Below are 115,343 nucleotides of genomic sequence, written 5' to 3'. Positions count from 1 at the left end.
CATTTTGCGCAGACGCATCTCAAGCCTGTCAAAACGTCCTTTAATATCACGAAACGCCTGACGTGGTGGCTCTCCGGCTTGCCACACTTTGGACTTAACCTCCACGTGAGAGTTATCCTCTTCACCAGCATGCCATCCCTTCCCTTGCGAGTTTATCGACACACCACCACTGGGCTTTTTATCCAGAATGAACCAGGCCGCAATATACGCCATGATAAAAAACGGGCCGGACAACAACACAGCGGATACTAAAATGATACGGATTAACCAGGCTTCCCATCCAAAGTAATCTGCTATTCCCGCACAAACACCGGCTACCTTGCCTTTTTGGGCATTACGATACAATTCACCTTTGGTTTTCATGCTCTGTTCCTCCACTGCGGAGCCTCGGCATCCAAAATAGCTTCCAATGTCTGAATGCGATCCGCCATTTTCTCTGCCTTATCGGCCAACTCAGTGAGCGCGGTAAACTCTTCCTTGGACAATCCCTGCGCCACTTGTTTCTTACTGCGGTAATGCAGAATTAACCAAATGGGCGCCACAAAAATCATGAATATGATGATGGGCGCCACCAAAATACCTATGACATCTTCCACAATATTCTCCTCAACCTGGGCTGCGTTACGGCTTAGTCTTTGCTAGCCGCTTTGGTGTTTTTCTTATTCATTTTTTTCTTCAGTTCAGCCAGTTCATCATCGATCTTGTCACCGGCTTCCAGGGCAGCAAATTCGTCTGCCAGGGTTTTCTGTCCCATGTCATACGCTTCGATCTGACTTTCCAAATCGTCAATCTTACGCTCGTAACGTTCAAAGCGTCCCATGGCATCATCAACTTTACTGCTATCCAGGGTGCGTTTTACTTCAAGCCTGGACTCGGCCGTCTTCTGACGCAGAATAATGGCTTTCTGCCTTGCTTTGGCATCAGCAAGCTTCTCCTGCAATTGCGCCGTTTCACTCTGAAGTTTAGCAATCTGATCTTCAACCAGTTGTAATTCTTTGCTCAACGCCTGCGCGTGCTCAGCCGCTTTCTTCTTTTCTACCAGAGCAGCTCTGGCTAAATCGTCACGCTCTTTACTCAGCGCCAGTTCGGCTTTGGCTTGCCAATCATTCGCCTGATGCTCCAGTTTGCTTATCTGAGAACTGATCTCTTTTTTGTTAGCAATAGTCTTAGCTGAGGTAGAACGCACTTCTACCAGCGTATCTTCCATTTCCTGGATAATCAGCCTAACCATTTTTTCCGGATCTTCGGCCTTATCCAACAACGCATTGATATTGGAGTTCACTATGTCGGTGAAACGAGAGAAAATACCCATGATGTTTACCTCTTTGTCATGATTTGAATGGAAATGAATCAACACCTCCAACCTGTATTGAGGTTATACAAATTACAGGCCAACCAAGCAAAGACGAGTAACATACTGATTTAAAATATAATATTTATTTTCTAGGCTTTTCCCGTTGGCTAGCATAATATTGATATCAACCACTAATTAGTCGATTACACCACTTTTTAAGGAACACAGTGAGCAGGTTTCGCCAACAAGACAATCTGTTGGGACAATCCAACAGCTTTTTGGAAGTTCTGGAGCAGATATCACAAATCGCCCCGCTTAATAAGCCCGTGCTGATTATCGGTGAGCGAGGAACGGGTAAAGAACTGGTTGCCGCACGTTTGCATTATCTGTCCGGCCGTTGGGACCAGGCTTATCTGAAACTCAATTGTGCCGCACTCAATGATAACCTGTTGGAAAGTGAACTATTCGGCTATGAGGCCGGCGCCTTTACCGGTGCCGCCAAACGACGCGAAGGACGCTTTGAAACGGCCAATAACGGCACCTTGTTTTTAGATGAGCTCGCCAACACCTCCGGACTTATTCAAGAGAAACTTCTGCGTGTTATCGAATACGGTGAATTTGAACGGGTTGGCGGTTCAAAGTCCGTCAAGGTAGATGTCAGACTGGTAGCAGCCACCAATGAAGATCTTCCCAGTCTCGCCGAGCAAGGCGAGTTTCGCGCGGATCTACTTGATAGATTAGCCTTTGACGTTATCACGCTACCGCCCTTAAGAGAGCGTCCGGAAGATATAATGATGCTGGCCGAGCATTTCGCTATTAATATGGCCAGAGAGCTAGAGATGGAACTGTTCAGCGGTTTTACCGAAAAAGCCAAGCGTACCCTGCTGAGCTATGAGTGGCCGGGTAATATCCGAGAGTTGAAGAATGTGGTTGAACGCGCTGTCTATCGCTGCAACAACCCACACTTGCCGGTTCACCATATTGTGCTGGATCCCTTCGAATCGCCATTCCGTCCTCAAGGCAGAATCAAAACCCAAGATAGAATACAGCCCTCTTCTCAGCCGAAAGAAGCGTCAACGCCTGAAGTGCTGTCGGTGGAGCCCGCCGCCTCTACGAACGGTATTGGCATGCAATTCAACTTTCCGGTAGATCTCAAAACTCTCACTCAAGACTTTGAAATTGACCTGCTCCGCCAAGCATTAGCCAGCAGCCAGTTTAATCAAAAGAAGACCGCTGATAAACTTGGTCTGACATACCACCAATTGCGTGGCTATCTTAAAAAATACAACCTGCTGGATGGCGCATCCAGAGAGCTGGATTGATGAAAAACAGAACCTGCCTGGGCCTCATGTTGTCTTGCATGGTGAGCGTAGGCTGCCAAGACCTAGATGACGCCGAAGTTAAACAAAAAGGACTGATCTATTGCTCTGAGGGCAGTCCGGTCACCTTCAACCCCCAACTTGATATCTCAGGCACGACAGCCGATGCGGCAGCTCATCAGTTGTATAACGGCTTACTCGACTTTGATCCTGAAACCAGCAAGGTAATACCGGCATTGGCAGACAGCTGGTTGGTCAGTGAAGATGGTTTAACTTACACATTTCAGCTACGAAAAGACGTGCAATTCCACCAAACCGGCTATTTCACGCCCAGCCGCGCATTTAACGCCGATGACGTGTTATTCAGCATCAATCGCTGGCGCCTTGCTTCCCATCCCTACCACAAGGTTTCCGGGGGCGTATACCCTTACTTTGAAAGCTTGGGATTGCAAGACATTGTCGCTGAAGTTAACCGACTTAACGGCTACCGGGTGGAAATCAAACTACATCGGCCAGACAGTTCATTCCTTGCTACATTGGCAACAGATTTTGCCGTGATGTTATCGGCTGAATATGCCGAACAGCTGATGTTAGCCGGCACACCTGAGCTGCTAGACAGTCAACCAATAGGCACCGGCCCCTTTAAATTTCAGCAATTCCGCAAGAACAACTACATTCGCTACCATCGTCATGCCGATTACTGGGAAGGCCAGGCGTATCAGGAGCAATTGATTTTTGATATCACCCCGACCAGTTCAATGCGACTGGCAAAACTTATCACCGGCGAGTGCGATGTTATTGCCTTTCCGGCTCAGACAGAGCTACGCATCGTCGACCAGCGTCAGGATTTGGTACTGGAGGAAAAACCCGGCCTGAATGTAGGCTTCTGGGCGTTTAATACCGCCCGTCCTCCGTTTGATGACCCCAAAGTAAGACGCGCTCTGGCCATGGCGGTAGATAGGCAAGCGCTACTTGACGCCGTGTATTCAGACAGTGCGGTCGCGTCAAAAGGATTGCTGCCCCCGACTTCCTGGGCTTACGACGAGAACCAGCGCGATGTTCACTATAACCCAGCGTTAGCCAGGCAGTTGCTGGATGAAGCCGGGGTGAAACGGGGCTTTAGAATGAATATCTGGGCCATGCCGGTGCAACGCGCTTACAACCCCAACGCCACAAAAATGGCTGAACTTATTCAAAGTTATCTGGATAAAGTAGACATCCGGGTCGACATTGTGAGCTACGAATGGGCCACCTTCAGGCGCCTGCTAAAGCAAGGCATGCACGATTCGGTTTTGATTGGCTGGTCTGCAGACAATGGGGATCCGGATAATTTTTATCGCCCGCTGTTAAGCTGTGCAGCCATCGCTTCAGGAACCAACAGGGCAAACTGGTGCCTGCCCAAATATGATGAGTTGATTAACGACGCTCTGCGCTACACCGATGAAGACAGCCGCATGCACTACTATCATCAAGTAAACGAACTTTTGGTAGAGCAAATGCCATTATTGCCCATCGCCCATGCCTACCGTTTCCAGGCGTACCGAGAAGGCATCACCGGTATGCAAATCAACCCCTTTGGCGGAATCCGTTTCGGCCAGGTTCGTAAGGAAGGACGTTGATATGCTGGTTTACTTAGGTCGACGACTGAATCTGCTGTTCTTTACCCTGCTGATACTCTGCATTGCGTCATATACCTTGGCCTTTTTGTTTCCCGGTGACCCGCTGACCAACCTGTCAGGCAATCCAATCTCCTCAGAGGATCAGGCTCAGCAACTGCGTATGATGTATGCGTTGGATGACGGCTATATTGCCGGGTTCTGGCAATATCTGAAGCTTACGCTGTCTGGTGAATGGGGCCTGAGTCTCACCTCACAAAACCCGATTTTTGCCGACATTTGCCAGTTTCTTCCCGCCAGCCTGGAACTTAGCCTGTATGCGATGGCGGTATCACTGTTAGTTGGGATTCCACTTGGCATTGCCGCCGGATTAAACCACCGCCGCTACACCGATATGAGCATTCTGTCGGTCAGTCTGGTGGGATTCTCGATGCCGGTATTCTGGCTGGCACTGCTATTAATACTAATATTCTCGTTGCAATGGGGCGGCTTGCCCATGTCTGGACGCGTGAGCCTGATTTACGAAATACCCCAGTACAGCGGATTTATGCTAGTCGATATTCTGCAAGCCGATATTGATAATAAGAAACAGGTATTAATGGACGCCTTACATCACCTGATTCTGCCAACTCTGTCTTTGTCTATAGTCACCTGCTCGCTAGTTGTCCGCCTTACCCGTCGCTCGGTGATCAATGTGATGGCCAGCGACTATATTAAGGCGGCTTACGCCAAAGGACTGAGTAGAACGCAGGTTTTCTGGCACCACGGTATGAAAAATGCGTTGTTGCCAATTATGCCGCAACTTGCCATGCAATTTACCGTCTTGTTAACCAACGCCATGATAGTCGAGGTGATCTTTTCTTGGCCGGGGATAGGAGAATGGATGATGCAGGCCATTTATCAACGAGACTTCCCGGCCATCCGCGGCGGTATGCTGGCAGTATCCGCCCTGGTTGTTATTGTGACCATTTGCGTAGACTTGCTGATTCGCACGATCTACCCCTTAAGTAAGAAGCAGCTTCATGCCCAAGTCTAGTTTCTACGACGAAGAATTTTATCCCTCACCGGTTCGCCAGACCTGGAATGAATTCCAGCGCAATCATATTGCGTTAGCTGGGCTGTGGTGTCTGGGCTTCTTTGTACTGCTGGTATTGCTAGGCCCTTGGTTTCTGCCCTTTGGCCCATTGGCTCAGAACACCGAGGCAATTCTGCTGCCTCCGGCTTGGGACGCCAACGGCGACGTCTCGCATCTATTTGGCACAGACGGCATAGGCAGAGACTTACTGGCCAGGGTGGTACATGGCTGCCAAATTACCTTTGGCGCAAGCTTTTTTCTGGTACTGCTGGCGATGTTAGTAGGCTGCAGTATCGGTGCTTACGCCGGTATGAGCCGAGGCCTCAGGGCGAGTATTATTAACCACCTGCTGGATGCCATCATGGCCATCCCGACCTTACTGCTAGCCATTATCATCGTCGCGATACTTGGCACCGGATTAATGAACAGTATGTGGGCCATCACCCTCGCGCTTATCCCGCAATTTATCCATCACACCCGAGATATGGTAGGGCGGGAATACCGCAAAGAATATGTCACCGCAGCACGCCTGGATGGTGCCAGCGACGCGCGCATTTTCTTTCATAGCATTCTACCCAATATGATTGAAATGCTGGTTGTACAAGCCACCATGGCGCTGTCAGTTGCCATTTTGGATATCTCTGCATTGGGCTTTCTCAACTTGGGCGCACAATCCCCTTCCCCTGAGCTGGGCGCCATGCTGTCTGATGCACTGGAAACCGCTTACGTGGCCCCCTGGAGTATTTCCTTGCCTGGTGCGGCGATTTTTTTAATGGTCTTGTCCATCAATCTGGTCGGAGATGGCCTGCGTACCGCGTTGAAAAACAGAGTGAATCAATAATGCCGTTACTGGACATCAAAAATCTGACTCTGGAAATAGATACCCCACTTGGCCTAGTGAAGGCCCTGGATAAAATTAATCTGAGTATTGATAGCCGGGAAGTCAGGGCCTTGGTTGGCGAGTCTGGTTCAGGAAAGAGCCTGGTCGTAAAATCTATCGTCGGGGCCCTGTCAGACCGATGGCAGGTCACCGCCGATCGCATGAACTGGAAAGGCCAGGATTTACTGTCCATGTCCGACAGCCAACGGCGTGCCATTACCCGCAGTGAAATTTCGGTTGTATTGCAAAACCCGGCGACCGCTCTCGACCCTTCTGCAACGCTACGCGAACAAATCGAAGAAAGTATTGCCGATTCGCAATTAGATAAGGGCTGGTTTTGGCAACGAAGGCAGCAAAGACGAGAAATGGCTGCCCAACAACTGCACAAAGTGGGTATTCGCGACCATGATCTCTGCTTAGCCAGCTATCCCCATCAAGTGGCCGAAGATATCGCACAAAAATTTGCGCTGGCCATGGCACTGGTATCCAACCCTAAACTCCTTATCGCCGATAACCCGACCATGGGCATGGAGCCCACTACCAAAGTACAGGTACTGCGGCTGCTGGCCAAGCTCAATAAAACCAGGGAGCTGAGTATTCTGTTTGTCAGCCACGATTTGTTGGCCATTTCCGCCATGGCAGATACCATGACAGTACTCTACTGCGGACAAACCGTAGAAAGCGGCAAAATGAGCCAGCTAAAACGACGTCCGCTGCACCCCTATACCAAAGCATTGCTGGATAGCGCCCCGAGTTTCAGGCGCGACCTGCCCCCCAAAGCGGCCTTATCCTGCCTGGATGGGACTATTCCTACCTTGCAACACTTACCTATAGGCTGCCGCCTGGGGCCTCGCTGTCCCAGGGCTCAGAAAGAATGTGTGAAAATGCCCGATGTACGACGTATCCACGATCATCACTATGCCTGCCATTTCCCGCTGCACAGGGATAAAACATGAACCCGTTACTGACTGTCTCCAACCTGAGTTATAGCAAGAAAGACAAATCCTGGTTTGGCAAACAAGAGCATTTTCGCCTCGCCCCGGTCAGCTTTGAACTAAAAGCAGGAGAAACCATGGCCATTATGGGTGAAAATGGCTCAGGCAAGTCCCTACTGGCGAAGCTGTTGGTCGGTGTAGCGCGCCCAAGTGCCGGTGAAATCTTGTTAAATGGCGAGTCCCTGCACGACAAACGCCAGCGCTTTCAGGCTATTCGGATGATTTTTCAGCATAGCAAGGAATCCCTGAATCCCGCCCTGACCCTCGGTAGTCTGCTGGAAGAGCCTTTGATCCTAAATACCGATTTAGATGCGCGGGAACGTAAACGCAAGATAGAAGAAACCCTGAAACTGGTGGGTATGCTACCGGAACACCAGTACTTTTATCGTCATATGTTGTCAGAAGGACAGCGACAACGCGTGGCCGTGGCCAGAGCCCTGATCTTAAATCCTCAGGTACTGGTAGCTGATGAGCCCTTTGCCGCCCTTGACCCTTCCGTACGCTCACAAACGGTTAATCTGTTGATGAAATTACAGCGTGATTTAGGGCTTGGCTTTATTTTTATCTCCCATAACCTGGGTATTGTCCGACATATTAGTGATCGCATTCTCGTATTGGAAGCTGGCCAATTAGTGGAGTCAGGAAAAACGGATGTGATTTTCAATTGGCCAAAGTCGGATTATACCCGTCGTCTTATTCACGCTTATCAAGCCCTGATCACCCGCGACGAATAGCTCCACCGCAAAGCGGAGACAAAAAGCAAACATAAAAAAACGCTGCCGAAGCAGCGTTTTTTCAATTTCAGCCGAACTTACTGAACGGCGTGGATTTCAATATCCGCTTTGGCTTTAAGGGCCTCGATAAAGTCCACATAAAGCTGCTGACTGCGTCCGGACGACAGGCGCTGCTCAAGACCGGCCAGCATGGCATCCTCGGCCTTCTCAGCCGCATGGATAGCATCCAGCCTAACCAAGGCAACATTACCATCAGCGGTATTAACAGCAGCCATATTGGCTTCGGTGCCAAGCTTAAACGCTTGCTCAACGACAGCTGGAGGTAGCAAAGATCCATAACGAACTTGACCGGCTTCGCTTGCCCATACCAGGCTTTTCTCATCTAACTTAGCTTGGATATCTTCTCCGCCAGCGGCTTGTGCAACCAACTCATCGGCCCATTGCTTGGCAGCATTCTGAGCTTTATCAGCTTTCAGTTGAGCCTCTATGTCGGCAGCAACTTCTTCCAGAGGACGAGTGCGCTGTGGTTGATGTTCGGCGACACGCATGACCAACAAATGCTCGGGTGTCACATCAATCACTTCGCTGTTTACCGCTTCTTCAATCAACTCATCGGAGAATGCTACATTCAGTACCTGATTGCCGGCAAACACGCCCTGGGCTTCTGCGCGGCTGAACATATCTGTGGTTTGAATTTCTTTATCCAGTAAGCCTGCCACATCTTCCAGATTGTCCGGCTGTTCAAATGCCAGCTCGGCTACTTGCTGATGTAACTGGTAAAATTCAGCCTGGGCCTTATCACGTTTCACTTGCGTAATAATGTCATCTTTCACCGCATCCAGAGGCTGAACCTCTTCGGCTTTAATGCCCGTCAGTTTGATGATGTGTAAACCAAATTCACTTTCTACTACTTCACTGACATCACCTTCTTTTGCCAGGGCAAAAGTGGCTTCTTCAAAAGCAGGATCCATCACATCACGACCGAACCAATCTAAATCACCACCATTTTCGGCACTAAAGGCATCAGCAGAAAACTCTTTGGCCAGGGCCGCGAAATCTTCGCCATTGTTAATTCGTGTAAGCAACTCCTCGGCCTGTGCTCGAACTTTCTGCTCATCATCACCCAGCTCAAGCAAGATGTGAGAAGCTCGACGCTCGGCAGCAGTACGGTATTGATCCATATTGGCCTGATAAGCTTCGTCGATTTCCTGTTCAGAAACCTCCACGCCTTCCATCAGGTCTTCAATTGTCAGCTCCAGATAACGCAGCGCAACGCGCTCTTCGGTATCAAAACTGCTGATGTTGCTTTGGTAATAGGTGCTGATATCGTCCTCAGATACCACCACGCTGTCCAAAAACTGCTCGGCGGCCACTTTGACATAGCTTATATCACGCTGTTGTTGTTGCAGTGCGTAAGCCTGTTCCACCTCGCCTGCCAGGCTAAATTCACTACCCAGCAGAGCCCGCACCAGTTGCTGGCGAGTCATATCTAAACGAATGCGCTCACGGAAATCCTGCGGCTGCATACCGGCCTGACGCAAAATGGCCTGATACCTGTCGTTATTGAAGGTACCGGCTATCTGGAACTCAGGCATGGCCAGTAAAGCTTCTTTCACCTGCGTATCGCTAACGCGCATGCCCAAATCGGCTGCGGTTTGTTCTACCAGTTTATCTGCGATAAGACGGTCTAACAGGCCACGCTTAAAGGTTTTCATATAATCGCTGTCAGCCATCAAATTGGCGAAAGCGTCACCGTATTGATTTTCCATTCTGGCCCTTTCGTTCTGATAGGCGTTTTCCAGACTGGACTGACTGATATCGTCACCATTAACCGTTGCAACAGGTACATCGGTTTTCGCATTCAAATAGCTTCCCACCCCGGCCAGGGCAAAGGTCAGTATTACCAAACCCAGTATGGCTTTAGCCCAAAATCCTTGGGACCCTTCTCTAATTCTCTCTAACATCTTGGTCTTTAAACTCCAATTTGCTCCAGCGCCGCTTTCGGCGTGGTCAGCACATAGTCAAACGGGTGGGATTATAACCCAGCATGGCAGGAAACAGAATGCCATTGACAGCGACAATACTCACCATCAGCAGGTCGCTTTAATTCACAATTAGTCTTTATTGAAGGAGCGTACAAATAAAAAAAGCGATGACAAATCATCGCTTTTTTAAACCGAGAAAATCGGCTTAGTTGCAAGCATCCTTTAAAGCTTTACCAGCTTTGAAAGAAGGCACTTTGGCAGCTGCGATTTGAATCGTCGCACCCGTCTGAGGGTTACGACCGCTACGAGCTGAACGCTCACGCACGGAGAAAGTACCAAAGCCAACCAGAGCAACTTGATCACCGCCTTTAAGCGCATCAGTTACTGCATCAGTCAGGGCGTCAAGAGCACGGCCCGCAGCAGCTTTGGAAATATCCGCGCCAGCAGCGATTTTATCGATTAGTTGAGACTTATTCACAATATCATCCCCTTCAATTGTTATTATATTGCTGATTCGCAAACAGTTGTTGCGAAATTGTTATAACAAGCTTGAATAGCAACTTCAAGCCAAGTTTTAGATAATTTTTTTATTTCTGAATCGCTGCGATCCCTTTATTGACAAGGCTTGAAGCGAATTCGAATTCAAGGCTACCACAACTTTTGTGGGAGGGAAGCCCTACAAACCAAAAAAAACGCAAAAAGCCACGTTTTAGCGCAACTTTTTGCGTTTATTGCCCCATTACGGGGCAGTTTTTAGCGTTTTTACACCCTGGCGACAGGTAATCAGGCGTGCGAAGCCTTAACGACTTCAAAACCCTCAGGATTATTTTCCAGTGCTAACACCAGCACTTCATCAATCCACTGTACCGGATGGATATCCAAATCTTGCTTCACGTTCTCTGGAATTTCCTTCAGATCACGTTCGTTCTCTTTGGGGATAACCACGGTTTTGATACCACCACGATGTGCCGCCAGCAGTTTCTCTTTCAACCCACCAATGGCCAGTACCTCACCACGCAAGGTTATCTCTCCGGTCATAGCAACATCACAGCGAACCGGATTACCGGTCAAGGTAGACACCAAGGCCGTGCACATAGCGATACCCGCGCTTGGACCGTCTTTCGGGGTCGCCCCTTCAGGCACATGCACATGGATATCACGTTTCTCATAAAAGTCTTCGTTAATACCCAACTTACTGGCGCGACTGCGTACCACTGTCATCGCGGTTTGAATAGACTCTTGCATCACATCACCCAGTGAACCGGTGAAGGTGGTTTTACCCTTACCGGCCACCGCAGCGGTTTCAATGGTGAGCAAATCCCCTCCAACCTGCGTCCAAGCCAGGCCAGTTACCTGTCCAATCTGGTTGTTCTTGTCAGCCTTGCCGTAGTCAAAACGCTGCACACCAAGATAATCAGCTAGGTTATCCTGAGTTACCACGACCTTCTTGATAGACTTGTCGAGCAAGATATTTTTCACGGCCTTACGGCAGATTTTGGAAATCTCCCGCTCCAGGCTACGCACGCCGGCTTCACGGGTGTAATAACGAATTACGCCCAGAATGGCTGACTCTTCGATGATAAGCTCACCTTTTTTCAGGCCATTACGGCTCATCTGCTTTTCAATCAAATGGCGGGTAGCAATATTTAGCTTTTCATCTTCGGTATAACCCGACAGACGAATCACCTCCATCCTGTCCAATAATGGTCCTGGGATGTTCATACTGTTGGAGGTTGCCACGAACATCACGTCAGACAGGTCGTAATCCACCTCTAAGTAGTGGTCACTAAAGCTGCTGTTTTGTTCAGGATCCAACACCTCCAGTAAAGCCGAAGCCGGGTCACCGCGCATATCGGATGACATTTTGTCGATCTCATCGAGCAAAAACAGGGGATTTTTTACGCCCACTTTGGCCATTTTTTGAATCAACTTACCTGGCAATGAACCAATATAAGTACGACGATGTCCGCGAATTTCTGCTTCATCACGCACCCCGCCTAATGCCATACGCACATATTCACGACCGGTGGCCTTGGCAATGGACTGACCAAGGGATGTTTTACCTACCCCTGGCGGACCAACCAAACACAGAATAGGCCCTTTGAGCTTACGCACCCGTTGCTGTACCGCCAGATATTCAAGAATGCGTTCCTTAACCCGCTCAAGCCCATAATGATCAGCATCCAGTACCTGTTCAGCAGCCCCCAGGTTTTTCTTCACCTTACTGCGTTTATACCAGGGCACAGATACCAACCAATCGATGTAGCTACGTACCACTGTTGCTTCCGCAGACATGGGCGACATCATTTTCAGTTTTTGCAGTTCAGCGCTGGCCTTTTGCTTGGCATCGGCCGACATTTTCGCCTCTTCAATCTTCTTGTTGAGGCTCTCAAATTCATCAGGGGCTTCATCCAGCTCGCCAAGCTCTTTCTGAATGGCTTTCATTTGCTCATTCAGATAATACTCTCGCTGGCTTTTCTCCATCTGCTTTTTGACTCTGGTGCGGATCTTTTTCTCCACCTGCAGCAGATCGATTTCCCCTTCCATTAGGGCCATCAAGTATTCTAAGCGCTCATTCACTTGCGCCATTTCGAGCACTTTTTGCTTTTCGGCTAATTTCAGCGGCATATGAGCCGCCATGGTATCAGCCAGGCGTGCTGCGTCATCGATACCACTTAGCGAGGTCAGAACCTCTGGTGGGATCTTCTTATTGAGCTTTACATAACCTTCAAATTGCGAAATGGCCGAACGCACTAACACTTCTTGTTCGGCATCGGCGATAGCATCGTCCTGCTTCTTGATAACTTCCGCCACAAAGAATTCTTCGGTCTGCAGGTAGGTCTGTATCTCGCCTCTCACATTGCCTTCAACCAACACCTTAACGGTACCATCAGGCAATTTAAGCAACTGCAAAATAGTGGCAATAGTGCCCACTTTATAAATATCGTCAGTCTGTGGCTCATCAATGCCAGCATCCTTCTGGGCGACCAGAAAGATCTGTTTGTCATTGTTCATGGCCGCTTCCAGGCACTGGATGGACTTTTCCCGACCCACAAACAACGGGATCACCATGTGCGGATACACCACCACGTCCCGCAAGGCCAGGACGGGCATTTCGACACGTTCAGGTCGCTCAGTCGTCATACTCAATCTCTTATCGTTCTATTCTAAACTGGAAGTTATATGGGGATGCTCAGGGGAAGTTCAACGACGTGCCCTGTCATTCTTTGTCATCCTAGCAATAAAAAAGGCCCCTGTGGGGCCTTTAATTATTCAGATGCTGCCTTTTTTTCTTTGGCTGTATCGTAAATCAGTATGGGCTTTGACTCGCCGCGTATAACAGACTCGTCAATCACCACCTTACTGACATTATTCATAGCTGGCAGTTCGTACATAGTTTCCAGCAATACGCCTTCCACAATAGACCGTAACCCCCGCGCTCCGGTTTTACGCTCCATGGCTTTGGTGGCTATGGCATGCAATGCGTCGTCGCGGAATTCCAGCTCGGTGTTTTCCATTGAGAACAAGGCGCCGTATTGCTTGGTCAGCGCGTTTTTGGGCTCACGCAAGATCTGAATCAGCGCTTCCTCGTTCAGCTCTTCTAGGGTCGCCACTACAGGTAAACGGCCAATGAATTCTGGAATCAGACCATATTTGATCAAATCTTCCGGTTCCACCTGCTGGAATAGTTTACCCAGACCGTCTTTGCGTTCTTTGCTACGCACCTGAGCAACGAAACCTATACTGGTCCCTGTTTGCATGCGTTGCTCGATAACTTTGTCCAATCCGGCAAAGGCACCGCCACAGATAAACAAGATCTTGGAGGTATCCACTTGCAGGAATTCCTGTTGTGGATGCTTGCGTCCCCCTTGCGGTGGAACAGACGCAATAGTGCCTTCAATCAGTTTGAGTAAGGCCTGTTGCACCCCTTCGCCCGACACATCTCGGGTAATGGATGGGTTGTCAGACTTACGCGAAATTTTGTCGATTTCGTCGATATAAACGATACCACGCTGGGCTTTTTCTACATCGTAATCACACTTCTGCAGTAACTTCTGAATGATGTTTTCCACATCTTCACCCACATAACCGGCTTCGGTCAGCGTAGTGGCATCCGCCATAGTGAAAGGGACATCCAGAAAACGCGCTAAGGTTTCTGCTAACAGCGTTTTACCACTGCCGGTGGGGCCAATAAGCAAAATATTGCTCTTACCCAGTTCCACACCTTCATGCACATCACCATTACGTAAACGCTTGTAATGGTTGTACACTGCTACTGCAAGAACCTTCTTAGCATGCTCCTGACCGATTACATAATCGTCCAGGTGCTTATGAATGTCCTGAGGCTTAGGCAGCGCTGCCTGCTTCTTCTTCGGGGCAATTTCTTTGATTTCTTCACGGATGATGTCGTTGCACAACTCAACACATTCATCACAGATAAAAACCGATGGCCCGGCTATTAGCTTACGCACTTCATGCTGGCTTTTGCCGCAAAAAGAACAATACAGCAGCTTATTATCGCCGTCCCCGCTGTGACTATTACTCATTTACTCGTTACCTCTGTCAGACCTGGGGCTACCTGTCTTACAAGTATTAACCCTTATTGACCAATTTCTCAATTTCTTGGCTGCAATTAGGTCAGCTGACTATTTTTCCTGATGGGCTTCTAGGCGGTTTGCCAATACCTGATCAACCAGGCCATATTCCATGGCTTCCTGAGCACTCATGAAATTATCACGGTCGGTGTCTCTGGCAACAATGTCGTAGTCCTGACCTGTATGCTCGGCCATTAAACGGTTCAGCTTCTCTTTGATAGACAGGATCTCGCGAGCATGTATTTCAAAATCAGAAGCTTGTCCCTGGAATCCGCCCAAAGGTTGGTGAATCATGACCCTGGAGTTGGGCAGGCAATAACGCTTACCTTTCGCTCCACCGGATAGCAAGAATGCGCCCATGCTGGCAGCCTGACCTACACACATGGTGCTAACGTCCGGCTTAATCAAGTTCATGGTGTCATAAATAGCCATGCCGGCCGTAACCGAACCGCCAGGGGAATTGATATATAGGAAAATGTCTTTGTCCGGATTTTCTGACTCCAGAAACAACATCTGCGCCACAATCAGGTTAGCCATGTGGTCCTCGACCTGGCCAACCATAAAAATAATCCGCTCTTTTAACAGTCTGGAATAGATATCGTAGGCCCGCTCCCCTTTGGAGGTTTGCTCAACCACCATGGGTACCAATGAATTCATGGGCTCTAAGGCGTTCTGCATCATATAGGCTTCTCGTCAATTACCAACTGGACGTTTCCTTGTCTCTCAGAATTTCGTCCGCTGAAAATAAAAATGCTCGGTAGGTACCGAGCATTTAAGCAGTTGCTGACTGGTTAAGTCAACGAACAACGAGCAAATTAGGCTTGCTTGTTCATGATTTCGTCAAAGGCTTTTTTCACTTCTTTGACTTTAGCGTCTGCTAGTACACTTTCTACCGCTTGGTCTTCCAGTGCAATATTCTGCATTTGCTGCATCAGTTCCTTGTTACCTTTGTAGTAGGTAACCACTTCAGTAGGATCTTCATAAGCAGAAGCAGTAGTTTCAATCAGCGCGTCAACTTTGGCTTGATCAACTTTCAGTTCTTTTTGCTTGATGACTTCACCCAACAACAAACCAATGCTTACGCGGCGGCGAGCATTCTCTTCAAACAGCTCATCAGGCAGTTGTGGCAGGTTGCCTTGCTGCTGATCACCAAAACGCTGCATCGCCTGCTGACGCAGTACGTTGATTTCCTGGCTAACCAGCGCTTTAGGCAGCTCTACTTCGTTGGTTTCCAGCAAACCTTTAATAACCTGCTCTTTCACCTGGTTTTTCAGCGTCTGTTCCAGTTCACGCAGCATGTTCTTACGAACTTCACCACGCAGAGCTTCAACACCACCGTCTTCTACACCGAACAGCTTAGCAAACTCGTCATTTACTTCTGGCAGATCCAGACCTTCCACTTTAGTTACCTTGATAGCAAACTGAGCAGCTTTGCCTTTCAGTTTTTCTGCATGGTAGTCTTCAGGGAAAGTCACCTCGGCAACCACTTCTTCACCGGCTTTCTTGCCTACGATAGGCTCTTCAAAACCAGGAATCATACGGCCTTTGCCCAGCTCCAACTGGAAACCTTCGGCTTTACCGCCTTCGAATTCTTCACCGTCGATAGTACCAACGAAGTCGATGGTTACGCGGTCATCTTTCTTGGCCTTACGCTTGCCTTCTTTCCAGTTAGCGTGTTGCTTGCGCAGCGTATCCATCATATTGTCCAGATCTTTATCGGAGATCTCAACAACCGGCTTCTCTACTTTGATCTTATTCAGATCTTTAATTTCTACTTCTGGGTAAACTTCAAAAGACGCCACGAATTCCAGATCTTCGCCTTGATTGTCTTTCTTAAGTTCAAACGCAGGCATACCAGCAGGATTCAGTTTCTCTTGAACCACAGCTTCGTAGAAGTTGCGCTGCATTACTTCTCCAGCGATTTCCTGGCGAACTGCCTGGCCAAAACGCTTTTGAATAACAGTGACAGGTACTTTGCCAGGACGGAAACCATTCACCCGTTGGGTTTTGGCCAGTTGCTGCAAACGGGATTTTACCGCAACATCGATCTTATCTGCCGGTACGGTAATAGTAAGACGGCGCTCTAAACCTTTTGTCGTCTCAACGGAAACTTGCATTCTTCTACCTCAACTTTGCGCACTTAGGCGGCTTTTCTGTATGCCCACCCATTTCCTTATAATCACGCCCAAAATTGTGTGGCGGGGATCAGGTTTGGTGAAGGGTGAACTTGGACCTGATAAAAAGACGCAGCATTATAGCGGCAGCCATAGGTCAATTCCAGTTGTAAAAATGAAAAAATTGCGTAAAAAAACGCACAGTGCAGATGAAATGGAATAATTTAAATTGAAACTAAGAAGGAGAGAAGAGTGGGGTGGACGATGGGACTTGAACCCACGACAACCGGAATCACAATCCGGGGCTCTACCGACTGAGCTACGCCCACCACTGATTCTCTTTTTGGCCGCGCCAGATTAGAATGGCGCGCCCGGCAGGATTCGAACCTGCGACCCACGGCTTAGAAGGCCGTTGCTCTATCCAGCTGAGCTACGGGCGCTCTTCGAACCTGAAGCAAGAGATGGTCGGTGAGACAGGATTTGAACCTGCGACCCCTTGTACCCAAAACAAGTGCGCTACCAAGCTGCGCTACTCACCGACTCTTGCTGTAGCAGAGGTAAACATTTACTGGCTGCTACGGGGCGCGAATATTACCCACATGACCTATGACCGTCAAACACTTTTTCAATAAAAAAAGTTCGTATGCGCACTTTTTCAGCATAGTGATGATATTTCGACTTAATCGCTGTTGTTTTAGCCAGATTCCTCATGTAATCCCACTTTTTCCTCTATTCCTTCTACGCATTCTCCTTTCTTACTATCGATAACGGATTGCAAAGCCCCCAGCCTGTATTTTTCGCTTTAGCTATATAGATAAGAAAAAACCAACTTTTTATACACCACTGCCAACTAGGCAATTTGTCTTCTATATAGCTAAGAAAAATCGACAACCACAACTTACCTGATCAAGTGCTTAATGGAATCACGATTCTGTGGGACAATACGTTAAGCTTTTTAGAGGACTGATTGCACATCTATGCCAGCACAACTCATTGACGGAAAACTTATTGCTAAACAACTTCGCCAGAACGTCGCCAGCCAGGTTGCCTCTATTCGGGCATCTGGAAAACGCGCACCGGGTTTGGCGGTTATTCTGGTCGGTAGCGATCCGGCCTCTCAGGTTTATGTAGGCAGCAAGCGCAATGCCTGTGAAGAAGTCGGCTTTACTTCCCGCTCTTATGATTTACCCGCATCCACAACACAACAACAACTGTTGGACCTGGTGGATGAGTTAAATAATGACGAGCAGGTAGATGGTATTTTGCTTCAACTGCCTTTACCGGCCGGTTTGAATGCGGAGCAAATTCTTGAGCGCATTCATCCACACAAAGACGTTGATGGATTTCATCCCTATAACTTGGGACGCTTGGCACAGCGTCTGCCGGCCCTGCGTCCTTGTACCCCTAAAGGTATCATGACGTTAATAGAGTCCACTAAACGTCCTATTAAAGGTTTAGATGCAGTCGTTGTCGGCGCGTCTAATATTGTCGGTCGCCCTATGTCACTGGAACTGCTGTTAGCAGGTTGCACCATCACCGTTTGCCACAAATTCACCAAAGAACTACGCGCCCACGTAGAGCGCGCTGATTTACTGGTGGTCGCGGTAGGCAAGCCTGAATTTATTCCTGGTGACTGGATAAAGCCGGGCGCTATCGTTATCGATGTGGGTATTAATCGTATTGATGACGGTAAACTGGTGGGCGATGTACAGTTTGCCGAAGCGGCTGAACGGGCAGGTTGGATCACGCCGGTTCCGGGTGGTGTTGGCCCAATGACAGTGGCCAGTTTGATCGAAAATACCCTGGAAGCCTACGTTAAATATCATAGCTGATGAATGAGCAGCTTATTATTCAGCAAACCCGCCACTGGGTAGAGACACTCGTGGTGGGGCTGAATTTTTGCCCATTTGCCAGAAAAGAGTTGGCCAATACCCGCTATCAAGTTTGTCATCAAACTGGCATGGTTCAGGCCATTGAACGACTGCTGGACGAATGTGATTATCTTGATGCGCATCCAGAGATTGTCACCAGCCTGCTAATATTCCCGCATTTTGAAGACTTTGAGCAGTATTTGCTGTTACTGGAGGAAGCGAACCTGAGTCTGGACAACAACGCACTCAGGGGCATCTATCAGCTTGCCAGCTTTCATCCTGATTACTATTTTGAAGGCGAGGCAAAGGACGCCGCAGCACATTTTACCAACCGCGCGCCCTACCCGGTTCTGCACTTATTGCGCGAATCCAGCATAGAACAAGCAGTATCCAAATACCGGGACCCCGAAAACATCCCGGCCAGGAATATCGCCACCGCTGAAAAACTTGGTCGCGATAAGCTGCAAAGTATGCTGGACGCCTGCAAACAGCAAGATTAACTGCTAGTAGCAGGCTCTGCGGCTTGTCTGAGCCGCTGAAACAGCCAGCCCAGCAACACCAAGCACAATCCCAAACCAATAAAGGACAAGGCACGAAACAATCCTTGAAGATTAGCCATATCCAGAATAAAGACTTTAAGGATCACCAATAACATCAGGCCGAATCCTACACTCTGCCAGACCGGACGTGACAGTCGGTAGGCAAAAGCAACCAACGTTGAGGCCAGAATCAGCCAGATAAGTGAATAGCTGTAGTGTTCGGCATCTGTGGTCATTTGCCAGATTTGAATATCACTACCCTGCCAGAACTGGCGAATCTGGCCATTAATAAACAGCATGGCCAGTAATCCGCTCCCCCACCCTGCCACTTCGGCGGCTTTGCCGCTCAAATGCTGACGGGACAAATACCAGACCAGCAGCGTCGGAATTCCCCATAAAGGGATTAGCCAGTTAAGTACCGGCCAGGAGCCCACGGCTTGCGGGTAGATAAAAGGGTTCTCGGCGAACAGCAACTGTAGTTGCAACAAGCCCCCACCCAGCCACAACAGTCCACCGGCAGTTTGATAAAGCCCAGCCAACGCGCCGGCAAAACGCACGCGATACAAGTACAGGCTGCCCAGCAGCCACCAGTTCATGGCCAGCAAAACCATCTCTTTAAAAACAAGCTGCCCCGGCCAGGGATAATGCCCTACCAGCCAATAGCTGGTTTCTGTAGTCACCAGCAACGCTACTAAGTGCAGGATGGCCCCTTGTAACCAGGCTTGTAGCGAAGATTCCCGCCATAACCGGGCAGTAGCGTAGAAGAGTCCGATTGCCAGAGGATAAATCACCAGCGACCAGTGCACACCAAGCAGCATCAGTCCTTCATAGTCTGGTGTCCAGGGCGCAAAGCTCAAACGCAACAGCACCAGACTAACCAGTACTTTAATGATCCAGTGAGGTAACGCCACTGCCCTTTGCTTGGCCAGATAGCTCACCGCCAGCACTTGTACCAGCAACGCCAGCGTCAGTGTACTGCCGTCCAGCAGCATGGTTAAACTCAGCGACAGCTTGGCATTGCTACCCGCCAGGTAACAAAAAGCTTGCCAGTTGTCTGTAAGGTGCTTTGCCTGTAGAGCCAATACCATGGCCATTAACAGCAAAACCGTTGCCCAAAGGGGATAGAGCAAGCCCGTATCGCCATAAGGGGCCAACGCATAGCCCACACCAATAAGGACAAAAGGCGCAAAGGCGGCAAGCAGATGAAAGACCAAACGTGCAGGCTGGCCACACCCAAACCAAAATCCATAAACAAACATTACCAGGCTGCTTGCCAGCACCAATAGGTAACCGTCTTGCAATAACTGGCTGATATCCGTCACTAAACCAGGAGGCGGCACAACCCAAATTCCCACCAACAGACAGAGCACGCTCAGCAATGCCGCATGGTCAAAACGACTGTTAAGCAGCGGTAGAATGATTAAGGTAACGGCTAGCGTCAGCACCAACATCAAAGTGCCAGGCTGATAGGCTGCACTTAAACAGTAGATTAAGGCGGGTATCAACAATGCAGCCAGTGCCAGGTTGACAAGGTTTGGTTGCCAAAGCCGTTTAAATGGCCTGGCGGTAAATTCTCGCTGACCTAGCAACCAGCCACAGACTGGCGCGATAACCAATACATATAATGTCAACAGGATGAAGCCGGCAAAGGTCAGGTTGTCGGTGGGTTGGCCAAGCCCAAGTGCGGCGAGGTACCAGCCAAAATGCCCAAGGTACAGGGCTTTCCACAACCAGGCTTGCTGCACCCTTTTGGCCAGCAGCAATACCGACAAACTGACGAAACTCACATAGCTGAGTAAAGCAAACAGATTACCACTATCACTACTTACCCATAGCGGCACTGTATACGCGCCGACAATACCAATGGCGGCCAGCAGCGGCCCAAACAGCAACGACAGGTAACTGGCCGCCAGAGCGATCAAAGCTAATAAAATAAACGCGGGTATTTGCCCCAGCATCGTATAGCCATGATACGCCAGCAGTACCATGGTAAAACAGGTAATAAAGCCGCCACTGGCCAAAGCCGCTGGCACATAGTTAGCCCAACCTTCAAAGGGTACCGAGCGATGATGCAACCACATAGACGCGGCAATCAGCGCCAGCCCAAATCCGGCCCCAAGAATGACCCTGGCCACAGGTGACAACAAGCCCATTTCGAGGCTGTACTTAGCCAGAAAAATGCCGCCCACGGCCAATGCCAGGGCACCAATCCATACCATGCCATTTTGTTCAAAACGCTTTTGCCAGCTTTTAAGGGTAGTGGCCAGACCGCCTTTATGATGCGTTGAGGTGGCGGCTTCGTTTGGCGGAAAGATAGACGCAGGCGGCATAGCAACACTGGGCTCGGGGGCTGTCTGTGGGACATCGGGCGGCATAGCTGGGAGCGGGATATCAGGTTTGGCCGCCGCGTGGGCAACAGGTGCCGGAGGCCGTGCAGGTAAAGGAACCGCGTTGCCCTGCTGCAGGCTGTGTACTTGCTTGCGCAACGCATCCAAATCCCGGCGTAAACCCAATACCTTAAAAAAGGCCACTACACCGGCCATCAGCCCTAAAATACAGATCAGGCCAATCAGTGCGTCCATGCTTACCTCCGGTCACAACAGCCAGTTTGAAAGCACAGACAATACGCAATTCCTAAAAAAAAACAAACCCGCCGTGAGCGGGTTTGTGATTTGTCGGTTCAAATTATCAGCTAGCGGTGTGGCGCTTCACCTTCTTCCACATGCCCGACGGGCAGTTTATTCTGTGGCAATGGGGGTTCTGCCAAAAAATCCTCTGTCTTCTTAGCCAACTGATTTGCCGAAAAGCCAGAGATAAGGTAAGTCGCCCCTTGCCAATATGCCTGACTCTGATTAGCCGTAAAGCGCAGATAATGTTTATCTTCCAGCTCAAGCAAACTTAACTGAATTTGTTCACCGTCGAAGGTGTTGATCTGCATACTGGCTTCTAATGGCTGTTGCCAGAATGCCTCATCCACCACCAATCGTTCCTCGAAGTTGATATTCAGTAAGTTACTTACCAAGGCATTTAGCACCGTCGCATACTTAAGCTCCCGGCCCTGAGGCTGGTTTGTCAGCACAAAATCCTGTTCAGCGGCGGCGCGGCTGATTTGCCAGCCATGACTATCAATACGTGCCACACTGGCAATCTGCTCATTCTGCAAGTCCAGAATGGGTTGACGCATCCAATCGCGGGCGGCCATGGGCAAACTGATGTCCTGATCGATAAGCCAACTTTGATTATCACTAGCAAAGCGCACATAGCGACCATGCCCGCTGGCTGGGGTATTGCCAATCAGCAACTGCCAACTGTGTGATGTACTCTGCAGAGTTAATTGACTGACCGTGCTCTCGGGAGCATCCAGCTCCTGCAATCCCAAGCGATGGAAGTGCGCTGGCTGTCGAGTCTTGGCTTGTAAACGCTTGGCATCCACCAGCGCCTGAACCAATTCGGCGAGCTTTTCTTCGTCAGCCGGATACCCACCCTCACTACTGATCAGCCACTTACCATCAACTTGCTCAGCCTGGACAGACAGCCCTTGTGCATCCAATAATTCAACACGCTGGATTTGACTTCCTTGCTCAGCCAGCTCAGGCAATAGCGGGCCTTGCTGCAGCACATCCTGACCGCCTTCCTGCTTTAGCAAAAACCAACCAACGCCGACCCCCACCAACAGTATCAAGAATAAACTGAGAAGATGCTTAGCCATGTTTTACCCCTCCGGCTTTTCTGCGCGTCAACCTGGCGAGCAAACCAAGTAAAATCACCAGCACAATAGGTGCAACGGCTATATTGATAAATTTCAGCCAGCTCCCCAAGCGTTCAATGTCTTTATCCAGCTGATGGCGCACTTCACGCAGCGCACGACGAATTTCAATTTTCTTCTGCATAAAATCATCCAGCGCTTGTTGCTGCTGCGCATCCAGAACCAGTGCCCCAGTCTCGCTGCGCTGTCCCTGTAATTGGGCTAATGCTTGTTCTGTTTCATCAAGTTCTTGCTGCAATAGCTGTTCCTGATCTCGAAATGCTTGCTCTGCTTTCACCGTCAGTGCCTGCACCACATCAAACGGACGTGAGAAGGTACCGCGGCTACGCACGCTAATAAGTGCATTGCTGCCCCCCAGATTTTCCACTGCATTGGTCAGAAAGTCGCCGTTATTGGCAAAGGGTGTAAAGATAGTCTGGCCAAAGAAATTGCTTTGACTGACCCAGAAACGATCGGTTAATACATCCGTGTCAGCGATAAGAATCGCATTAAGCTCACCGTCACTCAGTGATGTTAAGGCATCACTTCCTTCCGGTGGGGTCAGGAATGCAGAGCTTGCTTTACCTGAAAGCCTTGCCGCCAGCACATGCTGCTGATTGCGGCTGGCAAAGCCGCTGGCCAATTGTTTGGCGTCACGGGTCATCGCATAAGTCGTGCTATCCATGTGGCTGCTGGATGACGAAGAATGCAACAAGGGTTGCCAGTTTAATCCAGGCCCTTTGGGCGCAGTGAAATAGCCAAAAGAAGCGCCGTTAATTAACTCCAAACCTCGCGTGATCACATCCGAGTTATCGAGTTGTTCGATACCCAAACCTAAAAAGCCCATATGTCGGGTGACACCAGACTGGGTGCGAATATCCAACCCGGTCGCCGCATCCAACACCACCTGCCCGGCGTCAAACCCAACCCCCCAGGCAGAAAATAGCTTGTCCAAATTTGAACTGTTAGCGCCTCCCATGGCAGCCATAGGATCGGACTCATGATGCGGGTCAACAAAGACCATTAACTTACCGCCGCCTAACGCATATTGATCAACGCTAAACAGCAGTTCATCACTGAGGTTTTTAGGGTGAATTAACAACAGTACATCCGTGTCCACCGGCACCGCGCTAACATCTGACCCCAGCACCTGCACATCGTACAATTGTTGTAATTGGTTGATACTGGTCCAGGCCGGGTCAAAACGACCTGTCATGGGGTTTTGTCCGCCTTGCACCTGTAAATCAGTGATCAGAGTGACTTTGACGGGTTGGGGATCACTAAGTTGATAAATCAGCTTGCTGATCTCATACTCCAGAAAACTCTCTTGCTGAGGGTCAAAAAAGCCAATCACTTTTTCATCATCAAAGGCATTGCGGGCCGCCAATCCAAGATAGATGGCATCTCCCGCCGCCCCAATGCTGGCAGCGGTCAAACCAAAGCGATTAGCTTCATCTTCGGCCTCGGAGAAGGGCTCAGGATCCACCTTATGCAGGATAACTTTGCCCTTGGACGCCGAACGGTACTCCTCAAGCAGACTTTCAACCCGGTTGGCATAGTTACGCAGGCCTGTCATACCTTTAGAAGCCCGGTCTGAGAAAAAGAAATACAAATGTACAGGCTCATCAAGTTCATTGAGTACCTGCTTGCTGCCCTCAGACAAGGAATAAACCTGATTTTCAGTCAAATCCAGGCGCGCCGAACCCAGTAGTTGATTGTTCAGCATCACCAATACAAAAAATACCAGCAGTAAAAGAATGCCGGCGACGATGGTTGATAGTCGATTTAGCATACCTTACTCCGCTTTTTTCTGTTCAACGGCCAAAAAGCCGCCATATAACCAGATACCAATAGCAATGAGGAAATAGCCAACATCATTAACGGCAATAACCCCTTTAGCCATAGACTCAAAATGGGTGAGGAAGCTAAAAGACGCCAAGGTGTCCAGCAGCATCGGCGACAGCCAACCTTTAAACGCATCCAGCACAATACTGCTGCCGGAAAGTACAAACAGGAAGCACACCACTACGGCCAGGATAAAGGCCACCACCTGGCTTTTCGTCAGGGCTGACATACAAATACCAATAGCCAGGAACGCCCCTGCCATCAACCAGCTACCGAGATAGGCTGCCAGAATAATGCCGTTGTCCGGGTCACCAAGATAGTTAACGGTGACCCAGAGCGGAAAAGTTAATAGTAAGGCCAGTCCCAACACCGCCCAAGCGGCCAGGAATTTTCCTAACATGACCTGCCAGACGGTCACTGGCAGCGTCATCAATAATTCGATGCTGCCGCTTTTACGTTCTTCCGACCAACTGCGCATGGCCATGGCCGGGACCAAAAACAAATAAAGCCAGGGATGGAAATTAAAAAATGGCAGCAGATCCGCTTGGCCACGTTCATAGAAATTTCCGATATAAAAACTGAACACGCCACTGAGCATCAGAAAAATCAAAATAAACACGTAAGCCACCGGGGTGGCAAAATAACTGGCGAACTCGCGCCTAAACAGCGTACCGACCATTATTCACTTACCTCCGCGGTCATTTGTCTGAACACATCATCCAAGCGCCCTTGTTCTTCATACAGGCTATCTACCTGTAGTCCGCGATCTTTTATATAAGCGGAAACCACCGGCATAATATCCTGCTGATGCTCAGGAAAGAGCACCACCCTGCCGCTATGTTTCTCGATTTCCATGTCTTCCACGCCGGGCAACTCGGCCAGGCCGGAGATATCCGTCATCTGGGTAAAGTGCAGGCTAATGGCTTTGTAGTAACGAGAGCGGCGCTGCAAGTCATCCGGACTGGCGTCAAACAACATTTTGCCACCAGCGATAATCATCGCCCGGTTGCACACCGCTGTGACTTCTTCAAGGATATGGGTGGAGATGATCACTATCTTGTCCTTAGATAAATTTTGAATCAGCTCCCTGACCTGATGCTTTTGATTGGGATCCAAGCCATCGGTGGGCTCATCCAGAATTAACACTTGGGGATCATGCAAAATAGCCTGGGCCAGTCCCACACGGCGCTTAAAGCCTTTAGACAGATTGTCTATAGGACGGTTTAACACAGAATGCAGCTCAACCATGTCAATGACATCGGCCAACCTTTGTTTCTTTTGCTGCCCTTTCAGCCCCCGGATATCAGCAATAAAATTGAGAAACTGCAATGGCGTCATATCACCATAGGCAGGCGCCCCCTCGGGCAAATACCCCAGGCTTCGCTGGATCTGCTTGGCGGACTGCGCCATATCCAGATCGAAAATACGGATTTCGCCGCTGCTTGGGGCTAGAAACCCCGTCAGCATCTTCATGGTGGTGGATTTACCTGCACCATTAGGTCCGAGAAAACCGACGATATCACCCGGCCTGACCTCGAAGGAAAGGTTATCGACAGCGGTAAAGCGGCCGAACTGTTTGCAGAGGTTCTTTACTGAGATCATAAGATTCCTTAAATGATCAAAGAGTTAGAAAGATCTTTAGCCATATGGGCACGCTTGCCCTAATTTCAACCCTTGATAGACAGCATGCTGCGTTCAAAGGTTTCCATTGCTAGTCTCAGCATGCCTGAACGGCAAAAAAAAACCCACCTAAAAGGTGGGTAAAGATAGGATGCGCCAACCTGTTGAGGGCAAATTTCATTCAAATTCAACCTCTTCTGATTACTACACCCTAGTCGGGAATGAGCAAACAGGAGCAAGTCCAGTGCCTGACAACGACTCTAGCGCTAAAAGGTTTTGTAATTATTACCTTTAGCCTTGAAAATGTTGCAAATTATGACGTAAAAGCAGGCTATGCAACTTACACCCATAGGTATTATTCATACGCCATATAAAGAGAAGTTTGCCATCCCCCGCCAGCCGGGTTTGGTAAAACAGGCGCAAGGCGAGATTCATTTGTGTACCGCCTTTGCCGATGCCAATGCATTCAGAGGCATAGACGCATTTTCTCATTTATGGCTACTGTTCCAATTCCATCAAACGGCTCAACGTGGTTGGAGTCCGTTAGTACGTCCGCCGCGTTTAGGGGGCAATGCCAAACTCGGTGTGTTTGCCACCCGCAGCACACACAGACCTAACGCCATTGGCTTATCCGTGGTTGAAAACTTGGGTATTGAACAGCAAAAAGGGCAACTCCTGCTAAAAGTACGTGGCATGGATCTCATGGACGGCACCCCAATTCTGGACATTAAACCTTATTTGCCCTATGCCGATGCCATACCCGATGCGAGCGGAGGGTTTGCCAACACAGCCCCGGCTCCCGATATGCAAGTACACTATGCCGCTGAGGTCATTCCCAGTCTGCTGAAAGCCGAACGACAATCCCCCGGTATTACCGACCTCATAAAACAAGTACTGGCTCAGGATCCCAGACCGGCCTATAAGAAAAAACAGCATGAAACTCAAGAATTTGGCATGCATCTTGGCCGCTTTAATATACGTTGGCAGGTAAGACAGCAAGAAAGTCTGGTGATTGAAATCCAGACTGTTTAGTCCCTTGACGAGATATTCTCACAGACAATACAGTTTTGCCTTTAGCCCCTCACAAAGCACTGCTAGAATGGCGCCAATTTTCCCTGTCAGTACGCTGACAACCACCACAATTAGCTTAACGTTTGGCAGGCAATGAATCAGGGTCTGCCCTCGTAGCACTTTTAGATACCAGGTAAGTAGAACTATGCGAAGCAGTCAGTATTTATTAGCGACTCAAAAAGAAACGCCAGCCGATGCAGAAGTCATCAGCCATCAGTTAATGCTGCGCGCCGGCCTTATTCGTAAGCTGGCTTCGGGACTCTACACCTGGTTGCCGAGTGGTTTGCGCGTACTGAACAAAGTTGCCACTATCGTGCGCGAAGAAATGGACAAAGCCGGTGCCATTGAAGTGTTGATGCCCGTGGTGCAGCCTGCCGATTTGTGGCAAGAGTCCGGTCGCTGGGAAGAGTATGGTCCCGAGTTGCTGCGTGTTAAAGATCGCCACCAGCGTGATTTTGTCTTAGGGCCCACCCATGAAGAAGTCATTACTGACCTAGTCAAACGAGAAGTAAGCAGCTACAAACAGCTTCCTATCAATCTTTACCAGATTCAGACCAAATTCCGTGACGAAGTTCGCCCCCGTTTCGGTGTCATGCGTGGTCGAGAATTCACCATGAAAGATGCGTACTCGTTCCACCTGACTCAGGATTGTCTGGAAAAGACCTACCAGGATATGTACCAGGCCTACTGCAATATTTTTGAACGCATTGGCTTGGCATACCGTCCGGTGCTTGCCGACACCGGTTCAATCGGTGGCAGCATGTCGCATGAGTTCCATGTACTGGCCGACTCCGGTGAAGACGATATTGTCTTTAGTAATGCCTCTGAATTTGCCGCCAACGTCGAAATGGCCGAAGCACTGGCCCCTGCTGGTGAACGCGCCGCGCCTGGCGCGGATATGCAACTGGTGGATACACCCAATGCCAAGACCATCAATGAGCTGGTAGAACAGTTTTCGCTGCCCATTGAGAAAACCATCAAAACCCTGATAGTCAAAGGCAGTGAAGCTGCTGGCAGCGACTTAGTGGCGTTGCTGGTGCGTGGTGACCACGAACTTAACGAGATCAAAGCCGATAAGCTTGAAGAGGTTGCCTCCCCACTGACCTTTGCCAGTGAAGAAGAAATCAGAGCCGCCATTGGTGCAGGTCCAGGCTCCTTGGGACCGGTTAATCTAAATATGCCCATCATTGCCGATCGCGCTGTCAGCCTCTGTAGTGATTTTGGAGCCGGTGCAAACCAGGACGGCAAGCATTACTTCAACATCAACTGGGAACGTGACGTTGCCCTACCTACAGTAGCGGACATTCGCAACGTTCAGGCTGGCGATCCTTCACCTGATGGCCGGGGTACATTGGAGATTAAACGTGGCATCGAAGTGGGTCACATCTTCCAGTTGGGTGAGAAATACTCCCAGGCAATGAACTGCGGTGTTCTGACCGAATCCGGTAAACATCAGGTACTGACCATGGGTTGCTATGGTATCGGCGTATCCCGTATTGTGGCCGCCGCCATTGAACAGAATCATGATAAGTACGGCATCATCTGGCCTGACGCCATAGCGCCATTTAAGGTTGCCCTTATCCCTATGAACATGCATAAGTCGCATCGTATTCAGGAAGCTGCTGAGGCCCTATACAACGCCCTGCAACAAGCCGGGATCGAGGTAATGTTTGACGACCGTAAAGAGCGCCCCGGCGTTATGTTTGCGGATATGGAGCTGCTGGGTGTTCCACACCATATCGTTGTGGGTGAGCGTAATCTGGATGAAAACCAGGTGGAGTATAAGTGTCGCCGCAGCGGCGAAAAGCAGTTGCTGGATTTGGACAAGGTGCTGAGTTTTATCCAGGCGCTGTAGCGGCGTCAAAGCAGGTTATTCAACCGCTATTGATTGAAAATGGGGTGCCGATGCACCCCATTTTGTTTCTCGCGTTCCCCACCAGACCCATCCATGCTGAGCACAAGCGGCTGAACTAGCATCAAGCCAATACCTAAAAAGCTAACTCGCCGTAAATATACTTCCAGATAAATACAGATAACGGCCAGGACTTTAGCGAATTTTCGCTTGGTTTATACTCAACCTTTAATTAGAGTAAAGATCGGTCAAGGGATTTCCTTATAAATCAAGGGAGAGCAGTAAGTACCTTGGTGCTGATTGCTGAAAAAATGCAGCAGGTTGAGGCATGAAATTAACATTTTATGGTGTTAGGGGGTCAATCCCGACGCCGGGTGCAGCCTATATTCGCTACGGCGGCAATACAGCCTGTGTGCATATCGCTTTAAACGACGGCACAGATATTATTCTGGACGCAGGAACCGGTATCAAAGCCTTAGGCAATAAGCTGGTTACCCAACAGAATGATATTTACCTGCTGCTTAGCCATAATCACTGGGATCATATCCAGGGCTTTCCTTTTTTCTCACCTATCTACCAGGCGGGGCGTAGAATTCAGATTGTGCCAGGAAAAACCCAATTGGATGAGCAGGACGCTGTTCTCAAACAAATGAGTGGCAGCCTCTTCCCCGTGCATTATCAAGATCTCCCGGCCACGATTGAATTATGTCCGCTGCCTGAGCAGCAAAACAACTGGCAAATAGGCAGTGCCACTATAGCCAGGATGAGCATGAATCACCCGGGTAGCGGCAGCTCATACCTGATTGAAGCGGACGGGGTTAAAGTTGCCTATATCACCGACAATGAGCTCTACCCGCCCTATCAGCGCGCCACCAGCTTTTTAGACTGGGTGAGTTTTGCCAACGGCGCTGACTTATTAATTCATGACGCCCAGTATCAAAACCAGGATATGCCGAGAAAAGCCGGCTGGGGACACTCAGTAGCCGAAGAAGCGGTAAAATTGGCTATGGCTTGTCGGGCAAAGTCCCTGGCCTTGTATAGCCATGACGATACCCGCACCGATGATGAAATTGATCATATTCAGCAGCATTGCCGCGACATTATTGATATTGGACAGATGTCTATCCATGTCTTTGCCGCCGCTGAAGGCATGAGTATTGATTTTGACCAGCAATGAGTGACATTGATGTTGCAGCGCCATAGATTTGCCTTATTACTTACCGGTGGCGGCGCGCGCGCGGCCTATCAGATTGGTGTTCTCAAAGCCATTACCAGCCTGCTGCCGCGTAATCACAGCCTGCCCTTCCCCATAATCTGCGGCACCTCAGCCGGTGCCATTAATGCAACAGCATTAGCCTGTTTTGCGTCTTGCTATCACCTTGGGGTACGAAAGCTTGAATGGGTATGGAAAAACTTTCATCCTCAGCAGGTTTATCAAAGTGACATGCTGCCCCTATTTGGCTACCTGGCAGGCAACCAATTGCAGATGCTACGCACGGCAACCAATGGCAATCGCCCATCCAGTTTGCTGAACAACCAGCCGTTGAGGCAACTGCTCAAAAAGACCCTGGATTTTGAGCGTATCGACCGCAACTTGTTAACCGGCCATCTCAAGGCGATAAGCATCACTGCCTCAAGCTTTAGCAGCAATGATTCCATCAGTTTTTTTCAGGGGATTCCGGAATTATCCCCCTGGCAAAGATCCAAGCGACAAGGGGTCAAGACGCAGTTGAACGTGGAGCACCTGATGGCCTCCTCCGCCATCCCGTTAGTGTTTCCGCCGGTAAAAATTGAAGAGCAATATTTCGGTGACGGCTCCATTCACCAACTTTCGCCGTTAAGTTCTCCTATTCACCTGGGCGCAGAAAAAATCCTGATCATTGGGGTGGAGCAACCTAAACCCGATCGCCGTCATCAATTACAAGATTATCCCAGCAGCGCCATGATAGCGGGTCATCTGCTGGATACCATTTTTGCCGATACCCTGCACTCCGACCTGGAGCGCTTGTACCGAATTAATCACACCCTCTCGCTGTTAAATGATAAGCAGCGCAAAGCTACTCACCTTAAACCCGTTGAATGCCTGGTTATCAACCCAGGGGCAAACATTAATGAGCTGGCGTCCGAGCATTACCGTCGCCTGCCCTATGGCATCCGGACCCTGATGCGGATCATGGGCGCTAAGCCGGACTCCCAATCAAGCTTATTAAGCTACCTGATGTTTGAAGGCCATTTCTGCCAGGCCGTTATGGACCAAGGACTGAAAGATGGCCTGCAAAGACTGGATGAAATTCGCGCCTTTCTGGAAATCTGACCAGTCTTAGACTAAATCTGATTGAGGGGAAGGTCTCTAAAAGGGAGCTTTTTCCATTCTAGACCACCAGACTGATATCCAACCGGTTTTTGTGCAGCAAGGAAGAGTAATGGAAAAAAGCACATTGTTGATTGTCGAGGACGAACAACTAATCGCCTTGAACCTCTCTTTGGATTTGCAGGATTGTGGTTATCTTGTCTGCGGCATTGCCAGCTCGGAAAAAGAGGCCTTTGACATGGCCTCCGAGCATCAACCAGACCTCGTGATGATGGACATCAATCTGGGGGCGGGAGGCGACGGCATTAATGCGGCCCAACGCATAGGTTCGGAATTACATATCCCGGTGGTCTACCTAACCGCCTATACCAGTGATGATTTGATCCGGCGCACGGGGCTCACCGCCCCCTACGGTTATATTGTGAAGCCTTACAATGTCAGGGAATTAAAAGCCAGTATTGAGACCGCACTATCACGCCATAAATACGAGAAAATCACAGAGCGTTCAGAAAAGCGCCTCAAAGCCGCCGTGCATGCTGCCAAACTCGGCTTATGGGAATACAACGTACAACGCGGCACCATCTTGTTTGAGGGGCTTTTTGGCGATCAGGTCAATATCAGTGGCGACAGGGTTGAGGTCAAAGCCCATGACTTTTTTACCCGACTGGCACTGGAAAATGTTGATGAGTTAGCAAAGCTGGAAGAGCTGCTTAAAAGCGGCAAAAACGTAAGTCGGACCATCAAGCTGAAGAGCAAGGATTACGCCGAACAAGAAGAGCGCTGGATTGAGCTCTACCTGAGTGACATGACATTAGAAAATGGCTTAGTGCGCATCGGCGCGGTCAAAGATGTTTCCGAGCGGGAAAATTTCGTCAACGAACTGCGCACTGCCTATAACATCCTGGCCAATATTGATGAGTCCGTTATCGTTCTTTATTCAGATTTTAGTATCCGCTCGGTCAACAAGGCCTTTTACAAACACACCGACTTTTCCGCCAATGACGTGATTGGCGCCCCGGTATCCACTGTGCTGTCCGGGAATCGACGACATGATGAAATACTCTCGGAGGAGCATAAAAATGCCCGCCACGAAGTGGTGGTACACAGAAAGGACCATAGTCACTTTCACGCCCTGCAAACCGTTACCCGTATTCAGGCCAGCGAACATAATCCTGAGCTCTACATCATGATTCTGACCGATATCTCGTCGTTGAAAAAAGCCGAGCGGGAGCTTAACCGCATGGCTTATCGCGATAGCCTGACCGGCTTAGGCAACCGTAACCTGATGAATCAGGTGCTGGCAGACATGAAATGTGGCGAGGAAGAGCGAATTGGTTTGTTCTTCATCGACATCGATTCCTTCAAGTTAATTAACGACTCCATGGGACACGAGCCGGGCGATCAATTGTTGGTAGAGTTTTCCCAGCGTTTACAACACATCATGCGCGTAGAGGATATTCTTATCCGACTCGGCGGTGACGAGTTTGTGGTTATCGTAGAACAAATAGAGCGCCAGGAAGACTTCGAAAAGCTGGCCCAAAAAATCATTGCTATCTGCAACGAGCCATTCAATATCTGCGGACGGGAAATTATGGTGACCTGCAGTATAGGGGTGGCTATTGCCGATGAGACTGTCGACTGCGCGGCGTCACTGCTCAAACATGCTGATGCCGCTATGTATGAGTCAAAACGCAAAGGCAAGTATACCTACACCTTTTACTCTGATGATCTGGTCGATGTGGTGCGCTACAGACTGTTTATCGAACAGGGACTGCGTAAGGCACTAACCGAAGAGAGCATTACGGCATTCTGGCAACCTATAGTGGATGCACAAAGTGGCGATGTAGTAGCGGTAGAAGCCCTGTGTCGCTGGATAGACAAGGATGTGGGCATGGTATCCCCGGATGCCTTTATTCCTGTCGCCGAAGAAACCGGGCTTATCCAGAGCATTGGCCTGCATATGCTACGAGAAGCCTGCATGCTGATAAAGCTGCTGGAAGAACGGGGATTGGGTGGTATCCGGGTGGCGGTTAATGTTTCTGGAATCCAACTGAAAGACAGCGAAATTTTGGATGCACTCAACGAAATGCTTCAGGACTGCCAGGTCAATCCTGCAGATCTTGAATTGGAGGTGACAGAAAGCACACTGCAATCCGAAAACGCCGCCATGTTACTTTGGCAGATTAATAAACTGGGGATCAATATTGCCATTGATGACTTTGGTACAGGTTACTCATCCCTGTCTCGCTTAGCGGAGATGTCGGTTAACACACTAAAGATTGACCGCACCTTTGTGGATAACCTGAGCCAGGATGCCCGCCATCAAATTATCATTGAAGCCATTATCAACCTCGCTAGAAGTTTAGGCTTGGCGATTACCGCAGAAGGCATTGAAACCGCAGAGCAACTACAATACCTGCGGGAGAAGGGCGTAGACAGCCTGCAAGGCTATTACTTCGCCAGGCCCATGCCGCTGGCGGAGCTACTAAAATACCTGCCAGACAAACAACAGAGTAACAAGGGGCTCTTTTAAACCTGTTAGTTACCCTTCTTGAGTATATATTACCCGCTTCAAGCACTATTCAGCGGAAAGTTCAGACAACCGAACACAAGTTCCGGCGTGCCCATCTACCTGCAAACTGAAACCGGCTTGTTTGGCAAAGGTCTTCATTAAACTAAAGCCCAGCTGACTGGACAAGCTGGCGTTTTCAAACAAGGTCTGATCAAAGCCCGGCCCATCGTCACAGACTTCCAATTGCAGTAATCCGTCTTGGCGTGCCATCTTGACCGTCAGCGTCCCCTCTCTGTCCTTAAAGGCATACTTAAAGGCATTGGTCACAGCCTCACAGATTAACAACCCTAATGGCACCATCTGATTAATGTTGATATTTAACGGCTCCCCGCCGTCCGTCAGGTTTAGATTTAACTGCTCTCGGCTTAACGGGCTAAGTGTGTCACCAATGAGATTCACCAGCCGGTGTACGTAACTTTGCAGATTGATAGAGGCGACACTGTCATTCTGATATAGCAACTCATGGATCAAGGCCATTGCACGAATGCGGTTTTTCAGATCACTGAGCGCCGCTTGCTGTTCTTTCTTGACCTGACGGCTTTGTATATCCATCAGGCTACTGACAATCTGCAGGTTGTTTTTCACCCTGTGATGCACCTCGTTGAGCAATGACACCTTCTCCTTCAGGGTGCTCTCCAGCCGCTGCTCGGCATATTTCAGCTCCGTCACATCACTGCTGGATACAATGACCCTGAACCAGTCACCATGAACATCACAGATGGGATGTACATCAATCTGGAACCAACGCCCTTGCACAGCATGCACCAGCCCGGAAGAGCCGCTTGTGTTATCCTCGCGAGCATTGCCCTGTAAGAAGTCCTGCAAGCGTCCTATCACACCACTTTGGTCACGCCTGCTCAACATGGTTAGGGATTGCGGCTCAAGTTCTGAGTTTTCAAGACCCAACATGGCAGCAAAACGATGATTGATAGCCGATACCCATACTTCCTCATCATCTCGCCAGTCCACTACCAATAAACCACAGGATGCACCGGTAAATACCGACTCGAGAAATGCCGATTTGTGCATCAGTTCCGCTTCCAGTTCTTTTTCTTCCTGCACATCCGAGACCATACCGGACATCACCACCACATTACCTTGTTCATCACGTTGACTGTCACCTCTGGTATTAAACCAGTGATAACTGCCGTCCGCTGCCCGTCCCAGATAGTTGATATCGTACTTGGTGCCACGCTCCACGTGCTCTTTTAGGTGCTCCATGACTTTGTCCAGATAATCCGGATGAATATGCTCCTTCCAGGTATCAATATGCGGGGGAACGTTAGCAGGCCAGCCCAACAGAGCCAGAAAACGGGGCGAGAACCAGTTACTGTTACTTGTTGGATACCACTCCCACGGAGCATCACGTGAACCCGAGATGACCCTTTCAAAACGGTCATTGGCTTCCACCAGCTTAGCCTGATATGACAAGCGCTCGCTAATATCCACCACAGTGGCGAATACCCGAACTTCACCGTCCAGCTCACTGCGGTACAAAGTAACTTCGACCGGGATCTTAGTCCCTGTCTTACCCACCCCATATACCACTCGTGATGTCATCAAACCGGAGCTTCGGATCCCGACACTGATTTCTTCCACTAACTTTCGGTGATGGCCTCGTTGCTCTGCGGGTAACAGTGTGTTGACATGTTGGTCTAGTAATTCCTCCTCCTGATAGTCAAACATGCGGGTCAGGGCTGTATTGACCATACGGATATGCCCTTGCGCATCAGTTACCAGCATCCCAAAGGGGGAACCTTCCACGGCTAAGCGTACCGTGGCCAGTCTTTCCTGTTCACGTATCAGTTCCAGCCTGTCCAATTCGGCCTGATAGACCAACTCTTTATGTTTGGCATACTCCGTAACACTGGGAATCGCGACCATATCAGGCAGCTTCTTTATCAACACATATGCCGTTGTCATAGACACAACAGCCGTTATCAGCTTAGCGATGCCGTGATAGCCATAAGCCCCTTGCCAGACGGTATAAATACCGAACAGATGGGTGATTCCGCAACAGAGGATAAAGGCAGCGAATAAATACAACATCCAGCCAAAACGAATATCCTGGCGTTGCCGGACAAACAAATACAGAACCAATGGAATGGTAAAATATGCTGCGGCGATGGCCGCATCGGAAAAAACATTCAGCCACAAAATCTCAGGTTTCCACAGGTAGCAGTGGCCATGGGGCATATAATCGGTGCGAAAGACATCAGAGAAGTGCTGTTCCATCAGAGTTCCTTGTCCCGGCAGAAGGGATTATTCTTGTTCTATCAATATAGTAGCCTTTAGGTTTGGCGTCCCGATGACGGTAAAATATTACGGTCCTTCAAGCAGATAACGTTCGGCGCGCTCCACTCGTCTGGGTTTACCCGCAATCACCAAGATATCCTGCGCCGCAAACTGCCAACTTGCATCTGGGCTTGCCAACTCCCGCTCATTTCGCCTGACACCTTTTAGTGTTACCCGAACGGCATCCAATTCAAGCTGTCCCAGGGTTTTGCCAATGGCCCAGGCATCGGGCCCCAAAACCACGGCGTGCAGAAACTCCAATTTACTCTGCTTTTCATAAGTGACTTCGGTGGTCTCACCAGGAAAAAAGCCGTGCATCTGTCCATAGTGATTTTTCCGCTCAGCCCTTACCCGCTTAAGAATGCGGGACATGGGCACACCAGACAAATGCAGCACTTGTGACACCAACATCAGGCTGCCCTCTAGAATTTCAGGTACAACCTGTGAAGCGCCGGCCAGATAGAGTTCTTCCATACGGTAATCTTTGCGGGTTCTGACCACCACAGGTAAGTCGGGATGCAAGGCATTCACCGCACTTAATACACTGACGGCTTTACTATGTTCGTCAAAAGTGAGTATCGCCAGCTTAGCCCGCTCTATTCCAACGGCTCGCAAAATATCTTTGCTGGACACATCACCAAAGGTAACCGGCTCTCCTGCATGCCGGCTTTCCTGAACACGAATAGGATCGGCGTCGATGGCTACATAGGCAATGCCTTCAACTTTCAGCATGCGCGCCACAGACTGCCCTACCCGTCCAAAGCCAAAAATAAGCACATGCCCGGATTTGCCGGTTAGAGATACAGGAATATCCTCAGCCTCAACCGGTAAGGGTTGGGTCAGATTACTTGCCAGATGTTTGGCCTGACTGATCAAATAGGGTGTCAGTGCCATACTGATGATACCGGCAGACAACAATAACGACGCCATCTGAGCATCAAGGATTTGCTGGGATAGGGCCAAAGAAGCCAGCACAAAACTAAACTCCCCCATCTGACACAACTTGATTCCTGCCGCCCACGCATCGCTAGCTGGTGCTCTGAAAAACCAAGCCACGGCGCGTAAAATTAGAATCTTAGCCAACATCATCAGTAACACGCCGGCCAGCACCCAATGCCAGTAATCTAACAACGGGCCAAACTCAAGCTTCATTCCGATGGTGATAAAAAACAGCCCCATCAAGATGTCTCGAAAAGGCCGGATATCCGCTTCCAACTGATGCCGGTATTGGCTCTCGCTTAACATCATCCCGGCCAAAAACGCCCCTAACGCCATGGACAGCCCAAATACATAGGTAAGGCCGCCAGCCAGCAGCGTCACCAACACAGTAGTCAGCACAAAAAGTTCATCAGTGCGGGTTCGCGCCACTTCACTGAACACCCGCGGCAGTAACCATTTGCCCACCGACATCAGAATGCTGATGACCAGCCCGCCTTTGAGCACCGCAATCAAAATAGCCTGCGACAAATTCTGCTCGTTGTCATTGGCCAGCAAAGGAATGACAATAAGAAATGGCACAACGGCCAGATCTTGAAACAGCAATACACTCACCGCCATTTGAGCTCTGGAGGTATTCAACCGCCCCATCTCGGATAACTGCTTTATGACAATGGCGGTTGAGGACAAGGCACACATCGCCCCGATGACAAAGGCCCCTTTGCTGTCCAGTCCCAATAGCATACTCAGGCCCATAAACAGCAACAGTGTCAGTAACACCTGCCCGAAGCCCAAGCCAAACACCAGATGACGCATAGCCATCATCTTCGGCAATGAAAACTCCAACCCCAGGGTAAACAGCAGAAAAACTATGCCTAATTCGGCAACGAAATGAATGCTCTCCTCATGTGGAAACAAATTGAGTAGTTCAGGGCCGGCTACTATTCCACAGGCCAGATATGCCAGGATCGGCGGTAAATTGACGCGACGAAAGCTCCAAACCATCGTAATGGCCACGGCCATCAACACCAGTAAATGAAAAAAACTGTTTTCCATTCAATCTCCTGTGACGATGTCATAAAGCTTAATCTAGCTTTCGGCACGAACTTTGCTAAATGTTTATTAGATATCAATTTAGCACAGGTTGTCGGCAATTCGCTGACATGCGGGAGCGAATGTTGGAACAACTTACTCCAATTCAGAATAGCATGAGCTACGAGGGCTTTTTCCAATTCAGTCAGCAAGACAAGCTGATCTCTGATGCCGAACGTCTTTCGGTATTAGAGCAACTGATCGGCAGCTTAGATGCCCAGCTCTTTGGTCATACCTTTTTGATGCAGCTTGCCGCCAGAATTCCGGTTTGCGGCCTTACTATTCGCTGGCCACAAGGGGCATTGCAATGGGGGCGTGAAGCCACCTACAGCAAGCGTATGAGCGTGGGTGAACAAAGCGGTATCATGGTGAGCTATTGCTTCGCTAAAGTCCCCAGTGCAATGGAAAACCGGGTATTGGAAGAACTGCACGATATCGCAGTGCCATCACTGAAAAACGTCATCGAACACCACAACATCAAGTGCCTGGCCAGTAAGGATAGCCTAACCAGCCTTGGCAACCGCGCGGCGTTTAATGACGTGTTGTCCCGTCAATTCAGCCACAGTCGTCGTACAGGCACCACTTTTGGCCTGCTGATGATAGACATGGACAGATTTAAATCCGTCAATGATAAATTTGGCCATCAGGAAGGTGACAAAGTGCTGCAAGCCATGGCCACCGTTATCACGGCCAGTTTACGTGACACGGATTTTGCGTTTCGCTTTGGTGGCGATGAGTTTTGCTGCGTTATCCAGGACGCCGATAGCGTAGCGCTGCGACGCATCAGCCAACGGATCCGCCGTACCATGTTGGAACAGCCCATACTCGCGCGCCATCAGATGCGCTGTAGTATCGGGGCCAGCCTGTATCAAGACGGTGACGAGCCGGACGCTTTATTTGAACGAGCCGATGTACAGTTATATCAGGATAAACAGCGTAGTTACCCGCTCTGCCGTACCGCCTGATAGCGGCATGGTCTTGCCTCAACCGGCAAGTTCAAGCCGCCAGGCTGTCGTACCAGTTGATGGCTGACAAAAATCGCGATCAACCGTCCAGCCCACCACGGCGGCCAGTTTTCCGTCAATCAGCACTAACGGCATGGCTTGGCGCTGCCAGGGCGGAATATCGGCTTGTTTGAACCATTGTTTCAGCGGTTTATGATGTTTCTCCCCTGCCGGGCAAAACGGATGAGACAGTTCGTTAAAACAAATCTGTACCTGCTGCCCAGGTAGCAGGTAAAGCTTTGGCAAATCTTCGGCATCTGGGTCGCGAATGAAAAGTAGTTGCCGTCCATCCTCTAACAACAATGACGATTGTCCCAGCCAAACCTTAGGCGTGTTTTTCTCGCCAAGATTGCGTTTAAGCAAATACAGACGCTGGCGGAAACGACGAAACTGCCACTCCCCCCAACTCAGACAGGGTTGGCCATCTTCCCTTGCATCGAATAACTCGCGGTCTAAACGCTGCAAAAGTTGCTCTGGAGGCGCTTGAACCTGTGCCTCTTGCAACCACAGCCTCACTAATTGCTGCTGCCAGGCTTTGCTGAACTTTTGCAGCGCTTGTATATCCAAGTAATCTGCACCAACTTGCACAGTCTGCAAACGTTCTTTGCTCACCTCTTCTAACAACTGCTGTTGCTCGGCACATAACCTGGCACTGCGGGACACCGTCTGGGTAATAGCCGGCCACCGCTGTTTAAGTGAAGGGATCACAGCATGGCGTAAAAAATTCCGTTCAAAGCCCTGATCCAGATTTGACTCGTCTTCAATCCAGCGCAGTCCGTATAAGTTTGCGTAGGCTTCCAACTCCTCTCTGCGATGGGAAAGTAACGGGCGTAGATAAGTACGTCCCAAACGTTGTTGAACTTGTGCCATAGCGGCCAGCCCTTTGGGACCGGCGCCCCGTTTGAGCTGCAGCAAGACTGTTTCCAATTGGTCGTCCTGATGCTGACCAAGCAACACCACAGTATCTTCCTTCGTCAAGGCGGTTATCGCCTGATAGCGGGCATCGCGGGCCAGCGCTTCCAGACTTTGTCTTGAACCCGAGGCTAAATTGACACGCTGACTGACAAACGGCAGTGCCAAAGCCTGACACTGTGCCTGACAGTGTCTCAGCCAGTCATCGGCATTCGGACTTAATCCATGGTGGATATGCACAGCCCCGACATCGAGTTGTGGCAACTCGGCGCGAAGGCGGGCCGCAAGGTGGAGTAACACCGAGGAGTCCAGCCCACCGCTATACGCCACCACCACCTGCTGGTTGGTATGGAGGGATAAACTGGATTTAAAACAGCTATAAAGTTTGTCAGACATAAAAAAAGGCCGCTAATCAGCGGCCCATTTTAGGGGAATTGCTTAGCAATAGCCAAATGACATCAGGCGTTCATAACGCTCATTGAGCAAATCGCTCTTAGACAACGTCTGCAACTGTGACAACTGCTGTTTAAGGCAGGCTTTCAGATTAGCGGCCATACCATCATGATCGCGGTGGGCACCACCTAGCGGCTCATCAATGATGTTATTGATCAAACCAAGCTTCTTGATCTGCTGGGCGCTGACTCCCATGGCTTCAGCAGCCTGAGGGGCCTTCTCTGCGCTTTTCCACAAAATCGATGCACAGCCTTCCGGTGAAATTACTGAGTAGGTGCTGTATTGCAGCATATTCACTCGATCACCCACACCGATAGCCAAAGCACCGCCTGAACCACCTTCACCGATCACCGTGCAGATCACCGGTACTTTCAGGCCAGACATCACTTTCAGGTTACGGGCAATGGCTTCGCTTTGGCCACGCTCTTCGGCTCCCACACCAGGGTAGGCTCCCGGGGTATCGATAAAGGTAATAATTGGCAGGTTAAAACGCTCTGCCATTTCCATTAAACGTAGGGCCTTTCGATAACCTTCGGGTTTGGGCATGCCGAAATTACGCTTAATTTTCTCTGCCGTATCGCGCCCTTTCTGGTGGCCAATCACCATAACAGGTTGATCATCCAGCTTAGCTAAACCACCCACTATGGCTTTATCATCGGCAAAGGCACGATCACCGGCTAACTCGTCAAACTCAGTGAAGATGCGTGACATATAATCCAGGGTATATGGACGCAGAGGATGACGAGCCAACTGAGAAACCTGCCAGGCTCCTAAATCACTGAATATCTTGCGGGTTAAATCAGCACTCTTTTCCTTGAGCTTAGTGATTTCCTCTTCCAGACCCACATCAAACTCGCCACCTCGGTTGACCAGGCGCAGTTCTTCAATCTTAGCTTCCAGCTCTGCAATCGGTTGTTCAAAACTCAGATAGTTCAAACTCATCCCACTACCTTTTTGGTTATTTGGCTGCCGGCAATCCCGGACACCCCTAAATTCTATGGATGAAACCGGCCCTTGACCAGCTTCATGGGTATTTTTTGTCTGTTTTCAACTGCTATGTTTATCAGTGAAAGGCCAAACTCACCTGTTCTTCGCCCAGTACAATCTGCAACTCGTGCAATAATTCGTCCTGCGGCACCACATACCACTGCGCGCCCACCGTGAGCGTGGCACTGGCATGAGGATGGGTATAGCACAACTGGATCGGACAGGCGCCGCCCTGATATTGGCTAAGCAATGCTTTCAAGCGTCCTACATTGTCGGCTTGGCACCACTGCTGTTCCACCTGCAGGACGATAGCCCTGGCGTTCTTTTCTCTCGCCTGGACGATATCCAAAACATCGCGGGCAGTCATTGTATTGCCCCCGGAATATTCATCAAAGCTGACCTGTCCGCTGATAAGCAGGATACGGTCCTTCTCCAACACAGTTTCAAATTGTTCAAACATATCTGGGAAAAAACGCACATCCAATCTGGCACTCTTGTCATCCAAGGTAACAATAGCCCAACGACGCCCTTTTTTGTTCACCATGACCCGCATATCAATGACTAACCCCACTGCGGTCACGCTGCCATCACGAGGTGTCGGCTTCACATCCACTAAGCGGGTTTTCGTATAGTATTTGATTTCTTTTTGGTACTGGTTGATGGGGTGTCCCGTCAAATACAAACCCAGGGTTTCCCGCTCGCCTTCCAGCCAGACTTTCTCCGCCCATTTGGGCACATCAGCAAAGGCCTGTTTAACGGCTTCAGGCTCGGTGGTCAGCAGGCCAAACATATCACTTTGACCAAAAGACTCGGCCTTCGCGTGCTGGTCAGCCGCGGCAATCGCCTCCGCCAACGTGGCCATTAATGACGCACGATGGGGGCCCAGATTATCCATGGCACCAGACAAAACCAGTTTTTCCAGTACCCGTTTGTTCACCCGTTTCAAATCAACCCGGGCACAAAAATCAAACAGATCACTAAAAGGCCCCTTGGCTTCACGCGCTTCAATGATCGCCTCGATAGGACCTTCCCCTACCCCTTTGACCGCACCAATACCATACACAATCTGGTTTTCAGGGTTGACGGTGAACTTGTATCTGCCGGTATTCACATCGGGTGGTAACACCGTCAATTCCATACGCTGGCATTCATCCACCAGGGTCACAATCTTGTCAGTGTTGTCCATATCGGCAGACATCACTGCCGCCATAAACTCAGCCGGATGGTGGCGCTTCATCCACAGTGTTTGATAAGACACCAATGCATACGCGGCAGAGTGCGACTTATTGAAGCCATACCCGGCGAATTTCTCCACCAGGTCGAAAATCTTCATCGACAGCTCACCGTCGATGCCGTTATCTTTTGAGCCGTCTTCAAAGGTGGAGCGCTGCTTGGCCATCTCTTCGGGTTTCTTCTTACCCATAGCTCGGCGCAGTAAGTCCGCGCCACCCAGGCTGTACCCGGCCATCACCTGGGCAATCTGCATCACCTGTTCTTGGTACAGAATAATGCCGTAGGTTGGCTCTAAAATCTCCTGCAGGCATTCATGCTGATATTCAGCGTCCGGATAAGAAATCTCCTCTCGACCATGCTTACGGTCAATAAAGTTATCTACCATCCCGGACTGCAGAGGACCAGGCCGAAACAGAGCCACCAGAGCGATAATATCCTCGAAGGTATCGGGTCGAAGACGCTTAATCAGGTCCTTCATCCCACGGGATTCGAGCTGGAAAACCGCTGTGGTCTCAGCATTCTGCAACATTTTATAGCTAGCAGGGTCATCCAGCGGAATGGCGGTAATATCGATATCCAGGCCTTTGGTCTGCTTCACCATATCCAGTGCCCACTGGATAATGGTCAGGGTGCGCAGCCCAAGGAAGTCAAACTTGACCAGGCCCGCGGTCTCCACATCGTTTTTGTCAAACTGGGTAACCGGGTTTTTACCTTCATCGTCACAATAAAGGGCCGCAAAATCAGTAATCTTGGTGGGGGCAATAACCACTCCACCGGCGTGCTTACCGGCGTTACGTGTCACCCCTTCCAACGTGCGCGCCATATCAATGAGATCCCGTACTTCTTCGTCCTGGTCATACAACTCAGGTAAGCGCGGCTCCACTTCAAAGGCTTTAGCCAAGGTCATGCCCGGATCGGGCGGGATTAACTTTGACAACCTATCAACAAAGCCATAGGAATGTCCAAGCACCCGGCCCACATCCCTCACCACCGCTTTAGCGGCCATGGTACCGAAGGTAATGATCTGGGATACCGCATCGCGGCCGTACAATTCGGCCACGTGATCAATCACTTCGTCCCGCCTGTCCATACAGAAATCCACATCGAAGTCAGGCATCGACACCCGTTCCGGGTTGAGGAAACGTTCGAAAAGCAGGTCAAATTCGAGGGGATCCAAATCAGTAATCTTCAGCGCATAGGCCACCAGTGAACCGGCTCCAGAGCCTCGGCCAGGTCCAACGGGAATACCGTTGTCCTTACTCCACTGGATAAACTCCATAACGATCAGGAAGTAACCAGGAAATCCCATCTGGTTAATCACCTGTAGCTCGATAGCTAGACGCTCGTCATATTCGGGACGCTTCTCAGCCCTTAGCTGTGGATCGGGAAATAAAAACGCCAAGCGCTCTTCCAGACCTTCCTCGGACTTTTTCACCAAAAAGTTTTCGATACTTAACTCCCCGGTCGGGAAGTTAGGTAGGAAGTATTCACCTAAGCGCATGGTGACATTACAACGTTTGGCAATCTCTACGGTATTTTCCAGCGCTTCGGGAATATCGGCAAACAGCTCACACATTTCCTCGGCGCTACGTAAATACTGTTGCTCGCTATAACGTTTAGGGCGGCGCCTATCTTCCAAGGTGAATCCATCGTGGATACAGACCCTGACCTCGTGGGCTTCAAAAGCCTCTGGCTCTATAAAACACACTTCGTTGGTGGCCACAACCGGTAGACCATGTGCCTGGGCAATCTCTACGGCACGATGTAAATAATCTTCCTCACCGGCACGACCTGTGCGTATCAATTCCAGATAATAAGCATCGGCAAAATGTTGCTGATAAAACGCCAGCATGGTTTTGATCATTTCCTGATTGCCTTTGCCAAGCGCAATCCCCAGATCGCCTTCTCGGCCTCCGGAAAGAATCAACACCCCCTCGCGATGCTCAACCAGCCAGTCTTTATCAATAACAGGTCTGTCGGGATGAAACCCTCGTTGATAGGCACGAGATATCAACAAGGTGATATTTTTGTATCCCTCATTGTTGCTGGCCAGTAAGGTCAAACGGAACATCTGCTCTTCGAGCTCTTCGCTTTGCACCCAAACGTCAGCACCGATGATAGGTTTGATGCCCTGGGCGTGAGCATCACTGTAGAAACGCACCAGCCCGCAGAAGTTCATCTGGTCCGTGATGGCCACTGCCGGCATCTGCAGTGCCTTGACTTTAGCTAATATGGGCTTGACCTTGTTGAGGCCATCACGCATTGAAAAGTCACTATGTACCCGCAGATGAACAAATTGTGGCTCAGCCATTGAACACTCCTTGGTGGCTTTGAAGTGCGCGCTGGACCGGCTTAAAACTCATGCGGTGTTGTGGGGTTGGACCAAGTTCCGCCAACTTTTCCAAATGCGCAGCGGTTGGGTATCCCTTATGTTTGGCAAAGCCATAGGCCGGATAGGCTTGATCCAGCAGTTGCATTTCACCGTCGCGGGTGACTTTGGCTAAAATAGACGCTGCGGAGATAGCAGCAATCAAACCATCCCCCTTCACTACGGCTTCACTGGAATAGTGCCATTGGGGTGTACGGTTACCATCCACCATAACATGCTGAGGTTGGATAGTGAGTCCTTCTACCGCACGTGTCATGGCCAACATTGTGGCATGTAAGATATTTAATCTATCGATTTCTGCCGGACTGGCTCTGCCAATGCACCAGCAAAGCGCCTTTTCGCGAATCTCATCCACCAGCAGCAAACGCTTTTTCTCAGAAATGGCTTTGGAATCGGCAAGGCCTGCAATAGGTCTGGCAGGATCTAAGATGACGGCGGCGGTAACCACATCACCAACCAAAGGGCCCCGGCCGACTTCATCGACCCCGGCTACTAGTCTATTTTCCATTAGTTTCTATTAAACTCATGATGGCATCGGCAGCGCGCTCGTCGGCATTCAGCCTGAGCTGCTGGTGCAATGCCGAGAACCTAGCCTGCAAATCAGGTGCGCCCTGTTTCAGTAAAGGCAGCAGAATATCAGCCATCCTGTCGGGTTCAACCTCATCCTGCAACAATTCAGGTACTAAGGCTTCTCCAGCTAACAGGTTTGGCAACGAGAAAAAGCGCGCTTTGACCATGCGCTTGGCAATCTGATAAGTCAGCCAATTAAATCGGTACGCCACCAACATCGGCTTTTTGCATAGCATTGCTTCAAGGGTGGCCGTACCTGAAGCCAGTAAAATGGCATTAGCTGCGCTCATCACATCGCGGGACTGACCATCCACGATCTGAATATTAACCCGACTGTCAGTGCCAGCCAGATAAGTTTCAATTTGCTGACGTCGTCTGGCATTCGCGGCAGGCAATAACACTTTCAACTCGGGAAGCACTTGCTGCAACCTGGCCGCGGTATCCACAAAAGGTGCTAGCAATAGCTTTACCTCACCGCCCCGGCTGCCGGGTAACAACGCCAGTACCTTATCATCCGCTGCCAGTCCGAGACGTGCGCGTGCCCCCGCCGTATCGGGCTCCACAGGAATAGTATCGGCCAGTGTATGGCCAACAAAAGTGCATGGCACCTGATGCTTGTCATAGAAGGCCTTCTCAAAGGGCAACAGGCTAAGCACCATATTGGTCGCTTCCGCGACTTTAAACACCCGCTTTTCACGCCAGGCCCAGATAGTTGGGCTGACGTATTGCACGGTTTTAATACCGGCGGTTTTCAGGCGTTTCTCCAGACCAAGATTGAAGTCCGGCGCATCAATGCCGACAAATAAATCGGGCGGGTTAGCAATAAAGTGTTCAGCGACAGACTTGCGAATATGCAATAAACGGCGGATGCGGGATAACACCTCGACCAGGCCCATGACCGACAATTCTTCCATGTCGAACAGCGACTGACAGCCCTGCGCTTGCATGCGCGGACCGGCAATACCTTCAAACACTATATTCGGATAACGCGCTTTGAGCGCTTTGATAAGACCTGCACCAAGAATATCGCCGGAGGCTTCTCCGGCGACTATGCCCACACGCAATGGAGAGGATGACATAAACTACTGTCGAGAATTAACGGACAATACCTCTGGGTGAGTTAGCGACAAAATCTGCCAGCATCTGCACCTCAGGGGTTGTCTTTGCCATTTCATTTAGCTCAATGAGCGCCTGTTCGACCGTGTTGCCGTTGCGATACAACACCTTGTATGCACGACGTATTTGCAGGATAGCTTCTTTGGAGTAACCGCGGCGGCGTAACCCTTCCGAGTTAATACCATGAGGCGTGACATTAACGCCTCCCACCATGACATAAGGCGGGAGATCTTTAACCATAATGGAACCGGCCCCGACAAAACTGTGCGAACCTATATGGCAAAACTGATGCACACCGGACATACCGCCAAGAATGACCCAGTCTCCCACATGTACATGACCTGCTGTGCTGGCATTATTGGCAAAGATGTTGTTGTCACCAATCATGCAATCATGGGCCACATGTACGTAGTTCATAAACAGGTTATTCGAGCCAATACGCGTCAGCCCCTGATCTTGAATCGTGCCTCGGTGTACAGTAACACACTCACGAAAGACGTTGTTGTCACCAATTTCAAGACGGGTATTTTCACCAGCGTACTTTTTGTCCTGGCAATCTTCGCCAATGGAGCTGAACTGATAAAAATGGTTGCCTTTGCCAATCTTGGTCGGGCCTTTAATTAACACATGAGACTCAATGCGAGTATCGTCTCCGATCTCCACATCTGCATGGATTACGCTGTAAGGACCAATCTGGACGTTTTTGCCCAGTTTGGCACTTGGATGAACAATGGCTGTCTGGTGAATCACCGGTTACATCTTCCTCATTGCACACATGAACTCGGCACTACAGGCCTCCACACCATCCACACTGGCCACCCCGGCAAATTTCCAAATGCCGCGCTTTTCCTTAACTAGCTTCACGTCAAAATCCAGTCTGTCTCCTGGCACCACAGGGCGCTTGAAACGCGCATTATCAATACCAGCGTATAAATACAGCTCGTCTGAATTTCCTACCGTTTTAAAGCCCAAAACGCCAGCGGCCTGCGCCATGGCTTCCAGAATCAATACCCCTGGAAAAATCGGCTTACCGGGAAAATGGCCGGTGAAGCAAGGCTCGTTAAAGGTGATATTCTTATAAGCACGAATAGACTCACCCAAGGTATAGTCTGTCACCCGGTCAATCAGTAAAAACGGATAGCGGTGGGGCAACAGCTCCATAATTTCTTCGATATCAATCAAATTCAGTTCGTTAGCCAACTGTTTGTCTCCAATGTGCGGGTCAGTCCCGCTCAGAACACTTCTTTTCTAAAACTTTGACACGTTGACCAAGTTTGTCCAGGTTACGCACGTTTGCGACCGCCTTGCGCCATTCTTTGCTACCTTGCGACGGTAAACCGGATGAATACAATCCAGGCTCGGTAACACCTTTGGTAACCATGCTCATACCAGTAAAGTGCACATTGTCACCAATCTCCACATGTCCGGTAATCGCACTCAATCCACCAATAGTGCAATTGCGTCCGATGCGGGTGCTGCCGCCGATCACACTGCAGCCTGCCATCGCGGTATTCTCACCAATCACCACATTATGGGCTACCTGACATTGATTATCGATAATCACGCCATCATGCAGGATAGTGTCATCCAGTGCGCCCCGATCTACTGTCGTACTGGCACCAATTTCCACCCGGTTGCCAATAATGACCCGGCCCAGCTGAGGTATCTTAACCCAGCGCCCACGGTCATTGGCATAACCAAACCCATCTGCACCGATGACAGCACCGGACTGCAATAGACAATCTTCACCAATCTCAACATCATGATAAAGGGTGACATTCGCCCAGAGTTTGGTACGCGCTCCGATCCGGCTATTACGCCCAATCACACATCCCGCCCCAATCTGTACCTGGTCACCCAATATCACGCCGGCTTCAATTACCGCATTGGCTCCCACCACGACGCCTTCGCCAAGTACGACATCCTCAGCGATAACGGCCTTGGCTGAAATACTATCCGCCGCAGCTGGTGTGCTATCCATCAGTTGGGCTACCAAAGCAAAACCAACGTAAGGATTGTCCAACACCAGAGCAGCACAGGGACAATGGGGCAAATCGTCTTCAGTCAGAATAACGGCCGAAGCTGACGTGTCAGCAAGTTGGCTACGATACTTGCTGTTGGATAAAAAGGAAATCTGACCTTTGCCGGCCCGAGACAGGGTAGATACCGATTGAATCATCAGTTCCCCATCCCCGACCAGCTTGGCGCCTAAATGCTGCGCGAGCTCGCGCAAGCTGACTGGCTTCATGCAATGGCCCGTTACTTAATCTTGCTGACCTGATCGATAACCTGTTGAGACAGGTCGTTCTTATCATCTGCAGTATAGAGCACGGCTTCAGCATTAAGCACAAGATCGTACTTTTCTTTGGCTGCAATGCTGTCGATAGACTGCTTGATCAAACCCAGGATCTTATTGCGCTCTTCCATCTGGCGACGCTGCGCATTCTGCTGCAAGGGTTGCACTTTAGCCTGGTAGTCATCACGCAAGCTAATCAGCTTGGACTCCAGCTCTTTCTTTTCCTTATCACTCATGGTCGCAGCATCGCGTTGCTGCTTTTCCAGATAATATTTGATGTCTTTTTCCAGACGCGCCACTTCTTCGAACTGATCTTTAAATTCAGTACGAATAGATTCTTGGATTTGCGCAGCCTGAGGCAGAGACTGGAACACACCCTGAACATTGACAAACCCCACTTTCTGAGCCGCCATGGCAGCAGCACTCATCATGGAAGTTGCCAAAATTGCAGCAGTCAGTACGCTTTTGTTAAGGGTTTTCAAAATAAGTTCTCCTTTAAATCGTCATTTCTGCGTCCTTAGGACGCTGTTATTAGAATGTTTGGCCTATATTGAACGAGAAGAAGCGGCTTTCATCCCCATCTTCTTCCTTCAGGATCCGAGAGAAACTAAAGATCATCGGACCCATAGGCGACAACCACTGCACCGATACACCAGCAGAGGCCCTGAAGCGACCTGGATCTTCGAAATCTGAAATTTTGGCACGTTGACTATCACGCAAGCCATTATAATCAGACATTCTGAACTCAGTGTCCCACACATTACCGGCATCAACAAACAGGCTGGTACGTACCGAGTTGTTAAACTCTTCATCAACAAAAGGCGTGGGCACAATTAATTCTAGACCCGCCAGCGCCAAGGCATTACCGCCGATGGAACGCTCAGACACAACAATGCTATCCTGATCAGGCCCTAATGGAATCAGGGTGCCATCCGGTGCAGTGATGGTATTCGGCCGGCGGTAAATAGCGCGAGGACCGACGGTATTGCTCTCGAAACCGCGCAAGGAGTCACTACCACCAGCGCGGAAGTTATCCCAGAATGGCAGTATTTGATCGTTGCCATCTATATCGCCATAACCATTCCCATAGCCCAGTTCCAATCTTGCCAGCACTGACCAACGCTGATCGCGCGACAGCGGGAAATAGAAACGGGTATCAAAACTGAGCTTAAAGTAGTCCACATCAGAGAAAGGTGCGGTGACCTTAGCCGTTGCTCGCTGTGATGAACCTGCCGTAGGGAAAATACCCCGGTTTAGCGTAGTACGACTCCAGCCGGCGCTGAATTCATAGCTGTTAAACTCAATACCGGCATCCGGGTTATCGGGATCGGCGAACAGGTCGTAGAAATTACGAATCTGATCGTAAGTTTGTAGCTGAGAAATTTCGTTATACCGGTAAGTAAAACCGAAATTCAATCTATTGTATTCGTTAACCGGGTAACCAAAGTTAGCCCCCACACCCCAGGATTTATTCTTGTACTGCACTAGGTTGGCACTACCGGCATCAAAGTCCGAGTAAAAAATGGTGCCACCCAGACTGATACCATCAATAGTGAAATAGGGGTCAGTGTAGGAAATAGTGGCGCTACGCTGATAGGAAACCGTATTCAGATTAAGCGCCAGGCGTTTACCTGTACCCAGGAAGTTGTCCTGCTGAATACCGGCTTGCAGACTCAGCTTGGTGCGGTCACCGTAACCAATACCGGCATTAAATGAACCCGATGGCTGTTCTTTAACTTTAAAGTCAACATCCACTTTGTCTTCTTCGCCAGGCAACCTGACGGTGTCAAACTGCACATCTTCCACATAGGTCAGACGGGACATATGTCCTTTGGAGGCCTCCAGGGCCACATTAGACAACCAGGCCCCTTCCATTTGCCTAACTTCACGTCGCAGCACTTCATCGGACGTAACTTCGTTACCCGCGAAGTTGACACGGCGCACATAAATGCGCTTGCCCGGGTCAACCGACAAGGTCAGCTTAACGGTTTTATCTTCGTCGTTGATCTCTGGAATAGTGGTGACTGTTGGGAAGGCGTATCCAAAACGCCCCAGATACTTACTGATAAACTCTTCGGTATAAGTGACTTCGGCCAGGTTATACATTTCTCCGCTGCGTAGCGGCAGAATCTGTTTAACGAAATCTTCCTGGCCCAGCAAATCGCCCACCAGTTCAACGTCAGACACCTTGTACTGTTCACCTTCGGTGACGTTCAGGGTGATGTAAATACCCGATTTATCTGGCGTCATGGACACCTGGGTGGAGTCCAGGTTGTATCTTAAATAGCCCCTGTCCATGTAGTAACTACGCAGGGTTTCCATATCGCCGGTCAGTTTTTGCTTCTGATAGCGGGTCTCAGACAAAAAATCCCACCACGGCGTATCAAATTTCAGTTCAATCTGATCCATCAATTCGCCGTCAGAGAACTCTTCGTTACCCACTACGTTAATCTGACGAATTTTGGCCGCATCACCTTCTTCGAAGGTTAATTTTAAATCAACCCGGTTACGCGGCAGCGGCGTGATAATGGCATTTACCTCGGCATTGTACTTACCAATGCTGTAATAAAAGTCTTTCAGACCGTTTTCTATCGAGGTCAGCACCGTCTTATCTAACGGCTCTCCCACCCTGACCTTACTGTCATCCAAACTTTGCTGTAACTGTTCGTCCTTAATATCTTTGTTATCTTCAAAAGTGATATTACTGATGGTTGGACGCTCTTTCACCTGAACAACTAAGGTGCCACCATCTCTCAGGACTTTAATACTTTCAAAGTGCGTGGAGGAGTAAAGAGAACGGATCAGTTGAGAAACACGAAAGCTATTCAGGCGATCGCCCACTTTCACCGGCAAATAGGTCAGCGCAGCACCCAGCGCCACCCGCTGTAGTCCTTCAACCTTAATATCCTCAACGATAAACTCGCTGTCATTGTTAGCGGAAGCTTGTGATGCGGTGGCCAGCATTAAGGCTGCAATTAGAGGTTTTAACTTCATTTACTATTATTCTTCCAAACTTCTGGGTTTCGCTATACGCCTTCAGCCTACAAGCGAGCTATATCATTGACGATGGCTATCGTCATCAGCAGTAGCAACAATGCGCCACCGATGCGAAACCCTATTTCCTGAACCGATTCCGGTACCGGCCGACCCGTTAAAAGCTCAATAAAATAATAGAGTAGGTGTCCGCCATCAAGTACCGGTAACGGCAAAAGGTTAATGATTCCAAGATTCACGCTAATTAAGGCGAGAAAACTCAAAAAATACACCAGGCCATAACCTGCACTGGCTCCTGCCCCCTGGGCAATAGAAATCGGGCCACTGAGGTTTTTTACCGACACATCCCCACTGATCAACTTGCCGATCATTTCCACACTTAGCACCATCCAGCGCCATGTTTTATCCGCACCTTCCACCAGCGCACCAACAGGGCCGTACTGATGGGTAAAGCGATAAGACTCTGGCCACTCGTCCATGCTGGGAACCACACCGAGGTAGCCTTGCAGGCCATTTGGCCCTTCCCGCTGCCCCAGTTTGACATCAAGGCGCGTTAAATAACCATCACGCTCCAATGCAAAAGGCAAAACTTGATTGGGATGTGCACCAATCAAGTCCACTATTTGTTCCCAATTTTGCACGGGAGTTCCCTGTATCTGGACAATTTTGTCGCCGACCTTTAATCCCGCGGCCTTGGCCGGTGAGTCATCAGCCACTTGTGCAATTTCGGTGGTAATAGCCGGACGGTATGGTACCAGCCCCAGGCTGATAAGTGCAGAATCTTTGTCTGGGTCAAATTGCCACTGTCGAAGATCAAAGTGCACACTCACCTTTTGGCCGGAATCTGGCCAGATGGCATCGAGCGCCATTTCGTCTTTACCAATATGCGACACGAGTTCAAGATTAACTGCTTCCCAATCCAGGGTTTCTCGTCCACCTACATGGGTAATCTGCATACCAGGCTGCACGAAAGCGCGGGCAGCAATAGACTGCGCTGGCACGTCGCCCACCACAGGTTTAACGGTCTCCACCCCCAACATGTACATAAACATCAGGGCGATAATGGCAAACAAAAAGTTAGTTATCGGGCCGGCCGCAATGATGGCAATACGCTTATAAACAGATTGACGGTTAAAAGCACGGGGCAAATCTGCGTCTGATACAGGCTCTACCCGTTCATCCAGCATTTTTACATAGCCGCCCAGAGGAATACCGGCCAAGACAAACTCTGTACCATGACGGTCTATACGGCGCCACAACGGCTTGCCAAACCCAACCGAAAAGCGCTGAACTTTAACACCGCACCAACGGGCAACAATAAAATGCCCCCATTCATGCACGGCCACCAGCACCCCAAGGGCAATAACAAAAAACACCAGGTTATTGAGGAACGACAAAATCATCCCTGCCACCTAGCCACTAGCGAGGTGGCCAATTCACGGGCCCGGCGGTCTACGTTTAATACAGTGTCAATATTGTTCAATTCTAACGCGTCAATAGATTGCAATACGTGTTCGTTCACACCGGCGATTTGCGTAAAGCGAATCTTGCCCAGTAAAAACGCCTCGACGGCTATTTCATTGGCGGCATTCAGACTGGTAGTGGCATATTGCCCAGCCTGACAAGCGTCAATGGCCAACTTTAGGTTAGGATAACGCGTATAGTCGGGATACTGAAAGGAGAAATCCGCTAAGGCAGCAAAATCCAAGGGCGCCACCCCGGCCTCAATGCGCTTTGGATACGCCAAAGCATGGGCAATCGGGGTCCGCATATCCGGGTTGCCCATTTGCGCCAGTACCGACCCATCCTGATATTGCACCATAGAATGAATCACACTTTGCGGATGGATAACCACTTGAATTTGCTCTGTAGTTAAACCGAACAGCCAGCAGGCTTCGATAAACTCCAGCCCTTTATTCATCATAGTGGCAGAGTCGACGGAAATCTTACGTCCCATGCTCCAATTTGGATGCTTACAAGCCTGCTGCGGCGTCACACCGTCCAACTCATGCATTGCCTTGTGCAAAAACGGCCCACCCGATCCTGTCAGCAAAATCTTACTGATTCCAGATGTAGCCGGCGCACCGTAGCTGTAGTCATGGGGCAAGCATTGAAAAATAGCGTTATGCTCGCTATCGATGGGCAGTAAAGTTGCTTGATGCTCACGCACGGCCTGCATAAACAGTCGGCCAGACATCACTAATGCCTCTTTATTCGCCAGCAACACCCTTTTACCGGCCTTGACCGCGGCTAAGGTTGGCAACAGCCCTGCTGCACCGACAATGGCCGCCATCACCACATCAATCTCGGCATGGGCGCTGACATATTCCAGGGCTTCTTCACCGGCCAAAACTTCACAACTAACACCGGCATCAGCTACCAGCTGAGCCAGAACAGGGTAATCCTGCTTGTCAGCAGCAACCAGAAAGCGCGGGGTATGCAGCTTCGCCTGTTCAACCAACAAGGTTAAATTGCGATGGCCAGTTAACGCCACGACATCAAAGCGCTCAGGATGGCGTGCCACCACATCCAGGGTACTTTGCCCAATAGAACCGGTGGCGCCAAGAATACAAAGTCTCTGCATCAGGTCATCCACAGCACATAGCACAGTGCAAAGACAGGGAATGCAGCGGTCAGACTGTCAATTCGATCTAAAATACCACCATGCCCGGGCAACAAAGTACCGCTGTCCTTGCAGCCAACGCAGCGCTTGAACATGCTTTCATTTAAATCGCCCAGGGCAGAAACACCCACCGTCAGTCCACCAATCAGGATATGGGTCCAAATCATGCTGGCATTGACCTGATAATGCAGGGCGGCAAAACCAATAATCGCAGAGGACGCTGCAATACCACCCAGTAAGCCTTCGAGAGTTTTGCCGGGAGACACATTAGGACGCAGCTTGTGCCGTCCAAACTTAACACCGACAAAAAATGCACCGATGTCGGCCGCCCAGACAATGCCCAAAACATAGAAGATCAGGGAAGCGCCATAAAAGGGGTCGATATCATAAAGTTTGGTGCGTAGGGTAACGATGGCCACCCAGGTTGGAATCAAGGTTAGCAGGCCGAATAAGCCCCGGATAGGTACGCTGTTACGCCACATACTGGTGTAGCGCGGATACGCCAGAATCATCAGCAGCGCCACCGCCCACCACAGAGCAGCCACACTTAAGATGCCAAGATAAATCGGAGTTAACTGACCTTGAACCCAGATTTCCTCAGTAGGAATATACCAGGTTAGCGCTACACAAATTGCCATCACCAATAAGGTGTACAGGCCTTTGGCTTTGCGACTGGCAAGACTCATTAAATTGGCCCATTCCCAAGCCCCTAATCCAACAATTAAGCCAATACAAAGCTCAAAGCCGGTTAAGGGCAGGAACAGGATGGCGCCAAGCGCCAGGGGGGCCAACACCAAAGCGGTGATTATACGTTGTTTTAGCAAAGGGTTGATCCTCAGAACGTCATGCCTCTATCTGTTCACCGGTTTTACCGAAGCGCCGCTGGCGCGCGGAAAAATCGGCCACAGCCAGCTCGAATTCCTCTTCATTGAAATCCGGCCACAGGGCTGACGTAAAGTAGAGTTCAGCGTAAGCCAACTGCCAGAGCAGAAAATTACTCACCCTACTCTCGCCACCGGTTCGGATCAACAAATCCAAATCGGCAAAACCTGCCAGAGAGGTATGGGCATCGAAGCTGGCTTCGTCAATTTGGGCGCTGGTAAGTTCTCCAGCTTTGACTTTGTCTGCCAGTTGCCTGGCGGCCTGAACGATGTCCCAACGACCGCCGTAGTTAGCGGCGATGTTTAACACCAAAGAGCGATTTTCGGCGGTCAGGGCTTCGGCTTCGCGGATGCGCTCGACCAATTTAGCGTCAAAGCGGCTGAGGTCGCCAACGACCTTCAACCTGACATCATTTTTATGCAGGCGTTTGACTTCGCTCTTCAATACGAATTTGAATAGCTCCATCAATACGCCGACTTCGTCGGCTGGACGATTCCAGTTTTCACTGGAAAAAGCAAACAGGGTCAGTACTTCAATCCCTTTCTTACGCGAATAGGCCACTGCATTGCGCACCGATTCGACCCCGGCCTTATGGCCAAAGGTACGAATCTTGCCACGTTGCTTAGCCCAACGCCCGTTACCGTCCATAATAATGGCTACGTGCCTTGGAATGCTTTGTGAAGACATGTTGGAAATTGCTCCGATAGCGATCTGAAATCGATCAGATTTCCATCAGTTCTTTTTCTTTTTCCACCAGCAGTTGATCGATCTGCTTGATGAAATCGTCTGTCAGCTTCTGCACATCATCTTCCGCGCGACGGCCGTCATCCTCACTGATTTCTTTTTCTTTCACCAAGTCTTTGATACCAGCGTTAGCATCACGACGCACGTTACGAATACCCACACGGCCTTGTTCTGCTTCACCACGTACCACTTTGATCAGGTCCTTACGGCGCTCTTCGGTCAATGGCGGCAGAGGAATACGAATTACGGTACCTGTACTCATGGGGTTTAAGCCCAGATCAGATTGCATAATGGCTTTTTCGACGGCCTGGGTAGCGGCTTTATCAAACACAGTTAATGACAAAGTACGCGCGTCCTCGGCAACCACGTTGGCAATTTGGCGCAGCGGCGTATCGGAACCATAGTAAGACACCACAATGCTATCCAGCAGACTCGGATGCGCACGACCTGTGCGAATCTTGCTGAATTGGCTTTTTAATGCATTGATGGACTTGCTCATACGCTCTTTGGCGTCATTTTTAATTTCATTAATCATGCTTTCAATCCTGTCTGCAGTGCTTAGTTAATTTTATCCAAGTGGTCAATCAAGGTCCCTTCATCCTCACCCATTACCACGGCCTTAAGGCAACCTGCTTTGTTCATGTTGAATACACGAATCGGCAGATTATGATCGCGAGCCAGGGTAAAGGCGGCCAGATCCATCACCTTGAGTTCTTTCTCAAGCACTTCCTGATAACTTAGTTGCTCATACATAACGGCGTTGGGATTCTTTGCCGGATCCGAGTCATACACGCCATCCACTTTAGTGCCTTTAAGTACTGCATCAGCTTCGATTTCAATACCGCGTAAACAGGCTGCGGAGTCGGTTGTAAAGAAAGGATTGCCGGTACCGGCGGCAAAAATCACCACCCGACCAGATTTCAGCAGGCTGATGGCTTCCGCCCAATTGTAAGCGTCACACACGCCATTCAATGGAATGGCAGACATCAGTCGCGCGTTTACAAAGGCACGGTGCAAGGCATCACGCATCGCCAGACCGTTCATCACGGTTGCCAACATACCCATATGGTCTCCGACCACACGATTCATCCCGGCTTTGGCTAAGCCTTCACCGCGAAATAAGTTGCCGCCACCGATAACCAGCCCGACTTGAACACCTAGCTCCACCAGTTCCTTTATTTCTTGGGCCATACGATCCAATACCTTGGGATCGATACCAAAACCCTCTTCGCCCATCAGGGCTTCACCACTGAGTTTCAATAATATGCGTCGATAGGCGGATTTTGGATTGATGCTCATTGAAAAGATGCTTCCTGTATATTCTGGTTGACCTGCGCTTTACCCGAATGTGAACGGACATAGCAGTAAAGTCTTTGGGGTATATGGTAAATTTTCCTGGAAAATCCGCCACATAGTAAAAGGCACCCCAATTGAGGTGCCCGTAGTTTATATGACATTGCCTTAAGGCAAAAGTCACAGACTCTATTTATTTCTTGGCGGCTGCCATCTGAGCCTGTACTTCTGCGGCGAAGTCTTCGGTCTTCTTCTCGATACCTTCACCCACTTCGAAACGCACGAAGTTAACTGCATCGGCATTCGCCGCTTTCAGCAGCTGACCAACAGTTTGTGAAGGATCTTTAACGAAAGGCTGACCAGTCAGGCTGATTTCGCCAGTGAATTTGCTCATACGGCCGGCAACCATCTTCTCAGCGATGTCAGCAGGCTTACCGCTTTGCATAGCGATATCAATTTGAATCGCCTTTTCTTTCTCTACCACTTCGGCAGGTACTTGCTCAGGCTTAACAAATTGTGGGTTGCTGGCGGCAACGTGCATGGCAACGTCTTTAGCCAGGTCGCTCTCACCACCTTGCAGGATAGCCAGAACACCAATACGACCACCGTGTACGTAAGCACCCAGGTTGTCACCTTCAATGGTCACTACGCGACGAACAGCGATGTTTTCACCGATTTTAGCAACCAGGGTATCACGCACGTCAGAAACTTTAGCGCCGTCAATTTCTAAACCATTCAGCACTTCTACGTCGTTTACTTTATTGGCCAGAGCCAGAGCAACAACTTTAGCACCGAAAGCCAGGAAGCTTTCGTCACGGGCAACGAAGTCAGTTTCACAGTTCAGTTCAACCATTACTGCAACATTGCCTTCAACGGCAGTCAGGATCACACCTTCAGCGGCAATACGGCCAGCTTTCTTGGCGGCTTTAGCCTGACCAGATTTGCGCATATTCTCAATCGCCAGTTCGATATCACCAGCGGTTTCTTCCAGCGCTTTTTTACAATCCAGCATACCGGCACCGGTACGCTCACGAAGTTCTTTTACTAGGGCTGCAGTCACTGCCATTTTGTTTTCCTCAGTAGATTTGTTCGTATGGAACACAAGGGCTTAACGCCCTTGTGCTATGACATCCTCCAGACAGACCAGTTTTCCAGCCTGCCGTGACAAAGGGATGACGATTATTCAGCTTCTACGAAGTCGTCGCTTTCAGCCTGAGTTTCCAGGTTCTGTTCGCGACCCTGGTTAACAGCAGCAGCAGCAGCATTCAGGTACAACTGAACGGCACGGATAGCGTCGTCGTTACCTGGGATGATGTAGTCTACGCCGTCTGGATCAGAGTTGGTATCTACTACAGATACAACTGGGATACCCAGGTTTCTGGCTTCAGTGATGGCAATGTGCTCATGGTCGGCATCGACCACAAACAGAACATCAGGCAGACCGCCCATGTCCTTGATACCACCCAGGCTAGATTCCAGCTTGGCCATTTCGCGAGTCAGCATCAGCGCTTCTTTCTTGGTCAGCTTCTCGAACGTACCGTCCTGAGCTTGCTGTTCCAGATCTTTCAGACGCTTGATGGACTGACGAACGGTTTTCCAGTTGGTCAGCATACCGCCCAACCAGCGCTTGTTCACATAGAACTGGTCACAGCTCTGTGCTGCTTCTTTAACAGCTTCAGATGCCGCGCGCTTGGTACCAACAAACAAGATCTTACCTTTACGGGCAGAAACGCCAGACAGGAAGTTCAATGCGTTGTTGAACAAAGGAACGGTTTTTTCCAGGTTGATGATATGAACCTTGTTACGTGCACCGAAGATGAAAGGTTTCATTTTCGGGTTCCAGTAACGGGTCTGGTGACCGAAGTGCACGCCGGCTTGCAGCATGTCACGCATAGATACGTTTGCCATTAGATTTTTCCTCAAATGGGGTTAGGCCTCCATGCATCCCAGTCTTCGATCCTTAAGGGTAAACCCCGCCAGACACCCCGAAAACCGTGTCGATGCATGTGTGTTATTTAGTTTTACACCCGCCGCCTTTTAGTAAGGCGGACAAAATGCGCGCGCTTTATACCATAAAGCAGCTATAACTTACAACCACGGGTTATTTTATCCGCGCCAATCGCACCTATACAGTAAGGTGCCTAGCCGCTAGAATGCGGCCTGTTGTTTTATTACTGATATGACGTTGGAATCCTTTTGACAGCCATAATCAAAACCCCTGAAGAAATCGCCAAAATGAGAATCGCCGGCCAACTGGCTGCGGAAGTTCTGGAGATGATTGGCCCTTATGTAAAGAAGGGTGTTACCACAGATGAGCTCAATGCCATCTGCCACGACTATATTGTCAATCAGCAGCAGGCCGTCCCGGCCCCCTTGGACTACCATGGTTTTCCCAAGTCCATCTGTACCTCGGTGAACCATGTTATCTGTCATGGCATCCCATCCGATAAAGTGCTGAAAGACGGCGATATCATCAATATTGATGTGACCGTCATCAAAGATGGTTATCACGGTGATACATCCAAAATGTTTGTTGTGGGTCAACCGTCTATTTTGGCTGAGCGCTTAATTCGCGTGACACAAGAATGTATGTACCAAGGTATCGAGCTAGTACGCCCGGGAGTGCATTTAGGCGATATCGGCCATGTTATTCAGGTGCATGCCGAGCAACACGGTTACTCGGTGGTACGCGAATACTGCGGTCACGGCATCGGGGCTGACTTCCATGAAGAACCTCAGGTTCTGCATTATGGGCGCCCGGGTACGGGTGAAGTCCTGCAGGAAGGCATGTGTCTGACCATTGAACCTATGATCAATGCTGGTAAGCGTCAGTCTAAGCTGCTGAAAGATGGTTGGACAGTAGTGACCAAAGACCGCAGCCTGAGCGCCCAGTGGGAACATACGATTTTGGTGACAGCCAACGGCTGTGAAATTTTGACGCTGCGTAGCGACGATACCCTGGCTCGCATCATCAATCACTAAACAAGGGGCGAGTCTTGGCGCTGCAAAACCTGCTAGGTGATATTAAACAGCTGAACAACGTGGAAGACGTTGCGGCGTTTAAAGCCTGTGTTGAGGCAAGTTACCGCTGGCTACACAGCGAGTCCTCGCAGGTGGACGTTGATCACCTTGTTACAGGTCGAGCCGTGTTTGTTGATGCGTTGCTTCGCCAAGCCTGGCAACTGCTAGAACTGGATCAATACCAGGATGTGTCGCTGGTCGCCGTCGGCGGCTACGGTAGAGGTCAGTTACAGCCCTATTCAGATGTAGATCTACTGCTGCTCAGCGTCAAAGCGCCCAATGACCAGATAAAAGAAAAGCTGGGCAGTTTTATCACCCTGCTATGGGATATTGGCCTGGATGTAGGTCAGGCGGTACGCACCGTCAAAGAAACGATCAAGCTGGCAAACCAGGATATCACCATTGCCACCAACCTGATTGAAGCCAGGCTGTTATGCGGCAGCCTGAGCACCTTTGAACAGTTGCAGACCAAGGTTCAAAGCAGAGAATTTTGGAGCAGCCAGGATTTTTTCCTGGCTAAATATGAAGAACAGATTCAACGTCATGCCAAGTTTAATGGCACCTCCTACAACCTGGAACCCAATGTTAAGGAAAACCCAGGTTGCTTACGCGACATCCAAAGCATTGGCTGGGTTGCCAAGAAGCATTTCAAAGTGCTTAAAGGTCGCGAGTTAGTAGAACATGGCTATTTTACCGCCCGAGAATTCGAAGAGCTTATTGAGTGCCGAAACCACTTATGGCGTATCCGATTTAGTCTGCACCTCGTAGCCGGACGCAGTGAAAACCGGCTGCTGTTTGACTATCAACCGCAAGTGGCCAAACGCCTGGGTTATGGGGATGAAGGAAAAGCATCGGTCGAAACCATGATGAAGGCGTTCTTTCGCACGGTTCGACGTATTAGCGAACTGAACGAAATGCTGTTACAGCATTTTCGCCAAGACATACTGGCCCTCAAAGTTCGCGATTACCAGCTTATCAATCACGACTTTGCCCTCGCCGATGGACTGTTGCAAGCTCGTCATGAAAACGTATTTGATAGCCCCGAGAGACTGTTAAGTTTCTTACTTTTGGTGGCGGATACACCTCAGACCCAGGGACTGCACTCGGCCACACTGCGTTTGTTACGAAATGCCAGACGACGTTTTCGCGAACACTATTTTTGCGAGCATGAAGATTGCCGGCAGCGCTTCATGCAATTGCTTCGCCATCCCAACTTTTTTGGTTTGGCCTGGGATTTAGCCCATAAGCACGGCATCATGCAGGCTTACCTGCCTGAGTGGAATCAGATCGTGGGCATGATGCAATTTGATCTTTTCCACGCTTATACCGTGGATGAACACACACATAGGCTGATAAAGCACATATATAGCTACTCGCAACCCGAAGGCGCCAAGAGCTTCCCCCGTTGTCACCGTATAATGCAGAACCTGGATAAACCAGAGTTACTTTATATTGCCGCGCTTTTCCATGATATAGGTAAGGGCCGTGGAGGTGACCACTCCAAGCTGGGGGCAGCCGACTTACAGGCCTTTTGTCAGCAACATGAATTATCGGTGAAAGACACCGAACTGGCCGTTTGGTTAGTTGAACAACATCTATTGATGTCGGTTACCGCACAGCGCCGAGACATCTACGATCCAGAAGTGATCCGCGACTTTGCCGGAAAAGTTCGTAATAAGGCTTACCTAAATCACCTGTACGCGCTCACCCTGGCGGATATTCGCGCCACCAACGATAACCTTTGGAACGATTGGAAGTCAGCCTTATTACGTGAACTCTATCAGATGACCCGCAAAGCGCTGGAGAACGGTCTGGAGTGCCAAATTGACCTGCAGTCGTTGGTTAATGAACATAAGCAGGAAGCCCTCACCCTACTGCGAGAGCAAGGCCATGATCTTGAACAGGTCACCGGGCTATGGCACCGCCTGGACTGGGATTATTTTGTCCGCTTTAAGGCCAGCCAGTTAGTTTGGCACACCAGCGTGATCCTGGGCCATGAAGAGCTCGACGAGCAGCAGATCTTGGTGGAACTGTCAGATGATACCTCCAAAGCGGGAACCGAATTGATGCTGTACGGGCGCGATCGCGCCAGTTTATTTGCTCAGGTAGCCTCGGTATTGGATAGCCGCAATTGTTCCATTCATGATGCTCAGATAATGGGCACTCAGGATGGTTATGTACTGGATAGCTTTATAATTCTTGAACAGGACGGTGGCCGCATTGATTCCGCTTCCCGTCGCCAGAGTCTGAAAAACGCCATACTGACCCAACTGGCCAAGCCTGGTCATCAGCATATAAACAACCGCAAGATGCCAAGGCGTATGAAACAATTAAGCGTCCCCACAAAAATGCGCTTTTTTACCAACCAGGCCAATATGACACTGTTGGAACTGGAAGCCCTTGACGCGCCGGGGCTATTGGCTAAAGTCAGCCAGCAATTTGTCGCCTTTGGCCTGTCGTTACATATGGCTAAGATCACCACCATTGGTGAACGTGCCGAAGACCTTTTTATCCTGACTAACGCACAAGGATTGGCTCTCAGTCAGGAAGAACAGCTTTCTCTTAAAAAACAACTGATCGCAACATTAGATCAACAAAACCACGGTGAAACATGTCAGAACTGAAATCCATTATTGAACAAGCTTTTGAACAACGTAACGAATTGAATGCCGCCACCGCCGACGCGAGCATTCACGACGCGGTTGCGCAGGCCATGGCCCTGCTGAACAGCGGCAAAGCCAGAGTGGCAGAGAAAATTGCTGGCGAATGGGTGGTTCATCAGTGGTTGAAAAAAGCGGTGCTGCTGTATTTCCGCTTGCATGACAATCAGGTGATGGACGGCGCGGAAAGCCGCTTCTTCGACAAGGTTCCGCTTAAATATGCCGACTACAGCGCGGAGCAATTTGCTGCCGAAGGCGTTCGTGTCGTTCCCCCCGCCACTGTGCGTACCGGTAGCTACATAGGTAAAAACGTGGTCTTGATGCCCTCTTATGTCAACATCGGCGCTTATGTCGACGAAGGCACTATGGTAGATACCTGGGCAACCGTTGGCTCTTGCGCGCAAATTGGCAAAAATGTGCATCTGTCAGGTGGCGTTGGTATTGGTGGCGTACTGGAACCACTGCAAGCCAATCCAACTATCATCGAAGACAACTGCTTTATTGGTGCCCGCTCAGAGATCGTGGAAGGCGTAGTGGTTGAGGAAGGTGCGGTTATCTCTATGGGCGTATTTATCGGCCAGAGCACCCGTATATATGATCGTGAAACCGGTGAAGTTCACTATGGCCGCGTTCCAGCCGGCTCTGTGGTCGTGCCTGGCAACCTGCCTTCTGCTGATGGCAAATACAGCCTGTATGCCGCGATCATTGTTAAGAAAGTAGACGCTAAAACACGCGCCAAGGTAGGCATCAATGCATTGTTGCGCGGCGCTGAGTAATATCAGCCTCCGGTTCTAAGAAAGGCGGGGTATCCCGCCTTTTCTCTGATTGCGCACCATGGATTGTGACAGGCTAACATCCTACTTCCTATCAGCCAAAGACCTGCTTTAACCATGGCAGCACCTCTTCCTGCGGCTCCAAAGTCTCACAGGCATCCACTTTAAACAGCGGCGCAAGCGCCTCTCCTCGCAATTCTTCCATTAAGGAAAAAATTTTCCGACCCGCACCGCAGTAGGTGTCGCCATAGCTACTGTCACCCAGCCCCACCACAGCAAAACCTTTTCCATTCAGCAGCGGGAAACGGGACTCCAACTCTAAAATAAAACCTTCCAGATTTGGCGGAATATCCCCTTGCCCGGTTGTAGAGCTGATAAACAATAATTGCTCGGCTTGCTGAAAGTCCGCGATGCTGGGTTGCTCAAAGACCTCGGCTTTGTGCCCTGCTTCAACAAGCTGCTGTTTTGCATCGTCTGCCAATTGCTGGGCGTTACCGTACACACTGCCATAAAAAATACTGATATCTGCCATAATTCCTCTACTGCGCTTCTGCTTGATAGCTTTGCCACTGTGCTAATAGTGCATCGAAGCGGGGCTCGGTCTCAACCCCTATGCTAAGTGGTTTGCCTGTCACAGGATGAGTCAGGTTAATCTGGGTGGCACATAAACCCAAGCCTTTGAAGTTAAATTGATCCCGCATCAGGGCATTGTGTTTGCCATCACCGTGATTCACATCACCGATAATAGGATGGCGAATATGTGCCATATGGCGGCGAATCTGATGCTTGCGACCGGTCTTAGGATACAACTCAAGTATCGAATAGCGGGCGGTCTGATAGGGCCTGACCGGATAAGGCAACTCAAATTTAGCCAAGGTCTTGTAGGCAGTAATAGCGCTTTGTGCAGGCTTATCTGAGCGAGCTTTTTTATCGGCGATTTTATCCAGCTTTTCCTTTAGTGGGTAGTCAATCAGCCCCTCATCCGGGGTAAAGCCCCGTACTATGGCCCGATAAGTTTTCGTCACTTGCCCCAGGGTAAACTGCTCTGTCAGACTACGAGCCACATCCTGGCTAAGGGCAAACAACAATACCCCGGAAGTAGGTTTATCCAAGCGGTGAACCGTGAAAACCTGTTGTCCTAACTGATCGCGAACCGCTTGCATAGCAAAGCGAGTTTCATATTTATCGATAAGACTGCGATGCACCAGCAAGCCGGCAGGTTTATGCACCGCCACAAGGTGTTCATCCTGATAAAGCACAGGCAATACTGGCAAAGGGGCATACAGATCATCAAATGCCAGCAATACCTCAAACAGCGGGGTTAAGTCTGCCCGCATCGGCCAGCTCTGCTGCGCCATGGGCGTCAAACTCATGGTTTGTGGTAAAGGCGCTTCCTGCGCGATAAGCGTGGTCATCTTGGGTAAGAAAACAAACTGCAACCACTGTTCAAATGCCAGGGTATCCACACCAAATGGTGCCTGACTTGCCAGGGCTTGCGCAGAAGGAGGTTCGGCTTGCCACATATGGGTTTGTTGCAAGGCAGTAATGAGTTTGCCAAGCAATTTGTTGCTTAACTTGCGTTTTACAAAGTCTGACATGCTATTTCTATCGGGTTATACTTGCGGGCCATTTCCATTATTTCATTGTCAGGCCAACTGCATTGGGTACTGACAGCGTGACGTGCAAGAGTAACATGACCAGCATCAGCACACTTAGCGAATTCCTGCTGCAATCCGGTTGTCAGTACCGGGTTTATGATTTAGGCCGAGGCATCCGGAAACTCAGTACTCAACAGTTTCTCGATATCGAAAACAACAAACAGCCTCACCCCTACCCCCGTTTAGGCTTTGCCTGGGTGGCGGTACTGTTTTGGAATAAACAGCTGTCAGGTCAGCACTATATCTGGTTTTTAAAACTGCCTCTGGATGAGCAAGGTATGCTGGTTAGCGCCGCCCGCAACCACTTTTTGGGCATTGTGCTTGAAGCACTTGGACGGCAAATGGATAACAAATCACCAGATGAACTTCCCGAGCATCCCTATGGATTTGTACCTGGCGCACAGCAGATGGCTGATTTTAACAGTGCCGTCAGACACGCCCTTAAGCTGCCGGAAACTGACTACCAAAAAGCCGCATTGGCCTACCTACAAACCCCTGCGGCTTTTAATTGGCAGGACGTCCCCCTGCAAGGGTTGGCCGATATCGTCGCCAGGCTCAACGAGAATAGTATAAGAGCACTGTTTTTAAGCTGCTTTAATCAGTTGAACGAAGCCGTGCAGCTAAGCCTGCTGAACTCCCTTGAAAATCACAAGATTGATGTCAGTCTCAGTGAATTTGTGCTGCAGCAAATGGCCACCCATGAACAACAATCTGCCTGGCAAATTGCTTGTTTGCGCGCATTGAGCCAAAGCCAGGCGGACGGTTTGGTGACGGCTAAATTAACCGCCCTGCTAAACCAAACGACAGAAACAGACACTAATCTGATGATCACAATTTCCGGTCGCCACTGGTATAGGCTGACTCATGAGGGATTGTTAGATAGGTTTATGGATCGTTTGGCCACGCAGGCACCGTCACTGTTTGCTCCGGTTTTTGCCGATTTAGTCAGATTACCTGAACTCAGAGCAAACATGCTGAGTTTACTTCGCCGCCCGGATAAAAGTGATGCATTGACTCAGGCTATAGGGCGCTTGTTTAGTGAGACGCAAGCATGAGCCTCGGTGAGTTAACGCTGTTTCTGTTAATAGGCGCTTTGGGTTGGCAGTTTTGGCGTATCCGAGCAATGACGGAGCAAGCCTATCGCTACATGGACAATTACTGTAACAAGCAAGGATTACAACTGTTGTCATTGTCGAGGCACAAAACCCGTATTCGCGCCTACCGGGGTAAACTGGATTGGTATTGCGAATTCAATTTTGAATTTTCAGGCAACGGCGAAGACGCATATCAGGGAAGTTTGGTGATGCAAGGAATGCAAGTTACTCAAACCCACCTACCGCCATATCGGGTTTAGCTGGCAATAAAAAGAATAAAGGCGTGGTCACAAGACCACGCCCCTACCAATAACTAATTCCCTTTACGGCATACCTTTGCCACTGTCTTCCTTGTTCCAATTCCTTCTGGAATCCAATCCATATGCTCTTACTCTCCCTGAGTAAGACACTCATCCTGAGTGGATCCCGCTCCCTTCTCCTTTTTCAACGCCTCCCTATTTGGCGTGATTCTCCATCCTGGAGTTGTCCCTTTGCATCATCCTGATGCATTCCTGTGCTTTATCCTTAAAGCGTTTCCACTTTACCTTATCCTTAAGGCCAATCCGTTACCTTCATCCTGAAGGTTGTCCGTCTTTCTTCCCTGACCCATCGTGTTTCCTTGTGACAGGTATAAAGATATAGCAACGGCAAATATTTTCTATCTGCCTCCCAAAGGCTTACACTGGACCACTGCCCAAACTGCCATCAAGACAAAAAATATAATTCATATAAATCAATATGTTGAATAAATTCGTAGGACTTTAGATACGCGAATAAAAGCAGTTTCTCCTACAACATTGTGAGAAATGTCTTACAAACTGAATCGTCGTTGTCTTACAGAGATTTTGAATGGCTAACAAGTTACAGCGTAAAATCCGTTAAAAACTATCAAGCCTATGCTGATTTGGCGTGAAACATCAGGTGTCCGGACAGTCTGCCCACCTGAAGTTCTTCCACTAATTGATAGTCACCGTCTTCAAAGAAACCTAGGCATTTGGGTAAGGTGACAAACACCGCAACACCTTCGCTTTGTGCATTTTCTCGCATCAATGTATCTATTGCGCCCATTAAGACATGACCCAATCCTCGATGCTGGTGATCTGGATGCACGCCGATAAAAGACAACATATGGTAGTGCTTGGCGGGCACTCGTTCTTTTACCCTCTGCTCTTTATCCATCATTTGTTTGGTGCCAAGGAAGCCTGCAGTTAACAGCATCTTTAAGCGCCAATGCCAGAAACGATTAGGCCCAATACTGGCATCAGGCTGGATCAGGCAGGCAACAGCCAATAAACGCTCACCTTCAAACAAGCCGATCATAGGCTGTCTCGCCATCCAAAAGGAATTCAGCTCCTCCCGAATTGCCGCCCGCAACCTTTCTTCGTAGCCTTCTTTGTCTGACTGAAAGATACCCATAAACAAGGGATCATCATGATAGGCAAGATACAGAATAGACGCTGCGACCTTCAGATCTTCAGCGGCCAGATAAATGGCTTTAACACTGTCTCTGGTAAGTTGTGCCTGACTCATGTTGATTCCAACAAAGTTGTCTATAGTTGTAAACAATACCTCAGCACGAGGCTTTTGTTAACTTTTTGTTATCCATTTCATAACGGAGGATGTCATGACACTGATGCCAAGTATTCATGATCTGTTTGAGCAACTGGGACTGGAAAACACCGATAACGGCATTGACCGCTTTATTGAGCGTCATAAAGGGCTGGAAAATAGTGTGAAACTGGAACACGCGCCTTTTTGGAACCCATCACAAGCACAGTTTATCCAGCGCGCGCTGGCGGAAGACGCCGAATGGGCAGAAGTCATCGACCAACTAAACACCAGGCTACGCTGAATTACCTTATTAACCAGGCATTATCTTTGCTGGTAGGCTGTTTCTCCCCAGCCCACAAGCTGTGCCTGTTTGAACACAAGTGGCGTGCACTCATCCTTGCTGGTTGTGCCGTCACCATGATGACGGTGGGTACGGTAAAATAGCACCTGAATATCTTGTTGATCCTGTTTATAAAGTTCACTGAAATCCGGTACCCCCAAGCGGGCGGTAACCTCTTCCATCGACATGCCAGGCGCAAGACTCGCGATGGTTTTACGATTGTGCTCCTCTCTTTGCTGCCAGTCTGCCTGCCCGTGCTGATCGGGTTTCACTGAGATGATACAGCCGGACAATCCCATTAAGGATAAACTTAGGACAGCAATCGCAAAGGGTTTATTCATCTTGTTATCTCCAATGTTGAGTATGTCAGCGCTAAGCTAGCAAACACCAAGCCAACAAGATAACATATTGATTTATAGAGACTTATTATCTAACAATATGGCGGGACATCAATGTTAGAATGCACAATTCGCCAATAGATAGTTAGATTGACCACATTTATGAATAATGCAGACTATATTCTGTCCCTTTGCCAGGAGTTGGCCGCAGCAGGAAAAGCCCCCTCAGTAGCCTTAGTTAAGGCCAAAGCCCAAAAACCTTTGCCACTCGCAGACATTTTATCTGTACTGCAAAAATGGAAACAAGCCCCCGCCCAAATGGCGGCTCAGGTAAAGCCTAGCAAGGCCACGGAGGTGCTTATTCCCTCTTTGGAACAACGGGTAGATAAGTTGGAAAAACAATTAGCCGAACTGACCAACCTGGTTAAACAACTCCACCAGCACCTACAGAATCAGTGAGCTTGGTTTACCTTGGCGTCAGCTCATCAAGGAAGCTGGCCAGGTTTTCGGCCAGGACTTCTTTGGCAGGCAGCCCAACCCGTTCCAGCATCACCTGACCAGTCTGATTATCAAGACTTAAGATAAAATCATCATCGTCGGTTACCGCAAAAAACAACGTAATCGGCTGCTTCAAGCGCTTCTTCATCAGCACGTGGCCAATAAGATTTTGTTGTAAGCGGGCAAAGTCATCTGCATTCCATGGCATCAACAACTGCAACTCACCTCTCGGCGCGCTGGCAGCCAGATTCTCACTCCAGTAAGCACCAAAGAAAGCCTTGATGTCAGGATGAAAGTCGATTTCCAAGGCGCGTTCGGTATCCCTAAAGTCGCTGATATCGGTTCTAGCCACCGGCAGCCAGTGAATATGGCCGGTTTCATCCGGTTCACCTTGTTGACAAGGCGACAACCAATCAGCATCCCACTCTGTTGTCAGTGGTAACTGTGTATGTTGATGATGGTCCAGATATCGTTGGACAAAGGCCTGCAGACTAGTAATCACATCCATAACTATGGCTTCACCGCTAAAGAAGATAGAATGACGGCAGTTTAACCTGCTTAGAAAACCGATGACAGAGAATAAGCCGAGCAATCCCCTGGCACACTTAAGTCTGGGAAAAGCATCTGAATATATTGACCAGTACAGCCCCGAGCTTTTACAAGCCGTGCCACGCAGCCTTAATCGTGAAGAGCTGGGTATAGTCACACAGCAACCCTTTCACGGCGTAGATATTTGGAACGGCTATGAATTATCCTGGTTGAATGATAAAGGTAAGCCTTGCGTGGCACTGCTTCAGGTTATCATTCCTGCCGATAGCCCAAACTTAATCGAATCTAAGTCGTTTAAATTATACCTGAACAGTTTTAATCAATGGCGCCTTGCCAGTCCACAAGCGCTAACAGAAATATTGTCTAAGGACTTATCCGCCTGCGCGGGGGCAGACGTAGAAGTCAAGTTATTCGATTTGAATGCAGCACAAGATTTTGCCATTCATCACTATGATGCTGAGTCACTCGATGACTTGGATATCGAGGTTGATCACTACCAACCTGCACCTGACTTACTCATATGTACCAACAAGCAAGTGCAGCGAACTCACATTAGTCACTTGCTTAAATCCAACTGTTTGATTACCAGTCAGCCAGACTGGGCCAGCGTGGTCATTCGCTACGAAGGCAATGAAATCAGCCCGGAGAGTTTGTTGCGATACCTGATTTCCTTCAGGCAACACAACGAGTTTCACGAACAATGTGTTGAGCGAATCTTCTGTGACATTTTACAGCAATGCCAACCGAAGAAACTGACGGTCTACGCCAGATATACGCGCAGAGGTGGTTTGGACATCAATCCGTTCAGAAGTAATTTTGAGAGCAACTGGCCAAATCTTCGTTTGGTCAGACAATAAAACTGAAAGCCAACAAGTTTAATTACAAAAACACTTTCATTTTTGCTTTGGCTGGGTAAAATGTCCGCAGTTGTTGAATACAGGACTGGAACACACATGCCTCTTAATAATAATAACGACCGGTTACCCTACTATCTGGTCAAACGTCCATTGAACGACGACTGAAACAAAGGGATGGCACTGCCATCCCTTTGTTTTTCATCATTCAGCTCGTAAACACAGCAAGATATTCAATTTATTGTCAGCAAAAGCATCGCAACTCCCCGCCATTCTTGAAAAATTTGGTTATATCCAGGCAAATTCCCATTATACTGACAAGCAGAAGCGCTAAAACAAGCTGGCACCGAACCAGTTTCTTTGATCCTGAGCCGCGTTAAAGGACCCATTGGCATGGATAATGAGTCACAATCCAATACCCTGCGAGCAGATATGTCTCCCCATAATCAGCAAAAAATGCTGCGTAACTTAAAGCATCAAATTGACACTCTGTCGCAGTTTATTGTTCGTCTCAGCAAATTTTATGATGGCTTTAATCCGTTATTAGACAAAGAGCTGCATGCTCTGAGAAGCTATCTGCTAGGCAAAATGAACTTTGCCATGGCCGAAGTCAGCATCAGCAAACTCACCGGCTTACTGATCGAAAATGCCGATTACAGTAAACAGCAAAATGCCAAAATTCATGGTTTACTGGAAAGTGCCACCACCCAATTGCAACGTAATGCGGCACTGCCTAAAGCATTAAGAGACGAGACGCAGCAATTTCTGCAAACTTTACAGCAAAGTCATGCCTCGATTTATTCCAGTTTTCCTTATTTCGAACAGGCCCTGTCTTTGTACCAGCGGGCGTTACAAAACAGCAGTGCACCCGCTACCGAACCAACACTGAATGATGCAGAAGAAAACTTTCATCAACAATTGGTGTGGGAGCTGCGCGACCTAGTGATACAGCTGTCCAGCGCCAGCAAAGAAAAAGAACTGCAAGAGATTCGCCAACGGCTTGAACAAGGTCTGACTCACAACCAACTTCTTGAGTGTTGCTTGCTGCTGGTGCGGGCCTTGTCCAAAGAGGTATTAAAAGACCGCAAACAAGCAGAACGTTTTATTGCCAGTCTGCACAATACCTTGGGTAATGTCAGTCAGGCCGTTGGCCGTTCACTGAAAGACAGTCAGTCTGCTTATCAGTTGAAAGTACAGCATAACCAGCAACTCAGGCAGCAACTACAAGGCATTGAGCTGGCTGTTGATGACGCTCAGGATATCGCTTTGTTAAAGCAACAGGCCAGCGAATACCTAAGTAAGATGGCCTCGACCTTGGACAGCCGCGAACGGGCGGACAAGGACGAACAACTTGCGCTGATGAATTTGCTCAGAGAAATGAAAGATCAGTTGAGCGCACTGGAAAAAGAAGCATCTGAGTACAAGCAAAAGCTGTTACAACAAAAATATCACAGCCACCACGACCCGCTGACGCAGATACCCAATCGTTATGCCTATAATGACAGGGTCGAACTGGAATATCGTCGCTGGCGTCGATATGGCACAGATCTGAGCATGGCGCTGGTCGATGTGGATTATTTTAAGAGTATCAATGACAGGTACGGTCATGCCGGCGGTGACAAAACCCTTCAGGTTATCGCACAGAACATCAGTAAATGCCTGCGTACTACGGATTTTCTTGCTCGTTGGGGCGGTGAGGAGTTTGTTATTCTGTTCCCACAAACCGCCGTCAGCGAGCTGGATAACGTGCTTGAAAAAATCCGTTTGCAAATAGAAAAGATCCCTTTCAAGTTCAAAGAGCAAGCGGTCACCATCACGGTATCCATCGGCGCGGCGGGCTTTAATCGTGAAGACGATGTAGAAACTGTTTTTGAGCGAGCTGACCGCGCCTTATATGAAGCCAAGAATCAAGGTCGGAATCGCTACGTTATCAATAAAGGATCATAATGAAACGAACCGTACAGCTTAACCCCATAGGGGCAATGAGCCTGCTTTCTCAACTTGAAGTTGACCGTCTGAAACGCTCCACCTCCAGTGAACTCTATCAATTGTTTCGTAACTGTAGCCTGGCGGTTTTGAATAGCGGGGCTCACGAGGATAACTTCGAGAATATCTTCTCACCTTATGAAGACTTTGAGATCAATCTGCTTCGCCGCGAACGGGGGGTCAAAATTGAATTGGTTAATCCTCCTGCCTTGGCATTTGTGGATGATAAATTGATCAAAGGCGTACACGAGCACTTGTTTGCCGTACTGCGCGATTTGTTGCATATGGGCGCACGTTACGAATATAACCTTTGTGTGAATGCACCAGAGTCCGTGCATACCACGCATATGGTATTTGACATGTTGCGTAATGCTGAAGTTATCCGTCCCAGCGGCGAAGCCAATATGGTGGTGTGCTGGGGAGGCCACTCCATTAGTGAGCTTGAATATAAATACACCAAAGAAGTCGGCTATCAATTGGGCCTGAGAGACCTGAACATCTGTACAGGTTGTGGTCCCGGCGCCATGAAAGGACCAATGAAAGGCGCCACTATTGGCCATGCCAAACAGCGGGTCAGGCATGGGCGCTATCTGGGCATTACCGAGCCGAGCATTATTGCCGCAGAGCCGCCAAACCCTATTGTCAATGAACTGGTTATTATGCCGGACATTGAGAAACGCTTGGAGGCCTTTGTCCGCGTAGCCCATGCCATTGTGATCTTCCCTGGCGGCGTGGGAACCGCTGAAGAGTTGCTGTACTTGCTTGGCATTATGCTGCATGAACAGAATCGCGATCAGGTTGTACCTATCATTTTGACCGGTCCCAAGGAATGTGAAGATTACTTTGCCAGTATCGACCAGTTTGTAGGCGCCACCTTGGGTAAAGAAGCACAAAACCTTTACACCATCATCGTTGACGACCCGGCATTGGTGGCCAAAACCATCAAGCAAAGCCAGGCGGATATCACTGAATACCGCAAAATGCGTGGCGACGCCTACCAGTTCAACTGGTCGATGAAGATAGATCCTGAATTCCAGCAACCTTTTATGCCCACGCACAACAACATGAAGGCCTTGAATCTGCATTTTGATCAACCCAAGGCACAATTAGCTGCATCGTTACGCCGTGCATTTTCCGGTATCGTGGCCGGTAATGTAAAAGCGGAAGGGGTGAAACAGATTCGTGAGCAAGGGCCATTTGAAATAAACGGTGAGCAACGACTTATGAGTATGCTGGACGAATTGCTGGAATCCTTTGTCGTTCAACATCGTATGAAACTACCTGGCAGTAAGTATTTACCTTGCTATAAGGTGGCGAAATAAAGTTCAGTAGAACAATATCAGCGTCAGAGCCCCCTGTTCTGACGCGTGAATTTGTGTAGACTCTTGCTGTTGCCACTACAATAACTAATTTCTTGCACCTATGAACAAAACTGTCGCAAAACGAATTGGCCTGGGTCTGGTCATTTATCTGCTCTTTGCCGCCCTGGTCTTGCTGTTTTACCCGGATGATCCTAACTCCATGGATTGGCAGGATCGGGAACAGTACAATAAAGTCCAAGTGGGTAAACTGGAACTTGGTACCAGTCGTCAGGCCATTATTGAATTAATGGGGTCGCCAGACATCAGCGAAGCTAAACGCAATAATGATGAGAAGCTGCAAGTGATGTTTTACCGCACTCAGCATATGGAGTCTGACGGTATCACCACCATGAATGAATGCACCCCGTTGTTGTTTAAAAACGATCAGCTTATCGCCTGGGGAGAAGGGGCCTACCAACAGTATTTGGACTGGTAGTGAGCCTTGAGCTCACTGCACTGGCGAGCTTAATCCAGGCACTGCAGCATTCGCAGGCATCGGCAGGAGAGTCTCTGCCTGCGTTCTTGAAACAGTGCCAACGAATTGCCAGCCTTACCCATACCGCCAGCGAACAATCTGAGCGCTTTTATGCATTGCTGGTGTTATCGATCAGCGACCTCACCCCAGAACTCCAGACGGCAGTTCGTCAACTGGTGGCGACCCAATTGTTATGTCAGCGCATGGGCGTCAATGAGCATACCGCACATACGCTATTGTGCGCGGTAAGCAGTGCTGTACTCTGGCCCGCAGGTCAACACCGCGCCTTACTACATTGGCTAAAACAGCATAATCAATCGCTTTGGTATGCCTGTTTGCTGCCTTTGGTACGTTTGCTGCCTCATATAGACAAACCTCGTATCCAAGCGGCATTTAACCGTCTACACGCACCGCAGCGCTTAACGTTGCTGGCCGCCTTGCTAAGTGGTGAAAAACGTCGGGACAGAGGGTTTGCCGGTATCGTCAAATATTGGGCTCCTAAACTCCCCCCCAGCTTTTTGAGCTTGCTTGACAGCTTGTTCCCTTTTCCCGGCCTGTTACCGCCCGGTACCTCTGTTGAACTACAGAATCAACAACCCGTTCTGATCCTTTCCCAAACACCAACGGGCTACCTTGTCCAGCCATTGGTTGAAGGCGAACAATCACAGGTAATGGGAATTGAGCAGCGCACTAAATCAGATATTGTGCGTATCCTACCGCCTCTGACAGTGCAGAACCTGGAGGCTATCGGGCACTTTTGGAATCAAGAATGGGCCAAGTTACAGTCCCAGTCAGACAGTGTCCTGAAGGTAAATAAAAACACCTACCCCATTGCGCAGCCTCCCGCCAAACTTCTAGTTATCCAAGAGCTGCTGGGGCAATCAGAGCCGGATCTGGACAAACTTGCCCGGCATATAGCCGACGAAGGCTTTCTCGCCCGCCAGCTTAGTGAAGATGCTAGTCGCAGAGCCAGACTAAAATTGCAGTTTGTCGAAGTTAAGCATGCATTACTCTTTCAAGGCTTGGCCCGCACACGCCATCTGCTGATTCAGCAAGCGCTACTTAACCGGGTCAATCAACGTTACTTTCCATTACAGGAACCCCTGCTTCAGTTCACTCATTTGCTGGTCAACTGTATGGACATACTGGCCAGCCAACATGGCGTGAATGATCACGGCGAAGTCATGACCCTAGGCTATTTTGCCAGTGCGGGGTTGTTTACCAGCCCCTGGTTGAAAAAAAGAATAACACTGCCCCAAAGCGCCTCGCCACGCTATGCACTGAGTGGATTACTGGCATTTCCTCAGGCCGATGAACTGTTAAAACACGCTATCGCCCTGGCGCAGGGATGGAGACAAGAGCCTCTGCTCATCCAGGCTATTCGCCACCATGCCTCCCCCCTGTCTTTGATGCCACGCCCTGCACGCCGATTAAGCTGCTTATTGGGGCTGGGACTGATCATGGCGCGAGAGATTTGGTTTGCCGAAGGCGAAGCTGCAGAAAACGACTATTATCAACAGGCCATGGCGTATCTGCGACTGTCGCCTGCACGTTGGCAATACCTAAAATGGCAGATAGTGGAAACAACCCATTGCTATTGTCCGAGATAAGCGGGCTTTCATCGGTAGCGGCTGGAAAATCACCGGCTAAAGTGCTATAAAACGCGCCCAGAAATCTGGCGCTTTGTGCGACCAGAACTTATCGCCTGTGGCACCAATACAAACCATAGGTCGGCCTGACGACAGACATAGGAATTCTTCATGACTCAACAACGTATTACGGTTATTCGTGGTGACGGCATTGGTCCGGACATCGTTGACGCAGCTATTCAAATTCTGGATAAAGTCGGATGCGATTTTGCCTATGATTATGCCGATGCGGGCCTGGTTGCACTGGAGAACCACGGTGAATTGCTGCCGCAGGAAACCCTTGATCTTATCGCCAAGAATAAAGTCACCCTGAAAGGCCCATTGACTACACCAGTCGGCGAAGGCTTCACGTCTATCAACGTTAGCCTGCGCAAGCAGTTCCAGTTGTACGCTAACGTTCGCCCGGTACTGTCTTTCAAAGGAACCAAAGCCAGATACGAAGACATTGATATCATTACCGTCCGTGAAAATACCCAGGGTATGTACTCAGGTCTGGGTCAGGTAGTGTCCGCCGATGGCTCCGAAGCAGAAGCCATGAGTAAGATCACTCGCGAAGGCGCTGAGCGTATCGTGACCTTTGCTTACGAACTGGCGGTTCGCGAAGGCCGTAAAAAAGTCACCGCCGTGCACAAAGCCAACATCCTGAAGTCAACCAGCGGCTTGTTCCTGAAAGTAGCGCGTGAAGTTGCTCAGCGTTATCCGCAAATTGAGTCTACCGAGATGATCGTGGACAACTGTTGTATGCAGTTGGTTATGAACCCCCATCAGTTTGATGTGATCGTCACCACCAACCTGTTCGGTGATATTCTGTCAGACCTGTGTGCCGGCTTGGTCGGTGGATTGGGTATGGCTCCTGGTGCCAATATCGGTAAAGACTGTGCCATTTTCGAAGCAGTACACGGCTCAGCCCCTGATATCGCTGGTAAGAACCTGGCTAACCCTACTTCGGTTATCCTGGCTTCTATTCAGATGCTGGAATACCTGGGCATGGCGGACAAAGCCGAGAAGATTCGTGCCGCAGTGAAAGAGGTTATTGAGTCTGGTGACCGCACTACTCGTGACCTGGGTGGCTCTCACGGCACCACCGACTTTACACAGGCAGTACTTGAGCGCCTGTAAGGTCTAACTCCTATCAAACCAAAGCCGGTCTCTGACCGGCTTTTTTATGTCCAAGGATGGACGGTATGCCGCGATCGCATGGAAGCGATTGAGTGGCGATGTCCAAGGATGGACGGGCAGAAAATCTGCTCCTCGGCTCTGTCTCCTGATTCGCTCTACCTTCTCCATCCCTGGAGTCGTGCGTTTTCTGCACTTCCACCATCCATGGTGGGCGTATCGGGATGTTAAAATTTCCTTGCCCCAGTTCTACCACCTGGCGACTAACGGTCTACACTTCTAATCGACGCTCAGCGTCAGGACAAGGATGAATAAGGAAAAGGAAAATGAAAAAACTTTCAGTATTGTTAGCCGTGATGCTTGGGCTCAGTGCCCCTGTCCTGGCATCAGATAAGGACGTAAATAAGGAAAGAGGGCAACAGGCAGAGGCCGCTGTAGCCGGTATCAACATTAACACCGCATCGGCCAAGGAATTAATGAAACTGCCGGGAATAGGTAAAAGTAAAGCCGAAGCCATTGTGAAGTATCGTCAGGACAATGGTGATTTTCAATCCATAGAGGATCTCGCCAAGATCCAGGGTATTGGCAAGCAAACCGTCAAAGCCCTGGCAGGAAAAGCCAACGTGAGGTAACGGCCCTGTTGTCAGGCACAGGGACGTGCCGCGCACAACGTTGTATCACTCTGCTACCTATACCCCTTACCTCAAGCCGATGTTATGCTTATAAAAAAATCAATCTGGAAGATAATAAATGAAACCCATTGTGATGGCTGGTGGCACCGGCAGCCGGCTGTGGCCCAAATCCAGGGCAGCCTTTCCTAAGCAATTTTTAACTCTGACCTCAGAACACAGTATGTTGCAGGATACCCTCAGCCGCCTGACCGGAATTGAGCATGAAGCACCGGTGTTTGTCTGTAATGATGCACACCGCTTTATTGTGGCAGAGCAACTACTACAGGCAGGGATCCAACATGACGGTATCCTGCTTGAGCCCGTCGGCAGAAATACCGCCCCCGCTATTGCCCTGGCCGCACTGCATGCCACGCAAAATGGTGAAGATCCTGTTCTGCTGGTGTTGGCAGCTGATCACCTGATAGAAAACATCGCCGCCTTCCACGCCGCTATCCGGCATGCAGAATCACTGGCTAAGCAAGATAAGCTGGTAACCTTTGGCATAGTGCCAACCTGCGCCCATACCGGCTACGGCTATATTCGCCAGGGCAACGCCATTGAAAATAGTCAGGGCTACAGTGTGGCGGAATTTGTCGAAAAACCCGATCTTGCCACAGCGGAGCAATATCTGGCTTCAGGTGCTTATCTGTGGAACAGCGGAATGTTTATGTTTAAAGCCAGCCGCTATTTGCAAGAGCTTGAAAAACACGCCCCAGACATTCTGACTATTTGCCGCCAGGCCATCGCCAGCGAAAGCCAGGATCTCGATTTTGTGCGGGTAGATAGTGACATTTTTGCGGGTTGTCCATCTGATTCCATTGACTACGCCGTTATGGAAAAAACCCAGGACGCGGCCGTTATTCCCCTCGATGCCGGCTGGAGTGACGTAGGAAGTTGGTCTTCACTATGGGAAGTGCAGAAAAAAGATGCCAACGGTAACGTTGTGCGCGGTGATGCCATACTGGAAAACGTTCACAATAGTTACATTAACGCAGAGCAGCGCCTGATTGCGTTAGTGGGCATAGATGATGTGGTGGTAGTCGAAACCAAAGATGCCATTCTGGTTGCTCACAAGGATAAGGTCCAAGACATCAAAAAAGTGGTAGATACCCTGAAAGCCCAACAACGGCCAGAATTTGAATTTCATCGAGAGGTATTCCGCCCCTGGGGCAGCTACGACTCCCTGGATCAGGGCAGCCGCTTCCAAGTAAAACGTATTTGCGTCAAGCCGGGCGAGAAACTCTCGGTGCAAATGCATCACCACAGAGCAGAGCATTGGATTGTGGTGGCTGGCACCGCGCAGGTAACCTGTGACGATGAAACCTTCCTGCTTACCGAAAATGAATCTACCTATATTCCCATCGGGGCAGTCCACAGCCTGGAAAATCCCGGCAAAATTCCACTGGAGTTAATCGAAGTGCAATCCGGCTCCTATGTGGGCGAAGACGATATCGTGCGCTTTTCAGATCGCTACGGCCGTACTAAGCAAAGCTAAGGGCATATGATGCAATTGAGTTGTTTTAAGGCCTACGATATTCGCGGCAAGCTGGGTGAGCAGTTGGATGAAGCCATAGTCTATCGCATCGGTCGCGCCTTTGCTGAGCACCTGCAGGCTAAAAGCGTGGTGGTTGGCGGTGATGCCCGGCTGACCTCTGCACCACTCAAGCTGGCACTAAGTGCCGGTTTGATTGATGGCGGTGCCACCGTGACGGATATCGGCATGGTGGGCACAGAAGAAATTTATTTTGCCACCAGCAATCTTGGTCAGGATGGTGGCATAGTTGTCACCGCCAGCCATAACCCCATTGATTACAACGGCATGAAACTGGTAAGAGAAGGCTCACGCCCTATCAGTGGCGATACCGGCCTGTTTACTATTCAGGCCATGGCAGAGCGCTATGACGCTCAGATGGTTGAACAGGCCCTGCAACACTACGCTAAGACAGTGCAGGAATATGACTTTGAAGCAGGACAGGGCTTGATTGACCCGGCCAAACTGGCCGCTACCGGCCAGTATCTTGAGCAAAGCAACAAGGCGCACTTTACCGCGCACGTGCTGAGTTATATTAATACCCAGACACTGCGCCCGCTGAAACTGGTGGTTAACGCTGGCAATGGCGCAGCAGGGCCGGCCTTGGACAGCCTGGAAGCAGCGCTGAAACAAGCCGGGTGCCAAGTTGAGTTTATTAAAATCAACCATCAGCCGGATGGTACTTTTCCCCATGGCATTCCCAACCCTTTACTGCCTGAATGCCGTCAACAAACAACCGATGCCGTTCGTCTGCATCAGGCGGATATGGGCATCGCCTGGGATGGCGATTTTGATCGCTGTTTTCTGTTTGATGAAAAGGGTGAGTTTATCGAAGGCTACTATATCGTTGGGCTACTGGCTCAGGCCTTCTTGGATAAAGACCCCGGCGCCGCGATTATTTTTGACCCCAGGGTATATTGGAATACCGAAGACATTATCAAGCAGGCCGGAGGCCGTCCGGTAAAAAGTAAAACCGGCCATGCCTTTATCAAAGAACGAATGCGCAAGGAAGATGCAGTATACGGCGGCGAAATGAGCGCTCATCACTACTTTCGCGATTTTGCCTACTGCGATTCAGGCATGTTGCCCTGGCTTTTAGTGGCAGAGCTTATCTGCAGCAGTGGTAAACCCTTATCCCAATTGGTGGAAGAGCGGATTCAAGCCTTTCCGTCGTCCGGCGAAATTAACAGCATTGTAAAGGATGCCGATGCGACCTTACAGAAGGTACTAAGCCAGTATCAGGCTGATGCCATCGCGCTGGATAACACCGACGGGGTAGGTCTTGAATTTCCCGACTGGCGCTTTAACTTGCGCAAATCCAATACCGAGCCGGTTATTCGACTTAATGTCGAGTCAAAGCTGGATGTGGCACTGATGCAGGCCAAAACCCAGGAACTCCTGCAGCTTATCAATAGCGAGGCTGAATAACCAAGGGGAGGCAGCCCTCCCCTTGTTTCCCCCTGTTGTCAGCCATCTCTATACTGTCACAGCACCCATCTTTATGACTCCCCCCTTCGATTTAACACCTTAAGGGTATCTGACAGGCTGTTAAGCAAGGTTTGATTGGTACTGACCACCTGATTGATTTCACTGGCAGACTCACCCGCCTTAGCTGCCAGGTTACGCACCTCATCGGCCACAACCGAAAAGCCCCGCCCAGCATCGCCTGCACGGGCCGCTTCAATAGCCGCATTGAGGGCCAGTAAATTGGTTTGATCAGCAATAGCATTAATGCTTGCAACCATATGGTTAATGCGTTGCCCGGATTGAATCAACTCTTCCATGACTCTTTCGCTACTTTGCACCACCGCCTGACGCTCACTAACATCTGAACCATACATAATAACTTTGTGTGGCTCACCGGTTACCGTTCTAATCTGCCCAAAAGTGGACGCCACCATAAAGCACTTATCTTCCACCTTAATTTCTACATCCAATGAGACACGGTCTTTTTCTGCAAATCGCTTACGCTGATCAGCATTGAGATAAGTCGTCCAGGTGTCTAAGGCCTTGGCAAACACCTGATTACTTACGCCAAAGTGGCTACGGGGATAGTCATTTACCTCCAGTAAATGACCAGCATTATCCCATTCCACCAGCAAGTTGGAGCGACTGATCACCTCAAACCTGGTCTGATACTCCAAAGCCGCCGTTTTTACCACGCTGATATCGGCCAGGATGGCAATAAAACCACCGTGCCGCCCATCCTCATTCATCACCGGATTGCTGGTCACCGACACCCACAATGCGGAGCCATCGTGTTTATGTATTTCAAGTTCATCGTAAAATGCCGCCGGCTTAGACAGTTCATCAACAATACGCTGACGGGTTTTTTCATCGGTTCTTGGCCCCACCAGAATATCCCGGGTCAGTTGACCTATCGCATCCTTTTGCCGGTATCCCGTCATACGACAAAAACCGTTATTGACGTACAAAATCCGGCGCTCAACATCGGTAATGATCACGGCGTTATCAGTCTCGTTGGCTACCAAAGACAACAACTTAAATTCATCGCGCTTTTCTACTTCTGCGGTGATATCACTAGCAAACTTTACAATTTTCTGTAGGGTTTTATCCGGCCCATAAACTGGATTGTAGGTGGCGTGGATCCATACCGCTCGTCCCTCCTTGGTAATACGCTTGTATTCGGCAGTCTGGTAAGTACCACGCCGTAAGTTCTGCCAAAACTGCCGGTACGCTGGTGATGAAGACACACCTTGCTCTACAAAGATGGCGTGGTGCTTGCCTACAATGTCATCCAACTGATACCCCATCAGGCGCAGAAAATTTTCATTCGCGGTCAGAATGTTACCTTCCAGATCAAACTCAATAACCGCCTGGGCCCGCTGAATGGCTTGTAACTGCGATTCATAGTTGGCCCGCTGCAACACCTGTTCGGTGACATCAGTGGCAAACTTGATGATACGCTCAACCTTGCCTTTTCTGATGATGGGGGTGTAAGACGCCTGAATCCAAACGGGACGACCGGACTTAGTAAGACGTTTGAACTGTGCGGTTTGCGAGCGGCCGCTGCGCAGTTGTGCCCAAAAATCCTTGTATTCCTGGCTATCTACCTCTTGGTTATCCACAAAGATTTTATGGTGCTTGCCCTGCACCTCTTGTAACTGATAACCCATTAATGCCAGAAAGTTTTGATTGGCTGTCTCAATAGTTCCGTCTAAGGAAAACTCGATGACCGCCTGAGTTTGATGAATAGCACGCACAATATCGTCAGCATGACTGCGTCGAAACCACATAACGTTACCCTACTGATGGATTAAGACTGAAAGCTTTCGTTTTAACAATTAGTCAATAACAAAAGATTTGCAAATGGTCTATGTAAGAGGCTTGCGTGAAAGAGCGGATTACGCAAAACACCACCATGTGTATCAATCAACAAGACGGGGCAATGTAACGGACAAAAAAACGCCGGCAAATTGCCGGCGCGTTATACAGCGAAAAAAATGCGTTGTCTACATTTTATCCAGGGTATCTATACCCAGTAAATTTAAGCCGGTATGCAAGGTTTTAGCCGTCAATGCAGCCAACTGTAAACGACTGTTACGCACCTCATCTGCCACCCCTTCTTTCAAGATGGGGCAGGCTTCATAGAAGCTCATAAATTGGCTAGCCAAGTCATACAAATAGCCACACAGCACATGAGGTGTAGCATCGCGCTCAACCTGCAATATCGCTTCGATAAACTGGCTAAGTTGCAGCGCCAGGGCGCGCTCCTGCGGTGCCTGCAATTGAATTTTTGCCGTCAGGGCCTGCGCATCTACGCCCGCCTTGCGGAAAATGCTCTGAACTCTGGTATAGGCATACTGCAAATAAGGTGCGGTATTGCCTTCAAAGGCCAGCATACTGTCCCAACTGAACATATAATCTGTAGTGCGGTTCTTACTCAGATCAGCGTATTTAACGGCACCAATACCCACTTTCTGAGCAACCTGGCTCACCTCATCGGCGCTCAGACCACTGTCTCTAGCAGCAATCAACGCAGACGCCCGTTCGACCGCTTCATCCAACAGCTCTGCGAGCTTGACCGTGCCACCGGTGCGGGTTTTAAAAGGTTTACCGTCGCTGCCCAGCATCATGCCAAAGGGGCAATGTTCATAACTGGTTTGTTCACGGATAAAGCCGGCTTTACGGCCAACAATTTCGGTTTGTTTAAAGTGCAGCGCCTGACGGGCGTCGGTCAGGATCAAGATACGATCGGCATCCAGTTCGAAAGAACGATACTGCATGGCCGCCAAATCAGTGGTGGAATACAGATAACCCCCACCGGATTTTTGTACGATATAGACCGCCGGATTGCCTTCCTTATCAGCCAGTTCCTGAATAAACACCACCTGCGCACCCTGATCTTCCACCGCCAGCCCTTGCTCTTTTAAGGCACTGACAATACCTGGCAAACGATCGTTATAGGCACTTTCACCCATAATATCTTCACGCTTAAGGGTGACATTCAGCTTGCTATAAACCTCCTCAGAGTGGGCGATAGAAATATCCACAAACTGCTGCCAAAGCTTCAGGCACTGACTGTCACCGCCTTGCAGCTTAACCACATAATCCCTGGCGCGATCGGCAAAGCCCTGCTCTTCGTCAAAGCGTACTTTGGCGGCACGGTAAAACTCTTCGAGATCTGACAACGCCGTCTCGGCAACCTGATCCTGCAGTTGGTCACTAAAGTGGGCCAGCAACATACCAAACTGGGTACCCCAGTCACCCATATGGTTCTGGCGGATGACCTTATGGCCCATAAATTCCAGAATGCGCACCACGGCATCACCAATAATGGTGGTTCGTAAGTGGCCGACGTGCATTTCCTTGGCCAAATTGGGAGAAGAGTAATCCACTACCACGGTTTGCGCGGGCTCTTTGTCAATGCCTAAACGTGGATCCTGGGCGGCGTTATCCAGTTGGGCCGCCAACCAATCAGTACACAAGTGAATATTGATAAAACCCGGTCCTGCCACTTCCAGCTTACTGGCAATGCCATCCAGCTCTACCGCCGCAATAATCTTGTCGGCAATATCTCTAGGCTTTTGACCTAAGGTCTTGGCCAGCGCCATAGCACCATTAAACTGGTAATCACCAAATTCGGGTCGGGTACTGCGGGTCAGGGGCGCCTGCGCCCCTTGTGGAGCGCCCACGTTAGCCAATGCTTGCTTAAATTTATCCAGAAGGAATTCGTAAATATTCATAGACTTTGCAATCCTGTATCAAGGTGGCTAATTAGTGTTCGCGGGTCTTATGGAACTTAATATCCGGGTGACGCTCCTGCGCCAGGGATAAGTTAACCATAGTGGGGGCGATGTAAGTCAGGTTGTCACCACCATCCAGCGCCAGGTTTACTTCTGCCTTGCGACGGAATTCATCCAACTTACGTTCATCGTCACAATACACCCAGCGCGCCGTAGACACATTAACCGACTCGTAAATGGCATCAACGTTATATTCAGCTTTCAGTCTGGCTACCACCACATCAAACTGCAGTACCCCTACCGCCCCAACGATGAGGTCGTTATTGATAAGCGGCCTGAATACCTGCACAGCCCCTTCTTCTGATAACTGAATCAGGCCCTTTTGCAGTTGCTTTTGCTTGAGTGGATCGCGTAATCGGATACGTTTAAACAGCTCAGGGGCAAAGTTGGGAATGCCGCTGAACTTAAGCTTTTCACCTTCGGTAAAAGTATCACCAATCTGAATTGAACCGTGGTTATGCAGGCCGATAATATCTCCTGCAAAAGCTTCCTCCACCGCTTCGCGGTCCCCGGCCATAAAGGTCAGTGCATCAGAAATACGTACATCTTTACCGATGCGGGTTTGGTACAGTTTCATGCCCTTTTCATAGCGCCCCGAGACAATGCGGCAAAAGGCGATGCGGTCACGATGCTTAGGATCCATATTGGCCTGAATCTTAAACACAAAGCCGCTGAACTTTTCTTCTTCCACACTCACTTCACGCTCATCGGTCTGGCGATTTTGTGGACGGGGCGCCCACTTAACCAGGCCATCAAGCATATGATCCACACCAAAGTTGCCTAACGCAGTACCAAAGAATACCGGTGTCAGCTCGCCGGCTAAAAACGCTTCCTGTTCAAACTCGTGGGATGCCCCCATCACCAATTCCAGTTCATCCCGCAATTGGCCGGCCAATGAACTGCCTACAGCGGCATCCAGTTCGGGATTGTCCAATCCCTTCACCACGCGCACTTCCTGAATAGTGTGCCCATGGCCCGTCTGATACAGAATGCTTTCGTCGCGGTGGATGTGATAAACGCCTTTAAACTCTTTGCCGCAACCAATAGGCCAAGTGACAGGTGCACAAGCAATATTCAGCTCGGTTTCCACCTCATCCAGCAACTCCATTGGGTCACGAATATCCCGATCCAGCTTGTTCATAAAGGTCAGGATCGGCGTATCGCGCAGGCGGGTCACTTCCATCAACTTGCGGGTACGGTCTTCTACACCTTTGGCCGCATCAATAACCATCAAACAGGCATCAACCGCTGTCAGGGTACGATAAGTGTCCTCTGAGAAGTCTTCGTGTCCAGGCGTGTCCAGCAGGTTCACCAGGCAATCAGCATAAGGGAACTGCATCACAGAGGTAGTCACAGAGATACCCCGCTCTTTTTCCATTTCCATCCAGTCAGACTTGGCGTGCTGGTTTGAGCCACGCCCCTTAACGGTACCGGCTTTTTGAATGGCGTTTCCGAACAAGAGGACCTTTTCGGTAATGGTGGTTTTACCCGCATCCGGGTGCGAGATAATCGCAAAGGTGCGTCTTTTGTTCAGTTGTTCTAAATAAGCTTTGCTGGCCACGGGATTCTCTGCTGCTGTTTGACTGATATCAGACCGTTTGCTGGTACCGGCATCTGATTATGGCCGGGCAGAAACAGTTCAAAAACAAGGCGCGGATTGTAGCCTAAAGCGCTTGTAAAGTCGCCCATGACTAGTAGGAAATTAAGCGAAGTTGATGGCCTTTTGCTGCCAATAAGGAAGAAAGGCCCCTATCCGACCTGGCCCCAGCTCAGCTTCATAATCAGGGCGTCTTCTCGCCCATTATGGGTGGGGTAATAGCCCTTACGCCGCTCAATCAGCGTAAAACCATACTGCTCATACAGGCCGATAGCCGGCTGATTAGACGCTCGCACTTCGAGCCACACTTCTTCAATACCTTTTTGCCGGCATTGGCTGAAAAAATGTTCCAGCAGGGGTTTAGACAAGCCTTTGCCCCGCTTTGCACTGGCAATGCCAATATCCATCAGCGTGGCTTCCTGCAAAACCTGCAACCCCACATAGAAACCGGCCAGCTCGCCATTATCCTCCATTTGCCAGGCAAAGTACTGACCATCCAGGCAACTAGCGAAGGTTGCTTCAGACCAGGGGTGACTATGGCAGGCAAGCTGCAACGCAAAGGCAGGTTGATAATTCCCCTGGTTTAAGGGGCTAAAGGTCAGCATGCTTGCAAAAGCTGCCATAAATGGCGTTTAAGACGGCTATCTGCCACTAAAGCAGCAGGTGTTGGACAATAAAGGATATCGCCATCCAACTTAAGGGTATCGGCTACTTGCCAGCTAAGCGTCCGTTGCCCCTCGGGCCAGTTTAGGGCGCGCAACACATCACTGAATATGGGCTCCTTGTCTGAAACCCAGGTCGGCTCCGCCTTGGGTGCAGATTCTACGTTAGGCGCTAATACTGGCGGTTGCGCTTGGGTTGGGGCTGGCTCAGAGGGAGTCTGTACCGCCGGTACACTCCCCTGCATAGCTTGCTTCAGGCGAGCAATAGCCGACTCGGCATTAGCTCTTGGCGCTGGTTGCGTAACAGCCGCAGAGTTCTGTATTGGCGCAGGCTCTTGCATTGGCGTAACCACTTGCGCAGGTGCCTGCGTGTCACGTAGTTGCCACTGAACAATGCCCAGTTCAGTGAGTACCGCTTGTTGATAAGGAGTCAGTGTCGTCATAAGAGCGCTAGCTTACCACCTCAGCCAAAGTAGCGTCGACTGTTGTTGCATTGGAAACATCGCGCTTTGGAAGAACGTCAAAGTTTGTCGCGGCTTTACTGGCAGTAAAAAAAGCAAAAGCCCGTCACTAGGACGGGCTTTTCTGAATGCTGGCAGGGGCGGAGGGATTTCCTCAGGCGCATCCCTGCACCTGACCGCAAGCGGCGCTATCGCGGTACACTTTGCTCCTGGCAAAGATGTCAAACCCCAATGGGGGGTCTCGCCCCACCGCCACATTTCTTCGATACAGAAAAGCAAAAAGCCCGTCACTAGGACGGGCTTTTCTGAATGCTGGCAGGGGCGGAGGGACTCGAACCCCCAACCATCGGTTTTGGAGACCGCTGTTCTACCAATTGGAACTACGCCCCTGCAATGGAGGCCGCATTATACCCATGCCAAAGTAAAGGTAAAGCATTTATCTGCTTGTCATTTATCAAGTGCACAAATGTTGTACGCCTGGCCGTTGGCTCAAGTCAAGGCGTGGCCTAGCTGGCGTCCAGAGGATTACAAATCGCCAGCTGCGCAAAGCCACACTTGCCTAAGAAACCGGCGTGGCAGTTCGGGTGGTGTGGCAGCTTATGCATAGTGCCCACAATCTCCTGCTTAAATCCGTGCCGGGGATGATATTTGTGTACCCCGACCAATAAGTCTTGGGCAAATAAATGCCGGTTAGCACCAATGACATCCAGGGTTGCCCCGCGTTGTAACACCGCCGCTTCCGCCCAGGGCTGCTCAGGTTTTATATGGGGGTTTAAATGCAGACTAATACTCTCATAAGCGCGCCTCTGCCTTGCGGTATCATAGCCCGCCTGCGCCAAACGCTGCTGAGTATATCGCGCGCCAATCACCTGAAAGCCGGTGTTACTGCACTGTGCTGAATGTGGGGAGCATAAGCCAATATCATGCAGGAGGCTGCTTACCGCCAACAATTCACTGTCCACCTTAAGTTTATGATAACGGGCAAATAGCTGGGCAAAAAAGTAAGTGCGATAGCAATGTGCCAGTAAGGGTTGAGTGTAAAGCGCAGCCGCTTCCTGTTCGACTTGCCGGACCAACTGACTGTCAGGCATACAAAGCCAGTGGTCATCCACCTCACTTAGTACCGGCCTAAACCCCAGGCGAATCAGCAAGGCCGAATGCTGTTCAATACATTTGGCTTTTAACAGCAGCCCAAATAGCTGCACTTTATCCGGAAAAGACAACATGCCATTGGTCTTTTCACTCCACCTATAGCTCCCCAACATCACTTTCCACCGTCACTTGCATTTTGAAAGCGACAAAGTTTAGCAATTGTTACTTTCAAAATGCAAGTAAGACTTTTACAATTCAGCAACGCCTTATAACGAGAACAACATGAAACCTTGTCCACTGCACCAGGCCTTAAATGTGATTGGCGATAAATGGTCACTGCTGTTGTTGCGCGATTTGCTTCAGGGGCCTAAACGTTATTCTGCATTCTGTGAGCAAGAAGGGATCCCGACCAATATACTGGCCGCCCGCCTAAAACGTCTGCAGGAAGCGGGGCTTTTGACTAAACAGCCCTATCAGCAGCAGCCGGTGCGCTATGAATATCTGTTAACCGCAAAAGGCGCGGCTTTATTGCCAGCCATACAGAAGCTGGCCGAATGGGGCATGGCTTATACTGACAGTAGTACCCCGCCAGAGGCCTTCTTCAGCTTGACTGCCGCACAAGTGCAAAAGGCCCAGGCATCTTAAGAACTAAGAGCTTAAGGTCCCTTGAGCTAGGTGCCAGAGCTGATTGGTCAACCTGGCGATAGGTAACATTTGCTGAATCTCCTGCCAAAGCAGCTCGACAGACAACGCGCAAATTCTGGCATATTCGTCGCACAGTACCCTGCTCTGCGCATCGTTCAGTCCTTGGGCCAGGATACTGGACGCTAGGTCATAGGCCGGTGTCGACATGGCGGCATATTCCCAGTCCAGGCAAATGCGGGCAGGAGTCAGGCAAACATGGGCAAAGCTCAAATCATGATGACTGAATACCGGCTTTGGCAATGCCAGCCAGAGCTGGCTTGCTTGTGCGACATCGTCAAGCAAGGCTGGCGTTTGAATACTGCCCACCTTGATATAGTGTTGCCAGTCATCCACCAAAGGCAGATCGGCACATTGAATAGGCAAGGCATGAATGGCGGCAAGGCGCTGCGCCAAACAGTGCAGTTTCCCCTGAATATCCAGTGCGCTGCTGGCGAGATCTTCCAAATCCAGCCAAGCCTCGAGCATAAAATCGCCCGCCACTGACAAGTACAACGGCGTCGGTGCCATACCAAAACCAGCGATTTGTTGCTGTAAGGCATACTGGCGCTGGCGATCCTGACGATCGCCACCACCTTGGCAAAAGAGTTTCAAAAAGTAGCGGCCAGACCCACAGCGCAGACAGTAATTTTGATTAACCGTACCACCTGATAAGGCGGCCAGTTCAAAGTCGGCACCGATAAACGCCAGCCCTTGCAGTTCCTGACGCTGTTTAGCCGACAGCATGAGCGTCCTGCGCCAGATAACTGCTACGCCACTTCAGATAACCATACAAAGCAAAGCCCAGGTAGCCGACAAACAGCAGGGCGGTAAGATACAACCCCGTCTGCCAGTATAGCCATGCCGCCAGGCTGTTAATCACCAGCCAGTACAGCCAGTTTTCCAACACCTTTTGGGTTACCAGATAAGTGGTAAACAAGCTGAATACCGTGACCAGGGCATCGACGTACAGATGTTGATTGTTGAAATAGCCTTGCAGGCCCCAGCCAATCACCAAAGATAATGGCAGCAACACCACCACCGCCAACAGATGATAAGCATGGCTGCGGGTCTGCACCTTGCCCGGTTCATCGTCAGCCATGGCCCGCCAGTGCCACCAGCCATATACTGCCATCCCCAGATAATACACATTCAGCAGAGTTTGCAGTGGCAGCGTATGGGCCCAGAACAGCCAGCTGTAGATACCGGTACTGACCAAGGCGCAAGGCCAACACCAAATATTTTGCCGCGCCGCCAGCCACACATAACCAATGGCCAGTACCACCGCCAGTAGCTCCCAGTAAGACTGCGCCGCCCATTGCTCAGACAGGGTGTGTAACAAATCCATTAACGACCGCTGCCCATGGCGTCGCCGTTTAGAAACTTACACACAAAAATGGCCTGACCGATTTCCTGGTGGCTGCGCTGCATCTCTTTAGCCAGGATTTCCATGGTAGGCAGATACTCGCCACTGATACGGGTGCTGGTGGCACTGGTATCAATTTCCAGCTCAGGGTATTGGTTAATACGGTCAATAAAGGTCTGAATCGGCGCGATGTATTTGTCGGCCAGAGGATACAGGGAAATTTCAGCAACCAGTTTCATAAATTCACTCCAATAATAGGAGGAGGTTAGACCTCCTGAACGCCAGCCTGGCAACATCCCGGCTTCCCTGCCGGGCACATTAGATTAAAACAAGTAATCGAGACTTATGCCCAGCATCCGGCCATCGCCCAGCTGGGTATAAAGCTTGGACTTACTTTGGTCGTAGCCATCTTCGGGTTCATTATTAAAGTAGAAACCGCGCACATGATATTCGCGGTCAAACAGGTTCTGCCCCCACAAAGACAAACTCCAGTCACCCTGCTGCCAGCTCAAACGGCTGTGCACCAGCACTTGTGAACCAGCTTGTTCATTATGTCCGTCCGAGAAGTAGAACCCGTCCTTGCCGTCGGCTTCCAAATGCCAGTGCCAGTCATCGGTCAACTGCCAGTCCATGCCGACATTAAAGGTGTAGCGCGGGGATTGCGCCTGGTCGCGCTTATCAACAAACTCCCCTTTGGCATTGGTGTATTCTTTAAAGCTGGCGTGCAGCCACCCCAGGTTGGCATACAGCCCCAGGCTGTTATTCAACTGCCAGCGGCTTTCCACTTCCAGACCATAGTTAGTGCCGATATCGGCATTGGCAATAATGTCGATAAACTCGGCCGCCTGGCCACTGGAGGCCACTAACTCATAGTCACTCACCTGGGTATCTTTACGTTGCATATAGAAACCTGCTACCCGTAAGGTCAGATCGCCTTCGGCGCTGGCGCCTTTTACACCCAGCTCGTAGTTCCAGTTGTACTCAGGCGCATAGTTACGACGGCTGCTGCTTACCTGGTCATCAACATTAAACCCGCCCGCCTTATAGCCGCGGCTGATACCAGCGTACACCATGGTTTGCTCGCTAACCTGGTGATCAAGCACTAGCTTACCGCCCAGCATGTCGTCGCTGACACTGGCGACAAAACCATCCGAGTCCAGATAATCAATCTCAAAATGATCGTATCTGAGCCCCACTGTCAGGCGGGTTTTGTCATTCAGTTGGCTGATAGTTTGACCGTATAAGGCCTGGTTGTCCGGCTGATAATCACTGCGGAAAATACCATCCAGATAGTCATATTCACGGGTCAGCACTTCGTCCACTTTCTTGCTGTAGGCACCCACCACCCATTCGGTGGTGTCGTTAAACCACTTGGATGTAGCAGAAGACGCCAGACGCAGCTCCAGACTGTGGGTATCACGTTCACGGGCGTAAGCGTCAAACGCGGTATAGCCACCAGGATAGTCATCATACAACCAGTCGTCGTCATAGCCGTATTGCATCTCGGAGTCAGACCAACTGCCGATGGCACTTAAGGTTGCCCAGTTCAGTTGCCAGTCGGCTTTAAGGCTCAGTGCATGAGTTTGCTGACGGTCATACCCCGGCTGATCGGAGCGGGTTTTACCGTCGTTAGTCTGGGTAAAGGCGTCATAGCCGTTATCAATATCAAAATACTGATAATTAAGGGCCAAGGTCAGGTTGTCACTGGCCAGATATTTCAGCTTAAGCCTGCTGGTCAGCTCATCGCGATTACCTGTGTCGTCACGGCCCAGATATTGGTTTTCAATAAAGCCGTCACTTTTGTACTGCTGGGCCGCCACACGATACAGCAACTTATCGCTAAGTTCGCCGCCATGAGCAAAACCGGCAGACCAGGTGTTATTCTCAGCCAGGCTCAGACTAACTCGGCTAGGGCTGTCATTCCCCGCTTCCATGGTCTGGATTTTTATCACGCCAGCCAGGGCGGCGGCGCCAAACTCGGTGGCTTGCGGGCCTTTCAACACCTCTACCTGCTGAACATCAAATAGCGTGCCCACCGCCGCAATGCCGGAAAAATCCATATCATCAATGACAACCCCAACCGATGGATTAATCGGCTCGGCAAACTGACTGCGCTCGCCAATGCCGCGAATTTGCACGAAGCGACCACGGGACGCGCCGCTGGCAAAGTTGACATTGGGCGCCACACTCAGAATTTGCTCTAGATGCTGGGCCTGACGGGCGGTGATTTCATTCTGGCCCACCACGGAAATGCTGGCCGGCACATTTTGCAGGTTGCGTACGGCAAAATCCGAGGTCACCACAATGTGTTCTACGGCCTGCAATTCGGCATTGGTTTCTTCGGCCATCACAGGCAGACATGCCAGCGCTACGGCCAGGGACAAGTAAAGGTATTTAGTTTGCATTGGATCTTCTCATCACAGCAGGAAAAGATCCGGGGTAACGGCAGGTCAATGGGACAAAATCTGGAGGAAAACCTCGTAACCATTCCTACGCCGGTATTATCCGGATCAGGTGTAAGGGTTTGTGCTGATATCACAGCAACATCTCAGCCGTCTCTCCGGTTAGGGAGGTGGGCACCCCTTGGCTTTGGCTCTTTAGTCGAGCCGGATTGAATTGTAACAGGGCAAGCCGACCTTTGCCTAGGCAAGAAAGCGGCCTTACCTATAGCAATTTGGTTATGACTTCTTGTTCTTCGCCTGACTAATGTGCGCCGTCAGCACCTGTTGCATGGCTTTTTGTACCGGCATATCCAAAGGCTCACAGCGACTGCGTGGTAAATACAGCAAATGCCCGCCCACCTGATAACTCAGCGGCACATACACAGCAATAATGTCGTCGTCACCGGCGAAATCGATTTGTTCATTGGTTACGAAACCAATCATGCGGATATCTTCGTGCATGGTGACCAGCACCACTTTTTGCAGTTCGTCCTGACTGGAACCAGAGAACAACTTCAAAATATCTTTGGCACTGCCATACAAGGTTTTTACCAAAGGAATACGTTCCAGCACCGACTCAAACCACTGAAACAGATGCTTAACCAGATATAACTGAACCAGAATACCGAGCAGGAAAATAATCACCAGGCCGGATACCACGCCCATTCCCGGCACATACCAGCCCTGGGGCAGCAGATAACTTAGCGGCACACTGAGCAAGGATTCAGACCAGTTAAAAAACCAGTATAAGGCACCGAAGGTAATTGCCACCGGCAGACTGAACAACATACCGCGGGCAAAAATCTGTGAAACAGACGATTTCATAAGTAGCCTAATGCATTCCCAAAGGCAGGCAATGTATCATCGGTCTGTGACAAATCAACAAAACGGTTAATAAATCTATTGGGAAGCACCCCGAATCCCCGTCACTAACGGCGCCCGGCATTGACCCTGAAGATTTTAACTGTTAGACCAGATACCACTTACACCGCTGGTTAGATTGAATGAATAGGCTGATGCTACTAATTTGTATGACTCCCCTTGCCGCGTGCCAATCCCCGCCACAGCTAGCTCCCTCACCACCGAGCATGGCCATGGCGGCGCCGGATGAAGGGCCTTTGGCGGATCCCATCAAAGTATTAAGCCGCCAAGCGCCACAATCCACCGGCGTCTACCCGTTAACCACCAGCCAGAGCGCATTGGATGTCAGGCTGGCGCTGATTAACAGCGCCATGGTCAGTGTCGATCTGCAGTACTATATTTTCCGTGATGATCTGACCAGCAAAATGATCGCCAAAGCCTTACTTAAGGCTGCCGAGCGCGGTGTTCGGGTTCGCCTGCTGCTGGATGATTGGCAAAAACGTAGCGATCATAATTTGCTTAGCTTAGACAGCCATCCGAATGTACATGTCAGGCTCTTCAACCCGGTTTACAACAGAGCATTTCGAAATCTGGCCATTTTGTTCAATCTCGACCAGCAAAACCGTCGTATGCATAACAAGTCCCTCACCGTAGATAGCTTGATCTCCATCGTCGGTGGGCGGAACATTGGTGATGAGTATTTACTGAATAATGCCAACGTCATTTTTGGCGACCTGGATCTCACCGCTATCGGGCCAGTGGTTCAACAAATCAGTCAGCAATTCGATTTGTACTGGAACGCGCCTTTGAGTGCAGATATTGCAGGTCTGGCAACTCGTCGTTCACGCCACACTGAAACCCTACAAAGTTGGCAAGCTATGCTCAAGCAGCAGCTTGATAGCCCTGTAACGGCCCTGGATTCAGATACCATAAGGCAACTGCAGCAAGCGTCAGCCTGGTACTTTGGTGAAGCAGAGCTGTTTTTTGATCACCCGGGCAAAATCAGCAGGAATGCCCCCACATCGCAAATGCTTCACCAGATAGGTGCGGTTATCAGTAAAACCCAATCAAGCTTGCTGATCATCTCGCCCTATTTTATTCCTTCCCAAAGCGGTACAGAGGCCCTGATAAAAGCGGCAACGCAAGGTATCGATATCACCATAGTGACCAATTCCCTGGCATCTACCGATGTGTTTGCCGTGCATGGCTGGTATGCACATTATCGTAAAGCCCTGCTTAAGGCTGGCATCACCTTATGGGAGATCCGCGTCAATCCCATCGATAAGCCTAAAACCCGGCTCTCCGGTAGCAGTCGCACTAGTCTGCATGCAAAAACCTTTGTGATAGATAACCAGGAAGTGTTTGTTGGCTCATTTAACTTTGATCCCCGCTCCGCCAACCTTAATTCAGAGATGGGTATCTTTATTCATCAGCCAACCCTTGCCAGTCTGGTCGGCGAGAACATCGGCACTATACTGCCGGCGCTTGCTTACAAAGTGCAATTGACAGACAAAGGTCAGCTTATCTGGCTGGATCTTGCCAATGACAGATGCTTGAACAGCGAACCCGACGCCTCGCTTCTGCGCCGCTTTGGCGCCTGGCTATCTGGCATATTGCCGATTGAGTCGATTCTCTAGTCTGGTATCAAAGGCCCGGCTGATAGTCAGTCGGGCCTTTACACTTAATGACTGGGACGTCCTAACAAGTTAACCGGTACTTTTAAGTAGACCTGTCCATTGTCTTCCGCTGCTGGCCATTTTCCGGCCCGGATATTGACCTGAATACTGGGCACAATCAGGCGCGGTACAGCTAGCGTGGCATCGCGAGTTTGACGCTTATGCACAAAATCTGCCTCACTGGTTTCACTGCTGATATGGATATTGTGCGCTTTATGCTCGGCTACTGTTGCCATATAAGCCAGCGCACGACCTTCTGGCTGATAGTCATGTCCGACATAAATACGCGTATCATCACCGAGCGCATAAAGCTTTTGCACCGAGTGATAAAGTAGCGCTGCGCTTCCACCTGGAAAGTCACAACGCGCCGTGCCCGCATCCGGCATAAACAGGCTGTCTCCCACAAAGGCGTTGCCGTCAATGACGTAACTCAAACTGTCGTTAGTGTGCCCGGGCGTTGCCAACACTTGTCCTTGAATATCGCCAAGGAAGAAATGATCACCTTCACTAAACAGATGGTCAAAATCACTGCCGTCGGTTTGCAAACTGTCGTGCAAATTAAATATTCCCTGGAAGGTATGTTGCACCTTGGCAATGCCCTGGCCAATGGCAATTTTCCCACCCAACTGACTTTTGAGGTATTGGGCGGCAGTTAGATGGTCGGCATGAGCATGGGTTTCCAAGATCCACTTCACTCGCAGATGCTGCGTCTCAACATAGTCAATCAGGCTGTCTGCAAAAGCTGTTTGGCTGCGCCCGGATGCGTAGTCAAAGTCCAGAGCCGGGTCAATGATGGCCGCCTCAAGGCTATGTGGATCATGAATGACATAAGTCAGGGTTGAACTGTCCTGATGAAAAAAAGTTTCCACATGCAGTGTCATGATAAATCACTCCCGATGAATATTTCGCCTTGAACTTTAGCAAAACACGAAATAACATACAACGCAAGGTTATAAACTTATTCCAAAGAGAGATAACGATGCAGCTAGCCCTTTTCGCCGCCGCCGGTATTGGTCTGAGTCTGGGAATATTAGGTTCCGGAGGCTCGGTGCTTGCCCTGCCCTTGCTGGTTTATCTCGCAGGTCAGGATGTTAAGCAGGCCATTGTGGGCTCGCTATTTATTGTGGCGCTGATCAGCCTGGCCACCTTGCTGTTCAGCCCCGCCAAGCATCAGATTAACTGGCGTGCGGCTTTTCAATTAGCGGTAAGCGGCGCCTTGGGTAGCTATCTGGGTGCGTATGCTGCACAGTTTGCTCCCCCCTTGCTGCAACTCATTATCTTTGCCACCCTGATGTTAGTGGCAGCGCGCGCCATGTGGCGACATAAAGAAACAGAGACACATCAAGCCGGCCCTTATATCACTGTTGTAGCCGGTGTTCTGGCCGGCGCCTTGACCAGCTTTACCGGCGCAGGAGGCGGCTTTATGCTGTTACCGATTTTAGTTCGCTTTGCCGGTCTGGATTTCTTCCATGCCAGAGCCACCAGCTTGCTGTTGATATTCAGTAATGCGGCGTTAGCCTTAATGGCAAACTTGTCCATGCAAGCAAGCTGGCAACTGGATTGGCCTTTGCTGCTCGCCATCAGTTCACTGGGCATTGCTGGCAGCCTGTCGGGGCGCTACTGGTCGGCAAACTGGCCGCAACAACGTTTGCGTCGCGTTTTTGCCCTGTTATTAATGATTATTGCGTTGTTTATTGTCGGACACAGTCTACTGGAGGTTATATGATTAAAACTGCCCCACAATTGGTTGCAGAAGCCAAGCAGCATATCAAGGAAGTGCCTATCAGCACCCTGGAGCACCAATTAGCCCATCCCATCATTGTGCTGGATGTTCGTGAGCCCGATGAATACAAACAAGGTTTTGTACCCGGTGCGATTAATTTGCCCAGAGGAATTTTAGAAACCAGCTTGGCCAACCTCCCACAAGCAAAAGGGGCCGAAGCGCCCTTAGAAGAGCTGGCTGAACAAGAGATTTATCTGTATTGCCGCAGTGGTGCCCGCTCAGCACTGGCCGCTGAGTCGCTGATGCGTATGGGCTTTACCAAGGTTTACTCGGTAGAAGGTGGCTTTGAAGCCTGGAAGAAAGCCGATCTACGTATCGAAATGCCCTAGGGCAGCTTACCTTTCAAATATCGATACTGTTACATTCAGGCCTTAATATATGCGTGCCCCTACTCTGGGGGGCGCATCTCCTATCTCCTATCTCCTATCTCCTATCTCCTATCTCCTATCTCGCAAAGCATACTTTAGCAAAACACGAAATAAATAATGACAGATGTTTTTTTGTCCGCTATATTTCGCAATATTCTAAATTAGAAATTACTGATATTAGAGGCCCCTATGGTCAACGCACTTTTGAACTTCGCTATCCATCGTCGCAAATGGGTATATTGGGGTTTGCTGTTACTGACGCTGGCGTTCGTCGCACAGCTTCCCAAGATCCAGATCGATACCGATCCGGAGAATATGCTCAATGCCAATAATCCCGAGCGTCTGTTCCACAATCAGGCAAAAACCACCTTTGCCATGCATGACACTATTGTGGTCGGCGTGGTGAATCAACATAGCATCTACAACCCGCAAACACTGGCTGCACTGGTTGATTTGACCGAGTATGCAACGGGCATTGACGGTGTAGTGCAGGCGGATTTGATGTCTCTGGCCAACGTAGACAATATCACTCAGGCCGAGCCAGGTACCATACGCTTTGAGTGGATGATGAAGTCAGCCCCTACGGATCTTGCTGGTGCTAAACGTATTCAAGCACAGGCCGAAAAACTGCCGCTGCTACGTAACACGCTGGTCTCCGGTGATGGTAAAGCGGCGGCCTTGTATGTGCCCATAGTCGACAAAAATCAAAGCTACGCCATTGCCCGCGATCTCAAAGCCCATATTGCCACTTTAGCTAGTCAGGATGACTGGCATATCACAGGCCTGCCTGTGGCAGAGGACAGGTTCGGCTATGAGATGTTTGTCCAGATGGGTATCTCTGCACCCCTGGCGGGACTGACGATTTTCCTGCTTTTGTGGGTTTTCTTTCGCAATGTGCCCTTTATCCTGCCCGCCATGATCGTGGCTATGGCCACTGTTATGATCACTATGGGGGCGCTCATAGGTATGGGCTTCACCGTACATATCATGTCTTCCATGATCGCTATTTTCCTGATGCCCATCGCCGTGGTGGACTCGGTACATATTCTGTCGGAATTTGCTGACCGGCATAAGCCTGGGCAGCAAGCCAGTGACACCATTCGCCAGGTAATGGGACACCTGTTTACCCCTATGTTATTTACCTCGGTTACCTCCACCGTGGGTTTCCTGTCCTTGATGCTAACCCCGATTCCACCGGTTCAGGTGTTCGGCGCCTTTGTGGGCAGCGGCATTATGCTGGCCTTTTTGCTTACCGTCATTTTTGTGCCTGCTTATCTGTCAGGTTTAAGCGATAAGTCTCTAAGCCGCCTGTTAGAAAAGCTGCCTAAAGAGGCCGACTCTAAACTTACCCCAGCATTGCGCACCTTAGGTAAACTGGCCGGCAGCCATGCCAAACTCTGGTTATTAGGCTTTGCCGCACTATTTGGCTTGTCGGTATACGGCATCAACATGATTAATATCAATGATAACCCGGTACGCTGGTTCAAGTCTGACCATGAATTACGTATTGCCGATCGCGTCTTAAATGAACACTTTGCCGGTACTTATGACGCCTTTTTAGTCTTGAGTGATACCCATAATGTTAACCATAAGGCTATTCAGGCTATCGCCAACGTGGCTGAAGATAAGCAAATATCAGAGGAAACCCGCTCCTGGTTGCGTCAACAAGCCGAGGCCTTAGAACACAACAGCAACACCCTGCCGGCTTTGTTGCTGGCCGTTGATGATAAATCTTTCGAACTGAGTGACGAATACGAACTGGATCAGCTGTTGGCTGCACAAAGCACACTGGAAGCCTTATCCAGTCAATCCAAGCGCTTCTTATCCCCGTCGGTGTTGGATTACATGAGTCAGTTGCAACTTCACCTGCAAGACAGTGGTTTAGTAGGTAAATCAAACAGCCTGTCGGATGTGGTTAAAACAGTGAATCGCGAACTGCGCTCTGGCAACCAAACGGATTTTGTCTTGCCTGAGTCAGCCAATGGGGTGGCGCAAACCTTACTGCAATACCAGTCATCGCATCGCCCACAAGATCTCTGGCATTTTGTTACCCCGGACTACCGTCAAAGCCTGATCTGGCTGCAACTGACCAGTGGCGACAATCAAGATATGACTGGGGTGGTCAAACTGGTTGAAGACTATGTGCAGGCCAACCCTCTGCCGGCAGATATGAAGTTGGACTGGGCAGGTAAAGCTTACCTGAACGTGGTGTGGCAGCAAGAAATGGTAGCGGGCATGCTGGATAGTCTGATTGGCGCCTTTGTTATGGTATTGGTGATGATGGTTGTGCTGTTCCGTTCACTGGCATTCGGCATTCTGGCCATGCTGCCACTCACCCTGACCATCAGCTTGATATACGGCCTTATCGGCTGGATTGGTAAAGACTATGACATGCCCATTGCCGTGCTCTCATCACTGACCTTGGGCTTATCGGTGGACTTTGCCATACACTTTATTGAGCGCTTTCGCGCCACCTGGGCCGAGCATAAAGATTGGCAAACCACCTTGTCGCTGATGTTTGAAGAACCGGCCCGGGCCATCAGCCGCAACGCCATCGTTATCGCCATGGGCTTTACGCCGCTGCTGTTTGCGCCACTAGTGCCCTACATTACAGTAGGAGTATTTCTAGCCAGCATCATGGCCATTTCGGCGCTGGTAACACTGATTATGCTGCCGTCGCTGGTAAGCCTGTTACGTCCCTGGCTGTTTAAAGCCTGATAAGGAGAATTGATGATGAAAAACGCAGTTTTTTTACTTCTGAGCGGTCTGTCTTTGGCCAGTCCCATTCAAGCCCAAGAGGCTCGCGATATCGTCAAGCAAGCCGAGCTGACAGCCTATTATGCTGGTGATGACGGCCGCAGTGCGGCGCGCATGATCATCACCGACAATCAGGGTCGCAAACAGATGCGCCAGTTCACCATTTTGCGACGCGACCAGGTCGATGGCGGCGCGCAGGATATGATGGTGTTCTTTTCCCAACCGGCCGACGTTCGCGATACGGTATTCAGAGTGGTCAAGCACACTGACAGCGATGATGACCGCTGGCTGTACTTACCTGGCTTGGACTTGGTTAAGCGCATTTCGGCCGGTGATAAGCGAACGTCCTTTGTTGGCTCACATTTCTTCTATGAAGATGTCTCTGGGCGCAACACCGAGCTGGATGATTTTAGCTTACTGACGCAAAACGACGATCACTATCTTCTGGAGGGCAAAGCCAAGGATCCAGCCTCGGTAGAATTCAGTCGCTATGAAGTGAAGATCGATAAAGCCAGTATGTTGCCGGTACAAATTCGCTTTTTTGATAATCAGGGGCGCCAATACCGACAAGTCGACGCTCTCAAGGTAGAGAATATTGACGGCCACCCCACGGTAACGCATTCCAGAGTACAGGATTTACTGAGTGGCGGTCAGACCGAAATGCAATTTCGCTTTATTAAATACGATCTTGGCCTACCTGAGGATATTTTCTCTGAACGCAGTTTGCGTACCCCTCCCCGGGACTGGCTTAATCTGAGGGACTAATGATGACGCGTATCAGGTTACTTGCGCTCTTAGTCAGCTTTAGCGTGGCGGCACAAGAGCCGCCGCAGGACGACTGGGATATGGACTGGGAAGAAGACAGCGTCGCCCTGCCGGTACAAGGTTTTGCTGAACTGGCAGTGGGCAGCAGGCTTACATCCAGCCTCTGGAATCCGCGCATCAGTATGGCCGATGCCAGACTTAGATTGGAGAAAAGCACACAGTGGCAGCAGGTTGCTGTCACCGCCAAAGCGGATGGCTGGTATGACGGTGTTCAGCAACAATGGCGCGGCCAGTTTCGTGAGCTGTCGGCCACCTTTAGTCTTGGCCAACATATAGATGTTAAAGCAGGACGACAAATTCTTACCTGGGGAACCGGCGACTATGTGTTTTTAAACGACCTGTTTCCCAAAGACTGGCAATCCTTTTTTACCGGCCGCCACGATGAATACCTTAAAGCGCCCTCTGATGCCCTAAAGGTGTCCGGTTATTTTGACCTGGCGAATATCGACCTGGTATGGACGCCAAAGTTTGACCCGGATAACTATATTAATGGCGACTACTTTTCGTTCTTTAATCCATGGGCCGGAGGCATTATAGCGCCAGGCTTTAATGCCCTCACACCAAGTTCGGACGAATGGGCGCTTAGGCTGTTCAAGAACTTCGATGGCCGGGAGATGGCCTTTTACGCCTATGATGGCTATAGCAAGAGTCCGGAGAGTATAAGTTCTCAAGGGCTGCCAACCTTCGGTCGTCTGCGGGTGCTAGGTGCCTCAGTTCGCCAGGCGTTAGGAGCGGGTTTATTCAATGCGGAGCTGGCATTCCATGATAGCCGGGAGGACGAAAACGGCGACAATCCCAATATAGCGAACAGCCAATGGCGCGTATTGCTGGGGTATGAACAGGAGCTGTTGACACGTTTAACCGGCGGCTTTCAATTGTACCTCGAACACACTCAAGATCATGCGGCCCTGTTAGCTAATTCACCTTTTCCACAATGGGAAAAGGAGCAGAATCGGGTGGTGCTGACCAACCGGCTCACCTGGCGCAATGCCTCGGACGATCTGACCTTATCGCTGTTTAGCTTCTACTCGCCTTCCGACCAAGATGGTTATCTGCGCCCCAGTTTACATCATCGACTGGACGATAACTGGTCATGGGCGGCGGGATTTAATCTGTTTTTCGCCGAAAAACAGCACAGCTTCTTTGGCCAGTTCAAAGACAACAATAACGCCTGGCTGCGTGCCAGATACAGCTTCTGAGGTTGACGGTACAGAGGTTTAAACTAGCCACACAGCGTTCAACAACAATTCACTTTGAGGAGAAGTAAAATGAGTGCAGAACGAGCCCTGACTGCCTTTGCCGGCTTTATGGTGCTATTATCCGTCGCCTTGACGGTCTGGGTACACCCCAACTTTGTCTGGTTTACCGTATTTATCGGTGCCAATTTATTCCAGCAGTCCTTTACCGGTTTCTGTCCGGCAACCATTGTACTGCGTAAGGTATTCGGATTTAAAACCGAAGCAGAACTGGCCAGGGCTGGTAAATAAAAGATTGTGCGGCACCTGTGCGTGCCGCGCTTGTTGTATAGGGGCAACCATGACCAACATTGAATTGCATCAAGATGAAGCCAGCAAGGCCGCTGCATTTCTTCGTTCATTGGGTAACGAGCACCGACTGCAGATCCTCTGCCGACTGGCCAGCGGAGAGCTGAATGTCGGCGAGTTGCACAGCACCTTCAGCCTCAGTGCCTCAGCGTTTTCCCAGCACCTGGCCGTATTGCGGGAGCAAGGTTTAGTGCAATGCCGCAAGGAAGCACAAACCATCTACTACAGCATTAAGGACCCGGATACCCTGCGTTTTATGCAGTTACTTAAAGATAAGTTCTGCCCTGAACTACCGGCCTGAAGAGCGTAAAGAAATCCATCCTGGCCGGTTAGCGATAGCGTAAACCAAACTTGTGTAACTTACGGTATAAGGTTCTATCGCTCACCCCAAGGGCACTTGCCAGCTCTTCAAAGCTGCCGGAAAACCTTTCGCAAAGCTGTGCTAAGTAATCTCCTTCAAGCTCCTCCAAACTGCGAATCTCTGTCTGCTGCTGCGCATTGACACCCGTTTGACAGACCTGCGGAAGATCTTCCAGTTGAATTTGCCTTTCATTCGCAACCAGGTTTGCCTGCTCAACAATACTTTTCAGCTCTCTGATATTGCCTGGATAGCTATAGGCACAAAGCGCCTGCATCGCAGCAGGCGAGAAATGCTTGCGCTCTGTGCCTGTCAGTAAAAACTGTTCCACCAGCAAAGGGATATCAGCGGGTCGTTCACGCAGTGCTGGTAACTGTATGGGGAATCCGGCAATACGGTAATATAAGTCCTGGCGAAACTCGCCCGCTTCTACCATTGCCAGCAGGTTTTTATGTGATGCACAGACCAAACGAAAATCGCTGCGTTTTGGGTGTAGCCCTCCCACCGCTCTGAAAGTGCGAGTCTCCAGAAGACGTAATAGTTTCACCTGCATATTCAGCGGCACATCGCCAATTTCATCAAAAAACAAAGTGCCACCGTTGGCCAGCTCCACTAGGCCTTTTTTGGCCTGACTGGCGCCGGTAAACGCACCTTTTTCATGCCCGAACAACTCGCTTTCAAACAAGGCTTCGCTAAGCCCGGTGCATTCGATGATTACAAAGGGTTTGTCATGACGATGACTGGCATCGTGCACGGCTCTGGCCGCCAGTTCTTTGCCCGTGCCGGTTTCGCCCTGTAACAGTACACTGATATCAGCCGAGGCAGCCCGATTGAGCAAGTTCAGCATGCGGTTAAATGAGGCCGATACCCCAACCATTTTATTCACTCCAGCGCCTGCCGCGGCGAATTCCACCTTGTTTAAAATTTCTAAGTATCCAAGGGTCATGCCATCTTCATCCTGCACCGGCCGCATCAGAATATCGCAATGCTGTAACCCTGCCTGGGTGTGATGCACGTGTACCACACTAGTGCTGCGACCATGCAACTGACAATGAAGCAATGGACACTCTTCCCCATGACGATCGCAAGGCTCAGCCAGGTGATGAGAAATTTCATGACAGCGGCTATGACCAAGCTTGACCGGCTGTTTATAAGTGTCCAGGTAGGCACGATTTACTGCCTGGATAGAATAATCCGGGCGAATAAAAATGGCTGGTTTATCCAGAGCATCTATCATGGATTGGATAATCGAAAGGTTCATAAACGCCATATATGTCAATAACACCAAGCAAATACTGACACAATTGACAAACCAAGCACAGGACATTTTTGTCCGTCACTACTCAGTCAAAAGGGATACTTCGGAACAACAAGCTTCTAGATAACAATAACTTCTCCGGGACTATCTAATAATCGATGCACTTCGGACACGCCACCTGCCAGCAAATTAAACTCCGCTTCAGGGAAGCGCCGCATCATAGCCTGACATTTTTGTCAGTCACATTCATCTTCAACATCATAGCTTGTGCCAGTTTATCTCCCCGCTCAGCAGAAAAAATAGCGCATTCACACGAATGTCTTACCTCTGTGGTGATATGGATCAAAACTTGCTGATACCCACAATGAGAGAGTAATCCTCTAAAAAAAATCAATCACCACCTTCACAAGGAGTCTGCTATGAGGGTTTGGCTATGAACGAAACACTCATCGAACTTTCGCGCTGGCAGTTTGCACTGACGGCAATGTTCCACTTTATCTTCGTGCCGCTGACGCTGGGCTTAAGCTTTTTGCTAGCCATTATGGAGTCGGTCTATGTTATGACCGGCAAGGAGATATACAAACAGATGACCAAGTTCTGGGGCAAGCTGTTTGGCATTAACTTTGCGCTGGGTGTGGCCACCGGTCTGACCATGGAGTTCCAGTTTGGCATGAACTGGGCCTACTACTCACACTATGTAGGCGACATATTTGGCGCACCGCTAGCCATTGAAGGGTTAATGGCGTTCTTCCTGGAGTCGACCTTTGTCGGCCTGTTTTTCTTTGGCTGGGACAAAATGTCCAAGGTCAAGCACCTTGCCACGACCTGGCTAGTGGCAATCGGCTCGAACTTCTCAGCTCTGTGGATCTTGATTGCCAATGGTTGGATGCAGTACCCGGTAGGTGCAGAATTCAATATTGAGTCCATGCGAATGGAGATGACCAGCTTTGCCGAGGTGATTTTCAACCCGGTGGCTCAGGTGAAGTTTGTTCACACTGTGTCGGCCGGTTATGTCACTGGTGCCATGTTTATTCTGGCGATTTCCAGTTACTACCTGCTTAAAGGCCGTGAAATAGCCTTTGCTCGCCGCTCTTTCGCCATTGCTTCCAGCTTCGGCCTGGCCTCAATATTGTCAGTGATTGTACTGGGTGATGAGAGCGGTTATGAGTTGGGCGACGTGCAAAAAGTGAAATTAGCCGCGGTGGAAGCTGAATATGAAACTCAGCCAGCACCCGCAGCCTTTACGCTATTTGGCATCCCCAATGATGAGCTTGAGAAAACCGAGTATGCCGTGAAGATTCCCTGGGTGATGGGACTAATTGCAACTCGCTCTTTAGATGAAGAAGTGATGGGGATCCGTGAACTGAAAGAAGAGCACCGACACAAGATCATCGCTGGCACCAAAGCTTATGGTCTGCTGGAGAAAGTCAAAACTGGACAAGCAAGCGAGGCTGAGTTGGCCATCTTTGCACAAAACAAGGACAATTTGGGTTATGCCATGCTGCTTGAGCCTTTCACTAAAAATGTGGCCAACCCCAGCGAGGAGGCTATTCAGCGAGCAGTGGACTACAGTATTCCTCCGGTAGCCCCGCTGTTCTGGAGTTTCCGTTTGATGGTAGCCTGCGGCTTTTTAATGCTCGCACTCTTTGCCGCAGCCTTCTGGTATAGCACCAAGCACCAGATTACCAAGCCGCGTTGGTTACTTAAGGCGTCACTGTTCAGTTTACCCTTACCCTGGATCGCCTGTGAAGCAGGTTGGTTTGTCGCAGAGTTTGGTCGCCAGCCCTGGTCCATCGCGGAGGTACTGCCGGTACACGCCTCGGTATCTAATCTCTCTGTAAGCGATGTCATTATCACTCTGGTTGCTTACTCCAGTTTCTACCTGGTGATGTTTATTATCGGTTTTTACCTAATGCAAAAGTTTGCCAAACAAGGGCCTACTGCCCTTGCCCAACAAGCCGAGCAGGATAAATTAGACCTCGACATCAAAGGAGCACAAGCATGATCGATTATGAAGTACTGCGTGTTATTTGGTGGGTACTGGTCGGCGTCCTGCTGATTGGCTTCGCCATTACCGACGGCTTTGACTTAGGTGTTGGTGCACTCTTGACCCTGGTAGGAAAAACCGATCAGGACAGACGGGTAATGATCAATACCATTGGCCCGCACTGGGATGGTAACCAAGTGTGGTTTATTACCGCCGGCGGCGCCATTTTTGCAGCCTGGCCGATGATCTATGCCGCCGCCTTTTCAGGCTTCTATTTGGCCCTGGCCTTAACGCTAATGGCCTTATGGATGCGCCCAATTGGCTTTGATTACCGCAGTAAACTGCCCAATGCAACCTGGCGAAAAACCTGGGACTGGGCACTGTTTGCTGGCGGACTGATCCCTGCCCTTATCTTTGGTGTGGCCTTCGGCAACCTGCTATTAGGTGTTCCCTTTGAGCTGGATAACACCCTCAGGCCCACTTACACCGGCAGTTTCTTTGGTCTGCTAAGTCCCTTTGCTATCCTCTGCGGTCTGGTGTCTGTCACCATGTTGCTCAACCATGGTGCCACCTGGTTGCAGTTAAAAACCACCGACCAGTTACTGGCGCGCTCTCGCTCAGTATCCGTGGTGCTGTCCCTTGTGACTGTCGTGCTGTTTATTCTAGCCGGAATCTGGATTGCATTTGGAGTAGACGGATTTGTGGTGACCTCAGCCATTGACCCTTATGCCACATCTAACCCATTAACTAAAACGGTTGAACAGCAAAGTGGTGCCTGGCTGAGCAATTATGCCAGCTACCCCTGGATGCTGATTGCTCCGCTGTTGGGTATTGCAGCCGGTCTGGCATGTGCTTTGTTCTCGCTGAAAAAACGCGGCGGATGGGCCTTTGTCAGTAGCGCACTCTGCATGACCGGCATTATCCTTACCGCGGGTTTCTCCATGTTCCCGTTTTTGATGCCAAGTTCCACTATGCCTAATGCCAGCCTAACCATGTGGGACGCCACATCCAGCCTGCTGACGCTGAAGGTTATGTTTGCCGTTGCCTGCATCTTTGTTCCTATTGTTTTGGCTTATACCACGTACAGCTTTTGGGTCATGCGCGGACGCATCAAGCAGTCCGAACTGAACCAAAGCCATGCGATTTACTAGGAGGATCTATTATGTGGTATTTCACTTGGATACTTGGCGTATTGCTGGCCTGTGCCTTTGGCATTATCAATGCCATGTGGCTGGAGTCCACCGAAGACATGGACAGAAATGACTGAGCATGCCGCCGGACTAAGTATGACAAAGTGGCTTAGTCAGCAGGGGGCCGCCTCGCGCGGCGCCCTGCATTTACTGACAATTCTGGGTTTGGCGGGTTTTACCTGCCAGCTCGGTTTATTTTGGTTTGTTAGCCTTGCGGTTGACGATCTCATCGTCAATCAACAGCCGCCAGCCCCCGCTACCCTGCAGGGTGTGGTACTGACGGCCGCCTTATGGCTAGTGTTCGATTATCTGAAACAGCAACTTACCCAACGCACACACTTACAGCTCTGCCAAGGTTTACAAGCGCAGCTGCATACGCAACTCTTGCGAGGGCAATTGGCCTTAGTGCGTCAAAAGCCTAATTTTTACTGGCAGCAATTATGGTCGCTGCATATTCCTGCCACTGCAGACTTTCTCACCCGTTATCAAGTGCAAAAGCAACTGGCGGTTTTAGCCCCTTTACTGGCCCTTGTGTGCCTGTGGCCTACCAGTTGGCTGATAGCCCTGCTAATGTTCGTTACCTTACCTGTCGTGCCCTTATTTATGTATCTGGTAGGTAGTGGCGCGGCGACTCGGCATCGCCGACATTTCGCGGCACTGACACGCTTGGGCAGTTTATTTGCCGACCGTCTAAAAGCTGCCGACCTGCTCCTGGTGCATCAGGCGCATACCAGCCAACAACGCTTGCTGAAAAACGCCAGCGATGATTTAAACCAGCGCACCATGAACGTGGTTAGCCTGGCGTTTTTATCTTCCAGCGTACTGGATTTTTTTGCCACCCTAGCCGTGGCTTTGGTGGCGGTGTTTGTGGGTTTCAATCTATTAGGCGAAGTGCAAATTGGTCCGGAGCTGAGCCTGCAACAAGGGCTGTTTATACTACTCGTCGCTCCCCTTTGCTTCAGTGAACTGAAAACGCTGGGCCGCCTTTATCATCAAAAGGCCGCCGCCGAAGCTGGCGCCGCCGAACTAAAACCCATTTTAGACATGCCGCTCCCCCCTTCTCCACAGGGACATTTTACGGGGCTGGAGTGGCTGTCGGTGCAATCGGAGCATCCCCGGCTACATGCCAAAAGACTAGTCTTACACCCCAAAGATTGGGTGCAACTCTCGGGTCCCTCCGGTAGTGGAAAAACCCTGTTGCTGGAATGTTTACTTGGACAGCGGCCATGCAGTCATAAAATGCAGGGCCAAGCGGTATTATTAACCCAACAGGCTATTATTACCCCGCAGAGTCTGCGCGATAATCTGTGTCTGGGGCAGACGCACAACGACGAAAAGCTTTGGGATATTCTCTCGCAAGTTGAGCTACATGATTGGGCCAGCAATCTCCCCCAGGGCCTGGAGACATTGATGGGGGAACATCCGCCATTATCCGGGGGACAGGCTCAGCGCGTCGCTTTAGCACGGATTTTATTGTCTGACGCCTCACTGGTTTTATTGGATGAACCCACCGCCCACCTGACTGACGAGCAACATCAGCGACTCTGCCAGCTGCTCAGGCAACAACTGGCCGAACGAACGCTGGTGTGGGCCTCTCATAAGCCCCTGCCAGAAGCGTGGTTTAACCGCCATTGGCAAACAGATAACCTGGAGGTGATCAGCCGATGAAATCAAATCTGCTGGCCACGCTGTTGGCCGCCATACATGTCACTGCCGGCCTGATCTTATTGATTTTTTCCAGTTGGTTTATCGCTGCCTGTGCCATCGCTGCGCCCGGCTTTAACTACATGTTACCTGCAGTGGTTATCCGCGCATTGGCGTTGATCCGTATTGCCTCAGGTTACGGCCAAATGTGGCTTGGCCATAAACAACTACTAACCCGACTGGCTGTTACACGCTTAGCGCTATTCCAACGTCTGCAAAACAGTCGCTTACCGCAACAAGATGCCAGTACCGAAGCCTTGGTTCAGCATACCGAAGCCGTAGCAGCATTGTGGGTTGCCTGGATAGGACAACATGCTGGTGTAATCTTAATGATGCTGATTAGTCAGCTCACTTTGCTGTGGTTACTCCCTCCAATGGCGGTGTATGGCTGGGCGTTACTTATTGGCGGCACACTGAGTTTTGGCTGGGTATGCATAAAAGCGCTGCGCGACAGTGAGGAGCTCTTAAAACAAAAGCAAGCATTCAGGCATTACAGTAATAGCCAGCTAACGAGTTGTTCTTTATGGCATTTACAAACTAACCTGACGCTACCAGATGCATCATTAATGTGGCAGGCACAGCAGGCTGTTCAGGCTCGAGGCGACAATGCCGTATGGCGTTTACATCTGTTAAGTCTGATGCTACTCACCAGCATACTGCTACAAGTACCCCAAGCGCTGTTTGGGCAAGCAACCTTACTTATTCCCATAATGCTGCTGTTAAGCGCACGGGACTGGTTAGCAAGCCCCCTACGCTCTCAACCCGCCCTGGCGGATTACCTGAATGGAAAATCACAGTTAACTCACCTGGCCGTCCATAAGCTGACGCGCCAAGCCTTAGATATACCGCTGAAAGAGCTGAATATCCATAGGTTGAAAGTAGATAACAGGCCGCTACCACCAGTCAGCCTGGGTATAAGGCAAGGTCAGTTATTGCTGCTGCAAGGCAGTTCCGGCTCAGGAAAAACCAGTTTACTGCAAGCCATATATGGATTTATTCCCTATCATGGAGAGCGTATGGTCAATAACCAGTTACTTAACCAGGGCTTAGTTGATAGCTGGTATTTTGCCGAACAACAGCCTACCTGCTTGGCAGGCAGCCTCAGGGACAATCTGAAAATAGCCAATCCACAGGCAAGTGATGAAACCTTGATTGAGGCGCTACGCCGCGCCAACCTGAGCCATTTAGAAGATAGTCTGGATAGCTGGCTAGGAGACACGGGACGCAGATTAAGCGGCGGCGAGTTGAAACGTCTGAATCTGGCCAGAGCCTGGCTAAGCGATGCGCCGCTTTGGTGTCTGGATGAACCTTTTGAGGGATTGGACAGCCATCAGCAGAGCCTGATGGCCGACAGTATCAACCTGGCAGCAAAGGACAGAATCGTTATCCTGGCTAGTCATTTACGACCAAGCAATCTCAACATCAACCACAAACTGGATATTGATAAGCTCGCTGAAGTTGATACTAGTGCGAAGCATAAGGTGGGCTAGCCCAACATATTCAAACTTTTCAGTTCCTGATGAGTCTGCGCTTCCAGTTCGTCCATGGTTTTACCATGGGGCACCGGCAAGCGGGTATCGGGGTCAACCCGCACGAAGACAATATCGTCGGCAAAGCAGATGGTCTTCTTGGTGGCTTTGTTACGCACCAGGCAGGAGACCGTGATAGAAGTGCGACCGACTTTCTTGGTCGCCAGACCAAATTCCACGACGTCGCCTTGCAGCGCGGGAGACTCAAAGCTGATCTCGCCAATATGTTTAGTCACCAGATGATTGCTTTCCAACTGACAAATGGCATAAATCGCCGCCTCTTCATCAATCCATTCCAACGCCCGGCCACCAAACAGGGCATTGGCATAATTAAGGTCATTGGGCATGACCAGGCGACGAGATAAAAAGCGCATTCGAATTCCTCTACAGCTATAGGATAAACTAGGGCCTAAGTATACCAGTTATCTGACCATAAGGCCGACGTGCAACACGCTTTTCAATCCTGGCTCAACGAGCGCAAACAAGGAGTATTTCATCGCCAGTTGCTGGTGATCCAAGGATCGCCGGACTGGACACGTCAACAAGCGCAAGCGCTTACCTCAGGTACGGCCTCGCTTTGGGTTGGTGAGGGTGAGGGACAGATACTCAGCAAGAACTACCGACAGCAGCTTGGCCGCGAATGGGATAATGTTGTTTATGATCTACGTGCTGGCGTCAGCGCCAATGCGTTGGTCGCCTTGTCAGGTACTGTGCGTCGTGGCGGATTAATGGTACTGCTGGCACCAGTTGAAGAACAGTGGGCAGAAGAACTCCGCGGGCTCACTGGCAAACTATCCTATGGCGTCAAGAAACATTCAGGGCTTTTCTGTCAGTGGCTACAGCATAAGCTTCAACATAATGAAAACGTAGCAATACTGCACCCTGATAGCTTTAACGGGGTAAACCAACCAGTAAACGCCCAGACAACAAAGCTAGCCTCCCCCTATGCCAGTCAAGAGCAGGAACTGGCTGTGCAAGCCATTATCAAGGTGGCATGCGGACACCGAAACCGGCCTCTGGTACTGACTGCCGATCGGGGGCGTGGCAAAACCTCGGCATTAGGCCTAGCTGCAGCGCAATTGCTCAAGCAGGGTAAACAAGTTTTAATGACTGCACCGCACATTGACGCGGTAGCGCAAGCTTTTACTCATGCCTCGCAACAACTTGGTAGCAGGCAGCAAAGCGAAAATGGATGTATCAAAACCGAACAAGGCAGCCTTAAGTTTGTGCCGGTGGATGTGCTGTTAAAAGAACGGCCGCCAGCCGACCTACTGCTGATTGACGAAGCGGCAGCCATTCCAGCCCCACAATTGAAGCGCCTGCTGAATCAGTACAATCGTTTGGTATTTTCTTCGACTATTCACGGCTATGAGGGCAGCGGTCGGGGATTCGACATTCGCTTCAAACCTTACCTGCAAACTCAGCGCCCACAATGGCGAAGCTTGCATATAAGCGCACCGCTGCGCTGGCATGAGGGTGACTGCCTGGAGCAATTTTGGCTTGATGCCTTACTTATGCAGGATGCACCAGCCAACAAGGCGCCCACCACCGAGCCGCTGCAATTACATCAGCACAGTGCCGAACAACTAGCATCTAGTCCTCAGCTACTGCATCAAATTTTTGAATTGCTGGTCAATGCCCATTATCAGACCAGCCCTGACGACTTGCAGCGCATACTGGATGCCCCCGATTTACAACTATACTCGCTGAAACAGCAAGGCCAGTTATTAGGTGCCATGTTGGTACAAAGCGAAGGCGGTAACGCGCTAACAGCACTGGCAGAACCTATCAGTCAGGGAGAGCGACGTGTACAAGGGCATCTTTTGGCCCAAAACCTGAGTGCCTATCTTTGCGAACCGGCGCTGGCCACCTTAAGTCATTGGCGTATTGTGCGTATTGCTATGCATCCACAGTATCGCAGGCAAGGACATGGACTACGAATGCTGAAAGAGTTAGCTGTATACGCCAAAATAAAGGGGGTCGACAGTTTGGGCACCGCCTACGGCGCCACTAATGAATTATTAGCCTTCTGGCACAAGGCAGGCTTTGCGCCTGTGCGACTGGGTCACAAACTAGATGCCGCCAGTGGCGAACACAGTGTATTAATGCTGTATGCGCTAAACGAACAGGCAGAATACTGGCAACACCAGCTTTTAGCGCATTTTTGCAGAGAGCTACAACACTTACTACCCAGCACCTTCAGGCAACTGGACAGTGCTCTCGTATTGCAACTTACCGGCATACTTTGCCAACCTCAGCCACTCAGCATCCATGAGCGTCGCTTGCTGACCGCCTTCGCAGCCGGCATGCAACCTTTGGAGAACCTCCATCTGGCCATGCTAACGCTGCTAACCCAACCTCACAGTAAAAAGCAATTAGGTGCGGCAGCGGCCGCTCGTTATGTGCTGCAGGGCTGGGATCGCCTGGCTATCTGTGCCGAATATGGCCTAACCGGCAAACGCCAGTTAGCTGAGTATCTCAGACGCTGGGTTAAGCTTGTTTTGGATGAAGCCCTTTAGTACCACTTCGATACATCCTCGGATGATATCTCTAAGTCCCATAGTCAGCTACCGACACTTTCCCCTATTCCAATGCCGGATTCAGTACGAGTCCAGCACGCTTCTGCTTTGCTTAGCTTCGCTTTTATTGCGCACTACCCATAAGGTTAAGTACTTTTTAAGCAAAGGAGCCAGGGGCTGCTCGACAAAACGATGGATAACATAGGCAATAAGTAACATCAGTAACGCTGTGGCAAACAGTAGCACGTACTTATGAACATACTGGCCATAGGCATTGAACAACATATAGCCAATATTTTGATGAATCAGATACAAGGGATAAGTTAGTGCTCCCCAGGCAGCAAACCTGACATTTCTCAGTGGATGCTGATGTGCCAGTGCACTGAATAACATCAAAGCAAAAAACACCAGATTCAGCCCAAGGATAATAAATTCATTGAACGCTGTGCCATACCAACCTTCCATCATGCTGGTAAATAACCAGTTCTGACAGATGACGAAAGTTAACGCCATTAGCAACAAGAAAAACTTCACCAGATCCAGCCCATCTTTGCGAATAAGGTAGAGAAGGCAGCCTGTTGCAAAGTATCCCCACCAATGAGGAAACGCGTTGCTCCAAAGATCAAATGCTGGTCCCCAGGGAGTGAACAGCGAAACCGTACAAACCAACAACGACAAACCAATCAATGGCAGAATAAAGCGCAGCCAGCCACACCAGGCCAAGGCAAACATCACCAGATAAAACTGCATCTCTATCCACAATGTCCAATAGGCAGACTCAATGTGTTTTATCCCCATAGCAGCCTGAAACATAGTGGCATTGGCTGCAAGTTCAGCATATGACGCCTGAAACTGACTTTGATTGAAGTACAAAATGCAGCTAGCGGTTAAGAGCACGCCAATCCAATAAGCCGGATAGAGTCGGATAAAGCGGGAAATGAAAAACTTACCAGGCTGACCATCCTTAGCACTCATCAAGATAACAAAACCGCTGATGATAAAGAAAAAGTTGATACCCAGATAAAAATAGCGACTGAACTCACCGATGGCATCAAAGCGAATACCAGGGGCATAATCCAACATATAGCCCACAAAGGTATAGTGAAATACCAGCACCATGACCGCAGCTACAAATCGATAGAGATCGATCTCGTATAGTCGCTTATCCATTAACCACTCTCCTATCAAGACCATCAAGCTAGTTTATCTATCTGACTTTACAGGATTTTCACATTTGTATCAGCGAATGATTGTAAACTTGTGAATAAATAACATCACTATCATCACCAACATAGTGGAAACATTGCGGGTGCAGTAGTTATGACTTGCGTAGTCTACCTGGTCAGGTGGAAAGTAAAAAAGAAGACACTAAATCGCAGGCAACAAAAAAGGGCTATCCACTTGGATAGCCCTTCTTCGTATTGGGAGCCTGGCGGTGTG

General features: G+C 49.9%; 98 protein-coding genes, 4 tRNA genes, 3 pseudogenes and 1 riboswitch (1 of these 106 running past the window's edge). Of the genes and pseudogenes, 45 read left to right on the top strand and 60 right to left on the bottom strand.

Translation table 11 applies throughout. From position 1 onward, the window contains the following. From pspC to pspA, 3 genes are all read right to left on the bottom strand, one after another. Positions 1 to 363: the 5' portion of an envelope stress response membrane protein PspC gene (pspC, locus tag IEX02_RS14910; RefSeq protein WP_188696878.1), read on the bottom strand. 57 nt of this gene lie to the left of the window's left edge; the window shows 363 of its 420 coding nt (coding positions 1-363); its start codon is at positions 361 to 363; its stop codon lies off the left edge, out of view. Further along, the gene (pspB, locus tag IEX02_RS14905; RefSeq protein WP_373285027.1) at positions 360 to 551 is read right to left on the bottom strand and encodes an envelope stress response membrane protein PspB; all 192 of its coding nucleotides are present in this window, start codon (positions 549 to 551) and stop codon (positions 360 to 362) included. Before pspB ends, pspC begins: the two co-directional genes overlap by 4 nt. Positions 552 to 628: 77 nt before the next feature. Further along, positions 629 to 1,312, bottom strand: coding sequence for a phage shock protein PspA (gene pspA, locus IEX02_RS14900; protein ID WP_188696875.1), 684 nt, complete (start codon positions 1,310 to 1,312; stop codon positions 629 to 631). Between the two features lie 209 nt (positions 1,313 to 1,521). Between pspA and pspF the strand changes: the two genes are divergently transcribed. Genes pspF through IEX02_RS14870 form a run of 6 tightly spaced genes read left to right on the top strand, consistent with a single transcriptional unit; the run spans position 1,522 to position 7,913 of the window. Continuing rightward, a complete protein-coding gene (pspF, locus tag IEX02_RS14895; protein ID WP_188696872.1) occupies positions 1,522 to 2,616 on the top strand; it encodes a phage shock protein operon transcriptional activator in 1,095 nt (364 codons plus the stop codon). After that, positions 2,616 to 4,232, top strand: coding sequence for an ABC transporter substrate-binding protein SapA (gene sapA, locus IEX02_RS14890; RefSeq protein WP_188696869.1), 1,617 nt, complete (start codon positions 2,616 to 2,618; stop codon positions 4,230 to 4,232). Before pspF ends, sapA begins: the two co-directional genes overlap by 1 nt. Before the next feature lies 1 nt (position 4,233). Next, positions 4,234 to 5,265: an ABC transporter permease gene (locus IEX02_RS14885; RefSeq protein ID WP_188696867.1), complete on the top strand. Its 1,032-nt coding sequence runs from the start codon at positions 4,234 to 4,236 to the stop codon at positions 5,263 to 5,265. Then, positions 5,252 to 6,145, top strand: coding sequence for an ABC transporter permease subunit (locus tag IEX02_RS14880; RefSeq protein ID WP_188696865.1), 894 nt, complete (start codon positions 5,252 to 5,254; stop codon positions 6,143 to 6,145). The genes IEX02_RS14885 and IEX02_RS14880 overlap by 14 nt, the downstream gene beginning before the upstream one ends. After that, positions 6,145 to 7,140: an oligopeptide/dipeptide ABC transporter ATP-binding protein gene (locus tag IEX02_RS14875; RefSeq protein ID WP_188696863.1), complete on the top strand. Its 996-nt coding sequence runs from the start codon at positions 6,145 to 6,147 to the stop codon at positions 7,138 to 7,140. Before IEX02_RS14880 ends, IEX02_RS14875 begins: the two co-directional genes overlap by 1 nt. Further along, a complete protein-coding gene (locus IEX02_RS14870; protein WP_188696861.1) occupies positions 7,137 to 7,913 on the top strand; it encodes an ATP-binding cassette domain-containing protein in 777 nt (258 codons plus the stop codon). The genes IEX02_RS14875 and IEX02_RS14870 overlap by 4 nt, the downstream gene beginning before the upstream one ends. 77 nt (positions 7,914 to 7,990) lie before the next feature. Here the strand turns inward: IEX02_RS14870 and IEX02_RS14865 are convergent, their stop codons facing one another. The 9 genes from IEX02_RS14865 to IEX02_RS14825 form a co-directional block, all read right to left on the bottom strand. Next, on the bottom strand, positions 7,991 to 9,877 hold the full coding sequence (locus IEX02_RS14865; protein WP_188696859.1) for a SurA N-terminal domain-containing protein: 1,887 nt from the start codon (positions 9,875 to 9,877) through the stop codon (positions 7,991 to 7,993). A 226-nt stretch (positions 9,878 to 10,103) separates the two neighbouring features. Continuing rightward, positions 10,104 to 10,376 carry a nucleoid-associated protein HU-beta gene (gene hupB, locus IEX02_RS14860; RefSeq protein WP_102796818.1) on the bottom strand — a complete coding sequence of 91 codons (273 nt, stop codon included), beginning with the start codon at positions 10,374 to 10,376 and terminating at the stop codon, positions 10,104 to 10,106. 305 nt (positions 10,377 to 10,681) lie between these two features. Continuing rightward, on the bottom strand, positions 10,682 to 13,042 hold the full coding sequence (gene lon, locus IEX02_RS14855) for an endopeptidase La (protein WP_188696857.1): 2,361 nt from the start codon (positions 13,040 to 13,042) through the stop codon (positions 10,682 to 10,684). A gap of 125 nt (positions 13,043 to 13,167) precedes the next feature. Continuing rightward, positions 13,168 to 14,445 (bottom strand): ATP-dependent protease ATP-binding subunit ClpX, encoded by a 1,278-nt coding sequence (clpX, locus tag IEX02_RS14850; RefSeq protein WP_188696854.1) that lies wholly within the window; start codon positions 14,443 to 14,445, stop codon positions 13,168 to 13,170. A 99-nt stretch (positions 14,446 to 14,544) separates the two neighbouring features. Next, complete coding sequence (gene clpP / locus IEX02_RS14845; RefSeq protein WP_373285026.1) at positions 14,545 to 15,171, bottom strand: ATP-dependent Clp endopeptidase proteolytic subunit ClpP; 627 nt, start codon at positions 15,169 to 15,171, stop codon at positions 14,545 to 14,547. A 137-nt stretch (positions 15,172 to 15,308) separates the two neighbouring features. Then, positions 15,309 to 16,610: a trigger factor gene (gene tig, locus IEX02_RS14840; protein ID WP_188696849.1), complete on the bottom strand. Its 1,302-nt coding sequence runs from the start codon at positions 16,608 to 16,610 to the stop codon at positions 15,309 to 15,311. Positions 16,611 to 16,860: 250 nt separating this feature from the next. Then, a tRNA-His gene (locus IEX02_RS14835) sits at positions 16,861 to 16,936 on the bottom strand. A gap of 34 nt (positions 16,937 to 16,970) precedes the next feature. Continuing rightward, positions 16,971 to 17,047, bottom strand: a tRNA-Arg gene (locus IEX02_RS14830). A 22-nt stretch (positions 17,048 to 17,069) separates the two neighbouring features. After that, positions 17,070 to 17,146 (bottom strand) — tRNA-Pro (locus tag IEX02_RS14825). Between the two features lie 438 nt (positions 17,147 to 17,584). Here IEX02_RS14825 and folD point away from each other — a divergent pair. Together folD and IEX02_RS14815 are read left to right on the top strand one after the other, a co-directional pair. Further along, positions 17,585 to 18,439, top strand: coding sequence for a bifunctional methylenetetrahydrofolate dehydrogenase/methenyltetrahydrofolate cyclohydrolase FolD (folD, locus tag IEX02_RS14820; RefSeq protein ID WP_188696846.1), 855 nt, complete (start codon positions 17,585 to 17,587; stop codon positions 18,437 to 18,439). Beyond that, the gene (locus tag IEX02_RS14815; RefSeq protein ID WP_188696843.1) at positions 18,439 to 18,978 is read left to right on the top strand and encodes a DUF1415 domain-containing protein; all 540 of its coding nucleotides are present in this window, start codon (positions 18,439 to 18,441) and stop codon (positions 18,976 to 18,978) included. The genes folD and IEX02_RS14815 overlap by 1 nt, the downstream gene beginning before the upstream one ends. Here IEX02_RS14815 and IEX02_RS14810 read toward each other — a convergent pair. The 5 genes from IEX02_RS14810 to IEX02_RS14790 form a co-directional block, all read right to left on the bottom strand. Beyond that, positions 18,975 to 21,599, bottom strand: a complete 2,625-nt coding sequence (locus IEX02_RS14810; RefSeq protein WP_188696840.1) for a DUF2339 domain-containing protein — start codon at positions 21,597 to 21,599, stop codon at positions 18,975 to 18,977. The genes IEX02_RS14815 and IEX02_RS14810 overlap by 4 nt on opposite strands. A gap of 110 nt (positions 21,600 to 21,709) precedes the next feature. Continuing rightward, positions 21,710 to 22,726 (bottom strand): DUF4340 domain-containing protein, encoded by a 1,017-nt coding sequence (locus IEX02_RS14805; protein WP_188696838.1) that lies wholly within the window; start codon positions 22,724 to 22,726, stop codon positions 21,710 to 21,712. Then, a complete protein-coding gene (locus tag IEX02_RS14800; protein WP_188696835.1) occupies positions 22,719 to 24,554 on the bottom strand; it encodes a GldG family protein in 1,836 nt (611 codons plus the stop codon). The genes IEX02_RS14805 and IEX02_RS14800 overlap by 8 nt, the downstream gene beginning before the upstream one ends. A 3-nt stretch (positions 24,555 to 24,557) precedes the next feature. Then, positions 24,558 to 25,286 (bottom strand): ABC transporter permease subunit, encoded by a 729-nt coding sequence (locus IEX02_RS14795; protein ID WP_188696833.1) that lies wholly within the window; start codon positions 25,284 to 25,286, stop codon positions 24,558 to 24,560. Continuing rightward, positions 25,286 to 26,209: an ABC transporter ATP-binding protein gene (locus tag IEX02_RS14790; protein WP_188696830.1), complete on the bottom strand. Its 924-nt coding sequence runs from the start codon at positions 26,207 to 26,209 to the stop codon at positions 25,286 to 25,288. The genes IEX02_RS14795 and IEX02_RS14790 overlap by 1 nt, the downstream gene beginning before the upstream one ends. A gap of 351 nt (positions 26,210 to 26,560) precedes the next feature. On the opposite strand from IEX02_RS14790, the gene tsaA reads away from it, so the two are divergent. The 5 genes from tsaA to IEX02_RS14765 all read left to right on the top strand — a co-directional run bounded on the left by tsaA (position 26,561) and on the right by IEX02_RS14765 (position 33,994). Beyond that, complete coding sequence (gene tsaA / locus IEX02_RS14785) at positions 26,561 to 27,259, top strand: tRNA (N6-threonylcarbamoyladenosine(37)-N6)-methyltransferase TrmO (RefSeq protein ID WP_188696827.1); 699 nt, start codon at positions 26,561 to 26,563, stop codon at positions 27,257 to 27,259. A gap of 184 nt (positions 27,260 to 27,443) precedes the next feature. Further along, on the top strand, positions 27,444 to 29,153 hold the full coding sequence (locus IEX02_RS14780; RefSeq protein WP_188696824.1) for a proline--tRNA ligase: 1,710 nt from the start codon (positions 27,444 to 27,446) through the stop codon (positions 29,151 to 29,153). Between the two features lie 325 nt (positions 29,154 to 29,478). Continuing rightward, on the top strand, positions 29,479 to 30,327 hold the full coding sequence (locus IEX02_RS14775; protein ID WP_188696823.1) for an MBL fold metallo-hydrolase: 849 nt from the start codon (positions 29,479 to 29,481) through the stop codon (positions 30,325 to 30,327). 9 nt (positions 30,328 to 30,336) lie between these two features. Continuing rightward, entirely contained in the window at positions 30,337 to 31,464 is a 1,128-nt protein-coding gene (locus IEX02_RS14770) for a patatin-like phospholipase family protein (RefSeq protein ID WP_188696820.1), read from the top strand. Between the two features lie 109 nt (positions 31,465 to 31,573). Further along, positions 31,574 to 33,994, top strand: coding sequence for a two-component system response regulator (locus IEX02_RS14765; protein ID WP_188696818.1), 2,421 nt, complete (start codon positions 31,574 to 31,576; stop codon positions 33,992 to 33,994). A 45-nt stretch (positions 33,995 to 34,039) separates the two neighbouring features. On the opposite strand, the gene IEX02_RS14760 is transcribed toward IEX02_RS14765, so the two are convergent. After that, positions 34,040 to 36,268 (bottom strand): PAS domain S-box protein, encoded by a 2,229-nt coding sequence (locus IEX02_RS14760; RefSeq protein WP_188696815.1) that lies wholly within the window; start codon positions 36,266 to 36,268, stop codon positions 34,040 to 34,042. Between the two features lie 87 nt (positions 36,269 to 36,355). Continuing rightward, entirely contained in the window at positions 36,356 to 38,320 is a 1,965-nt protein-coding gene (locus IEX02_RS14755; protein WP_188696812.1) for a monovalent cation:proton antiporter family protein, read from the bottom strand. 119 nt (positions 38,321 to 38,439) lie between these two features. On the opposite strand from IEX02_RS14755, the gene IEX02_RS14750 reads away from it, so the two are divergent. Then, positions 38,440 to 39,321: a GGDEF domain-containing protein gene (locus IEX02_RS14750; protein WP_188696809.1), complete on the top strand. Its 882-nt coding sequence runs from the start codon at positions 38,440 to 38,442 to the stop codon at positions 39,319 to 39,321. A gap of 18 nt (positions 39,322 to 39,339) precedes the next feature. Here IEX02_RS14750 and tilS read toward each other — a convergent pair whose 3' ends face one another. The 18 genes from tilS to rpsB form a co-directional block, all read right to left on the bottom strand. Next, positions 39,340 to 40,668, bottom strand: a complete 1,329-nt coding sequence (gene tilS / locus IEX02_RS14745) for a tRNA lysidine(34) synthetase TilS (RefSeq protein ID WP_188696806.1) — start codon at positions 40,666 to 40,668, stop codon at positions 39,340 to 39,342. Positions 40,669 to 40,710: 42 nt separating this feature from the next. After that, complete coding sequence (gene accA / locus IEX02_RS14740) at positions 40,711 to 41,667, bottom strand: acetyl-CoA carboxylase carboxyl transferase subunit alpha (protein ID WP_188696803.1); 957 nt, start codon at positions 41,665 to 41,667, stop codon at positions 40,711 to 40,713. A 121-nt stretch (positions 41,668 to 41,788) separates the two neighbouring features. After that, positions 41,789 to 45,256: a DNA polymerase III subunit alpha gene (gene dnaE / locus IEX02_RS14735; RefSeq protein WP_188696800.1), complete on the bottom strand. Its 3,468-nt coding sequence runs from the start codon at positions 45,254 to 45,256 to the stop codon at positions 41,789 to 41,791. Further along, the gene (rnhB, locus tag IEX02_RS14730) at positions 45,249 to 45,842 is read right to left on the bottom strand and encodes a ribonuclease HII (RefSeq protein WP_188696797.1); all 594 of its coding nucleotides are present in this window, start codon (positions 45,840 to 45,842) and stop codon (positions 45,249 to 45,251) included. Before rnhB ends, dnaE begins: the two co-directional genes overlap by 8 nt. Continuing rightward, positions 45,832 to 46,983, bottom strand: a complete 1,152-nt coding sequence (gene lpxB, locus IEX02_RS14725) for a lipid-A-disaccharide synthase (RefSeq protein WP_188696794.1) — start codon at positions 46,981 to 46,983, stop codon at positions 45,832 to 45,834. The genes rnhB and lpxB overlap by 11 nt, the downstream gene beginning before the upstream one ends. 16 nt (positions 46,984 to 46,999) lie before the next feature. Next, positions 47,000 to 47,770 (bottom strand): acyl-ACP--UDP-N-acetylglucosamine O-acyltransferase, encoded by a 771-nt coding sequence (lpxA, locus tag IEX02_RS14720; protein WP_188696789.1) that lies wholly within the window; start codon positions 47,768 to 47,770, stop codon positions 47,000 to 47,002. Between the two features lie 3 nt (positions 47,771 to 47,773). Then, a complete protein-coding gene (fabZ, locus tag IEX02_RS14715) occupies positions 47,774 to 48,220 on the bottom strand; it encodes a 3-hydroxyacyl-ACP dehydratase FabZ (protein WP_188696786.1) in 447 nt (148 codons plus the stop codon). Positions 48,221 to 48,242: 22 nt separating this feature from the next. After that, entirely contained in the window at positions 48,243 to 49,268 is a 1,026-nt protein-coding gene (lpxD, locus tag IEX02_RS14710; protein WP_188696781.1) for a UDP-3-O-(3-hydroxymyristoyl)glucosamine N-acyltransferase, read from the bottom strand. Positions 49,269 to 49,279: 11 nt separating this feature from the next. Beyond that, positions 49,280 to 49,798 (bottom strand): OmpH/Skp family outer membrane protein, encoded by a 519-nt coding sequence (locus tag IEX02_RS14705; RefSeq protein WP_188696778.1) that lies wholly within the window; start codon positions 49,796 to 49,798, stop codon positions 49,280 to 49,282. 49 nt (positions 49,799 to 49,847) lie between these two features. After that, positions 49,848 to 52,310, bottom strand: coding sequence for an outer membrane protein assembly factor BamA (gene bamA, locus IEX02_RS14700; RefSeq protein WP_188696775.1), 2,463 nt, complete (start codon positions 52,308 to 52,310; stop codon positions 49,848 to 49,850). 47 nt (positions 52,311 to 52,357) lie between these two features. Beyond that, a complete protein-coding gene (rseP, locus tag IEX02_RS14695) occupies positions 52,358 to 53,710 on the bottom strand; it encodes a sigma E protease regulator RseP (RefSeq protein ID WP_188697353.1) in 1,353 nt (450 codons plus the stop codon). Further along, positions 53,710 to 54,894 carry a 1-deoxy-D-xylulose-5-phosphate reductoisomerase gene (ispC, locus tag IEX02_RS14690; protein ID WP_188696772.1) on the bottom strand — a complete coding sequence of 395 codons (1,185 nt, stop codon included), beginning with the start codon at positions 54,892 to 54,894 and terminating at the stop codon, positions 53,710 to 53,712. The genes rseP and ispC overlap by 1 nt, the downstream gene beginning before the upstream one ends. After that, positions 54,894 to 55,757 (bottom strand): phosphatidate cytidylyltransferase, encoded by an 864-nt coding sequence (locus IEX02_RS14685; RefSeq protein ID WP_188696770.1) that lies wholly within the window; start codon positions 55,755 to 55,757, stop codon positions 54,894 to 54,896. Before IEX02_RS14685 ends, ispC begins: the two co-directional genes overlap by 1 nt. A gap of 19 nt (positions 55,758 to 55,776) precedes the next feature. Next, the gene (uppS, locus tag IEX02_RS14680) at positions 55,777 to 56,502 is read right to left on the bottom strand and encodes a polyprenyl diphosphate synthase (protein WP_188696767.1); all 726 of its coding nucleotides are present in this window, start codon (positions 56,500 to 56,502) and stop codon (positions 55,777 to 55,779) included. Positions 56,503 to 56,536: 34 nt separating this feature from the next. Beyond that, on the bottom strand, positions 56,537 to 57,094 hold the full coding sequence (gene frr / locus IEX02_RS14675) for a ribosome recycling factor (RefSeq protein WP_188696764.1): 558 nt from the start codon (positions 57,092 to 57,094) through the stop codon (positions 56,537 to 56,539). A gap of 23 nt (positions 57,095 to 57,117) precedes the next feature. Continuing rightward, positions 57,118 to 57,858, bottom strand: a complete 741-nt coding sequence (gene pyrH, locus IEX02_RS14670) for a UMP kinase (protein WP_188696762.1) — start codon at positions 57,856 to 57,858, stop codon at positions 57,118 to 57,120. 187 nt (positions 57,859 to 58,045) lie between these two features. After that, complete coding sequence (gene tsf / locus IEX02_RS14665) at positions 58,046 to 58,918, bottom strand: translation elongation factor Ts (RefSeq protein ID WP_188696759.1); 873 nt, start codon at positions 58,916 to 58,918, stop codon at positions 58,046 to 58,048. 113 nt (positions 58,919 to 59,031) lie between these two features. Further along, positions 59,032 to 59,760: a 30S ribosomal protein S2 gene (gene rpsB / locus IEX02_RS14660; RefSeq protein WP_188696756.1), complete on the bottom strand. Its 729-nt coding sequence runs from the start codon at positions 59,758 to 59,760 to the stop codon at positions 59,032 to 59,034. A gap of 288 nt (positions 59,761 to 60,048) precedes the next feature. Between rpsB and map the strand changes: the two genes are divergently transcribed. Genes map through dapD form a run of 3 tightly spaced genes read left to right on the top strand, consistent with a single transcriptional unit; the run spans position 60,049 to position 64,309 of the window. Beyond that, entirely contained in the window at positions 60,049 to 60,834 is a 786-nt protein-coding gene (gene map / locus IEX02_RS14655) for a type I methionyl aminopeptidase (RefSeq protein ID WP_188696754.1), read from the top strand. Between the two features lie 14 nt (positions 60,835 to 60,848). Further along, positions 60,849 to 63,497 (top strand): [protein-PII] uridylyltransferase, encoded by a 2,649-nt coding sequence (glnD, locus tag IEX02_RS14650; protein WP_188696752.1) that lies wholly within the window; start codon positions 60,849 to 60,851, stop codon positions 63,495 to 63,497. Then, positions 63,485 to 64,309, top strand: coding sequence for a 2,3,4,5-tetrahydropyridine-2,6-dicarboxylate N-succinyltransferase (gene dapD, locus IEX02_RS14645; protein WP_188696751.1), 825 nt, complete (start codon positions 63,485 to 63,487; stop codon positions 64,307 to 64,309). The genes glnD and dapD overlap by 13 nt, the downstream gene beginning before the upstream one ends. Before the next feature lie 91 nt (positions 64,310 to 64,400). Here the strand turns inward: dapD and IEX02_RS14640 are convergent, their stop codons facing one another. The 3 genes and pseudogenes from IEX02_RS14640 to IEX02_RS20490 form a co-directional block, all read right to left on the bottom strand. Then, positions 64,401 to 64,838, bottom strand: coding sequence for a flavodoxin domain-containing protein (locus tag IEX02_RS14640; RefSeq protein WP_188696749.1), 438 nt, complete (start codon positions 64,836 to 64,838; stop codon positions 64,401 to 64,403). Between the two features lie 7 nt (positions 64,839 to 64,845). Further along, positions 64,846 to 65,580 carry a tRNA pseudouridine(65) synthase TruC gene (truC, locus tag IEX02_RS14635; RefSeq protein ID WP_229702251.1) on the bottom strand — a complete coding sequence of 245 codons (735 nt, stop codon included), beginning with the start codon at positions 65,578 to 65,580 and terminating at the stop codon, positions 64,846 to 64,848. 21 nt (positions 65,581 to 65,601) lie between these two features. Next, a pseudogene (locus IEX02_RS20490) lies at positions 65,602 to 65,904 on the bottom strand (YqcC family protein); the annotation flags it as partial. A gap of 95 nt (positions 65,905 to 65,999) precedes the next feature. Here IEX02_RS20490 and IEX02_RS14630 point away from each other — a divergent pair. Together IEX02_RS14630 and IEX02_RS14625 are read left to right on the top strand one after the other, a co-directional pair. Next, the gene (locus IEX02_RS14630) at positions 66,000 to 67,019 is read left to right on the top strand and encodes a DUF3549 family protein (protein ID WP_188696747.1); all 1,020 of its coding nucleotides are present in this window, start codon (positions 66,000 to 66,002) and stop codon (positions 67,017 to 67,019) included. Then, positions 67,016 to 67,318, top strand: a complete 303-nt coding sequence (locus IEX02_RS14625; protein ID WP_188696745.1) for a DUF3301 domain-containing protein — start codon at positions 67,016 to 67,018, stop codon at positions 67,316 to 67,318. Before IEX02_RS14630 ends, IEX02_RS14625 begins: the two co-directional genes overlap by 4 nt. Positions 67,319 to 67,952: 634 nt before the next feature. On the opposite strand, the gene IEX02_RS14620 is transcribed toward IEX02_RS14625, so the two are convergent. After that, positions 67,953 to 68,588: a GNAT family N-acetyltransferase gene (locus IEX02_RS14620; RefSeq protein ID WP_188696743.1), complete on the bottom strand. Its 636-nt coding sequence runs from the start codon at positions 68,586 to 68,588 to the stop codon at positions 67,953 to 67,955. A gap of 94 nt (positions 68,589 to 68,682) precedes the next feature. Between IEX02_RS14620 and IEX02_RS14615 the strand changes: the two genes are divergently transcribed. Further along, a complete protein-coding gene (locus IEX02_RS14615; RefSeq protein ID WP_188696741.1) occupies positions 68,683 to 68,910 on the top strand; it encodes a DUF2789 domain-containing protein in 228 nt (75 codons plus the stop codon). A 20-nt stretch (positions 68,911 to 68,930) separates the two neighbouring features. Here the strand turns inward: IEX02_RS14615 and IEX02_RS14610 are convergent, their stop codons facing one another. Beyond that, positions 68,931 to 69,290 (bottom strand): DUF3192 domain-containing protein, encoded by a 360-nt coding sequence (locus IEX02_RS14610; protein ID WP_188696739.1) that lies wholly within the window; start codon positions 69,288 to 69,290, stop codon positions 68,931 to 68,933. Positions 69,291 to 69,449: 159 nt separating this feature from the next. Between IEX02_RS14610 and IEX02_RS14605 the strand changes: the two genes are divergently transcribed. Next, on the top strand, positions 69,450 to 69,746 hold the full coding sequence (locus tag IEX02_RS14605; RefSeq protein ID WP_188696737.1) for a hypothetical protein: 297 nt from the start codon (positions 69,450 to 69,452) through the stop codon (positions 69,744 to 69,746). 7 nt (positions 69,747 to 69,753) lie between these two features. Here the strand turns inward: IEX02_RS14605 and syd are convergent, their stop codons facing one another. After that, positions 69,754 to 70,293: a SecY-interacting protein gene (gene syd, locus IEX02_RS14600; RefSeq protein ID WP_188696734.1), complete on the bottom strand. Its 540-nt coding sequence runs from the start codon at positions 70,291 to 70,293 to the stop codon at positions 69,754 to 69,756. Positions 70,294 to 70,354: 61 nt separating this feature from the next. Between syd and queF the strand changes: the two genes are divergently transcribed. From queF to IEX02_RS14555, 9 genes are all read left to right on the top strand, one after another. After that, a complete protein-coding gene (gene queF, locus IEX02_RS14595) occupies positions 70,355 to 71,191 on the top strand; it encodes an NADPH-dependent 7-cyano-7-deazaguanine reductase QueF (RefSeq protein ID WP_188696732.1) in 837 nt (278 codons plus the stop codon). A 390-nt stretch (positions 71,192 to 71,581) separates the two neighbouring features. Further along, the gene (locus tag IEX02_RS14590) at positions 71,582 to 73,135 is read left to right on the top strand and encodes a GGDEF domain-containing protein (RefSeq protein ID WP_188696729.1); all 1,554 of its coding nucleotides are present in this window, start codon (positions 71,582 to 71,584) and stop codon (positions 73,133 to 73,135) included. Beyond that, positions 73,135 to 74,496 carry a nucleotide 5'-monophosphate nucleosidase PpnN gene (gene ppnN / locus IEX02_RS14585; RefSeq protein ID WP_188696726.1) on the top strand — a complete coding sequence of 454 codons (1,362 nt, stop codon included), beginning with the start codon at positions 73,135 to 73,137 and terminating at the stop codon, positions 74,494 to 74,496. The genes IEX02_RS14590 and ppnN overlap by 1 nt, the downstream gene beginning before the upstream one ends. A 100-nt stretch (positions 74,497 to 74,596) precedes the next feature. Further along, entirely contained in the window at positions 74,597 to 74,971 is a 375-nt protein-coding gene (locus tag IEX02_RS14580; RefSeq protein ID WP_188696725.1) for a DUF3192 domain-containing protein, read from the top strand. Next, positions 74,971 to 76,620 carry a hypothetical protein gene (locus IEX02_RS14575; RefSeq protein ID WP_188696723.1) on the top strand — a complete coding sequence of 550 codons (1,650 nt, stop codon included), beginning with the start codon at positions 74,971 to 74,973 and terminating at the stop codon, positions 76,618 to 76,620. The genes IEX02_RS14580 and IEX02_RS14575 overlap by 1 nt, the downstream gene beginning before the upstream one ends. A 150-nt stretch (positions 76,621 to 76,770) precedes the next feature. Continuing rightward, the gene (locus IEX02_RS14570) at positions 76,771 to 77,778 is read left to right on the top strand and encodes an isocitrate dehydrogenase (RefSeq protein WP_188696721.1); all 1,008 of its coding nucleotides are present in this window, start codon (positions 76,771 to 76,773) and stop codon (positions 77,776 to 77,778) included. 323 nt (positions 77,779 to 78,101) lie between these two features. Next, positions 78,102 to 78,407 (top strand): helix-hairpin-helix domain-containing protein, encoded by a 306-nt coding sequence (locus IEX02_RS14565; RefSeq protein ID WP_188696719.1) that lies wholly within the window; start codon positions 78,102 to 78,104, stop codon positions 78,405 to 78,407. A gap of 118 nt (positions 78,408 to 78,525) precedes the next feature. Next, positions 78,526 to 79,941: a mannose-1-phosphate guanylyltransferase/mannose-6-phosphate isomerase gene (locus IEX02_RS14560; protein ID WP_188696716.1), complete on the top strand. Its 1,416-nt coding sequence runs from the start codon at positions 78,526 to 78,528 to the stop codon at positions 79,939 to 79,941. A gap of 9 nt (positions 79,942 to 79,950) precedes the next feature. After that, entirely contained in the window at positions 79,951 to 81,405 is a 1,455-nt protein-coding gene (locus IEX02_RS14555) for a phosphohexomutase domain-containing protein (RefSeq protein WP_308422506.1), read from the top strand. Between the two features lie 184 nt (positions 81,406 to 81,589). Here IEX02_RS14555 and IEX02_RS20610 read toward each other — a convergent pair. The 8 genes and pseudogenes from IEX02_RS20610 to IEX02_RS14520 all read right to left on the bottom strand — a co-directional run. Beyond that, a pseudogene (locus IEX02_RS20610) lies at positions 81,590 to 81,818 on the bottom strand (methyl-accepting chemotaxis protein); the annotation flags it as partial. Positions 81,819 to 82,133: 315 nt separating this feature from the next. Further along, a pseudogene (locus IEX02_RS20605) lies at positions 82,134 to 83,234 on the bottom strand (PAS domain S-box protein); the annotation flags it as partial. Positions 83,235 to 83,450: 216 nt separating this feature from the next. Next, entirely contained in the window at positions 83,451 to 85,184 is a 1,734-nt protein-coding gene (gene argS, locus IEX02_RS14545) for an arginine--tRNA ligase (RefSeq protein ID WP_188696708.1), read from the bottom strand. Positions 85,185 to 85,215: 31 nt separating this feature from the next. Further along, complete coding sequence (prfC, locus tag IEX02_RS14540; protein WP_188696706.1) at positions 85,216 to 86,805, bottom strand: peptide chain release factor 3; 1,590 nt, start codon at positions 86,803 to 86,805, stop codon at positions 85,216 to 85,218. A gap of 188 nt (positions 86,806 to 86,993) precedes the next feature. Next, positions 86,994 to 87,446, bottom strand: a complete 453-nt coding sequence (gene rimI / locus IEX02_RS14535; protein WP_188696703.1) for a ribosomal protein S18-alanine N-acetyltransferase — start codon at positions 87,444 to 87,446, stop codon at positions 86,994 to 86,996. Further along, a complete protein-coding gene (locus IEX02_RS14530; RefSeq protein ID WP_188696700.1) occupies positions 87,440 to 87,946 on the bottom strand; it encodes a hypothetical protein in 507 nt (168 codons plus the stop codon). The genes rimI and IEX02_RS14530 overlap by 7 nt, the downstream gene beginning before the upstream one ends. Before the next feature lie 331 nt (positions 87,947 to 88,277). Next, a tRNA-Trp gene (locus tag IEX02_RS14525) sits at positions 88,278 to 88,354 on the bottom strand. A 116-nt stretch (positions 88,355 to 88,470) separates the two neighbouring features. Further along, positions 88,471 to 89,190 carry an HD domain-containing protein gene (locus tag IEX02_RS14520; protein ID WP_188696697.1) on the bottom strand — a complete coding sequence of 240 codons (720 nt, stop codon included), beginning with the start codon at positions 89,188 to 89,190 and terminating at the stop codon, positions 88,471 to 88,473. Between the two features lie 148 nt (positions 89,191 to 89,338). On the opposite strand from IEX02_RS14520, the gene IEX02_RS14515 reads away from it, so the two are divergent. Continuing rightward, a complete protein-coding gene (locus IEX02_RS14515) occupies positions 89,339 to 89,701 on the top strand; it encodes a winged helix-turn-helix transcriptional regulator (protein ID WP_188696695.1) in 363 nt (120 codons plus the stop codon). A gap of 3 nt (positions 89,702 to 89,704) precedes the next feature. On the opposite strand, the gene IEX02_RS14510 is transcribed toward IEX02_RS14515, so the two are convergent. The 5 genes from IEX02_RS14510 to IEX02_RS14490 form a co-directional block, all read right to left on the bottom strand. Then, complete coding sequence (locus IEX02_RS14510) at positions 89,705 to 90,484, bottom strand: phosphotransferase (RefSeq protein WP_188696691.1); 780 nt, start codon at positions 90,482 to 90,484, stop codon at positions 89,705 to 89,707. Further along, the gene (pnuC, locus tag IEX02_RS14505; protein WP_188696688.1) at positions 90,471 to 91,085 is read right to left on the bottom strand and encodes a nicotinamide riboside transporter PnuC; all 615 of its coding nucleotides are present in this window, start codon (positions 91,083 to 91,085) and stop codon (positions 90,471 to 90,473) included. The genes IEX02_RS14510 and pnuC overlap by 14 nt, the downstream gene beginning before the upstream one ends. After that, the gene (locus IEX02_RS14500) at positions 91,085 to 91,342 is read right to left on the bottom strand and encodes a hypothetical protein (RefSeq protein WP_188696685.1); all 258 of its coding nucleotides are present in this window, start codon (positions 91,340 to 91,342) and stop codon (positions 91,085 to 91,087) included. Before IEX02_RS14500 ends, pnuC begins: the two co-directional genes overlap by 1 nt. Positions 91,343 to 91,426: 84 nt before the next feature. Continuing rightward, complete coding sequence (locus IEX02_RS14495) at positions 91,427 to 93,508, bottom strand: TonB-dependent receptor (RefSeq protein WP_229702239.1); 2,082 nt, start codon at positions 93,506 to 93,508, stop codon at positions 91,427 to 91,429. A 65-nt stretch (positions 93,509 to 93,573) separates the two neighbouring features. Next, positions 93,574 to 93,697, bottom strand: a riboswitch (TPP riboswitch). Positions 93,698 to 93,781: 84 nt separating this feature from the next. Continuing rightward, positions 93,782 to 94,369, bottom strand: coding sequence for a DUF502 domain-containing protein (locus IEX02_RS14490; protein WP_188696683.1), 588 nt, complete (start codon positions 94,367 to 94,369; stop codon positions 93,782 to 93,784). A 191-nt stretch (positions 94,370 to 94,560) separates the two neighbouring features. Between IEX02_RS14490 and IEX02_RS14485 the strand changes: the two genes are divergently transcribed. Then, complete coding sequence (locus IEX02_RS14485) at positions 94,561 to 96,042, top strand: phospholipase D family protein (RefSeq protein ID WP_188696680.1); 1,482 nt, start codon at positions 94,561 to 94,563, stop codon at positions 96,040 to 96,042. 44 nt (positions 96,043 to 96,086) lie between these two features. Here the strand turns inward: IEX02_RS14485 and IEX02_RS14480 are convergent, their stop codons facing one another. After that, positions 96,087 to 96,962 carry an MBL fold metallo-hydrolase gene (locus IEX02_RS14480; protein ID WP_188696677.1) on the bottom strand — a complete coding sequence of 292 codons (876 nt, stop codon included), beginning with the start codon at positions 96,960 to 96,962 and terminating at the stop codon, positions 96,087 to 96,089. A 98-nt stretch (positions 96,963 to 97,060) separates the two neighbouring features. Between IEX02_RS14480 and IEX02_RS14475 the strand changes: the two genes are divergently transcribed. The 7 genes from IEX02_RS14475 (at position 97,061) to IEX02_RS14445 (ending at position 103,659) form a co-directional block, all read left to right on the top strand. Then, positions 97,061 to 97,807: a sulfite exporter TauE/SafE family protein gene (locus IEX02_RS14475; protein ID WP_188696674.1), complete on the top strand. Its 747-nt coding sequence runs from the start codon at positions 97,061 to 97,063 to the stop codon at positions 97,805 to 97,807. After that, a complete protein-coding gene (locus IEX02_RS14470; RefSeq protein WP_229702238.1) occupies positions 97,804 to 98,193 on the top strand; it encodes a rhodanese-like domain-containing protein in 390 nt (129 codons plus the stop codon). Before IEX02_RS14475 ends, IEX02_RS14470 begins: the two co-directional genes overlap by 4 nt. Positions 98,194 to 98,421: 228 nt before the next feature. Then, positions 98,422 to 100,950 (top strand): efflux RND transporter permease subunit, encoded by a 2,529-nt coding sequence (locus tag IEX02_RS14465; protein ID WP_188696671.1) that lies wholly within the window; start codon positions 98,422 to 98,424, stop codon positions 100,948 to 100,950. Positions 100,951 to 100,965: 15 nt separating this feature from the next. Then, on the top strand, positions 100,966 to 101,754 hold the full coding sequence (locus IEX02_RS14460; protein ID WP_268237430.1) for an outer membrane lipoprotein-sorting protein: 789 nt from the start codon (positions 100,966 to 100,968) through the stop codon (positions 101,752 to 101,754). After that, positions 101,754 to 103,013: a hypothetical protein gene (locus IEX02_RS14455; RefSeq protein ID WP_229702237.1), complete on the top strand. Its 1,260-nt coding sequence runs from the start codon at positions 101,754 to 101,756 to the stop codon at positions 103,011 to 103,013. Before IEX02_RS14460 ends, IEX02_RS14455 begins: the two co-directional genes overlap by 1 nt. 69 nt (positions 103,014 to 103,082) lie before the next feature. After that, positions 103,083 to 103,301: a YgaP family membrane protein gene (locus tag IEX02_RS14450; RefSeq protein ID WP_188696665.1), complete on the top strand. Its 219-nt coding sequence runs from the start codon at positions 103,083 to 103,085 to the stop codon at positions 103,299 to 103,301. Between the two features lie 49 nt (positions 103,302 to 103,350). Then, positions 103,351 to 103,659: an ArsR/SmtB family transcription factor gene (locus IEX02_RS14445; RefSeq protein ID WP_188696662.1), complete on the top strand. Its 309-nt coding sequence runs from the start codon at positions 103,351 to 103,353 to the stop codon at positions 103,657 to 103,659. A gap of 28 nt (positions 103,660 to 103,687) precedes the next feature. Here IEX02_RS14445 and IEX02_RS14440 read toward each other — a convergent pair whose 3' ends face one another. Then, a complete protein-coding gene (locus IEX02_RS14440; protein WP_229702236.1) occupies positions 103,688 to 104,977 on the bottom strand; it encodes a sigma-54 interaction domain-containing protein in 1,290 nt (429 codons plus the stop codon). Positions 104,978 to 105,407: 430 nt separating this feature from the next. Here IEX02_RS14440 and IEX02_RS14435 point away from each other — a divergent pair, with 430 nt between their 5' ends. The 5 genes from IEX02_RS14435 to IEX02_RS14415 are packed head-to-tail and all read left to right on the top strand — an operon-like array spanning position 105,408 to position 111,345. Next, complete coding sequence (locus IEX02_RS14435) at positions 105,408 to 106,979, top strand: cytochrome ubiquinol oxidase subunit I (RefSeq protein WP_188696660.1); 1,572 nt, start codon at positions 105,408 to 105,410, stop codon at positions 106,977 to 106,979. Then, positions 106,976 to 108,112, top strand: a complete 1,137-nt coding sequence (gene cydB / locus IEX02_RS14430; protein WP_188696657.1) for a cytochrome d ubiquinol oxidase subunit II — start codon at positions 106,976 to 106,978, stop codon at positions 108,110 to 108,112. Before IEX02_RS14435 ends, cydB begins: the two co-directional genes overlap by 4 nt. Positions 108,113 to 108,123: 11 nt before the next feature. Beyond that, a complete protein-coding gene (gene cydX / locus IEX02_RS14425) occupies positions 108,124 to 108,228 on the top strand; it encodes a cytochrome bd-I oxidase subunit CydX (RefSeq protein WP_102796560.1) in 105 nt (34 codons plus the stop codon). A gap of 19 nt (positions 108,229 to 108,247) precedes the next feature. Then, positions 108,248 to 109,819 carry an ABC transporter ATP-binding protein/permease gene (locus IEX02_RS14420; RefSeq protein ID WP_188696654.1) on the top strand — a complete coding sequence of 524 codons (1,572 nt, stop codon included), beginning with the start codon at positions 108,248 to 108,250 and terminating at the stop codon, positions 109,817 to 109,819. Then, a complete protein-coding gene (locus IEX02_RS14415) occupies positions 109,816 to 111,345 on the top strand; it encodes an ATP-binding cassette domain-containing protein (protein ID WP_188696652.1) in 1,530 nt (509 codons plus the stop codon). The genes IEX02_RS14420 and IEX02_RS14415 overlap by 4 nt, the downstream gene beginning before the upstream one ends. Here IEX02_RS14415 and IEX02_RS14410 read toward each other — a convergent pair. After that, positions 111,342 to 111,758 carry an acyl-CoA thioesterase gene (locus IEX02_RS14410; protein ID WP_188696649.1) on the bottom strand — a complete coding sequence of 139 codons (417 nt, stop codon included), beginning with the start codon at positions 111,756 to 111,758 and terminating at the stop codon, positions 111,342 to 111,344. The two genes, IEX02_RS14415 and IEX02_RS14410, sit on opposite strands and share 4 nt — an antisense overlap. A gap of 69 nt (positions 111,759 to 111,827) precedes the next feature. On the opposite strand from IEX02_RS14410, the gene IEX02_RS14405 reads away from it, so the two are divergent. Continuing rightward, on the top strand, positions 111,828 to 113,903 hold the full coding sequence (locus IEX02_RS14405; RefSeq protein WP_188696646.1) for a tRNA(Met) cytidine acetyltransferase TmcA: 2,076 nt from the start codon (positions 111,828 to 111,830) through the stop codon (positions 113,901 to 113,903). Between the two features lie 81 nt (positions 113,904 to 113,984). On the opposite strand, the gene IEX02_RS14400 is transcribed toward IEX02_RS14405, so the two are convergent. Continuing rightward, positions 113,985 to 115,073, bottom strand: a complete 1,089-nt coding sequence (locus IEX02_RS14400; RefSeq protein WP_188696643.1) for an acyltransferase family protein — start codon at positions 115,071 to 115,073, stop codon at positions 113,985 to 113,987. Between the last annotated feature and the right edge of the window lie 270 nt (positions 115,074 to 115,343).

Origin of the sequence: Bowmanella pacifica, from assembly GCF_014645355.1 — a bacterium.
Lineage (GTDB): Bacteria > Pseudomonadota > Gammaproteobacteria > Enterobacterales > Alteromonadaceae > Bowmanella > Bowmanella pacifica.
The sequence above is the reverse complement of the archived record's forward strand: the minus strand, read 5'-3'. Positions and strand labels throughout refer to the sequence as shown.

Excerpts from the sequence above, each read along its gene's own strand:
- pspB (WP_373285027.1), bottom strand. The coding sequence starts at position 551 with ATGATTTTTGTGGCGCCCATTTGGTTAATTCTGCATTACCGCAGTAAG.
- pspA (WP_188696875.1), bottom strand. The coding sequence starts at position 1,312 with ATGGGTATTTTCTCTCGTTTCACCGACATAGTGAACTCCAATATCAAT.
- sapA (WP_188696869.1), top strand. The coding sequence starts at position 2,616 with ATGAAAAACAGAACCTGCCTGGGCCTCATGTTGTCTTGCATGGTGAGC.
- IEX02_RS14885 (WP_188696867.1), top strand. The coding sequence starts at position 4,234 with ATGCTGGTTTACTTAGGTCGACGACTGAATCTGCTGTTCTTTACCCTG.
- IEX02_RS14880 (WP_188696865.1), top strand. The coding sequence starts at position 5,252 with ATGCCCAAGTCTAGTTTCTACGACGAAGAATTTTATCCCTCACCGGTT.
- IEX02_RS14875 (WP_188696863.1), top strand. The coding sequence starts at position 6,145 with ATGCCGTTACTGGACATCAAAAATCTGACTCTGGAAATAGATACCCCA.
- IEX02_RS14870 (WP_188696861.1), top strand. The coding sequence starts at position 7,137 with ATGAACCCGTTACTGACTGTCTCCAACCTGAGTTATAGCAAGAAAGAC.
- IEX02_RS14865 (WP_188696859.1), bottom strand. The coding sequence starts at position 9,877 with ATGTTAGAGAGAATTAGAGAAGGGTCCCAAGGATTTTGGGCTAAAGCC.
- lon (WP_188696857.1), bottom strand. The coding sequence starts at position 13,042 with ATGACGACTGAGCGACCTGAACGTGTCGAAATGCCCGTCCTGGCCTTG.
- clpX (WP_188696854.1), bottom strand. The coding sequence starts at position 14,445 with ATGAGTAATAGTCACAGCGGGGACGGCGATAATAAGCTGCTGTATTGT.
- clpP (WP_373285026.1), bottom strand. The coding sequence starts at position 15,171 with ATGCAGAACGCCTTAGAGCCCATGAATTCATTGGTACCCATGGTGGTT.
- tig (WP_188696849.1), bottom strand. The coding sequence starts at position 16,610 with ATGCAAGTTTCCGTTGAGACGACAAAAGGTTTAGAGCGCCGTCTTACT.
- folD (WP_188696846.1), top strand. The coding sequence starts at position 17,585 with ATGCCAGCACAACTCATTGACGGAAAACTTATTGCTAAACAACTTCGC.
- IEX02_RS14815 (WP_188696843.1), top strand. The coding sequence starts at position 18,439 with ATGAATGAGCAGCTTATTATTCAGCAAACCCGCCACTGGGTAGAGACA.
- IEX02_RS14810 (WP_188696840.1), bottom strand. The coding sequence starts at position 21,599 with ATGGACGCACTGATTGGCCTGATCTGTATTTTAGGGCTGATGGCCGGT.
- IEX02_RS14805 (WP_188696838.1), bottom strand. The coding sequence starts at position 22,726 with ATGGCTAAGCATCTTCTCAGTTTATTCTTGATACTGTTGGTGGGGGTC.
- IEX02_RS14800 (WP_188696835.1), bottom strand. The coding sequence starts at position 24,554 with ATGCTAAATCGACTATCAACCATCGTCGCCGGCATTCTTTTACTGCTG.
- IEX02_RS14795 (WP_188696833.1), bottom strand. The coding sequence starts at position 25,286 with ATGGTCGGTACGCTGTTTAGGCGCGAGTTCGCCAGTTATTTTGCCACC.
- IEX02_RS14790 (WP_188696830.1), bottom strand. The coding sequence starts at position 26,209 with ATGATCTCAGTAAAGAACCTCTGCAAACAGTTCGGCCGCTTTACCGCT.
- tsaA (WP_188696827.1), top strand. The coding sequence starts at position 26,561 with ATGCAACTTACACCCATAGGTATTATTCATACGCCATATAAAGAGAAG.
- IEX02_RS14780 (WP_188696824.1), top strand. The coding sequence starts at position 27,444 with ATGCGAAGCAGTCAGTATTTATTAGCGACTCAAAAAGAAACGCCAGCC.
- IEX02_RS14775 (WP_188696823.1), top strand. The coding sequence starts at position 29,479 with ATGAAATTAACATTTTATGGTGTTAGGGGGTCAATCCCGACGCCGGGT.
- IEX02_RS14770 (WP_188696820.1), top strand. The coding sequence starts at position 30,337 with ATGTTGCAGCGCCATAGATTTGCCTTATTACTTACCGGTGGCGGCGCG.
- IEX02_RS14765 (WP_188696818.1), top strand. The coding sequence starts at position 31,574 with ATGGAAAAAAGCACATTGTTGATTGTCGAGGACGAACAACTAATCGCC.
- IEX02_RS14760 (WP_188696815.1), bottom strand. The coding sequence starts at position 36,268 with ATGGAACAGCACTTCTCTGATGTCTTTCGCACCGATTATATGCCCCAT.
- IEX02_RS14755 (WP_188696812.1), bottom strand. The coding sequence starts at position 38,320 with ATGGAAAACAGTTTTTTTCATTTACTGGTGTTGATGGCCGTGGCCATT.
- IEX02_RS14750 (WP_188696809.1), top strand. The coding sequence starts at position 38,440 with ATGTTGGAACAACTTACTCCAATTCAGAATAGCATGAGCTACGAGGGC.
- tilS (WP_188696806.1), bottom strand. The coding sequence starts at position 40,668 with ATGTCTGACAAACTTTATAGCTGTTTTAAATCCAGTTTATCCCTCCAT.
- accA (WP_188696803.1), bottom strand. The coding sequence starts at position 41,667 with ATGAGTTTGAACTATCTGAGTTTTGAACAACCGATTGCAGAGCTGGAA.
- dnaE (WP_188696800.1), bottom strand. The coding sequence starts at position 45,256 with ATGGCTGAGCCACAATTTGTTCATCTGCGGGTACATAGTGACTTTTCA.
- rnhB (WP_188696797.1), bottom strand. The coding sequence starts at position 45,842 with ATGGAAAATAGACTAGTAGCCGGGGTCGATGAAGTCGGCCGGGGCCCT.
- lpxB (WP_188696794.1), bottom strand. The coding sequence starts at position 46,983 with ATGTCATCCTCTCCATTGCGTGTGGGCATAGTCGCCGGAGAAGCCTCC.
- lpxD (WP_188696781.1), bottom strand. The coding sequence starts at position 49,268 with ATGAAGCCAGTCAGCTTGCGCGAGCTCGCGCAGCATTTAGGCGCCAAG.
- bamA (WP_188696775.1), bottom strand. The coding sequence starts at position 52,310 with ATGAAGTTAAAACCTCTAATTGCAGCCTTAATGCTGGCCACCGCATCA.
- ispC (WP_188696772.1), bottom strand. The coding sequence starts at position 54,894 with ATGCAGAGACTTTGTATTCTTGGCGCCACCGGTTCTATTGGGCAAAGT.
- uppS (WP_188696767.1), bottom strand. The coding sequence starts at position 56,502 with ATGTCTTCACAAAGCATTCCAAGGCACGTAGCCATTATTATGGACGGT.
- frr (WP_188696764.1), bottom strand. The coding sequence starts at position 57,094 with ATGATTAATGAAATTAAAAATGACGCCAAAGAGCGTATGAGCAAGTCC.
- pyrH (WP_188696762.1), bottom strand. The coding sequence starts at position 57,858 with ATGAGCATCAATCCAAAATCCGCCTATCGACGCATATTATTGAAACTC.
- tsf (WP_188696759.1), bottom strand. The coding sequence starts at position 58,918 with ATGGCAGTGACTGCAGCCCTAGTAAAAGAACTTCGTGAGCGTACCGGT.
- rpsB (WP_188696756.1), bottom strand. The coding sequence starts at position 59,760 with ATGGCAAACGTATCTATGCGTGACATGCTGCAAGCCGGCGTGCACTTC.
- dapD (WP_188696751.1), top strand. The coding sequence starts at position 63,485 with ATGTCAGAACTGAAATCCATTATTGAACAAGCTTTTGAACAACGTAAC.
- IEX02_RS14640 (WP_188696749.1), bottom strand. The coding sequence starts at position 64,838 with ATGGCAGATATCAGTATTTTTTATGGCAGTGTGTACGGTAACGCCCAG.
- IEX02_RS14630 (WP_188696747.1), top strand. The coding sequence starts at position 66,000 with ATGACCAGCATCAGCACACTTAGCGAATTCCTGCTGCAATCCGGTTGT.
- IEX02_RS14625 (WP_188696745.1), top strand. The coding sequence starts at position 67,016 with ATGAGCCTCGGTGAGTTAACGCTGTTTCTGTTAATAGGCGCTTTGGGT.
- IEX02_RS14620 (WP_188696743.1), bottom strand. The coding sequence starts at position 68,588 with ATGAGTCAGGCACAACTTACCAGAGACAGTGTTAAAGCCATTTATCTG.
- IEX02_RS14615 (WP_188696741.1), top strand. The coding sequence starts at position 68,683 with ATGACACTGATGCCAAGTATTCATGATCTGTTTGAGCAACTGGGACTG.
- IEX02_RS14610 (WP_188696739.1), bottom strand. The coding sequence starts at position 69,290 with ATGAATAAACCCTTTGCGATTGCTGTCCTAAGTTTATCCTTAATGGGA.
- IEX02_RS14605 (WP_188696737.1), top strand. The coding sequence starts at position 69,450 with ATGAATAATGCAGACTATATTCTGTCCCTTTGCCAGGAGTTGGCCGCA.
- syd (WP_188696734.1), bottom strand. The coding sequence starts at position 70,293 with ATGGATGTGATTACTAGTCTGCAGGCCTTTGTCCAACGATATCTGGAC.
- queF (WP_188696732.1), top strand. The coding sequence starts at position 70,355 with ATGACAGAGAATAAGCCGAGCAATCCCCTGGCACACTTAAGTCTGGGA.
- IEX02_RS14590 (WP_188696729.1), top strand. The coding sequence starts at position 71,582 with ATGGATAATGAGTCACAATCCAATACCCTGCGAGCAGATATGTCTCCC.
- ppnN (WP_188696726.1), top strand. The coding sequence starts at position 73,135 with ATGAAACGAACCGTACAGCTTAACCCCATAGGGGCAATGAGCCTGCTT.
- IEX02_RS14580 (WP_188696725.1), top strand. The coding sequence starts at position 74,597 with ATGAACAAAACTGTCGCAAAACGAATTGGCCTGGGTCTGGTCATTTAT.
- IEX02_RS14570 (WP_188696721.1), top strand. The coding sequence starts at position 76,771 with ATGACTCAACAACGTATTACGGTTATTCGTGGTGACGGCATTGGTCCG.
- IEX02_RS14565 (WP_188696719.1), top strand. The coding sequence starts at position 78,102 with ATGAAAAAACTTTCAGTATTGTTAGCCGTGATGCTTGGGCTCAGTGCC.
- IEX02_RS14560 (WP_188696716.1), top strand. The coding sequence starts at position 78,526 with ATGAAACCCATTGTGATGGCTGGTGGCACCGGCAGCCGGCTGTGGCCC.
- IEX02_RS14555 (WP_308422506.1), top strand. The coding sequence starts at position 79,951 with ATGCAATTGAGTTGTTTTAAGGCCTACGATATTCGCGGCAAGCTGGGT.
- argS (WP_188696708.1), bottom strand. The coding sequence starts at position 85,184 with ATGAATATTTACGAATTCCTTCTGGATAAATTTAAGCAAGCATTGGCT.
- rimI (WP_188696703.1), bottom strand. The coding sequence starts at position 87,446 with ATGCTGACCTTTAGCCCCTTAAACCAGGGGAATTATCAACCTGCCTTT.
- IEX02_RS14530 (WP_188696700.1), bottom strand. The coding sequence starts at position 87,946 with ATGACGACACTGACTCCTTATCAACAAGCGGTACTCACTGAACTGGGC.
- IEX02_RS14520 (WP_188696697.1), bottom strand. The coding sequence starts at position 89,190 with ATGTTGTCTTTTCCGGATAAAGTGCAGCTATTTGGGCTGCTGTTAAAA.
- IEX02_RS14515 (WP_188696695.1), top strand. The coding sequence starts at position 89,339 with ATGAAACCTTGTCCACTGCACCAGGCCTTAAATGTGATTGGCGATAAA.
- IEX02_RS14510 (WP_188696691.1), bottom strand. The coding sequence starts at position 90,484 with ATGCTGTCGGCTAAACAGCGTCAGGAACTGCAAGGGCTGGCGTTTATC.
- pnuC (WP_188696688.1), bottom strand. The coding sequence starts at position 91,085 with ATGGATTTGTTACACACCCTGTCTGAGCAATGGGCGGCGCAGTCTTAC.
- IEX02_RS14500 (WP_188696685.1), bottom strand. The coding sequence starts at position 91,342 with ATGAAACTGGTTGCTGAAATTTCCCTGTATCCTCTGGCCGACAAATAC.
- IEX02_RS14495 (WP_229702239.1), bottom strand. The coding sequence starts at position 93,508 with ATGCAAACTAAATACCTTTACTTGTCCCTGGCCGTAGCGCTGGCATGT.
- IEX02_RS14490 (WP_188696683.1), bottom strand. The coding sequence starts at position 94,369 with ATGAAATCGTCTGTTTCACAGATTTTTGCCCGCGGTATGTTGTTCAGT.
- IEX02_RS14485 (WP_188696680.1), top strand. The coding sequence starts at position 94,561 with ATGCTACTAATTTGTATGACTCCCCTTGCCGCGTGCCAATCCCCGCCA.
- IEX02_RS14480 (WP_188696677.1), bottom strand. The coding sequence starts at position 96,962 with ATGACACTGCATGTGGAAACTTTTTTTCATCAGGACAGTTCAACCCTG.
- IEX02_RS14475 (WP_188696674.1), top strand. The coding sequence starts at position 97,061 with ATGCAGCTAGCCCTTTTCGCCGCCGCCGGTATTGGTCTGAGTCTGGGA.
- IEX02_RS14470 (WP_229702238.1), top strand. The coding sequence starts at position 97,804 with ATGATTAAAACTGCCCCACAATTGGTTGCAGAAGCCAAGCAGCATATC.
- IEX02_RS14465 (WP_188696671.1), top strand. The coding sequence starts at position 98,422 with ATGGTCAACGCACTTTTGAACTTCGCTATCCATCGTCGCAAATGGGTA.
- IEX02_RS14460 (WP_268237430.1), top strand. The coding sequence starts at position 100,966 with ATGAAAAACGCAGTTTTTTTACTTCTGAGCGGTCTGTCTTTGGCCAGT.
- IEX02_RS14455 (WP_229702237.1), top strand. The coding sequence starts at position 101,754 with ATGATGACGCGTATCAGGTTACTTGCGCTCTTAGTCAGCTTTAGCGTG.
- IEX02_RS14450 (WP_188696665.1), top strand. The coding sequence starts at position 103,083 with ATGAGTGCAGAACGAGCCCTGACTGCCTTTGCCGGCTTTATGGTGCTA.
- IEX02_RS14445 (WP_188696662.1), top strand. The coding sequence starts at position 103,351 with ATGACCAACATTGAATTGCATCAAGATGAAGCCAGCAAGGCCGCTGCA.
- IEX02_RS14440 (WP_229702236.1), bottom strand. The coding sequence starts at position 104,977 with ATGAACCTTTCGATTATCCAATCCATGATAGATGCTCTGGATAAACCA.
- IEX02_RS14435 (WP_188696660.1), top strand. The coding sequence starts at position 105,408 with ATGAACGAAACACTCATCGAACTTTCGCGCTGGCAGTTTGCACTGACG.
- cydB (WP_188696657.1), top strand. The coding sequence starts at position 106,976 with ATGATCGATTATGAAGTACTGCGTGTTATTTGGTGGGTACTGGTCGGC.
- cydX (WP_102796560.1), top strand. The coding sequence starts at position 108,124 with ATGTGGTATTTCACTTGGATACTTGGCGTATTGCTGGCCTGTGCCTTT.
- IEX02_RS14420 (WP_188696654.1), top strand. The coding sequence starts at position 108,248 with ATGACAAAGTGGCTTAGTCAGCAGGGGGCCGCCTCGCGCGGCGCCCTG.
- IEX02_RS14415 (WP_188696652.1), top strand. The coding sequence starts at position 109,816 with ATGAAATCAAATCTGCTGGCCACGCTGTTGGCCGCCATACATGTCACT.
- IEX02_RS14410 (WP_188696649.1), bottom strand. The coding sequence starts at position 111,758 with ATGCGCTTTTTATCTCGTCGCCTGGTCATGCCCAATGACCTTAATTAT.
- IEX02_RS14400 (WP_188696643.1), bottom strand. The coding sequence starts at position 115,073 with ATGGATAAGCGACTATACGAGATCGATCTCTATCGATTTGTAGCTGCG.